This window comes from Amycolatopsis coloradensis, assembly GCF_037997115.1.
Lineage (GTDB): Bacteria > Actinomycetota > Actinomycetes > Mycobacteriales > Pseudonocardiaceae > Amycolatopsis > Amycolatopsis coloradensis_A.
In genome coordinates, this window is sequence record NZ_CP150484.1 from 1,457,238 (window position 1) to 1,569,817 (window position 112,580).

At 68.1% G+C, this 112,580-nt stretch carries 115 protein-coding genes, 2 tRNA genes and 1 pseudogene (1 of these 118 only partly in view); 62 read left to right on the forward strand and 56 right to left on the reverse strand.

Going from position 1 to position 112,580, the window contains the following annotated elements:
* The first annotated feature begins 219 nt into the window (after window positions 1-219).
* The gene (locus LCL61_RS06540) at window positions 220-2,229 is read left to right on the forward strand and encodes a tetratricopeptide repeat protein (RefSeq protein ID WP_340686016.1); all 2,010 of its coding nucleotides are present in this window, start codon (window positions 220-222) and stop codon (window positions 2,227-2,229) included.
* A gap of 212 nt (window positions 2,230-2,441) precedes the next feature.
* Here LCL61_RS06540 and LCL61_RS06545 read toward each other — a convergent pair whose 3' ends face one another.
* Both LCL61_RS06545 and LCL61_RS06550 read right to left on the reverse strand, forming a co-directional pair.
* The gene (locus LCL61_RS06545; protein ID WP_425341983.1) at window positions 2,442-3,380 is read right to left on the reverse strand and encodes a phosphotransferase family protein; all 939 of its coding nucleotides are present in this window, start codon (window positions 3,378-3,380) and stop codon (window positions 2,442-2,444) included.
* Window positions 3,340-4,647: a helix-turn-helix transcriptional regulator gene (locus tag LCL61_RS06550; RefSeq protein WP_340688509.1), complete on the reverse strand. Its 1,308-nt coding sequence runs from the start codon at window positions 4,645-4,647 to the stop codon at window positions 3,340-3,342. The genes LCL61_RS06545 and LCL61_RS06550 overlap by 41 nt, the downstream gene beginning before the upstream one ends.
* 424 nt (window positions 4,648-5,071) lie before the next feature.
* On the opposite strand from LCL61_RS06550, the gene LCL61_RS06555 reads away from it, so the two are divergent.
* Together LCL61_RS06555 and LCL61_RS06560 are read left to right on the forward strand one after the other, a co-directional pair.
* Entirely contained in the window at window positions 5,072-5,431 is a 360-nt protein-coding gene (locus LCL61_RS06555) for a hypothetical protein (RefSeq protein ID WP_425342034.1), read from the forward strand.
* A 13-nt stretch (window positions 5,432-5,444) separates the two neighbouring features.
* Window positions 5,445-5,867 carry a hypothetical protein gene (locus LCL61_RS06560; RefSeq protein ID WP_340686017.1) on the forward strand — a complete coding sequence of 141 codons (423 nt, stop codon included), beginning with the start codon at window positions 5,445-5,447 and terminating at the stop codon, window positions 5,865-5,867.
* A 337-nt stretch (window positions 5,868-6,204) separates the two neighbouring features.
* Here LCL61_RS06560 and LCL61_RS06565 read toward each other — a convergent pair whose 3' ends face one another.
* Both LCL61_RS06565 and LCL61_RS06570 read right to left on the reverse strand, forming a co-directional pair.
* The gene (locus tag LCL61_RS06565; protein ID WP_340686018.1) at window positions 6,205-7,461 is read right to left on the reverse strand and encodes an MFS transporter; all 1,257 of its coding nucleotides are present in this window, start codon (window positions 7,459-7,461) and stop codon (window positions 6,205-6,207) included.
* Window positions 7,454-8,776 carry a GH1 family beta-glucosidase gene (locus tag LCL61_RS06570; RefSeq protein ID WP_340686019.1) on the reverse strand — a complete coding sequence of 441 codons (1,323 nt, stop codon included), beginning with the start codon at window positions 8,774-8,776 and terminating at the stop codon, window positions 7,454-7,456. The genes LCL61_RS06565 and LCL61_RS06570 overlap by 8 nt, the downstream gene beginning before the upstream one ends.
* A gap of 126 nt (window positions 8,777-8,902) precedes the next feature.
* Here LCL61_RS06570 and LCL61_RS06575 point away from each other — a divergent pair, with 126 nt between their 5' ends.
* A complete protein-coding gene (locus LCL61_RS06575; protein WP_340686020.1) occupies window positions 8,903-9,547 on the forward strand; it encodes a TetR/AcrR family transcriptional regulator in 645 nt (214 codons plus the stop codon).
* Between the two features lie 528 nt (window positions 9,548-10,075).
* On the opposite strand, the gene LCL61_RS06580 is transcribed toward LCL61_RS06575, so the two are convergent.
* The gene (locus LCL61_RS06580) at window positions 10,076-11,260 is read right to left on the reverse strand and encodes an amino acid deaminase/aldolase (RefSeq protein ID WP_340686021.1); all 1,185 of its coding nucleotides are present in this window, start codon (window positions 11,258-11,260) and stop codon (window positions 10,076-10,078) included.
* A 103-nt stretch (window positions 11,261-11,363) separates the two neighbouring features.
* Here LCL61_RS06580 and LCL61_RS06585 point away from each other — a divergent pair, with 103 nt between their 5' ends.
* The gene (locus LCL61_RS06585) at window positions 11,364-12,668 is read left to right on the forward strand and encodes a D-arabinono-1,4-lactone oxidase (RefSeq protein WP_340686022.1); all 1,305 of its coding nucleotides are present in this window, start codon (window positions 11,364-11,366) and stop codon (window positions 12,666-12,668) included.
* On the opposite strand, the gene LCL61_RS06590 is transcribed toward LCL61_RS06585, so the two are convergent.
* The 5 genes from LCL61_RS06590 to LCL61_RS06610 all read right to left on the reverse strand — a co-directional run bounded on the left by LCL61_RS06590 (window position 12,665) and on the right by LCL61_RS06610 (window position 19,814).
* Entirely contained in the window at window positions 12,665-13,612 is a 948-nt protein-coding gene (locus LCL61_RS06590; protein WP_034309354.1) for a ribose-phosphate diphosphokinase, read from the reverse strand. The two genes, LCL61_RS06585 and LCL61_RS06590, sit on opposite strands and share 4 nt — an antisense overlap.
* 50 nt (window positions 13,613-13,662) lie before the next feature.
* Complete coding sequence (locus LCL61_RS06595) at window positions 13,663-14,313, reverse strand: NAD(P)H-binding protein (protein ID WP_340686023.1); 651 nt, start codon at window positions 14,311-14,313, stop codon at window positions 13,663-13,665.
* Between the two features lie 19 nt (window positions 14,314-14,332).
* Entirely contained in the window at window positions 14,333-14,983 is a 651-nt protein-coding gene (locus tag LCL61_RS06600) for a hypothetical protein (RefSeq protein WP_340686024.1), read from the reverse strand.
* A gap of 350 nt (window positions 14,984-15,333) precedes the next feature.
* Window positions 15,334-17,601, reverse strand: coding sequence for a serine/threonine-protein kinase (locus tag LCL61_RS06605; protein WP_340686025.1), 2,268 nt, complete (start codon window positions 17,599-17,601; stop codon window positions 15,334-15,336).
* Window positions 17,592-19,814 (reverse strand): serine/threonine-protein kinase, encoded by a 2,223-nt coding sequence (locus tag LCL61_RS06610; protein ID WP_340686026.1) that lies wholly within the window; start codon window positions 19,812-19,814, stop codon window positions 17,592-17,594. Before LCL61_RS06610 ends, LCL61_RS06605 begins: the two co-directional genes overlap by 10 nt.
* A 118-nt stretch (window positions 19,815-19,932) precedes the next feature.
* Between LCL61_RS06610 and LCL61_RS06615 the strand changes: the two genes are divergently transcribed.
* Together LCL61_RS06615 and LCL61_RS06620 are read left to right on the forward strand one after the other, a co-directional pair.
* Window positions 19,933-20,994 (forward strand): CoA ester lyase, encoded by a 1,062-nt coding sequence (locus tag LCL61_RS06615; RefSeq protein WP_340686027.1) that lies wholly within the window; start codon window positions 19,933-19,935, stop codon window positions 20,992-20,994.
* Window positions 20,995-21,132: 138 nt separating this feature from the next.
* Complete coding sequence (locus tag LCL61_RS06620) at window positions 21,133-21,987, forward strand: CoA ester lyase (RefSeq protein ID WP_340686028.1); 855 nt, start codon at window positions 21,133-21,135, stop codon at window positions 21,985-21,987.
* Here the strand turns inward: LCL61_RS06620 and LCL61_RS06625 are convergent.
* From LCL61_RS06625 to LCL61_RS06665, 9 genes are all read right to left on the reverse strand, one after another.
* Complete coding sequence (locus tag LCL61_RS06625) at window positions 21,984-22,691, reverse strand: Abi family protein (protein ID WP_340686029.1); 708 nt, start codon at window positions 22,689-22,691, stop codon at window positions 21,984-21,986. The two genes, LCL61_RS06620 and LCL61_RS06625, sit on opposite strands and share 4 nt — an antisense overlap.
* A 175-nt stretch (window positions 22,692-22,866) precedes the next feature.
* Window positions 22,867-24,246, reverse strand: a complete 1,380-nt coding sequence (locus LCL61_RS06630; RefSeq protein WP_340686030.1) for an amidase — start codon at window positions 24,244-24,246, stop codon at window positions 22,867-22,869.
* A 12-nt stretch (window positions 24,247-24,258) separates the two neighbouring features.
* Window positions 24,259-25,017 (reverse strand): SDR family NAD(P)-dependent oxidoreductase, encoded by a 759-nt coding sequence (locus LCL61_RS06635; RefSeq protein ID WP_340686031.1) that lies wholly within the window; start codon window positions 25,015-25,017, stop codon window positions 24,259-24,261.
* Window positions 25,014-26,435: an aldehyde dehydrogenase family protein gene (locus LCL61_RS06640; RefSeq protein WP_340686032.1), complete on the reverse strand. Its 1,422-nt coding sequence runs from the start codon at window positions 26,433-26,435 to the stop codon at window positions 25,014-25,016. Before LCL61_RS06640 ends, LCL61_RS06635 begins: the two co-directional genes overlap by 4 nt.
* Entirely contained in the window at window positions 26,428-27,198 is a 771-nt protein-coding gene (locus tag LCL61_RS06645) for an ABC transporter ATP-binding protein (RefSeq protein ID WP_340686033.1), read from the reverse strand. Before LCL61_RS06645 ends, LCL61_RS06640 begins: the two co-directional genes overlap by 8 nt.
* Window positions 27,195-27,941, reverse strand: coding sequence for an ABC transporter ATP-binding protein (locus tag LCL61_RS06650; RefSeq protein ID WP_340686034.1), 747 nt, complete (start codon window positions 27,939-27,941; stop codon window positions 27,195-27,197). Before LCL61_RS06650 ends, LCL61_RS06645 begins: the two co-directional genes overlap by 4 nt.
* A 5-nt stretch (window positions 27,942-27,946) precedes the next feature.
* Complete coding sequence (locus LCL61_RS06655; protein ID WP_340686035.1) at window positions 27,947-28,759, reverse strand: ABC transporter permease; 813 nt, start codon at window positions 28,757-28,759, stop codon at window positions 27,947-27,949.
* Window positions 28,759-29,703 (reverse strand): ABC transporter permease, encoded by a 945-nt coding sequence (locus LCL61_RS06660; protein ID WP_340686036.1) that lies wholly within the window; start codon window positions 29,701-29,703, stop codon window positions 28,759-28,761. The genes LCL61_RS06655 and LCL61_RS06660 overlap by 1 nt, the downstream gene beginning before the upstream one ends.
* Window positions 29,700-31,190, reverse strand: coding sequence for an ABC transporter substrate-binding protein (locus LCL61_RS06665; protein WP_340686037.1), 1,491 nt, complete (start codon window positions 31,188-31,190; stop codon window positions 29,700-29,702). Before LCL61_RS06665 ends, LCL61_RS06660 begins: the two co-directional genes overlap by 4 nt.
* A 60-nt stretch (window positions 31,191-31,250) precedes the next feature.
* Here LCL61_RS06665 and LCL61_RS06670 point away from each other — a divergent pair, with 60 nt between their 5' ends.
* On the forward strand, window positions 31,251-31,994 hold the full coding sequence (locus LCL61_RS06670) for a FadR/GntR family transcriptional regulator (RefSeq protein ID WP_340686038.1): 744 nt from the start codon (window positions 31,251-31,253) through the stop codon (window positions 31,992-31,994).
* A 95-nt stretch (window positions 31,995-32,089) separates the two neighbouring features.
* A complete protein-coding gene (locus LCL61_RS06675) occupies window positions 32,090-33,076 on the forward strand; it encodes a patatin-like phospholipase family protein (protein WP_340688511.1) in 987 nt (328 codons plus the stop codon).
* A 79-nt stretch (window positions 33,077-33,155) separates the two neighbouring features.
* On the opposite strand, the gene LCL61_RS06680 is transcribed toward LCL61_RS06675, so the two are convergent.
* The 5 genes from LCL61_RS06680 to LCL61_RS06700 form a co-directional block, all read right to left on the reverse strand.
* Window positions 33,156-33,752: a class F sortase gene (locus tag LCL61_RS06680; RefSeq protein WP_340686039.1), complete on the reverse strand. Its 597-nt coding sequence runs from the start codon at window positions 33,750-33,752 to the stop codon at window positions 33,156-33,158.
* Window positions 33,753-33,756: 4 nt separating this feature from the next.
* The gene (locus LCL61_RS06685; protein WP_340686040.1) at window positions 33,757-34,419 is read right to left on the reverse strand and encodes a hypothetical protein; all 663 of its coding nucleotides are present in this window, start codon (window positions 34,417-34,419) and stop codon (window positions 33,757-33,759) included.
* 449 nt (window positions 34,420-34,868) lie between these two features.
* Entirely contained in the window at window positions 34,869-35,201 is a 333-nt protein-coding gene (locus LCL61_RS06690) for a hypothetical protein (RefSeq protein ID WP_340686041.1), read from the reverse strand.
* 9 nt (window positions 35,202-35,210) lie between these two features.
* Window positions 35,211-36,251, reverse strand: coding sequence for a trans-sulfuration enzyme family protein (locus LCL61_RS06695; protein ID WP_340686042.1), 1,041 nt, complete (start codon window positions 36,249-36,251; stop codon window positions 35,211-35,213).
* A 23-nt stretch (window positions 36,252-36,274) separates the two neighbouring features.
* Window positions 36,275-39,508 (reverse strand): penicillin acylase family protein, encoded by a 3,234-nt coding sequence (locus LCL61_RS06700; protein ID WP_340686043.1) that lies wholly within the window; start codon window positions 39,506-39,508, stop codon window positions 36,275-36,277.
* A 141-nt stretch (window positions 39,509-39,649) separates the two neighbouring features.
* Between LCL61_RS06700 and LCL61_RS06705 the strand changes: the two genes are divergently transcribed.
* The 8 genes and pseudogenes from LCL61_RS06705 (at window position 39,650) to pknB (ending at window position 48,994) form a co-directional block, all read left to right on the forward strand.
* Window positions 39,650-40,024 carry an FKBP-type peptidyl-prolyl cis-trans isomerase gene (locus LCL61_RS06705; protein WP_340686044.1) on the forward strand — a complete coding sequence of 125 codons (375 nt, stop codon included), beginning with the start codon at window positions 39,650-39,652 and terminating at the stop codon, window positions 40,022-40,024.
* Window positions 40,025-40,195: 171 nt separating this feature from the next.
* A pseudogene (locus tag LCL61_RS06710) lies at window positions 40,196-40,777 on the forward strand (FHA domain-containing protein); the annotation flags it as partial.
* 160 nt (window positions 40,778-40,937) lie between these two features.
* Window positions 40,938-41,405, forward strand: a complete 468-nt coding sequence (locus LCL61_RS06715; RefSeq protein WP_219146788.1) for an FHA domain-containing protein FhaB/FipA — start codon at window positions 40,938-40,940, stop codon at window positions 41,403-41,405.
* Window positions 41,402-42,796 carry a protein phosphatase 2C domain-containing protein gene (locus LCL61_RS06720; RefSeq protein ID WP_340686045.1) on the forward strand — a complete coding sequence of 465 codons (1,395 nt, stop codon included), beginning with the start codon at window positions 41,402-41,404 and terminating at the stop codon, window positions 42,794-42,796. The genes LCL61_RS06715 and LCL61_RS06720 overlap by 4 nt, the downstream gene beginning before the upstream one ends.
* Window positions 42,796-44,274, forward strand: coding sequence for an FtsW/RodA/SpoVE family cell cycle protein (locus LCL61_RS06725; RefSeq protein WP_340686046.1), 1,479 nt, complete (start codon window positions 42,796-42,798; stop codon window positions 44,272-44,274). Before LCL61_RS06720 ends, LCL61_RS06725 begins: the two co-directional genes overlap by 1 nt.
* Complete coding sequence (locus LCL61_RS06730; RefSeq protein ID WP_340686047.1) at window positions 44,271-45,734, forward strand: peptidoglycan D,D-transpeptidase FtsI family protein; 1,464 nt, start codon at window positions 44,271-44,273, stop codon at window positions 45,732-45,734. Before LCL61_RS06725 ends, LCL61_RS06730 begins: the two co-directional genes overlap by 4 nt.
* 3 nt (window positions 45,735-45,737) lie before the next feature.
* Window positions 45,738-47,033: a protein kinase domain-containing protein gene (locus LCL61_RS06735; RefSeq protein WP_340686048.1), complete on the forward strand. Its 1,296-nt coding sequence runs from the start codon at window positions 45,738-45,740 to the stop codon at window positions 47,031-47,033.
* Window positions 47,030-48,994: a Stk1 family PASTA domain-containing Ser/Thr kinase gene (gene pknB, locus LCL61_RS06740; RefSeq protein ID WP_340688512.1), complete on the forward strand. Its 1,965-nt coding sequence runs from the start codon at window positions 47,030-47,032 to the stop codon at window positions 48,992-48,994. Before LCL61_RS06735 ends, pknB begins: the two co-directional genes overlap by 4 nt.
* 352 nt (window positions 48,995-49,346) lie before the next feature.
* On the opposite strand, the gene LCL61_RS06745 is transcribed toward pknB, so the two are convergent.
* From LCL61_RS06745 to LCL61_RS06760, 4 genes are read right to left on the reverse strand one after another with little or no spacing between them, the layout of a single operon-like run.
* Window positions 49,347-49,889: an AAA family ATPase gene (locus LCL61_RS06745; RefSeq protein ID WP_340686049.1), complete on the reverse strand. Its 543-nt coding sequence runs from the start codon at window positions 49,887-49,889 to the stop codon at window positions 49,347-49,349.
* Entirely contained in the window at window positions 49,889-50,533 is a 645-nt protein-coding gene (locus LCL61_RS06750) for a hypothetical protein (protein ID WP_340686050.1), read from the reverse strand. The genes LCL61_RS06745 and LCL61_RS06750 overlap by 1 nt, the downstream gene beginning before the upstream one ends.
* Window positions 50,521-51,318 (reverse strand): ATP-binding cassette domain-containing protein, encoded by a 798-nt coding sequence (locus tag LCL61_RS06755; protein ID WP_340686051.1) that lies wholly within the window; start codon window positions 51,316-51,318, stop codon window positions 50,521-50,523. The genes LCL61_RS06750 and LCL61_RS06755 overlap by 13 nt, the downstream gene beginning before the upstream one ends.
* A complete protein-coding gene (locus LCL61_RS06760; protein WP_340686052.1) occupies window positions 51,315-51,959 on the reverse strand; it encodes an aminodeoxychorismate/anthranilate synthase component II in 645 nt (214 codons plus the stop codon). Before LCL61_RS06760 ends, LCL61_RS06755 begins: the two co-directional genes overlap by 4 nt.
* Window positions 51,960-52,070: 111 nt before the next feature.
* Here LCL61_RS06760 and LCL61_RS06765 point away from each other — a divergent pair, with 111 nt between their 5' ends.
* On the forward strand, window positions 52,071-53,390 hold the full coding sequence (locus LCL61_RS06765) for an FAD-dependent oxidoreductase (protein ID WP_340688513.1): 1,320 nt from the start codon (window positions 52,071-52,073) through the stop codon (window positions 53,388-53,390).
* Window positions 53,391-53,442: 52 nt separating this feature from the next.
* Here the strand turns inward: LCL61_RS06765 and LCL61_RS06770 are convergent, their stop codons facing one another.
* Both LCL61_RS06770 and LCL61_RS06775 read right to left on the reverse strand, forming a co-directional pair.
* Complete coding sequence (locus LCL61_RS06770) at window positions 53,443-54,099, reverse strand: response regulator transcription factor (RefSeq protein WP_340686053.1); 657 nt, start codon at window positions 54,097-54,099, stop codon at window positions 53,443-53,445.
* Entirely contained in the window at window positions 54,039-55,814 is a 1,776-nt protein-coding gene (locus LCL61_RS06775) for a sensor histidine kinase (protein ID WP_340686054.1), read from the reverse strand. Before LCL61_RS06775 ends, LCL61_RS06770 begins: the two co-directional genes overlap by 61 nt.
* Window positions 55,815-55,947: 133 nt before the next feature.
* Between LCL61_RS06775 and LCL61_RS06780 the strand changes: the two genes are divergently transcribed.
* From LCL61_RS06780 to LCL61_RS06790, 3 genes are all read left to right on the forward strand, one after another.
* Complete coding sequence (locus LCL61_RS06780) at window positions 55,948-56,658, forward strand: ABC transporter ATP-binding protein (RefSeq protein WP_340686055.1); 711 nt, start codon at window positions 55,948-55,950, stop codon at window positions 56,656-56,658.
* Window positions 56,659-56,673: 15 nt separating this feature from the next.
* A complete protein-coding gene (locus LCL61_RS06785; protein ID WP_340686056.1) occupies window positions 56,674-57,408 on the forward strand; it encodes an ABC transporter permease in 735 nt (244 codons plus the stop codon).
* Window positions 57,409-57,518: 110 nt separating this feature from the next.
* Window positions 57,519-57,911 carry an SCO5389 family protein gene (locus LCL61_RS06790; RefSeq protein WP_005161845.1) on the forward strand — a complete coding sequence of 131 codons (393 nt, stop codon included), beginning with the start codon at window positions 57,519-57,521 and terminating at the stop codon, window positions 57,909-57,911.
* A 41-nt stretch (window positions 57,912-57,952) separates the two neighbouring features.
* Here the strand turns inward: LCL61_RS06790 and LCL61_RS06795 are convergent, their stop codons facing one another.
* From LCL61_RS06795 to LCL61_RS06805, 3 genes are read right to left on the reverse strand one after another with little or no spacing between them, the layout of a single operon-like run.
* Window positions 57,953-58,954: an LLM class flavin-dependent oxidoreductase gene (locus LCL61_RS06795; protein ID WP_340688514.1), complete on the reverse strand. Its 1,002-nt coding sequence runs from the start codon at window positions 58,952-58,954 to the stop codon at window positions 57,953-57,955.
* Window positions 58,927-59,082, reverse strand: a complete 156-nt coding sequence (locus LCL61_RS06800; protein ID WP_340686057.1) for a hypothetical protein — start codon at window positions 59,080-59,082, stop codon at window positions 58,927-58,929. The genes LCL61_RS06795 and LCL61_RS06800 overlap by 28 nt, the downstream gene beginning before the upstream one ends.
* Window positions 59,082-60,200 carry a class E sortase gene (locus tag LCL61_RS06805; protein WP_340686058.1) on the reverse strand — a complete coding sequence of 373 codons (1,119 nt, stop codon included), beginning with the start codon at window positions 60,198-60,200 and terminating at the stop codon, window positions 59,082-59,084. Before LCL61_RS06805 ends, LCL61_RS06800 begins: the two co-directional genes overlap by 1 nt.
* Window positions 60,201-60,393: 193 nt before the next feature.
* Here LCL61_RS06805 and crgA point away from each other — a divergent pair, with 193 nt between their 5' ends.
* Both crgA and LCL61_RS06815 read left to right on the forward strand, forming a co-directional pair.
* Window positions 60,394-60,660: a cell division protein CrgA gene (gene crgA, locus LCL61_RS06810; protein ID WP_034322048.1), complete on the forward strand. Its 267-nt coding sequence runs from the start codon at window positions 60,394-60,396 to the stop codon at window positions 60,658-60,660.
* A gap of 118 nt (window positions 60,661-60,778) precedes the next feature.
* A complete protein-coding gene (locus LCL61_RS06815) occupies window positions 60,779-61,156 on the forward strand; it encodes a PH domain-containing protein (RefSeq protein WP_340688515.1) in 378 nt (125 codons plus the stop codon).
* Here the strand turns inward: LCL61_RS06815 and LCL61_RS06820 are convergent.
* The 3 genes from LCL61_RS06820 to LCL61_RS06830 form a co-directional block, all read right to left on the reverse strand.
* Window positions 61,141-61,629, reverse strand: coding sequence for a hypothetical protein (locus LCL61_RS06820; protein ID WP_340686059.1), 489 nt, complete (start codon window positions 61,627-61,629; stop codon window positions 61,141-61,143). The genes LCL61_RS06815 and LCL61_RS06820 overlap by 16 nt on opposite strands.
* 100 nt (window positions 61,630-61,729) lie before the next feature.
* Window positions 61,730-62,692, reverse strand: a complete 963-nt coding sequence (locus LCL61_RS06825; RefSeq protein ID WP_340686060.1) for a rhomboid family intramembrane serine protease — start codon at window positions 62,690-62,692, stop codon at window positions 61,730-61,732.
* Between the two features lie 43 nt (window positions 62,693-62,735).
* Complete coding sequence (locus LCL61_RS06830) at window positions 62,736-63,296, reverse strand: peptidylprolyl isomerase (RefSeq protein WP_034321953.1); 561 nt, start codon at window positions 63,294-63,296, stop codon at window positions 62,736-62,738.
* A gap of 89 nt (window positions 63,297-63,385) precedes the next feature.
* Between LCL61_RS06830 and LCL61_RS06835 the strand changes: the two genes are divergently transcribed.
* Window positions 63,386-64,087 carry a hypothetical protein gene (locus tag LCL61_RS06835; protein WP_340686061.1) on the forward strand — a complete coding sequence of 234 codons (702 nt, stop codon included), beginning with the start codon at window positions 63,386-63,388 and terminating at the stop codon, window positions 64,085-64,087.
* Window positions 64,088-64,154: 67 nt separating this feature from the next.
* Here the strand turns inward: LCL61_RS06835 and LCL61_RS06840 are convergent, their stop codons facing one another.
* The 4 genes from LCL61_RS06840 to LCL61_RS06855 form a co-directional block, all read right to left on the reverse strand.
* Window positions 64,155-64,367, reverse strand: a complete 213-nt coding sequence (locus LCL61_RS06840; protein ID WP_340686062.1) for a heavy-metal-associated domain-containing protein — start codon at window positions 64,365-64,367, stop codon at window positions 64,155-64,157.
* Window positions 64,364-64,753, reverse strand: a complete 390-nt coding sequence (locus LCL61_RS06845) for a nuclear transport factor 2 family protein (RefSeq protein WP_340686063.1) — start codon at window positions 64,751-64,753, stop codon at window positions 64,364-64,366. The genes LCL61_RS06840 and LCL61_RS06845 overlap by 4 nt, the downstream gene beginning before the upstream one ends.
* A 227-nt stretch (window positions 64,754-64,980) precedes the next feature.
* On the reverse strand, window positions 64,981-65,433 hold the full coding sequence (locus tag LCL61_RS06850; protein ID WP_340686064.1) for a DUF6918 family protein: 453 nt from the start codon (window positions 65,431-65,433) through the stop codon (window positions 64,981-64,983).
* A 168-nt stretch (window positions 65,434-65,601) separates the two neighbouring features.
* Window positions 65,602-66,126 carry a DUF2020 domain-containing protein gene (locus LCL61_RS06855; RefSeq protein WP_340686065.1) on the reverse strand — a complete coding sequence of 175 codons (525 nt, stop codon included), beginning with the start codon at window positions 66,124-66,126 and terminating at the stop codon, window positions 65,602-65,604.
* A 71-nt stretch (window positions 66,127-66,197) separates the two neighbouring features.
* Here LCL61_RS06855 and LCL61_RS06860 point away from each other — a divergent pair, with 71 nt between their 5' ends.
* From LCL61_RS06860 to LCL61_RS06870, 3 genes are all read left to right on the forward strand, one after another.
* Window positions 66,198-66,917 (forward strand): hypothetical protein, encoded by a 720-nt coding sequence (locus LCL61_RS06860; RefSeq protein ID WP_016330478.1) that lies wholly within the window; start codon window positions 66,198-66,200, stop codon window positions 66,915-66,917.
* Window positions 66,917-67,558: a pyridoxal 5'-phosphate synthase gene (locus LCL61_RS06865; RefSeq protein ID WP_340686066.1), complete on the forward strand. Its 642-nt coding sequence runs from the start codon at window positions 66,917-66,919 to the stop codon at window positions 67,556-67,558. Before LCL61_RS06860 ends, LCL61_RS06865 begins: the two co-directional genes overlap by 1 nt.
* A gap of 94 nt (window positions 67,559-67,652) precedes the next feature.
* Window positions 67,653-68,930: a M14 family metallopeptidase gene (locus tag LCL61_RS06870; RefSeq protein WP_340686067.1), complete on the forward strand. Its 1,278-nt coding sequence runs from the start codon at window positions 67,653-67,655 to the stop codon at window positions 68,928-68,930.
* On the opposite strand, the gene LCL61_RS06875 is transcribed toward LCL61_RS06870, so the two are convergent.
* Window positions 68,911-70,104, reverse strand: coding sequence for a DNA glycosylase AlkZ-like family protein (locus tag LCL61_RS06875; protein ID WP_340686068.1), 1,194 nt, complete (start codon window positions 70,102-70,104; stop codon window positions 68,911-68,913). The genes LCL61_RS06870 and LCL61_RS06875 overlap by 20 nt on opposite strands.
* 53 nt (window positions 70,105-70,157) lie before the next feature.
* Here LCL61_RS06875 and LCL61_RS06880 point away from each other — a divergent pair, with 53 nt between their 5' ends.
* The 5 genes from LCL61_RS06880 (at window position 70,158) to LCL61_RS06900 (ending at window position 74,211) form a co-directional block, all read left to right on the forward strand.
* Window positions 70,158-71,009, forward strand: a complete 852-nt coding sequence (locus LCL61_RS06880) for an ADP-ribosylglycohydrolase family protein (RefSeq protein ID WP_340686069.1) — start codon at window positions 70,158-70,160, stop codon at window positions 71,007-71,009.
* 60 nt (window positions 71,010-71,069) lie between these two features.
* The gene (locus tag LCL61_RS06885) at window positions 71,070-72,143 is read left to right on the forward strand and encodes a sensor histidine kinase (protein ID WP_340686070.1); all 1,074 of its coding nucleotides are present in this window, start codon (window positions 71,070-71,072) and stop codon (window positions 72,141-72,143) included.
* Window positions 72,134-72,793 carry a response regulator transcription factor gene (locus tag LCL61_RS06890; RefSeq protein ID WP_340686071.1) on the forward strand — a complete coding sequence of 220 codons (660 nt, stop codon included), beginning with the start codon at window positions 72,134-72,136 and terminating at the stop codon, window positions 72,791-72,793. The genes LCL61_RS06885 and LCL61_RS06890 overlap by 10 nt, the downstream gene beginning before the upstream one ends.
* Window positions 72,794-72,857: 64 nt before the next feature.
* Window positions 72,858-73,793, forward strand: coding sequence for an alpha/beta hydrolase (locus tag LCL61_RS06895; protein WP_340686072.1), 936 nt, complete (start codon window positions 72,858-72,860; stop codon window positions 73,791-73,793).
* Between the two features lie 19 nt (window positions 73,794-73,812).
* Entirely contained in the window at window positions 73,813-74,211 is a 399-nt protein-coding gene (locus LCL61_RS06900) for a MerR family transcriptional regulator (protein ID WP_340686073.1), read from the forward strand.
* 226 nt (window positions 74,212-74,437) lie between these two features.
* Here LCL61_RS06900 and LCL61_RS06905 read toward each other — a convergent pair whose 3' ends face one another.
* The 3 genes from LCL61_RS06905 to LCL61_RS06915 all read right to left on the reverse strand — a co-directional run bounded on the left by LCL61_RS06905 (window position 74,438) and on the right by LCL61_RS06915 (window position 75,254).
* Entirely contained in the window at window positions 74,438-74,878 is a 441-nt protein-coding gene (locus LCL61_RS06905; protein WP_340686074.1) for a hypothetical protein, read from the reverse strand.
* A gap of 77 nt (window positions 74,879-74,955) precedes the next feature.
* A tRNA-Ala gene (locus tag LCL61_RS06910) sits at window positions 74,956-75,028 on the reverse strand.
* Window positions 75,029-75,065: 37 nt separating this feature from the next.
* Window positions 75,066-75,254, reverse strand: coding sequence for a DLW-39 family protein (locus LCL61_RS06915; RefSeq protein WP_034321928.1), 189 nt, complete (start codon window positions 75,252-75,254; stop codon window positions 75,066-75,068).
* A gap of 1,104 nt (window positions 75,255-76,358) precedes the next feature.
* Between LCL61_RS06915 and LCL61_RS06920 the strand changes: the two genes are divergently transcribed.
* The gene (locus tag LCL61_RS06920) at window positions 76,359-76,814 is read left to right on the forward strand and encodes a hypothetical protein (protein ID WP_340686075.1); all 456 of its coding nucleotides are present in this window, start codon (window positions 76,359-76,361) and stop codon (window positions 76,812-76,814) included.
* Window positions 76,815-77,294: 480 nt separating this feature from the next.
* On the opposite strand, the gene LCL61_RS06925 is transcribed toward LCL61_RS06920, so the two are convergent.
* On the reverse strand, window positions 77,295-78,152 hold the full coding sequence (locus tag LCL61_RS06925) for a glycosyltransferase (RefSeq protein ID WP_340686076.1): 858 nt from the start codon (window positions 78,150-78,152) through the stop codon (window positions 77,295-77,297).
* 2 nt (window positions 78,153-78,154) lie between these two features.
* Window positions 78,155-78,946, reverse strand: a complete 792-nt coding sequence (locus tag LCL61_RS06930) for a GntR family transcriptional regulator (RefSeq protein WP_340686077.1) — start codon at window positions 78,944-78,946, stop codon at window positions 78,155-78,157.
* Window positions 78,947-79,087: 141 nt separating this feature from the next.
* Here LCL61_RS06930 and LCL61_RS06935 point away from each other — a divergent pair, with 141 nt between their 5' ends.
* The 20 genes from LCL61_RS06935 (at window position 79,088) to LCL61_RS07030 (ending at window position 92,164) form a co-directional block, all read left to right on the forward strand.
* Window positions 79,088-79,279 carry a hypothetical protein gene (locus LCL61_RS06935; protein ID WP_340686078.1) on the forward strand — a complete coding sequence of 64 codons (192 nt, stop codon included), beginning with the start codon at window positions 79,088-79,090 and terminating at the stop codon, window positions 79,277-79,279.
* A gap of 42 nt (window positions 79,280-79,321) precedes the next feature.
* The gene (locus LCL61_RS06940; RefSeq protein WP_340686079.1) at window positions 79,322-79,624 is read left to right on the forward strand and encodes a hypothetical protein; all 303 of its coding nucleotides are present in this window, start codon (window positions 79,322-79,324) and stop codon (window positions 79,622-79,624) included.
* On the forward strand, window positions 79,624-79,827 hold the full coding sequence (locus tag LCL61_RS06945; RefSeq protein ID WP_340686080.1) for a hypothetical protein: 204 nt from the start codon (window positions 79,624-79,626) through the stop codon (window positions 79,825-79,827). The genes LCL61_RS06940 and LCL61_RS06945 overlap by 1 nt, the downstream gene beginning before the upstream one ends.
* A 107-nt stretch (window positions 79,828-79,934) precedes the next feature.
* Window positions 79,935-80,198, forward strand: a complete 264-nt coding sequence (locus tag LCL61_RS06950) for a hypothetical protein (RefSeq protein ID WP_340686081.1) — start codon at window positions 79,935-79,937, stop codon at window positions 80,196-80,198.
* Window positions 80,195-80,635, forward strand: a complete 441-nt coding sequence (locus LCL61_RS06955) for an RRQRL motif-containing zinc-binding protein (protein WP_340686082.1) — start codon at window positions 80,195-80,197, stop codon at window positions 80,633-80,635. Before LCL61_RS06950 ends, LCL61_RS06955 begins: the two co-directional genes overlap by 4 nt.
* Entirely contained in the window at window positions 80,632-80,826 is a 195-nt protein-coding gene (locus LCL61_RS06960) for a hypothetical protein (RefSeq protein WP_340686083.1), read from the forward strand. Before LCL61_RS06955 ends, LCL61_RS06960 begins: the two co-directional genes overlap by 4 nt.
* Before the next feature lie 3 nt (window positions 80,827-80,829).
* Window positions 80,830-81,069, forward strand: coding sequence for a hypothetical protein (locus tag LCL61_RS06965; protein WP_340686084.1), 240 nt, complete (start codon window positions 80,830-80,832; stop codon window positions 81,067-81,069).
* Window positions 81,066-81,347 carry a hypothetical protein gene (locus tag LCL61_RS06970; protein WP_340686085.1) on the forward strand — a complete coding sequence of 94 codons (282 nt, stop codon included), beginning with the start codon at window positions 81,066-81,068 and terminating at the stop codon, window positions 81,345-81,347. Before LCL61_RS06965 ends, LCL61_RS06970 begins: the two co-directional genes overlap by 4 nt.
* Window positions 81,344-82,420 carry a hypothetical protein gene (locus tag LCL61_RS06975; RefSeq protein WP_340686086.1) on the forward strand — a complete coding sequence of 359 codons (1,077 nt, stop codon included), beginning with the start codon at window positions 81,344-81,346 and terminating at the stop codon, window positions 82,418-82,420. Before LCL61_RS06970 ends, LCL61_RS06975 begins: the two co-directional genes overlap by 4 nt.
* Window positions 82,417-84,582 (forward strand): cell division protein FtsK, encoded by a 2,166-nt coding sequence (locus LCL61_RS06980; RefSeq protein ID WP_340686087.1) that lies wholly within the window; start codon window positions 82,417-82,419, stop codon window positions 84,580-84,582. Before LCL61_RS06975 ends, LCL61_RS06980 begins: the two co-directional genes overlap by 4 nt.
* A 281-nt stretch (window positions 84,583-84,863) precedes the next feature.
* The gene (locus tag LCL61_RS06985; RefSeq protein WP_340686088.1) at window positions 84,864-85,376 is read left to right on the forward strand and encodes a M50 family metallopeptidase; all 513 of its coding nucleotides are present in this window, start codon (window positions 84,864-84,866) and stop codon (window positions 85,374-85,376) included.
* Window positions 85,377-85,429: 53 nt separating this feature from the next.
* Window positions 85,430-86,125, forward strand: coding sequence for a hypothetical protein (locus LCL61_RS06990; RefSeq protein ID WP_340686089.1), 696 nt, complete (start codon window positions 85,430-85,432; stop codon window positions 86,123-86,125).
* A gap of 42 nt (window positions 86,126-86,167) precedes the next feature.
* Window positions 86,168-86,614, forward strand: coding sequence for an NUDIX hydrolase (locus LCL61_RS06995; RefSeq protein WP_340686090.1), 447 nt, complete (start codon window positions 86,168-86,170; stop codon window positions 86,612-86,614).
* Complete coding sequence (locus LCL61_RS07000; RefSeq protein WP_340686091.1) at window positions 86,611-86,982, forward strand: hypothetical protein; 372 nt, start codon at window positions 86,611-86,613, stop codon at window positions 86,980-86,982. The genes LCL61_RS06995 and LCL61_RS07000 overlap by 4 nt, the downstream gene beginning before the upstream one ends.
* Entirely contained in the window at window positions 86,979-87,923 is a 945-nt protein-coding gene (locus LCL61_RS07005; protein ID WP_340686092.1) for a bifunctional DNA primase/polymerase, read from the forward strand. The genes LCL61_RS07000 and LCL61_RS07005 overlap by 4 nt, the downstream gene beginning before the upstream one ends.
* Window positions 87,923-88,705: a DNA cytosine methyltransferase gene (locus tag LCL61_RS07010; protein WP_340686093.1), complete on the forward strand. Its 783-nt coding sequence runs from the start codon at window positions 87,923-87,925 to the stop codon at window positions 88,703-88,705. Before LCL61_RS07005 ends, LCL61_RS07010 begins: the two co-directional genes overlap by 1 nt.
* A gap of 100 nt (window positions 88,706-88,805) precedes the next feature.
* On the forward strand, window positions 88,806-89,765 hold the full coding sequence (locus tag LCL61_RS07015; protein ID WP_425342035.1) for an AAA family ATPase: 960 nt from the start codon (window positions 88,806-88,808) through the stop codon (window positions 89,763-89,765).
* Between the two features lie 130 nt (window positions 89,766-89,895).
* Window positions 89,896-90,618, forward strand: a complete 723-nt coding sequence (locus LCL61_RS07020) for a DNA cytosine methyltransferase (protein WP_340686095.1) — start codon at window positions 89,896-89,898, stop codon at window positions 90,616-90,618.
* A gap of 165 nt (window positions 90,619-90,783) precedes the next feature.
* Window positions 90,784-91,017 (forward strand): helix-turn-helix domain-containing protein, encoded by a 234-nt coding sequence (locus LCL61_RS07025; RefSeq protein ID WP_340686096.1) that lies wholly within the window; start codon window positions 90,784-90,786, stop codon window positions 91,015-91,017.
* The gene (locus LCL61_RS07030; RefSeq protein WP_340686097.1) at window positions 91,001-92,164 is read left to right on the forward strand and encodes a site-specific integrase; all 1,164 of its coding nucleotides are present in this window, start codon (window positions 91,001-91,003) and stop codon (window positions 92,162-92,164) included. Before LCL61_RS07025 ends, LCL61_RS07030 begins: the two co-directional genes overlap by 17 nt.
* A 69-nt stretch (window positions 92,165-92,233) precedes the next feature.
* Here the strand turns inward: LCL61_RS07030 and LCL61_RS07035 are convergent.
* From LCL61_RS07035 to dnaA, 9 genes are all read right to left on the reverse strand, one after another.
* Window positions 92,234-92,307 (reverse strand) — tRNA-Ile (locus LCL61_RS07035).
* Between the two features lie 47 nt (window positions 92,308-92,354).
* Window positions 92,355-93,041 (reverse strand): DUF3566 domain-containing protein, encoded by a 687-nt coding sequence (locus LCL61_RS07040; RefSeq protein ID WP_125679336.1) that lies wholly within the window; start codon window positions 93,039-93,041, stop codon window positions 92,355-92,357.
* A 36-nt stretch (window positions 93,042-93,077) separates the two neighbouring features.
* The gene (gene gyrA / locus LCL61_RS07045; RefSeq protein WP_340686098.1) at window positions 93,078-95,603 is read right to left on the reverse strand and encodes a DNA gyrase subunit A; all 2,526 of its coding nucleotides are present in this window, start codon (window positions 95,601-95,603) and stop codon (window positions 93,078-93,080) included.
* A gap of 51 nt (window positions 95,604-95,654) precedes the next feature.
* A complete protein-coding gene (gene gyrB, locus LCL61_RS07050; RefSeq protein WP_340686099.1) occupies window positions 95,655-97,622 on the reverse strand; it encodes a DNA topoisomerase (ATP-hydrolyzing) subunit B in 1,968 nt (655 codons plus the stop codon).
* A gap of 205 nt (window positions 97,623-97,827) precedes the next feature.
* Entirely contained in the window at window positions 97,828-98,319 is a 492-nt protein-coding gene (locus tag LCL61_RS07055; RefSeq protein WP_340688516.1) for a DciA family protein, read from the reverse strand.
* A gap of 274 nt (window positions 98,320-98,593) precedes the next feature.
* Complete coding sequence (gene recF / locus LCL61_RS07060; protein ID WP_016330462.1) at window positions 98,594-99,748, reverse strand: DNA replication/repair protein RecF; 1,155 nt, start codon at window positions 99,746-99,748, stop codon at window positions 98,594-98,596.
* Between the two features lie 9 nt (window positions 99,749-99,757).
* Window positions 99,758-100,648: a phosphogluconate dehydrogenase (NAD(+)-dependent, decarboxylating) gene (gene gnd / locus LCL61_RS07065; protein ID WP_016330461.1), complete on the reverse strand. Its 891-nt coding sequence runs from the start codon at window positions 100,646-100,648 to the stop codon at window positions 99,758-99,760.
* 37 nt (window positions 100,649-100,685) lie between these two features.
* Entirely contained in the window at window positions 100,686-101,819 is a 1,134-nt protein-coding gene (gene dnaN / locus LCL61_RS07070) for a DNA polymerase III subunit beta (RefSeq protein ID WP_020632653.1), read from the reverse strand.
* A 1,078-nt stretch (window positions 101,820-102,897) separates the two neighbouring features.
* Window positions 102,898-104,532, reverse strand: coding sequence for a chromosomal replication initiator protein DnaA (gene dnaA / locus LCL61_RS07075; RefSeq protein ID WP_125679342.1), 1,635 nt, complete (start codon window positions 104,530-104,532; stop codon window positions 102,898-102,900).
* Window positions 104,533-105,135: 603 nt separating this feature from the next.
* Between dnaA and rpmH the strand changes: the two genes are divergently transcribed.
* The 9 genes from rpmH to LCL61_RS07120 all read left to right on the forward strand — a co-directional run bounded on the left by rpmH (window position 105,136) and on the right by LCL61_RS07120 (window position 111,437).
* Window positions 105,136-105,279, forward strand: a complete 144-nt coding sequence (gene rpmH / locus LCL61_RS07080; RefSeq protein ID WP_005154511.1) for a 50S ribosomal protein L34 — start codon at window positions 105,136-105,138, stop codon at window positions 105,277-105,279.
* Window positions 105,280-105,302: 23 nt separating this feature from the next.
* Entirely contained in the window at window positions 105,303-105,695 is a 393-nt protein-coding gene (gene rnpA / locus LCL61_RS07085) for a ribonuclease P protein component (RefSeq protein WP_340686100.1), read from the forward strand.
* Window positions 105,696-105,699: 4 nt separating this feature from the next.
* On the forward strand, window positions 105,700-106,005 hold the full coding sequence (gene yidD / locus LCL61_RS07090) for a membrane protein insertion efficiency factor YidD (protein ID WP_340686101.1): 306 nt from the start codon (window positions 105,700-105,702) through the stop codon (window positions 106,003-106,005).
* Between the two features lie 4 nt (window positions 106,006-106,009).
* The gene (gene yidC, locus LCL61_RS07095; RefSeq protein ID WP_340686102.1) at window positions 106,010-107,113 is read left to right on the forward strand and encodes a membrane protein insertase YidC; all 1,104 of its coding nucleotides are present in this window, start codon (window positions 106,010-106,012) and stop codon (window positions 107,111-107,113) included.
* 30 nt (window positions 107,114-107,143) lie between these two features.
* The gene (locus LCL61_RS07100; RefSeq protein WP_340686103.1) at window positions 107,144-107,701 is read left to right on the forward strand and encodes a protein jag; all 558 of its coding nucleotides are present in this window, start codon (window positions 107,144-107,146) and stop codon (window positions 107,699-107,701) included.
* A gap of 291 nt (window positions 107,702-107,992) precedes the next feature.
* On the forward strand, window positions 107,993-108,673 hold the full coding sequence (rsmG, locus tag LCL61_RS07105; RefSeq protein ID WP_340686104.1) for a 16S rRNA (guanine(527)-N(7))-methyltransferase RsmG: 681 nt from the start codon (window positions 107,993-107,995) through the stop codon (window positions 108,671-108,673).
* Window positions 108,674-108,737: 64 nt separating this feature from the next.
* The gene (locus tag LCL61_RS07110; RefSeq protein ID WP_016338354.1) at window positions 108,738-109,667 is read left to right on the forward strand and encodes a ParA family protein; all 930 of its coding nucleotides are present in this window, start codon (window positions 108,738-108,740) and stop codon (window positions 109,665-109,667) included.
* Window positions 109,664-110,680: a ParB/RepB/Spo0J family partition protein gene (locus LCL61_RS07115; protein WP_340686105.1), complete on the forward strand. Its 1,017-nt coding sequence runs from the start codon at window positions 109,664-109,666 to the stop codon at window positions 110,678-110,680. Before LCL61_RS07110 ends, LCL61_RS07115 begins: the two co-directional genes overlap by 4 nt.
* A 148-nt stretch (window positions 110,681-110,828) precedes the next feature.
* Window positions 110,829-111,437: an HAD family phosphatase gene (locus tag LCL61_RS07120; protein ID WP_340686106.1), complete on the forward strand. Its 609-nt coding sequence runs from the start codon at window positions 110,829-110,831 to the stop codon at window positions 111,435-111,437.
* A 385-nt stretch (window positions 111,438-111,822) separates the two neighbouring features.
* Here the strand turns inward: LCL61_RS07120 and LCL61_RS07125 are convergent, their stop codons facing one another.
* A protein-coding gene (locus tag LCL61_RS07125) for a D-alanine--D-alanine ligase (protein ID WP_340686107.1) crosses the window boundary here: on the reverse strand, window positions 111,823-112,580 show its 3' portion. Its footprint extends 193 nt past the window's final position; the window shows 758 of its 951 coding nt (coding positions 194-951); its start codon lies beyond the right edge, outside the window — the gene reads right to left on this strand; it ends in the stop codon at window positions 111,823-111,825.

A 112,580-nucleotide genomic window follows, 5' to 3' on the forward strand; every position in this document is an offset into this window, starting at 1 on the left:
CGAGCCGGTCTCGACATCACCCGCGCGACTTTTCGCGAGCTGTTACACGCCTTGCTCCATCCGGCCGCATTTGACCGATTTCGCTGTCCTCGCCGGACCTACGCCGGGATGCTCTACGCGTTCGCTGGGGTTAACCCGAAGAGGGGATGGTAGATGGGCGGCCCGTTGCCGGGTGAAAGTGAAGTCAGCACGCCACAGGTACCGCGTCAGCGATCGGCGGTGAAACTCACCAGGCAGGTGAGTTCGGGCCCGCGTCAGCTCCCGCCCGCGCCCGCGCATTTCACCAACCGCACGGCCGAGCTCGCGCTGCTCGAAGAACTCCTGTCCCAGGACGGCACCGACGGGCCGGCGGTGCACCTGATCAGCGGCCAGGGCGGGATCGGGAAGACGGCGCTGGCCACCGCGTGGGCCCGGCACCTCGGCGACCGGTTCCCGGACGGGCACCTCTGGGCGGATCTCGGCGGCTTCAGCGCCAACGGTCCGCTCTCCGCGAGCGAAGCCCTCGGCCGGTTCCTCCGCGCTTTGGGTGTTCCGCCGGAAGGGCTGCCCGCGGACGTCGAGGAGCTCACCGCCCTCTACCGCACGACGACCGCCGAACGACCGTTGCTCGTGCTGCTCGACAACGCGGGTTCGACCGAACAGGTGCTGCCGCTGCTGCCCGCCGGCGGCGAAAGCCTCGTGATCGTGACGTCGAGGCGCCGTCTGGGCAGGCTCCAGACCGAACATCGCGCGCGGCTGGTCGAGCTGGCCCCCTTCGGTTCCGCGCACAGCGCCGAACTGCTGGGCCGCGCGGTCGGCGCGGAGCGGGTCGGCGCCGAAGCCGCGCAGGCGCGGGCCATCGCCGACCTGTGCGGCGGCCTGCCGATCGCCCTCACCACGGTCAGCGCCAAGCTCGCGGGGCGGCCGAAGATGTCGCTGGAGAAGATCGCCACCGAGCTGGGGAAGGAATATCGTCGACTGGCCACGCTCTCGACGAAAGAGGCGCAATCGGTGGAAGCCAGCTTCAACCTCTCCTACGACGAACTCCCCTCGGACGCGGCCGCACTGTACGCGGCGCTCGGCCTGCATCCCGGACCCGACTTCGGCGTCGGCGTGGCCGCGGCGTCGATCGCCGTCCGCGAGGAGGTCGCCGAAGACCTGCTGGACCAGCTCGTCGACGTCGGCCTGCTGATCGACCGCGGCGACGACCGGTACACCTTCCACGACCTCGCGCGGCTGCACGCCAAGGAGAAGACGGCGGGCAACGAGTACGACCGCGACATCGCGGTGCGCCGCATGCTCGAGTGGTACCTGCACACTGCGTCCAAGACCACCGCGATGACGGTCCCCGACCAGGACCCGATCCCGTACCGGTACGAATACCGGCCGCCGACGCCGGTCTCGTTCGAGTCCGCCGACGAGGAACTCGCCTGGCTCGAACGGGAACGCGAGAACCTCATCGCCGCCGTCGAGACCGCCGAAACGTGGCAGCTGCCGGAACTCGGCTGGCAGCTCGCCGCCGCGATGTGGCCGCTCTTCCTGCTGCGCAAGCACTATCCGGACTTCCTCAAGGTGAGCCAGGCAGGCGTGCGGTGCGCGCGGGCGTGGGGCAACGCCTCCGCCGAGGCCCTGATGCACAACCGCAGTGGAGCCGCCTGCCGCGGCACCGGCCGGTACGACGAAGCCGTCGCGCATTACGAGGCGGGCCGCGAAGCCGCACGGAAGGCCGGGAACGAGGTCGTCGAGATCCGGTCGGTGGAAGGGCTCGGCCTGGTCGCGCTGGCGCAGGGCAGGCTCGAAGACGCGGTGACGTGGTTCACCGAAGACCACCGGCTGAGCGAACGCCAGAACCGGACGCACGACGTCGGGCTCGCGCTGATCAACCTCGGTTCGACCCAGCTCAAGGCCGGGCGGCCGGATCCCGCGATCGAGCACCTCACCCGCGCTCGCGAGGCACTGGCCGCCGATCCCTACAACGTGGCCCGCGCCCGGACCGAACTCGGCCGTGCCCTCACCGCGGCCGGGGATCTCGCGGCCGCACGGACCGAACTCGAAGCGTCGCTCGCCACCATGGAGGCCAGCGGGTCGCGGTTCGAGGTCGCCAGGGCGCTGTCCGCCTTCGGCGAGGTCGCCGAGGCGGAAGGGAACCCCGAGGAGGCTAGGCGGTTCTACGACCGGGCGTTGCCCATCCTCGTCGGCCTCGGCCGCCCGGAGGCTGACGCTCTGCGCACGCGACTGGAGCAGCTCTGACCCGGTGGCCCCAATCGGTACCCGGCGACCGGGTGAGCTCGCCGCGCCGAATGACGCAGCGTAGTTGCAAGTTGCACATTCGGGGGAGCATTGGGTCAGGAGAAGTGATTAGCCCGGGCGAATTCGTCACCGATTGATCGGCGAATTCGGACAAGCGACGAACGGTCATTCGCCGTCGGCGAATGCACGTGCAGACGCCTTTCCCGGGTGAGTCACCGATACCGGTTCCAGCGTGCCCCGGTGCGCCCGTCCCGGAGATCGTTCAACCGTTTCCGCAGTTCATCCCGCACGCTGGGATGACTGCGAAGAATCGGGAGAACACTCGTCGTGAGCTTGAGTTCGCGGATGGCGCGCAGTACCGAGAAGCCGGACCAAGTGGTCACGTCGAATCCGTATCGCTGCGCGAACACGCGATAGCGGGCGGGTGGATCACCGAACCGTTCACGGCCGACGGCGAGCGGCGTCAGATCCCATTCCGGCGGCCCGACACAGGACGAATCGAAATCGCACAGCACCGGCCCGTCCGGCCCCGGGATCACGTTCCCGGTGTGCGCGTCCCCGTGGACCAGGCCGCGGGGCAGGGGGAAGTCGAGGTTCGCGAGCGCGGCTTCGAGCTCGGCACAGCGTTCGAGCAGGAACCGCCGGTCGCCGTCGTCCAGTTCCTCCGCGTCCGAAACCCGGGCACGGACCGCGGCGACCGGCGCCCATTCGGCGAGCCCCTCCGGCGGTTCGAGCGCGTGGACCCGGCGCAGGAGCGCGGCGAGGTCGGCCGCCTTCGCCTTCCGGCCCGTCCCCGGCACCTTCCACCAGACCGTCACGAGATGTCCGCCGACCGGCAGTGGCTGGTCAAGGCCGGGAACGAGGCGGATGGCGGGCACGTCGTGCCGTTCGAAGTGCCGCGCGACCCGCACGACCGTATCGACGCGATGCCGCAGCCGGGTGGAGCCGACGATCCGGACGACGAACGGCGCGCTCGCCAGCTCGTAGACGGCGTTGTTGGTGAACCTCAGCAGGCGGGCACCTTCGGGGTCCACACCCAGCAGATCGCACGTCCGCCCGAGGGCGTCGCTCAGGATGGCGGGCGTGAACCGGCCGCCCGGGCCGATCGGCTCAGGCGGCGTAGAACGAGTTGAGGCGGTCGGCGAGGTCACGGGCGTCGGCGTTGTTCCGGCGGCGTTCCGCCTCGACCTGCAGAGGTCGCATCCGGTCCTTCACCCGCTCCGATTTGATGCCCTCGGCGCAGTCGATGGCCTTCGAACCCACCTTCGCACCGTGGTCGAGGTCGCCTTCGAGCAGGTGGTTCGTCGCCAAGGCGCTGAGCATGAACGTCTTGCTGCGGGCCATGTCGTCGGTGTAGGCCTCGACGGCCTTGGTCAGCGCCGGGATCGCGTACTTGGTGTGCTCGACGTTCTTCTCGGCGAGCACGGTGTGCACGGTGCCGATCATGGCGTAGACGTCGGTCTCGGTGAAGAACTTGACCCAGGACTCGGCCTCGGCCAGATCGGCGCGGGCGAACTCGTCCTTGCTCCGGCCGAGCAGCTTCGTGGCCTGCTCCTCGTTGCCCATCATCGCGTAGGCCCACGCCTCGTTGGCGCAGAGCACGGCGACCGCCAGCTCGGAGCCCGATTCCTGGGCGGCGATCTGGCCGAGCTGGAACAGTTTCAGCGCGTCGTTGGGAGCGTCGTTGTGCAGGTAGACCCGGCCCATCCGGTACAGCACGTTGGCCACCAGCGGGTGGCTGTCGCCTTGTTTGGCCAGGTCCAGCGCGTTCGCGAAATGGCCGCGCGCGGAATCCATGAGCCCGGTGTCGAAGGAGGTCCACCCGGCCAGGCTGTGCAGGTCGGCGAGGGCGACGTACAGCCTGCTCTTGACCATCTCGGTGCCGGTGGACTCGAGCATCTGCTGTCCCCAGGACAGCTGGGCGACCACGGCGTCACGGCAGAAACCGCCGCCGTACTGGTAGTCGAGGGACCGGAGCGCTCTGGTGGCGGCTTCCACTTGACGGACGTCGGTCATGCCGATCCGCCCGGGGGCGGGCGTCTTGGCGGGCCCCGCCGACCACGTACCCGATTCCGGACCGAACACCGCCGCACCCATCGTGACCTGGGCGGCGTGCGCGAGGAACCTCCGTCGCTTCACGGACTCGTCCTCCTCCGCCTGCTTGCCGTCGGCAGCACCGACGACCTTTATCGCTGTCGCCTCGTCATAGGCGAGACCCATGTATCCCCTGGGGACACCAAGGCCGTCAGCGATGCGGGTGAGCACGTCGTACGCCATCACCTGGCGACCTTTGAGGATCTCGGACACCTCGGACTGCGACTGGCCGGTCATCGCGGCGATCTGACGCTGCGAAACACCGTGCTTGCGCAACAGCCGGTACACGGAGGAGATCTCCCGTGTGGCCAGTGCGGCTCGCATCTCCGGCTGCTCCCAGGCATCCGGCGGCACGGGGTGACTCTGGCGACTCGAACCGCTTACAGCGTCCGAGCCGGCGACAGCGCCGCTACCGATACTGGCGTCCATTGCGCCCCCTCACAGTTCCGTTGGGGTCGAGAAACAGCGTAGGCACACCTATTCAACCGTGCGAAACATCGGATCGCCCGTCGTGATCGGCCCGGCAGAAGTCGTTTGACCGCTTACCGTGAAACCTCGTCCGGTCACCGCTATGACGGCGGTTCGACCTTCTATCGCACTCGGTTTCACATCACTGTAGTTGTCAGATCTCCGTGACCGACCGGCCACCGGCAGCGATCACAGAGAGCTACCAAGTCTCCGAACCCCCGCAAGGGTGCGGACACGCGGATACGAAGACGACGTGGAACGAGAGAGCGGAGAAGAGCCAGTGGAGTTCGTGGACTCGATCGCAACAGGCTCCATCACCGCGGGACGGCCCGGTATGGCTATGCGCCACCTGCGTGCGGCCGGCCCCGTCGGTCAGCAGACGGTCGCCAACCGTCCGGTCTCCCCGTCCGCCCCGGTCGACCCCCGTACCGCGAGTGTGCGCCGTTACGAAGGCGGACAGCTGGTCTGGCGGGTGCAGTGCGGCGATCTCATCAGCCGTGAACGCGCCGTCACCGTGTTCGTCGAAGACAACCAGGTGGTTCTCGTCTCGCCGCCAGGAGAGACCGCGCGCCTGACGTCCGGCCAGCTCGGCCAGCTCAGGGCAGCGCTCAACGAAGCCGCCAAGATGGCGGAAAGGTAACGGTGAATTCTCCGTGGATCAGGTCCTAGGGCAAGTTCTCCGCAACGCTGTTTGGGAACGCCTCGACATGCTCTCCGATCTCGCGACCAGGGCCGACGCGCAGTCGCTCGTCTCGGTAGCCCGCTCGGAGCTCCCCCGCCTGACCGAAGGCTGGCGCGCGATGCTCCAGGCGCACGAGCCCGACGAGCGCGGGGACTGCCCCACCTGCTCGACCCGCTGGCACAAGTGCAAGGCCCCCTGCTCGGTATGGCAGGTCGCGCACGAGCACCTGGTCGCCGGTGGCCTCGCCCCCCAGCAGACCGCGGCCACCCAGGACCACCGGCGCGAAAGCCGCCGCCGTGTCCCGGGGCAGAGCAGGGTCAGCGCGGCTGAAACGACCGGCAGGCACGCGCTGGTCACCCCGCGCCGTCCCGCCATCGGCGGCGTGCACGCTTAGAAGAATCTTGAGAAAACACAGCTTGAAAGCCGGGCGAGTGAACGGCGGTCCGAGCGCCCCCTCGGCAACCACGCCACGATCTCGCCTCCGCCGGCAGTGGTTCGCGCGTACCCCCGAACGCGACGAGCCGCTCTCGGTAATCACTCCGGTCCCCACCGCGATTAATCGAAAATTATCGGCAGAACACCTAGCGAAGGCAGTAATCGGTCGCTAGGTTGATGATCACAAACGCAGCGCGATACCTGCCCCGGAGCGCGCTGCCATCCCCCGAACCCCGCGGGCCGGTGCCGTTGCACTCCCCTCCCCCGACCGGCACCGGTCCGCGGTCTCCAACGTTCTAGCGGACGCCCTTCACCCGCGTGACCAGCACCGCGGCGATGACCGTGGACAGCGCCGAAGCCGCGAAGAGGCTTGAGTATCCGCCCAGGTAGGCCAGGATCGGCGCGGTCAGCATCGGCGCCACCACCTGCGGCAGCGAGTTCGCGATGTTGATGACCCCGAGATCCTTCGCCCGGTCCTGCGCGGCGGGCAGCACCTGGGTGAGCATCGCCAGCGCGACGGCCATGTACGCGCCGAAACCGACACCCAGCAACGGTGACGCCGCGAGCGCGGCCGTCCAGTTCTGCCAGACGACGAGCAGCGACGCCGCGACCGCCATCACCGCCGAGGCCGCGAGGACGTACGGCTTGCGCCGTCCCGACTTGTCGGAGAAATGCCCGGCGACGAGCGCGCCGACGACGAGCGCGGCACCGTAGAGACCCATCATGATCAACAGGCCGGTGTCCGGATCCTCGTAGTGCACCGCGTCCTTGAGGAAGAACAGCAGGTACAGCGTCCCGAACGCGTTGCCGAGGTTGATCATGAAGTGGCAGGCCCACGCCCAGGCGAAGTCCGGATGCCCGCGCGGGGAGACCCACAGGTTCGCGAGCACGTCCCGGGTCCGGGTGGACGGGCGGAACGCGACCGGCAGCCGCGCGTCCGGCGTGCGCAGGACGAACGCCGCCGCGCCCGCCAGCACGATGGCCGCGCACACCGCGTATCCCAGCGGGAGACCGGCGAGGTCGAGCATCACCACGACCACCACCGCGCCGAGCACGGTCCCGAGCATCTGCGCGATGCCGACGAGCCCGCCGACCTGCGCACGCTGGGGCACGGGCACGCGGTCCGCGATGGCCGAGACCAGCATCGCGAGCATCCCGTTCAGCCCAGCCTGGACCAGGCACCAGCCGAGCACCATGACCGCGACGTTCGGCGCGAACGCGAGGACGAGCAGACCGGCCGCGGCGACCGCCGCACCGGCCGCCGTCCACGGATGACGGCGGCCGCGAGCGGAGCAGGTGCGGTCCGACAGCAGGCCGATGGCCGGGTTGGCGATCAGCGCGACGACCGCGCCGATTCCGGTGACCAGGCTGAACACCGCTTCTTTATTGGCGGCGTCCAAAAGCTCGGCCTGCTTCGGCAGGAGGACCTGGATGGGCGCGTAAACGCCGAGCCAGAGCGCGATGTTCGCGAAGAACAGCAGGCTCATCCAGCCCGCGCGGACCCTGGTGACCGGTTCCGCGAGCGCCTCGGGCAGCTCTCGGACCTCACTCATGGCGGATCAGATCCCGGTACCAGCCGAAGGAGTCCTTTGGCGTGCGCTTCTGCGTCTCGTAGTCGATGTGCACCAGCCCGAAGCGCGGCTGGTAGCCCTTCGACCACTCGAAGTTGTCCATCAGCGACCAGACGAAGTACCCGCGGATGTCGACACCGGCGTCCATCGCCTCGCGCACCGCGACGAGGTGGCTGTCGAGGAAGTCGATGCGCTCCTGGTCGTGGACGTGCCCGTCTTCGGCGACGACGTCGTCGAAACTGCACCCGTTTTCGGTGATGTAGACGGGCGGGAGGTGCTCGCGGTAACGGTCGTGGAAGCCGACGAGAAGATCACGCAGCCCGTGCGGGACGATCGGGGAATCGTTGGTGGTCATGGGATATCCCTCGATCGCGCGAAGCTCGAAGGGCAGCGGATTTCCTTCGCCGGGCGCGGCGACGCCCTGCGGCTCGTAGTAGTTCACCCCGTAGAAGTCGAGCGGCTGCGCGATGGTGGGCAGATCATCGGCGAAGCCCGCCGGGAGATGTTCGACGACTTGTTCGGGATATCGGCCGAGGAGCACCGGATCCGCGTAAGTGCGATTGATGAGGGCGTCGATCCATTCGCCCGCGGCCTTGTCCTCCGGCGAATCGGAGGCGGGCCAGATCGGCGAATGATTGTTGGCCGTGCCGACGCCGCGGGCACCGGCGGCGCGGAGCGCCTGGACGGCGAGACCGTGCGCGAGATTCTGGTAGTGCGCGGTGGGCAAGGCGTCGAGCAGGAGCGTCTTGCCCGGGGCGTACTCGCCGATCGCGTAGCCGAAGATCGACATGACCATGGGCTCGTTGAGCGGGATCCACATTTTCACCCGATCGGAGAACCGTTCGCCCACGATGGCGGCGTACTCCCCGAAGCGTTCGGCGGTATCACGGGAAAGCCAGCCACCCTTGTCTTCGAGCGCCTGCGGGAGGTCCCAGTGGAACAGCGTCCCGGTCGGCGCGATGCCGGCGGCACAGACTTCGTCGAGTAATTTGTCATAGAAGGCAAGGCCTTCGGCGTTGGGCTTGCCTTCGCCGCCGGGCTGGATCCTGGGCCAGGCGAAGGACATCCGGTAGGCGCCGACGCCGAGTTCGGCCATCAGCGCGATGTCCTCGGAGTAGCGGTGGAAGTGATCGGCGGCTATTTTGGCGTGCTCAGCCCGCGCGATCTTTCCCTCTGTTTCGGTGAAAGTGTCCCAAATGGACTGTCCTCGGCCGCCTTCCCCGGTCGCCCCCTCGATCTGGAAGGCGGAGGTCGAAACACCCCACAGGAATTCGGACGGGAAGGTCGGATTCTCCACCGGCGGCACACCTTTCCTCTTCAGACTCGGCCGAACATGAAAAGTTCTCAGATACTATGCCTTCACTCGACCGGGGGGAACCCTGTCGGCACGATAAAGTCGCAGATCAGCGAAGGAGGAGCCCGAGTGTCCGACATCCAGGCCGCGAAACCCCAAGCGGAGACCACTCCGCTCCGGCGGCAGCCCGTCCAGCAGCGCAGCGCCAAGCGGGTGGAGCAGATGCTCGACGCCAGCGCCCAGCTGATCGACGAACTCGGTTACGACGCATTGACGACCACGCTGATCGCGAAGCGCGCCGGCGTGGCCGTCGGTTCGCTGTACCAGTTCTTCCCCGACAAGCGGGCCGTGGTGCAGGCGCTGACGCAGCGGAACCTCGAACGGTTCGTCGCCTCGGTGTCGGAAACCCTGAACGATCTCGCGCCCGAACACTGGTGGGACGTCGTGGACTCGATCCTCGACATCTACCTAGCGATGCACCGGGAGGTTCCCGGCTTCTCGAAGGTCCACTTCGGTGACGTCGTGGACCGGCAGCTCCTCGACGAGACCCGCGACAACAACGCCGTCATCGTCGACGCGCTCACCGACGTGCTTTCGGCGCGGATCCAGTCGCCGCCGGACGACATCCGGTTCGCGCTGACGATCGCGAACGAGACGGCCGACGCTTTGCTGAAGCTGGCCTTCCGGCGGGACCCGCGAGGGGATGAGCGGATCGTGGCGGAGGCGAAGTCGGTGGTGAAGGGATATTTGGCGAGCAAGTTCGGGGAGGCCTGAGGTCTCTTCGCTCGCCGGCTCCCGCTGGGCGCTAGCTCGCGTCCGCCGAGGTTCCCAATGTCGCATTTGAGTCGCTGAGCGTCCCTGATGCGACATTGGGGACGCTCAACTCGGCCCACCTGGTGCCGAAGGACGCTTTCCCCGCGTCCGATGCGGCGAAGGACGCCTTCAGCCCACTTCTGTCCACTATGGACGCCCGGCGGTGCTGCCGGACGCCACGACGGCCCCCTCTGAGACGCTCAACGTCCACAAGGAGGCCTTCGCGTTACCGGTGGATCCCCCATTGCTCCATTCGTGTCCACCGATGCCCGATCCCCGACCCCACCAGTCACACAACCCCCAGGAACCACGCCCACACAGCCCCTGACCTGGGCTTACCCGGTTATCCACATAACCTGTCCACACCCACCCACAGTTGTGGACAACCTCGTCCCTCACCCCTCGGATCCGCCGTCCCCGACACCCCCTCCCGATACGCTGGTGCGGGGCGCGCCCCCCAGGGATGGGTGGGGGGTGGGGTCGCGCGGGTCAGCCGAAGTTTTGGGATTCGCCTCGGTAGGTGGGGACGGTCCGGTCGACGCGGTCGCCGACGACGACGTGGTAGTGCGTAAAGCGTTCGGCGAGTTCGCCCGCCTTCGCGTGGCGCAGCCAGACGCGGTCGCCGAGCCGCAGGTGGCGGGCGGCCTCACCGGAGACGGGGGTCTGGACTTCGCCGGCGCCTTCGAATCCGAGTAGCGAGAGACCTTCGGGCAGGTAAGGCGTCGGGAGCCGCGAAGACTCGGCGGGGCCCGAAGCGATGTAGCCGCCGGAGAAGAGCGTCGCGACCTTCGGCGCCGGGCGGCGGACAACGGGAAGCGCGAACATCGCGGCCGGGCGCGGCGAGAAATGCGCGTAGCCGTCGAAGAGGGTCGGCCCGATCAGGCCCGAACCCGCCGCGATCTCGGTGACGGCCGCTTCGGCGCCGGTCGATTCGACGCTGCCGCTGCCACCGCCGTTGACGAATTCCAGGTCGGCCAAGGCCCGCACCGCGCGGACCGCGGCCGCGCGGCGTTTCGCGATTTCCACAATCGACTTCCGCTGCATCCAGCCGACGAGCGAGTTCTTGACGCCGCCACCCGCCGCGTCGCCGAGCCCGGCGATCTGACCTTCGTACGCCATCATCCCGACGAGCCGGAAACCCTTGCGGGACAAGATGGTCCGCGCGAGATCCGCGGCCTGCCTCGGACTGAAGACCGGCGAGCGCCGGGTGCCGACGTGCACCCCTGGCAGCGGCCGCCACGATGCGTCGAGCTCCAGGCAGACGCGGATTTCGGGATGCCCCTGCCCCAGCGCGGCATCGACCAGGTCGAGATGTTCGGGCGAGTCGACCATGATCGAGATCGCCGCCCTGGCCCGGTCGTTCGCCGCCAGCCGGCGGAGCGCGCCGTGGTCGGCGGTCGGGTACGCCACCACGATGTCCTCGGACGTCCCCTGCTCGACATGCCAGACGGCTTCGGCGAGCGAGTAGCACATGAGGCCTTCGAAACCGGGCCGCGCGAGGACCCGTTCGAGCAGATACCGGCAGCGCACGGACTTGCTGACCACGCGGATCGGTTTGCCGCCTGCCCGCCGCAGCAGGTCGGCGCCGTTCGCGTCGAACGCATCCAAGTCGACAACCGCGAACGGAGGATCCAGGTCCTTCGTCGCCAAGTCGTACACCGTCGCACTGGTCACCCGAACTAAGGTACGACAGAAGGGCTTGAAACGCGAATACTATTCACTTACTGTTTCGGCACTCGGACATCTCAAGGGCAGCAGCTCACGAAACGGGTGGCTCATGACACGGTGGAACAACTGGGCCGGCACCGCGTCGGCGTCGCCGCTGCGCGTGCATCGGCCGCGGGACACGGCCGCGATCGCCGAGGCGATCGGCCGGTCCGCCGCGGACGGACGGCGCCTGCGCCCGCTGGGCAGCGGTCACTCCTTCACCGCGATCGCCGCGGCGGATTCCGACGCCATGGACCTGACCGGCTGGACGGGCATCGCGTCGGCCGACGTCGCGAAAGGCCTGGTCACGGTCCGTTCCGGCACCACGCTCAAGCAGCTCAACGCCGAACTCGACGCGCTGGGCCTGGCGATGACCAACCTCGGCGACATCGACGCGCAGACCGTCGCCGGCGCGATCTCCACCGGCACCCACGGCACCGGCGCCCGGCTCGGCGGCATCGCCACCCAGATCGCCGCGCTCGAACTCGTCCTCGCCGACGGCAGCGTGGTCACCTGTTCGACGGACGAGCGCCCCGATCTTTTCGCGGCGTCGAGGGTCGGGCTCGGCGCGCTCGGCGTCATCAGCACGGTCACCCTGCAGTGTGAATCTTCGTTCCTGCTCTCCGCCCAGGAGCGGCCGGAACCGCTCGAAGAGGTCCTCGAAGGCTTCGACCGGTTCGCCGACGAGAACGACCACTTCGAGTTCTACTGGTTCCCCTACGGCAAGAACGCCCTGGTCAAGCGCAACAACCGGCTTCCGGCGGACAGCGAACGCCGTCCGCTTACCAAGCTGAAGGAATTCGTCGACTACGAGGTCACGGAGAACATCGCGTTCGGCGGCCTGTGCCGTCTCGGCCGCGCGGTGCCGAAACTCGTGCAGCCGCTCGGCCGGTTCGCCTCGAACATCCTCTCCGCCCGCGAGTACAGCGACACGTCGCATCGCGTCTTCGTGACCCACCGCGGCGTGCGGTTCGTCGAGTCGGAGTTCGCGATCCCCCGCGAAGCGCTGCATGACGTCTTCTCCGAGCTCCGCGCGTTCGTCCCGAAGCTGGAGAACCCGGTCGCGTTCCCGGTCGAGGTGCGCGTCGCCGCCGCGGACGACATCTGGCTTTCGACCGCGAACGGCCGCGACTCCGCCTACATCGCGATCCACCAGTTCGTCGGCATGCCCTACCGCGAGTACTTCGCCGGATTCGCGTCGATCGTCGGCGAGGTCGGCGGCCGCCCGCACTGGGGCAAGATGCACGACCTCGACGCCGCCACACTGCGCTCGCGGTACCCGCGCTTCGACGACTTCCTGCGGGTCCGCAAGGAGGTGGACCCGGCCGGGGTCTTCACGAACACGTACCTCGACCGGGTCCTCGGCACCGCTTAAGCCGTTTCGAACAAGGCGCTGACCGACTCGCCGTTGTGGATCCTCCGCATCGCCTCCGCCAGCGCGGGCGCGATCGACAGGACTCGCAGCTTCGGGCTCTGCTCCTCCGGCGGGATCGGCACCGTGTTCGTGCAGACGACCTCCAGCACGTCGGGCTGGCTGCCGATCCGTTCGAGCGCGCCGCTGGAGAAAAGGCCGTGCGTGCAGGCGACTCGGATCGAGCGCGGCTTCAGCTCGCGCAGTTTGGTGAGCAGCTCGATCACCGTGCTGCCCTTGGCGATCTCGTCGTCGAGGACGATCACGTCGCGGCCAGTGATCTCGCCGATCACCGAGCTGATCTCGACCCTGTCGTCGGCGAAGCGCTGCTTCGCGCCGGCGGCGACCTGAACGCCGAGCAGCCGGGCGAAATGCGCGGCCTCCTTGGCGTTGCCGAGATCCGGCGAAACGACGGTGGTCGCGGAGAGGTCGTACTGGCGGAAGTGCTTCGCCAGCTCCTGCAACGCGTGCAGGTGATCGACCGGAACGCTGAAGAAGCCGTGCACCTGCGGCGAATGCAGCGTCATCGCGAGAACCCGGTCGGCGCCGGCGGTCGCCATCAGGTCGGCGACGAGACGGCCGCCGATCGAGATCCGCGGCGCGTCCTTCTTGTCCGAGCGGGCGTACGAGTAGTGCGGCATGACGACGGTGATCCGCTTGGCCGACGCGCCCCGCGCGGCGTCCAGCATCAGCAGCAGTTCGACGAGATGTTCCTGCACCGGCCGCACCAGCGGCTGGATCAGGAAGACGTCGCGCTCGCGGCAATTCGCTTCGAGCTGGACTTCGAGACAGTCGTTGGCGAATCGCTGCACCTTCACAGGATGCAGGGGAACGCCGAGATGGGCGCAGATCTCTTCGGCGAGCTCGGGATGTGCGCTGCCGCTGAAGACCGCGATGTCCTCGCGCAAGGACCTACTCCGTTCAGTCAAAAGACGGATTACGTCCACACACTAAGGTTTCACAGAGCGGAAAAGGCCTGAGAGATAGCAGTATCACCCGAGATCGCTTCGAGAACGCGGCCCGCCGTCGACGGGGCGTCGAGCAGCGCGACGAGAATCGCGGCGACGTCCTGCCGGGGAATGGGCCCGCGTCCGGTGGATTCGGCGATCAGGACCTTGCCGGTGCCCTCGTCGTCGGTGAGCTGGCCCGGTCGAAGGATCGTCCAGTCGAGATCGCGGGCGCGCAGATCGTCTTCGGCCGCTTTCTTCGCCTTGAGGTAGATCCGGAAATCGTCCGGGACGTCCGCGGTCTCCCATTTGTCCGCACCCATGGAGCCGACCTGGACATGCCGCCGGACGCCCGCCCGCTCGGAGGCTGCCGCGAAGAGTTCCGCGGCCGCTCTGTCCACAGTGTCCTTGCGGGCGGTGCCGCTGCCCGGCCCGGCGCCCGCCGCGAAGACGGCGGCGTCGGCACCGTCGAGCATCTTGGCGACGGCGTCCACATCGGACTTTTCCAGATCGAGGACGACCGCCTCGGCGCCTGCCGCCTCGAGATCGGCGATGTGGCCGGGGTTGCGCACGATCCCCACCGCCTGATCACCGCGTGCGGAGAGCAGTTTCTCCAGTTTCAGCGCGATCTGTCCGTGTCCACCCGCAATGACTACTCGCATGGACCCGACCGTAGCGCGTTCAGTCCACTTCGGCAGGGAGCTCGGTCTCGCGCAGCAGCTGGTCGTAGACGATCTCGTTGACCAGGCGCGAGACCGGGTCCTCGTCGAGGATCATGCGCTCGCCGTGGCCCTCGAGGTCGAGGTCGGCGACCGCGTTGGGGTCGGCGGTGACGATGCCGAGCCCGTAGGCGCGGGCACGCGGCAGGCAGTTGCCGACGTAGTCTTCCGTCAGTACGGCAGGCGATGGGAGAACCATCGCGGCCTCGCCGTAACGTGCGAACGGAACCGCGGAGGCCATCGCGGTGCGCCAGTGCCGGGCGACCGCGAGGACGCCGATGATCTCGGCGGCCGGCGCGGGTGCGGTCGCGGCCAGCTCTGGCCATGTCCAGGTGTCGACGGTGGCGCGATCGATGACGGGACCCATGCCCATCGCGATGCGCTCGGCGTGCACGTCGGTACGGAGCCGGGCGACCACGCAGATCTTGCGGCCGAGCACGGTGGTCTCCGGCAAGACGATGCCGTTCCAGCCGAGCAGGGCCGCCGCCTTGCGCGAAAGCTCCCCGACGCTCGCGGGCAGTTCGATCGGCGGCACCACCCGGCTCGGCAGTGACCGGCTGCGCTTCGCGCCACCGGCGACCGTCGAGCTCTCCATGTTCGGTGTAGCCGCCACGTTCCGCCTCCTTCGAACCTGGTTTCCCTAGGGCTCTTCATCCCGTGCCACCTCGGTGGAAGCGGCACATGATCTGTCTAACAGGGCGGGGAGGCGACGGCGCCGGACAACGGGAGTGGCTGCGATCGGCGGCGCCTTGTCATCGGTGACCGGTCGGTAGGCGGTCATCGGACTTCAGTCCGACGTGCCGCCAACCGAGTGAGGGAGAGGTAAGTGGTGTCACCCGGCGTCTCCGAACGGTCACGAGTACGGACTGATCGCCACCGAACATCGGCGCGGCAAGGGAAGTAAAACGTTAGGCCATTCAGCCCAGTGAATACTCATTCCACTTTGGACCTTCGCAGGTCAGGTCACGAGATCGTCGCGGTGCGGAGGAGTTCTTCGACGCCCGGTGTCCGCCACTCGTCCATCACCACGATTTGCCTGTCCGCAACGAACCAGATCCGCTGAGTCACTTGCGTCTCGCCGCTTCCACCCGTCTGTCCACGAGGAACACACTGGATCGTCCACTCCTCGTAGGTCGCCGATGTCCCGCCCACCGGTGCGGTGGTGGAAACCGTCCGCACGGCGTCACCCTCTTGGCGGAGGTCCTTTCGCCCGGCGGCGTTGCAGGCCCGGCCGCCCGCGCTGCGCCGATAGAACTCACCGGGCCGGTACGGCGGCTGTTCCGCCGACTGCTGAGTGTTGTCCGTGAGCAGGACGTACTTGCAGTTGAAGTACTTCTTGGGGTCCGGGCAGCCCGGATCGACGAGCACCTTCTCCAGCCCCTGCGAGACCACGGACCAGCCCTGCGGCAGATGCAGCGTCAGCGCGCCCGCCGAGACGTCGGTGACTCCCGGCGCGGGCGGAGCGGACGAAGTTCCCTTCAGCGGTTTTCCGCCGGTCACGCCCTCGACGAGCTCCGGGTTCAGGAGACCGCTCAGCTTGTCGTACGGCAGCGTGTAGTCCTGGACTCCGCAGGCGGTGGCGAAGCCGAGCAAGTTGAGGTCGACGGTCACCTCGACGACCGCCGGGGTGAACGCGAGCCACACCTTCGGCTCTTCGGCGAGATCGGCCGTCTTGAGGGGCTGGTACGGGAAGGTGCTGCTGACCGCACCGCACTGCTGTTTGTCGGGCCAGAGCAGTTCGGCGAGGGTCCGCAGCCCGTCGTCGCTGAACTTCCCGGGGGCGAACAGCTCGGCGGGAGTGAGCGCCTTGCCCTCCTTCAGGTCGATGGTCACCGCGGCACGACCATTTCCCCAGGTCGAATGCGGTTTGTTCGCGAGATCGTGCGTGTAGCGCACCGAAAGGTACCGCTCGTTCTGCGAGCGCACGTCGGCCTTCGTGAGGAGCTTGTACGGGCCGCGTTCCGGCTCCAGCTTGGCGGCGCCCGGGCCGGTCTTGCGGTTCCAGTCGTCGATCGGCGCCGTCAGTGCGTCGTTGACGCGCTTCAGCCAGGCCTTATCGGTGGACCCGGTCACCTCGGGGTGATCCCCGCTGTACGCGATGTTCGTCCCGGGCACGGTTCCGGTCCGGGTCTTCATGGCGACCTTGAGCGCGACGGCCTGTTGCGTGGTCGGCGGAGACGGCGGCGGCGTGCTCGCGTCGGAGAAGACGACCACCGAGCCGACCACGGCGGCCGTCGCCGCGACGACACCGATGGCGATCTTCAGCCCTGCCGCGATCCCGCCGGTGGACGCGGCCGCCGCGCCCGTCCCGGCGGCGGCGACCCCGGGCGCGGCCGCCGTACCGGCACTGAGCAGGACCAACGGGGTCGCCGCGGCGAGCACACCCGCCGCCTTCGCCAGCCGTGACCAGCCCTTGCGCTCCCATTCGTCGCCGTAGCCCGCGCGGGCGACGCGTTCCAGTTCACTGACGAACATGAGCGCGTCGACCGGTCGTTTCGACGGGTCCTTCGCCATTCCCAGCGCGACGATCTCGTGCACCGGCTGGGGGACTTCGCCGAACGGGATGGGCGCGTGTTCGTGCAGCGTGCGGAGCACTTCGGTGTCGTCGGCCTGGTAGGGCCGGTGCCCGGCGACGCACTGGAAGAACACGCAGGTCGCGGCGTAGACGTCGGTCGCGGGCGTGGCCTGTCCGCCCGACCACTGCTCGGGAGCCATGTACGCGGGCGTGCCGACGGACGGGCCGCGTTCCCCCGCCAGGACGGCCGTGCCGAAGTCGACCAGCTTGCTCTCGCCGGTGTCGGCGACGAGGACGTTGGCCGGTTTGTAGTCCCGGTGGACGACGTGGGCGGAATGCGCCGCGGCCAGGCCGAGCAGCGAACCCTTCAGAACCGCGAGGGCGGCCTCGGGTTCGAGTGTGCCTTCGGCCTGGAGCACCGAACGCAGGGAGACGCCGTTGATCGCCTCCATGACGATCGCCGCGCCCTGCGGCGTCTCGAAGAACTCGTGCAGTTTCACGACGTGCGGGCTCGACACCCGGTGCAGCGCCAGGGCTTCCTGCCGGAACGCGGCGAGATGCGCGGGGTCCGCGGCGAAGCGGGAGAAGAGGTACTTGATCGCGACGAGGTGGCCGGTGGTGTCCTGGCGTGCGAGCACCACGCGGCCGAAGGTGCCCGTGCCCAGCTGCTCCAGCTCGGTGAAGCCGGACAGTCTCCACTCGTCGTTCAGTTCCACTGCGCCTCTTCCAGAATCTTGTCGAGGCCTGGAGTGTTCCACTCGTCGACGATCACGAGCCGTGTTTTCGGCAGGAACCAGACCCGCTGGGTGACCGTGCCGCCGCCAGAACACGTGAGCCGCCACTCTTCGTAGGCTGCCCGCTTCGTCCCGACCGGGCGAAGTTCCTTCATCTGGAGGGTAGGTGCTCCCTGGGTCTCACCGGGTGCGCCGATGGAATGGCACGGACGCGGGCCGGTCGAACGGTTGTACGGCTTGCCTGGTTCATACGGCGGCGTGGCCGGGTCGGCCCGCGAGTTGTCGCTGAAGACGACGCCCGCGCAGTGGAACGGCTGCGTCCCGCCTCCCGCGCACTGGTCGGCGGTCACCAGGTAGCGCTCGATGGGGGCGCCGGAGAGCAGCGACCACTTTTCCGGAGTGGTGATGGTGAAGGCGCCGACGTTGTCCACTTTGGTGCGTTGCCCCTGCGTGCCGCCGAGCAGGTTCACGACCCCCGGGCTCAGCAGGTGGAGGAGGTGGCGGAATTCGACGGTGACCTGGGTCGGGTCGCAGACACGGGGGTAGCCGAGCACGGATCCGTAGACGTAGAACGTCATCCCGTTCGCGGTCGGTGCCGCTTGCAGCACGGTGTCGCCGGTGACGGACCACGGATCCGACATCGCGCGGGCCGGCAGGTGCTCGGGCGAGCTCGGCGCGTCGGCGAGGCAGTCACCCGGCCTGGCGGCGTCGAAGAGCATGTCTTCGAGCATGAGCATCCGGTCGGCGGTGCCGTCGACGTTGTCGAAGAGCCGCGCGGTGGGGATCGGCTCGCCCTTCGTCAGGTCGATGACGACAGGACGGATGCTGAACCCGCCGTGGTTGCCGAACTGGACGGAGTCGATCGAGCGTTTGTAGACGACCGAGAGCAGCTTGTCGTCCTGGCGCAGGATCTCGGCTTCGGTCTTCATATGCGGGATGTCGCCGTCGGGTTCCCGCTGGGGCGGGTAGCTGTCGGGCCAGAAGCCCGCGAGCCACCCGTCGATCGGCGCCATCAGCGCCTTGTTGACCCGTTCTTCGGCGGCCTTGTCCTTCAGCCCGCTGATCCGGACGTACTTGCCGTTGTAGTCGAAGCCGTCGAGCTTTTCGGTGCGGGTGAGGAGGTCGACCTTCATCGCGGCGACGGTCGTCGTCTGAGGCGGCGCTTCGTCACCGTCGGCGTTGACCACGACGACCGTGCCGACGGCGGCCGCGGTGACGGCGGCGACCGCGGCCGTCACCTTGAGACCGAGCGCGATCCCGCCACCGGTGGTGGCCGCGACCCCGCCGCCCGCGATGACCGGTGCCGCGGCCGTCCCGGCACCGAGCAGGGCCAACGGGGACAGGGCGACCAGGACACCGGCGCCTTTGGCGAGCCAGTGCCAGCCGTTGCGCTCCCAGTCCTCGCCGTACGCCTTCCTGGCGGACGCCTCCAGTTCGGTGACGAATTCGGCCGCGCCCGACGGCCGCTGGGCGGCGTCCTTCGCCATGCCGCGCGCGATGAGGTCGCGGACCGGTTCGGGGACCTCGCCGAACGGGATCGGGGCGTATTCGTGCAGCGTGCGCAGCACTTCGGTCTGTTCGGCCTCGTACGGCCGGTGCCCGGCGACGCACTGGAAGAACACGCAGGTCGCGGCGTAGACGTCGGTCGCGGGCGTGGCGATGCCGCCCGCCCACTGCTCGGGCGCCATGTACGCGGGTGTGCCCGCGGCGACCCCGGTCTGCCCGGCGAGCACGGCGATGCCGAAGTCGACGAGCTTGCTCTGCCCCTCCCGGGTGACCAGGACGTTGGCCGGTTTGTAGTCGCGGTGGACGGTGCCCGCGGCGTGCGCGCCGGCGAGACCGAGCAGCGAGCCCTTGAGGATGGCCAGCGCGGCTTCGGGTTCGAGCTTCTCCTGGCGGCCGAGGATCTCTTTCAGGGAGATTCCGTGAACGGCTTCCATGATGATCGCGGCCCCTTGCGGGGTCTCCACGAACTGGTGCAGACGGGCGATGTGGGGTCCCGAAACGCGGCTCAGGATCTGCGCCTCGTGGCGGAATTCGGCCAGCCGCCGCGGGTCTGCCGCGAACCGCGCGTACAGGTACTTGATGGCCACGACCTGCGCGGATTCGTCGTGGCGAGCCAGCACGACCCGGCCGAATCCCCCTTCGCCCAGCGACCCCATCTCGGTGAAACCCGGCAAGGCCCAGTCGTCCACAGATTCCTCCGCGATTCCCGATCGTGTCCCCTTGGAGGTGAGCTGCGCCGCAGCGGTTCCCCGCCTTCCGGGTTTAGGGTTACTCGTCGGTCACTTAGCCCGTTGCGATGGAGGAACGATGCGTTCGCCGAAGGATTTCTTCGCCCCGCTCGCGGTGGGAGCGCCGGAACCGCTCCGCCAGATCCCCGTGCCTCCTTCGCGGATGATCCACTTCTTCGATCCCAGCAACGAGAAGATGGCCGCCAAGGTCCCGGATATCGCCAAGAAGGTCGACGTCCTGCTCGGGAACCTCGAAGACGCCGTGCGCGCCGACCGCAAGGAGGCCGCGCGGAACGGGCTCGTCTCCATCGCGAAGTCGACCGACTTCGGCAAGACGCAGCTGTGGACCCGCGTCAACAGCCTCGACTCGCCGTGGGTGCTCGACGACCTGATCACGCTGGTCACCGAGATCGGCGACAAACTCGACGTGATCATGGTGCCGAAGGTCGAAGGCGCGCAGGACATCCACTACGTCGACCGGCTGCTCGCGCAGCTCGAGGCACGGGCAGGCCTGACGAAACCGCTGCTGGTGCACGCGATCCTGGAGACCGCCAGCGGCGTCGCGAACGTCGAGGAGATCGCGGGCGCGAGCCCCCGGATGCAGGGCATCTCGCTCGGCCCGGCCGACCTCGCCGCGAGCCGCCGGATGAAGACCACCCGGGTGGGTGGCGGGCACCCCGGTTACCTGGTGCGCACGGACCCCACCGGTGAAGACCTGAACGAGGGACGCACGACGTATCAGCAGGATCTGTGGCACTACACCGTCGCGCGGATGGGCGACGCCTGCGCGGCGAACGGGATCCTGCCGTACTACGGGCCGTTCGGCGACATCCGCGACGTCGTGGCCTGCGAAGACCAGTTCCGCAACGCGTTCCTGCTCGGCTGCGTGGGCGCCTGGAGCCTGCACCCGGTGCAGATCGACATCGCCAAGAAGGTGTTCTCGCCCTCGCCCGAGGACGTCGCCTGGGCACGGCGCGTGATCGCCGCGATGGGTGACGGCACCGGTGCGGTGATGATCGACGGGAAGATGCAGGACGACGCCTCGGTGAAGCAGTGCCGGGTGGTCGCCGAACTCGCGGACGCCCTCGCCGCCGACGATCCCGAACTCGCCGCCGCCTACGACGCGGCCAGCAGTGTTTGACATCGCGCGTTCGCGGACACGTCTACGGGCCGCGACTGATCGGGTACCCGTCAGTCGCCACCGCACGGCGACCCGCAGCCGCGTCAGCGAGGCCTGCCGGCCGAAACGCGCGACCCGAAAAGATCAGGAGGCTTCCGAATGAACCCCCGGCGTTCCGTCCTCTACATGCCCGGCGCGAACGAAAGAGCGCTCGAAAAGGCCAAGACGCTGGACGCGGACGGGCTGATCCTCGACCTCGAAGACGCCGTCGCGCCCGACGCGAAGGAAGCCGCACGTGAACGCGTTTGCGCGGCCGCGTCGTCGAAGGAGTACGGCTCGCGCGAGGTGACCATCCGCGTCAACGGCCTCGACACCGAATGGCACGACGCCGACCTCCGCGCCGCCGCGCAGGCCGGCCCGGACGCCATCGTGGTGCCGAAAGTCAACTCCGCCGCCGAGGTGCACAACATCGAGCGCGCGCTGGAGCTCGGCGGCGCGCCGGATCACACGAAGATCTGGGCGATGGTGGAGACGCCGGTCGCGATGCTGCACGCCGAGGAGATCGCGTCGGCGTCCGAACGGCTCACCGTGCTGGTCATGGGCACGAACGACCTGGCGAAGGAGCTGCACGCCGAGTTCGTCCCCGGCCGCGCGCCCCTGCTGGGCGGGCTTTCGCTCGCGCTGCTGGCCGCGCGGGCGACCGGCAAGGCGATCCTCGACGGCGTCTACAACGACGTGAAGGACCTCGAAGGCTTCGAGGCGGAATGTGTGCAGGGACGTCAGTTCGGCTTCGACGGCAAGACGCTGATCCACCCGGCGCAGCTGGAGCCGTGCAACCGGATCTTCGCGCCGTCCGAGGAGGAGATCACGCGCTCGCGCAGGATCATCGCGGCGTTCGAGGAAGCACAGGCGGCCGGGCAGGGCGTCGTGACCGTGGACGGGCGGATGATCGAGAACCTGCACGTGGACAACGCGCGGCGGATCCTGGCGCTGGCCGAGGCGATCGGCGGCTAGCCGGGACGGGCGGCCGACAGACTCGTACACGAACTGTTGGCCGTGATGTAGGCGGCGACCTGCGGGGAAATGAGCGCAGCGAGGTCTTGTACGTCGTTGCGGTGCCCCTGCAGGTCGACGGCCAGTAGCGGCTCATGATGAGCGACTCGGTTACGAAGCCTGTGCAAGCGCTCGACGTGCTTGTCGACGTCACGGCGATCGGCACCGGCGCGAAAGGCCAGGTGCAGGTAAGGAATCCACAGCGGGTCGTGGTGACGTCTCGCGGACAGATATCGCCAGAAGCCGAAACTCAGCTCGGCGATCACCTTTCCTGGCGACGGTGACGCACTCGCGGCACAGGGACGTTTGACCTTCGGGGTCGCGTTCTTGATGGCTTCGGCCAGCAACCTCCGGCTCGTCTCGTTGACGTCGTACCGCGTGCCGTTCGCCGCCTTCTGCCACCGCGACGGGAAGATCGTCGTCGCCTGGAAGACCCAGTGTGGCGTCCCGGCCGAGACGGCGTGACCCAATGCCCGGTCGTAGGCGTTGCGCAGGGCCACTTCCAGGTGGCACAGGTCGTGGTGGAACGCCGCGGATACCGCCGTGTTCCACTCGTACAACCGCACGGCCTGCTCTCGGTCCTGGTTCGCCGCTTGCAAGTAGACCGCGAACCTCGGCTTCGACAGCCAGGTCTCGATCCAATCCCCCGCGCGAGCGCTGGGCACTCTCGTAGCTCCTCTGCTAAGCTGACCGACGAATAGCCCCGGATGGCCCCTGACCTATTGGTCATGTCACCGGGGCTTTGATCTTTTTGTTGCCGGTCGGCAAAGCAATGCCCTCGCGGATCCTGCCGCTGCCGAGGCGATCGGCGGCTGACGCGTCTAGTCCTCTGAATGCGGGTCAGGGCCAGGGGCGCGGAGTGGGGCGAAGGGATTCGTAGGCGGCAGCGGCGCGAAGGACGTCGAGGTCGGCGAAGCGGCGGCCGCTGAGCTGGAGACCGATGGGTTGGTCGTCGCTCGCGTAGCCGCAGTTGATCGAGACAGCGGGCTGGCCGGACATGTTGTACGGCACGGTGAACGCGATGTGCTCGAACGGGCGGCGCGGGTCGTTGGTCGGCGAGGGCCATTCGGCGGGCGGGGCCGAGACCGGGCAGGTCGGTGACAGGACGACGTCGAAAGGTTCGGTCGCGCGCAGGGTCGCGACGGCGATGGCGTCGATCTGCGCGAAACCGCGGTAGGCGTCGACACCGCTGACGTCGGCGCCGCCGGCGGCCCAGTCGGCGATGTACGGCAGGACCTTCGCGCGGCGCTCTTCGGGCAGGGCCGACATGTCCGACCAGGCACGGACGCGCCAGAAAGTGTCGAGGCCGTCGAGCATTTCCCGGCGCAGGAACGGCGAAACCGGCTCGACGACGGCACCCGCGGCCTCGAAGACGCGTGCGGCTTCGGTGACGGCGGCGATCGTCTCCGGCAGCACCGGAAGACCGACACCCGGGTCGAGGTGGAGCCCGATCCGCAGTCCCTTGACCTCGCCCGGCAACGAAGTCCAAGCGAGCGACGAGGGCGGCAGCGAAAGGTGGTCGCGACCGTCCACACCGGACAGAACGCTCATCAGCAGCGCGGTGTCGGCAACGGTCCGCGTCATCGGCCCGGCGACGCGGCCGAGGAACGGCGGATCCACCGGCACCCGGCCGAAACTCGGCTTCAGCCCGACCAGGCCGCACCAGCCGGCGGGCAGCCGGATCGAGCCGCCGATGTCGGTGCCGACGTGCAGCGGGCCGTAACCCGCGGCGGCCGCCGAACCGGCACCGGCGCTGGAACCGCCGGGCGTGCGCGTGGTGTCCCACGGATTCCGCGACGCGGTGTGGAAACTCGACAGCCCGGACGTCAGCATCCCGTAGTCCGGCATGGTCGTCTTGCCCAGCAGGACACCGCCGGATTCGCGCACGCGAGCGCCCGCCGGGGCGTCTTCGGGCGCGGGTTCCAGCGCGGTGGCGGCCGTGCCGAGCGGGACCGGGGTGCCGCGGGTCGCGATGTTCTCCTTGAGCGTCAAGGGAACGCCGTCGATCGGGCCGAGCGGTTCCCCGGCGTGCCAACGGCCTTCGGACGCTTTCGCGTCTTCGCGGGCGCCACTCGGGTCATACGCGTAGAGCGCGTGCAGTTCGGGTTCGCGTGCCTCGATGCGGGCGAGGACGGCTTCGGTGACTTCGACCGGCGACAGTGTCCCGGCACGGTACCGCGCGACAAGTTCGACAGCGGTCAGATCAGGCAACTCCGGCACGGCAGCACTCCTTTACGTCGCGGGCGGTTCGAAGCGGCCGTCGACCGCGGTCCAGCCGCCGTCCACCGCCAGCACGGAGCCGGTGACGAACGACGACGCGTCCGAGGCCAGATAGACGACGGCGCCCGCGAGTTCGTCCGGACGCGCCCATCGGCCGAGCGCGCCTTTGGTCGCGTACGCGTCGTACCAGCCCGGATTCGCCTTGATCTGCGCTGTCAGCGGAGTCTCGACGACGCCGGGCGCGATCGCGTTGACCCGTACCCCGGCCGGGCCGAACTCCGCCGCGGCCGTGCGGAACAGCTGCACCAGCCCGGCTTTCGTCGCCGCGTACGGTCCTTGCCCCGGCTCGACGGTGGTGCCACGGATCGACGAGAACCCGATGATGCTCCCCCGCCCCCGCTCGACCATCCCGGCGCCGAACGCGCGGACGACCTCGAAGGTCGCGCCTAGGTTCAGCGCGATCACCCGGTCGAATTCCTCGCGCGAATATTCCAGCAGCCGTTTGCGCACGTTGGTCGCGGCGGTCAGCACCACGATGTCGATCTCGCCGAGTTCCGCCGCCGCCCGCGCGACCGCACCGTCCGAGAGCAGGTCGATCTCGTACGACTCGCCCACGCCGGTTTCCTTGGCGGCGGCGACATCGCGGTCCGCGACGATCACTTCGGCGCCGTGCGCGGCCAGCGCCTTCGCGGCTTCGCGGCCGATCCCGCTGCCACCGCCGAGGACGACGGCTCGCTTTCCGTCGAGCCGGAACAGGTTCTCATAGCTCACGGGCGCAGCACCGCCATTCTCGTCACGGTCAGTTCTTCGACCGCGAACCGCGGCCCTTCCCGCCCGATACCGGAATCCTTCACGCCGCCGTACGGCATGGTGTCGGACCGGAATCCGGGTACCTCGTTGACGACCACGCCGCCGACTTCGAGCTCGTCGAGCGCGCGGAACGCCGTCTTCAACGACGTGCTGAACACCGAAGCGTGCAGCCCGTAGCGCGACGCGTTGACCGCCTCGAACGCATCGTCCACAGAGGACACGGTTCGGATACAGACCACGGGGCCGAAGATCTCCTCGTCCCAGCATTCGAGGCCGTCGGGCACGTCGAGCAGCACGGTCGGCCGGATCACCGTGCCCTCGACACCGCCTCCAACCAGCCGCGCACCGGCCGAAGTAGCTTTGTCGACCCACTCCTGGACGCGCAGTGTGGACCCCGGATCGATCAGCGCCGAAACCCGCGTCTTCTCGTCGCGGGGATCACCGGTGACGACCTCGCCGAGCCGCGCCAGCACCCGTTGGGTGAACTCCTCGGCGACGGCTTCGACGACCAGCACCCGCTGCACCGAGATGCACGCCTGCCCCGACGCGTAGAACCCACCGCGCAGCACGGCGTCCGCGGCCGCGTCGAGATCCGCGTCCTCGGCGACCACCAGAGCGGCGTTGGACCCCAGCTCCAGCAACGTCTTCGTGGGTGCGGCGTCGCGGGCGATCCGGTGCCCGACCAGCGCGGATCCGGTGAACGACACCGCGCCGACCCGCCGGTCGGTGACCAGCGCCGAGCCGACGGCCGCGTCGCCGGTGACGAGCTGGACCATGGCGGGCAAGTCGGTCAGCGAGCGCACGAGATGCACCAGCCACAACGTCGCCAGCGGCGTCTGCGGCGCCGGTTTCACCACCACTGGGCAGCCCGCGGCGATAGCGGGCGCGATCTTGTGCGACGCCAGCAGCAGCGGATAGTTGAATCCGGCGATGCCGACCACCACACCGATCGGCTTGCGTTTCCAGAACCCGACCAGCCCGTCGCCGGACGGCAGCAGGTCGAGCGGGACGGTCTCGCCGTGCAGCCGCGAGACCTCCTCGGCGGCGGCCTGCCAGGTGACGATCGTGCGGGCGACCTCGACGCGGCAATCGACCAACGGCTTGCCGGTCTCCAGCACCAGAAGCTGCTCGAAGTCGGAACGCCGGGCTTCCAAAGCGGCGGCGACGTCGTTCAGAAGCGACCGCCGGGTCCGCGACGGCAGGGCCGCGACCTGCTTGAACACCGCGACCGCCTCGTCGATCGCGCGCGTGGCCAGCTCCGGCGTCCCGACCGGCGCCCGGCCGATCTCGCTCCCGTCGTACGGGAAGACGACCGGCTGTATGTCTACAGTGGACACCCACCCGTCACCGATCGGCAGCCCTTCCGGATATTCAGGCATCGTCCCCTCCTCTCAGCCGCGCCAGCTCGGCCCGCAGATTCGGCGCGGCCGCCAGCAGTTCCCTGGTGTACTCGTGTTCCGGCGCGTCGTAGACCTGGTCGACGTCGCCGATTTCGACGATCTCCCCGCGCCGCATCACCGCGACCCGGTCGCACACGTGCCGCACCACGCCGAGGTCGTGCGAGACGAAGATCAGCGTCAGCGAATACAGCTCGACCAGCGACGCGAGCAGGTCGAGAATCTGCTTCCGCACCGAGACGTCGAGCGCGCTCACCGGTTCGTCCGCGATGAGGACGCTCGGATTCGGCGCGAGCGCCCGCGCGATCGAGATCCGCTGCCGCTGCCCACCGGAGAACTGATGCGGATAGCGGCCGGCGGCGTCCTCGGGCAGGCCAACGGCCTTCAGCAGTTCCGCGACCCGCACGGGATCCCGGCGGCCCAGAGGTTCGGAAATGATGTCGCGCACCCGCATCCGCGGATCGAGCGAACCCATCGGATCCTGGAAGACGATCTGCAGTTCCGACCGCAGGAAGCCGAGTTTGCGTTCGGGCAGCGTGTCGATCCGTTGGCCTTGGAACGAGACACTGCCCGCCGTCGGTTTGTCGAGCGCGGCCAGCAGTCTGACCAACGTGGACTTTCCCGAACCCGACTCGCCGACGATCCCGAACCGCTGACCTTCCGCGACGTCGAACGAAACTCCGCGCAGGGCATGGATGTCGCGCCGCGTGTAGCGACGTTCGAGGTCGCGTACTTCGAGCATCATCGGCTCGCCTCCAGATCCGAAGCGGCCAGAAGTTTCTTCGTGTACTCGTGCTTCGGTGCGGTGAGCACCTCGCGGGTGGTGCCTGCTTCGACGATCTCGCCGTCCAGCATCACCAGCACCCGCTCGCATACTGACGCCACGACGGCGAGGTCGTGCGTGATGAACAGCAGCGCGCAGTCCCGCTCCCGCACGCCGTCGAGGATCAGTTCCAGGATCTGCGCCTGGACGGTGACGTCGAGCGCCGTCGTCGGCTCGTCGCAGATCAGCAGCTTCGGGTCGTTGGCCAGCGCGATCGCAAGGACGACGCGCTGCCGCTGCCCGCCGGACAGCTGATGCGGATACGCACGAGCGACGCCTGGCAGCCCCACGGAATCCAGCAACGCCTCGGCCGCCGCCCGATGCTTCCCGCCGTCGCGGTGGATCCGCATCGGCTCGGCCACCTGCGCGCCCACCCGCATCGCCGGGTTCAGCGCGGTCATCGGTTCCTGGAACACCATCGACATCTCGTTGCCGCGCAGCCGCGACAGTTCCTTCTCCGGCGCGCCCAGCAGTTCACGGCCGTCGAGTTTCACCGAGCCGGAGGCGGCGAGTTCTTCGGGCAGCAGGCCCATGATCGACAGCGCCGTCAACGACTTCCCGGAACCCGACTCGCCGATCAGCCCGACCCGCTCACCGCGTGCGATACCGAACGAGACGTCGCGAACCAGGTGGCCGATGCCGAGACCGTGTACCTGCAGTGTCATAGCGGTCATACCCGCGCCGCCAATCGGGGGTCGAGACGATCGCGGAGGCCGTCACCGAGCAGGTTGAAGCCGAGGACGGCGATGGCGATCGCGACACCCGGCACGAGTGCGAGCCTCGGGTGCAGGGTCAGGAACATCTGGGATTCCTGGAGCATCCGGCCCCACGACGGCGTCGGCGGCCGCGTGCCGAACCCGAGGAACGACAACGCCGCTTCCGCGAGCACGGCGATCGCGAACGACACCGACGCCTGCACGATCAGCAGCCCGGAGATGTTCGGCAGCACATGCCGCGCCGCGATGTTCAGCCGCGAGCGCCCGGCCGACCGCGCGGCCAGCACGAACTCGCTGCTCATCACCTGCAGCGTTCCCGAACGCGCGATCCGCGCGAACGACGGGATGGTCGCGATGCCGATCGCCACCATCGCGGTCAGCGTGTCCGCCCCGAACACCGCGCCGAACATGATCGCCAGCAGCAACGCGGGGAACGCGAGCACGAGATCGTTGACCCGCATGACGAACTCGCCGAGCCAGCGCGACGACATCCCGGCGAGGATGCCCAGCGGTGTCCCGATCAGCGCGGCGATGCCGACCGCGACCACACCGACGTACAGCGTCGTCCGCGCGCCGACCATGAGCTGGCTCAGCACGTCGCGCCCGAAGCTGTCCGTGCCCAGCGGATTGGCGCCGCTGAAGTCGTGCAGCCGGTTGGCCGCGTCGACCTTCACCGGATCGAACGGTGTCCACACGAACGAAAGGAGCGCGGCGAGCACGATCAGCGCGACGAGCACGCCGCCGATCACGAGACTGCGGCTACGCATCAGGAACCCCGCAATCTCGGGTCGAGCACCGTGTAGAGGACGTCGACCACGAAGTTCACCAGCAGCACGCCGACCACCAGGACCAGCACGATCCCCTGCACGGACAACAGATCCCGCGACGCCACCGAGTCGAGCAGCATGCTGCCCAGCCCCGGCAGGACGAACACCCGCTCGACGACGACCGCGCCGATCAGCAGCGTCGAAAGTTGCAGGCCGAGCACCGTCACCACCGGCACGGCGGCGTTGCGCAGACCATGGCGGAACAGCGCTTGGAACGGCCGAAGTCCCTTGGACCGCGCCGTGCGCAGATAGTCCTGGCCGAGCGTGTCGAGCACCGCGGACCGGACATACCGCGTGAGGACCGCGCCCTGCACGAGCCCCAGCGACAGCGCGGGCAGGACCAAACCGCGGAGAAATTCGCCTGGGTCCTGCACGGGCGGTGTCCAGCCACCGGAGGGCAGCCAGCGCAACTGCACCGCGAAGATCTGCACGAGGATGATGCCGGCGAGGAACGCGGGGATCGCGACACCGATCTGCGACAGCCCGGAAAGCGCGGTGCCGTCGGCCTTCCGATGCCGCACCGCGGCGAACGTCCCGGCCGGGACGGCGATCAGCAGCGCCACCAGCATCCCGGCCCCGACCAGCCACAACGTCACGCCGAGGCGGTCGGTCAGCGCGGGCCCGATCTCCTCGCGCGTGACGTACGAGCGGCCGAAGTCGCCTTGCAGGACACCGCCGATCCAGTCGAGGTACTGCGTCACCAGCGGCCTGTCGATGCCGAACTCGGCGCGGGTCTTCGCGACCAGTTCCGGCGTCGCGTTGACGCCGAGCGCGACCTGCGCCGGGTCACCCGGCAGCACGGCCATGAACAGGAACACCACGATGGACGCGACCAGCACGCCGGCCACGAGGATCCCCAGGCGGCGGAGCACCTTGACCGTCATCGCGGCGCCAATCCCGTGAGATCGAAGGACTCGCTGACCTGGTTGCGGATGAACCCGGTCACCTTGTTCTTCGCCACGATCACGTTGGGGAACAGGAAGAGCCAGTCCGCGGCGGCGTCTTCGGACAGCCGCCGCGCGACCTGGCGCATCGCGTCGACCTGCTCCTGGGGCGTTCCGGCGTCGGCCTTCACCAGGTTCTGCTGGACGGGCTTGCTGTCGTAACCCCAGTAGTACTTCGGCCTGCCGAAGGTCACGATGTCGCGCGCCTCGACGTGCTGGATGATCGACAGGTCGTAGTCGCGGTCGGTGAAGACCTGTTTGAGCCACACCGCCGGGAAGTCCAGCGGCTCGATCGTCACCGTGACCCCGACGTCCGCCAGCTGCGACGCCACCACCTGCGCGGACGAGACGGCGTACGGCAGGTTGGGAATCCTCAACCGGAGCGAAAGATTCGGCCGGCCCGCTTCAGCGAGCAGGGCTTTCGCCTTCGCGGGATCGAACGGGTACGCGTTCGAAAGGTCTTCGTACCAGGGGTCCGTCGGCGGGACCATACTGCCGATGAGCGTGCCGCGGCCGCCCCAAGCCGTGTCCAGCAAGGCCTTCCGGTCGATGGCGTACGACAGCGCTTTTCGTACCCGGACGTCGTTCAGCGGAGGACGCGCGTTGTTGAACGCGAGCGTGACCTCGCTGTTGGTCGTGCCTTCGACGACGGTGAACCGGTCGTCGCTCTGGAACTGCGGGATCGAATCCGGCACGGTGATCGCGGAGATGACGTCGATCCCGTTGCTGAGCAAGGCGTTGTTGAGCGCCGTCGGATCCTTGATGTACTTGAGGACCACCGTCGAGTACGCCGGTTTCGTGCCCCAGTACGCGGGATTCTGCTTGAGCACGATGGAATCGCCGCGCCTGCGCGAAGACACCGTGTACGGCCCGGTGCCGACCGGTTTGTTCGCCAGATCCGCGACACCGGTCCGGCTGAACATCGCCCCCAGGCGGCTGGTGAGACTGAACAACCAGCCGTTGCTGGGCTTCGTGAGCACGACTCGCGCGTGGTCCGGCGCCACGACGTCGACCCGCTCGACGACGTCCATTGTGGACTTGATCGACACGGTCCAGTCGGTCTTCACGCGCATCAGCGAGAACTTGACGTCCTCGGCGGTGAACGGCGCCCCGTCGCTGAACTTCGCGTTCTTCCGGAGCTTGAAGTCGTAGGTCCTGCGGTCTTCCGAGACCGTCCACGATTCGGCCAGCAGCGGCACGATCTTCGCGTCCGCGTCGAGTTTCACCAGGCCCTCGTAGACGTTGTAGAGCAAGGCCTGCGGGATGGCGGCGCCGTCCGTGCGAGTGAAGTCGAAGTTCGCGGGTTCGGCGGTGTAGCCGATGGCGAGCGTGCCGGGATCCTTGGCCACCGTGGCACTCGATCCGGCGGAGCAGCCGGACGCCACCAGCAGCAACGCTGCCACTGCCGCGTGAATCCGGGGTTTCATCCTGCCCCCTGACCGGTAGACTGGTCTGACCAGTAAACCAGACGAGACGGCAGGGTCAAGATGGAATTCGAGCCGGTCGCCCCTGTCCGCGCGTACCAGCGTGTCGTCGAACAGATCGAGGAAGCCGTGTTCAGCGGCCGGATGAAACCGGGCGACCGGCTGCCGAGCGAACGCGAGCTGATGGTGCAGTTCGACGTCGGCCGCTCGACCGTGCGCGAGGCGTTGCGCGTGCTGCAAGCGGCGGAGATGATCCGCTCGCGCCCTGGCGACCCGCGCGGCCCCGAGGTGCTGGCCGCCTCCCCCGCCGCGTTGCACCGGTCGATGCACCGGCTCGCGCGCGCCGACCACATCGGCCTGTCCGAGCTGTTGCAGTTCCGCATGGTCCTCGACGGTTCCGCACATCTGCTCGCCGCGCAGCTCAGGACCGAGGACCATCTCGCCGAGCTGGACGCGGCGCTGGAGGCGATGCGCGAGGGGGTCTCGAAGGGGTTCGCGGAGTTCTCCCACGCGGACGTCGCGTTCCACGAGGCCATCGCCCGCGCGACCGGGAATCCGCTGCTGGTGATCAGCGGCGAGGTCGTCCGCGGTGTCGTACTGGAACTCATCGAGGACAAGCTGGAACACGCCGACGACCGGACGGCACTGATGCGCAACTGGCTGGCACACCACGAAGAGGTGCTGGGAGCGATCCGTGACTCCGACGGCGAGCGTGCGTCGAGGCTGGCGAAGCAGGCCCTGTACGACAACTACGCCGAGTACGTCCCCGAGGAGCAACGTCGCCTCTTGCGGCCCCTGCTTGCTTGACCGCCTCTACACTCGCTCAGGTGGGGGATATCGAGAAACCTTCAACAGCTCGCGAGGGTGTCGGTCTCGCGCTGTCCGGCGGCGGCTACCGCGCGATGTTGTTCCACACCGGGGCACTGTGGCGGCTCAACGAACTCGGCTGGCTGTCTAAGATCTCGACGTTCTCGAGCGTCTCGGGCGGCTCGATCGCCGCGGGCGTGCTCGCGCACGCGTGGTCGGACCTGAAGTTCGAAAACGGTGTAGCGGACAACTTCTACGACGAGGTCGTCGCGCCAGTGCGGAAACTGGCACGTACCCGGCTCGACATCCCGGTCACCTTGCTGGCCATGGCGATGCCCTGGCGAAGCGCCGGTGAGGAACTCGCGCGGGTGTACGCGAAACACCTGTTCGGCGACTGCTGTCTCAAGGACATCGACCCCGGCGGCCCGCAGTTCGTCTTCACCGCGACGAACCTCCAGGACGGCGCGCTGTGGTGGTTCTTCCGGCAGAACGGGCCGCACGGGAACATCCCGCTCGCGACCGCGGTGGCCGCGTCTTCGGCCTTCCCGCCGATGCTTTCACCCGTCGTGATCCACGACCCGCTTTCCGACGAGCGGAAACGCAAGATCGTGCTCAGCGACGCCGGCGTCTACGACAACCTCGGCCTGGACCCGGTCGAAGGGCACGCGACGGTGCTGGTCAGCGACGCGGGCAAGCGGATGAAGGTCGCGCGGAAGGTCAAACGTGACTGGGGGCGGCAGTTGCTGCGCGTCCTCGACGTGATCGACAACCAGGTGCGCGAGCTGCGGCGGGGCGCGCTGCTGAAGTCCTATGTGGAGAAGGATTTCAGTGGCGCCTACTGGGGTTCCTACGTCGATCTCGAGAACTTCGAGCTCAACGATTCGCTGAAGGCGCCCGTGGATCTCACGCACAAGCTGGCGGAGACCCCGACGCGCCTGACGAAACTGCCGGAAGTGGTGCAGGAGCGGTTGATCAACTGGGGTTACGCGGCCTGTGACGCGGGGATGCGGAAGTGGGTCGACACCGAGGCGGTGGCTCCCGACGGGTTCCCGTTCCCGGCCGCGGGCCTGGGCGTGGGCTGAAAGCGTCCTTCACCTCGTCAGATGCGACGAAAGCGTCCTTCACCGCGTTAGATGCGGTGAAGGACGCTTTCAGCCCACGTCAGGCGACGAGGTTCGCGTAGACGATCACGTTGTCCTTGTAGCTGTGCTCTTCCTTGTCGAAGACACCGCCACAGGTGATCAGCCGCAGCTGCGGCTTGTCCGTGTTGCCGTAGACCGCTTCCTCGGGGAACTGGTCCTTGGGGACCTGGTCCTTCTTCTCGACCACGAACTTCAGGCTCTTGCCGTCGCTGCGGTCGACGAGCACCTCGTCGCCCGGGTTGACGTCCTTGAGCTTGTAGAAGATGCCCGGCTGCTTGTTGCCGTCGACATGGCCGAGCAGGATCGACGGGCCGACGTCACCGGGCACCGGGGAAAGCCGGTACCAAGCGGCCTGCATCGGGTTCTTCGCCGACGGGACGGACATCTTGCCGTCCTTGCCGATCGCGACCGTGACCAGGCTCGATTCCGCGCCGATCTTGGGAATCCGCACGTTCGTCGGGCGAGTCCCGTTGAACGGTTTGACGACCGGCGGCGTCGATTCCGCCGCCGCCTGCGCGGCGGGCGGGGCGGGTTCGTCGGTGCCGCATCCCGTCAGCGCGAGGGAGAGCACAAGGGCGGCCGCGACCAAGCGGCCGCCCTGCGTCAGGAGCTTCATCGGATCAGGCCGCGGTGGCGCCGAAACCGGTCTCGATGCCGCCCTTGGGCTTCAGCTTGACCTGCTTCTTCGGCTTGTCGTTGCCCGGCGCGGTCGCGCCGCCGCCGACCGTCCCCTCGAACTCGATGTCACCCTTGCCCGGCTTGCCGTCGCAGGTCCAGGTGAAGGTGCTCGCGGTGCCCTTGAAGCCGGGCTTGGCCTCGATGATGTAGATCCACAGGTAGGCCTCGCCACCGTCCTGGAACGAGTCGACGATGGTGAAGTCCGGCGCGGTGACGTCGGCGGGCTCCGAACCGCAGAGGATGGCCAGCGCACCCTCGTTGCCCTCGACGTATCCGGCGCCGACGTTCAGCTCCGGCATCGGCGGGGTGGTGCTGGTCGGCGCCTCAGAGGTGGAGGTCGGCGACGGCTTGCCGGAAGTCGGCTTCTCCGAGGTGGAGGTCGGCGTCGGCTCCTGCGAGGACGACGAGGCCGGGGCGCTCGTCTCCGTTGTCACCTTGCCACCCGAGTAGGACGGCGCGGCCGGAGTCGAGGACGAAGCCTCGCTCGACGGAGCCGGAGGCGTGGTCGTCGTTTCGGTCTGCGCCATCGCGACCGGCGTCACGGCCAGCGAGATGACGGCGCCGGCCAGCACCGCGCCCGCGAGGCGGCCCAACGTCTTCTTCAAAATGATCTCCCAGTGGAAACATCGCAACACAGGGTGACCCCCACCCTGAGACCACCCGAAAGGAATCCCACGTTCGGGTGACAGCGTGATCCTGCCGGAAAAGTACAGCGGAGCCGTAGCGGAAAAGTCGTGACAAGAACCACTGGGAAAACCGGTAACGCCGGAATACCCCTGCCCGATAGAAGGGCCCGAAAGTCGCTCAACAGCGGGAAAACTCGCGGCGACGAAGGAATGTTAACACCCGGAGGGCCGGATCGGTTGCGATGCGGAAGTATTTTTTCCCCGCCCGCCGAACCGCCCGGAATCGCCGGTTTTCCTGGCCGGATCTCCCTTTTTCGAAGACTCTCCGCACACTTGCCGCCGACCGGTTCACACGTCCGGACCACGTTTCGGTGAAGGCCTGACCATTTACGGCCGGATACCGGTGCCGGGCAACCCGCAGGTCACGATCAGAACACCAGGAACAAGGCCACGGCTAGGGAGAGCACGCCGAGGAGGCCCGCGCCGAACAGCCAGGGCTTCGGCGACGTCCGGTTCCGCACCGCCCGGCCGCCGCCCACCACCGCGATCAGGAGGCCGAGGCCGAACCCGATCGCGGGCAGGAAGGTGGCGAAGGTCCGGTTTTCCGCGGCACAGGCCCAAATCGCGTCGCTCGGGCAGGGCGACGCCGCGAGCTCGGCCAGCAGACCCGCGGTGACGATCGCGAGGAAGCCGAGCACCAGGAGCCAGAACAGGCCCCACAGCAACTGACCGAGCCGCCGAGGCGGTTTCGTCTCGTCCACATGCTCAAGCTAGCCGAGCGCCGAGGCCAGATCCGTCCAGAGATCTTCCGGATCTTCGAGCCCGACGCTGAACCGGACGAGCCCGGCGGGCACGTGGGCGTCGCCCGCCAGCCAGGCCCGGCGCTCGACCAGGCTCTCCACGCCGCCGAGACTGGTGGCGGCGCGGATCAGCCGCAGCGAACCGATGACCTTGTCCGCGCTCTCCGCGTCCGGGAGTTCGAACGCGATCATCGTGCCGGAGCCGGGATAACGCACCCGGGTGATGGCGGGATGGTCGACCAGGCGCGCCGCCAGCAGGGCGGCCGTGCGCGTCTGCTCGGCGAGGCGGACCGGGAGCGTCCGCAGCCCGCGCAGGGCGAGCCACGCTTCGAGCGCTCCCGGCGTCGCGCCCAACCTGGTGCGCGCGTCGCGCAGGTCCTTCGCGACGCCTTCGTCGGCCGCGATGGTCAGTCCGAGCAGCAGATCACTGTGGCCGCCGATGAGTTTCGTCGCGCTGTGCACGACGATGTCGGCGCCGAGGTCCAGCGGCCGCTGCCCGAGCGGGGTGGCGAACGTGTTGTCCACGGCGACCAGGCCGTTCGCGGCGGCGGCGATCGTCTCGATGTCGATGACGTCGAGCGTCGGGTTGGTCGGCGATTCGAGCCAGAGCAGGTCGGCGTCCGCGGCCGCGACCCAGGCGGCCGTGTCGTCCGGCGCGATCTCGGTCACCACCAGGCGTCCGGTGCGCTGCGCGTGCGCGAGCAGGCCACGCGATCCCGCGTAGGAGAACGTCGGGACGCAGACCTTCGCGCCCACCGGCAGGGTGTCGACCACAGCGCTGAGCGTCGCGATCCCCGAGGCGAACGCGGTGGCGTGCCCGCCTTCGAGCGCGCCGATCGCGGCTTCGAGGGCCTCCCAGGTCGGGGTGCCGTCCTCCCGCGAATACGCGCGGTCGGCGCCGGCGTCGAAGGTGCTCGCCGCGACGATCGGCACGTTCAGCGGTTCGCCGGGGCCCTCCGGTCGTCCGGCGGCGACGGCGAGGGTGCGGGGTGACCAGTCGTTCGTGTCCACCCCGCCACCGTAACCTTCCCCCGCTAGTGGGCGTACACCTCGAACTCGTAGAGGGAATAGCCGTACTTCGTGCCGCGCTGGACACCGGCCATCCGGACGTGACGGGCGTCCACGGCGTCGAAGGCGACGTTGTCCTGCCCGCCGTCTCCGTCCACTATGGACGCCACGTCCCGCCAGCTCGTCCCGTCGGACGAGACCTGCACCTTGTACGCCTTGCCGTACGCCGATTCCCACCGCAGGACCACGCGGGAGACGCGCTGCACCGAACCGAGATCCACGGTGATCGACTGGTTGTCGCTCCAGTCGCTCGCCCAGCGCGTCGACAGGTTTACGTCGATGGCGTTGGACGGCGGCGAGTTGTACCAGCCCGTTTCGTGGCTGGTCGCGCTCACCGAGCGGCCGGTGGCGAGGTTGGCGATGTTGTCGCCGCGTTTCGCCGGGAACTCCACGACCTGCTGGAAGGTCGGCCGGTTCTGGGTGCTCATCTTGTCCTGCGTGATGCCGCCGAGCGCGCGGTGGATGATCGTGTCGGCGCACCACTGATCGCCCGCGGCGCAGTCGCCGTCACCGGGATAGACGGTGTTGGCGGGCTGCGCGGCCGCCTGCGTCAGCGAGTCGAGCAGCACCTGGCGGCAGGCGTTGAGGTCGCCCCCGCCGCAGTACTTCACGGTGAGCGGACCGGCGACGTTCTGCCCGAGTACCGAACGGATGTCCTTGTGCACGTAGCCCCACCAGCCCGCCTGGTACGACGAACCCGCGTGCGACTGGCCGACGTGCTTGCCGGGAACCTCGTTCTGCCAGCCCGACGGTGACTCGTTGATCTTCAGTACCCCGACCATGGCGCCGTAGGCGTCGCCCATACCCGGTTTGAACTGCGCGTTCACCAGCAGCGGCCACCAGGCGTCCATGATGCGGATCGCGTCGGCGTTGGCGTAGGCCTTGCTGCCCGGCGAAGTCTCCGAACGCAGACCGCCCGCGGCGAGCCAGGTCTTCAGCTTCGCCACCGCGTCCGCGGCCGGACCGGTCACCGGCGCCTTGTCGATCACCTTGAACAGCTCCGGCAGCACCTTCTCCGCGCGGAGGTCGGCGAGCGCGGCCTCCTCCATGGCCTGCGTGAGGTTCACCCGCGTCACCTTGGTGCCGCTCGAGATCAGCTTCTTGACCCGCGCGTCGATCAGATCGCCGCGGTGCACGGAACTCTTGTCCGCGCCGCTGGCCGCGTAGCCGTTGGCCTGCGCGTTGTTCCAGCTGATGTAGTAGTCCTGGTTGATCGACTGCGGATGCTGCGACGACGGCGTGTAGTTCGCGAGGTTGCCGTCGGGGTTCCAGCCCTGCCAGTCGAATCCGGCGTCGCCCTTCACCGGCATGGCCGGGTCGACGTTCGGGTTGCGGACCGGGTTCGAGCCCGAGTTGAAGTACGCGACGTCACGCGAGTCGGCGTAGAACCAGTTGTAGGTCTGGTTGACGTCGGCCGCCGCGGCCTGGAAGTCCTGCGCGGACTTGATCGCGTCCGGGTCGTTGAACTTCTGGAAGCCGATGATCGTGTCGATCTCGTGCTGGAACGTCGACCGCAGCGACGCGTACGCGACCGGTTTGCCGCCGACCAGCGCCCGGCTCGTCACCGGCCCGTACTTGGTGCGGAAGCTGCGCAGGGTGTACGAACCTTCGGCCGTGCCGTCGGCGACGGTGGGTTTCCAGGAGTTCTTGCGTTCGACGATCTCGAACGGCAGGCACTGCCCGCGGAACCGGTAGAAGTTGGAGTTCTTCGTCGGCGCGGAACCGTTCTGCTCGCACAGTTCGACGGCGTAGGTGTCGACGATGTCCTGCGACGCCGACGTCGCGCTCCACGAGTAGTCCTTGCCGCGGCCGAGCAGCACGTACATGCTGATCCCCGCGAACGAGGCGCCGCGGGCGCTGATGCCAGGGCCCTGGATTTCTTGCAGCATCAGCAATTGCGGCGCGAAGTAGCCGGCCTGCGGGCCGAAGACGGCGACCGGGTGCCCGCTCGCGGTCTTGGCGCCGGAGACCACCAGCGCGTTGGACATGCCGTGCTTCTCCGACAGCATGTTGCCCGGCAGGACGCCGTCGTCGAAGATGCCGCGGACGGCCTTCTGGTCTTCAGGCGCGGGAACCTCCACCTTGGCGGGTGCCGCCGTCCCGGCGGAACCGGTCGGATCGAAGACCAGCTGCTGCCCGGTGACCGAACCCTTGTCCGGCATCGCGGCGCCCTGCGGGTTCGACGGCGCCTTGCCGTAGTCGAAGGTCTGTCCATTGTGGAGGGTCTTGACGGTCTCGGGATCGTCTTCGGACCGGAGGCTCCGCCAGACCTTGTCGCCCTGTTCGAGACCGTACTTCTCCTGCATCGCCAGCTTCGCGATGGCGTTCTGCACCTCCCCGCCACCGCCGGCGCCGAACTGCGCTCCGACGACGGCGGCGAGGACGACGAGGTCGGTGAGCTTGAACGGCTCGATGGTCCCGGCGTTCGTGATCGCGTCGACGTGCCCGGTGAGCACGTACTCGCCGGGGAAGTAGCGGCCGCTGTGCGCGTCGGAGATGTACTTGTTGACACCTTGGACGTAGGCCTCGGCATCGGCTTTGCCCTGTGCGCCGCGCGGGCCACTGGCCGCCGCGTTGTCGATCTGCTTCTGCAGTTCCTGTTCGGTGTACGGCGCCGACGAGAAGAAGCTCTGCTCGAGTTCGCGGTTGCCCTGGGCGCCACCGGCGAACGAGGTCAGCTGGCCGCGGCCGACCCGGCGCATGATGTCCATCAGCCACAGGCGGTCCTGCGCGGCGGCGTATCCGGCGCCGTACATCGTGCCCGGCCGCGTCGTGCCGACGATCCGGGGCACGCCGGTCGCCTTGTCGCGGGTGATCGTCACGTCCGGACGCGGTTTGATCGTGCTCTCGACCTGCCCGGACGGAACCCCGAACGAGGCGTCGTTGAAGAACTGGTTGATCTTGTCCGTGGTCAGCGTCTTGTAGCCGTCGGCGAGCGAGGCGTACTTGCCGAGCTGATCGGCCGAATGCGCGGGCCGGGTGCCGAACGCCTTGTGCGCCAGGATCTCGGCGAGGGTGGCGTTCCCCTTCGTGCCTGGCGGGAGGATGTCACCGCACTGGCCGCCGCAGTAGTCGTCGAGCGCGGCCGCCACCACCGAGTCCGGTGGGGCTTCCGCGGCGTTCGCCTGAAGTGCCGGGACGGTTCCCGCCACCAGCGTCAGCCCCGCCAGCGTCGTCAAGACCCGTATGCCTCGTCGCATGAAAGACCTCCGTCGTCGGAGAGTGACGAGGCGCACACTACCCACGGGTATCCAAATTTGTGAAGACTATTCGCGTTCTTGCCACCGTTCGGCGGAACACTCGCCCTGCGGACCCGGGACCAGCGCAGGTATGTTCCAGGCATGTCTTCGCAGAAGCCCCAGATCGACCGCCCCGAGGGGCCCGCGCCCTCCGAGCTGGAGACGACCGACATCTCCGTCGGCGACGGCCAGGAGGCCAAGTCCGGCGACACCGTCACGGTGCACTACGTCGGCGTCTCGCACTCGACCGGCGACCAATTCGACGCGTCGTGGGACCGCGGTGAGCCGCTCCGCTTCGGCCTCGGCGCCGGCCAGGTCATCCCCGGCTGGGACCAGGGCGTCGCCGGGATGAAGGTCGGCGGCCGTCGCAAGTTGGTCATCCCGCCGCACCTCGCGTACGGCGAACGCGGAGCCGGCGGCGTCATCAAGCCGAACGAGACCTTGATCTTCGTCGTCGACCTCGTCGGCGTGAACTGACCCACACCCGCACCACGAAGGGAGCCTTCACCTCATCTAATGGGGCGAAGGCTCCCTTCGTCGCATCACACGAGGTGAAGGGCCCTTCAGCCCAGGCCGAACCCACTCACCAACCGCCGCCGACCGCACCGTGGGGGTCCGGGTGGTCGCGGTCACCGACGACGGGCCGGGCATTCCCGNGGCTACGACCAATACGGCGGCCAGCAGCAGGGCGGCTACGACCAGGGCTACGGCGGCGCACAGCAACCGGGCTACGACCAGTACGGCGGTGCCCAGCAGCAGCCCGGCTACGACCAGGGTTACGGCGGCGCCGCGCAGCAGCCCGGCTACGACCAATACGGCGGCCAGCCGCAGCAGGGCGGGTACGACCAGTACGGCGGCGGCCAGCAGCAGTACGGCCAGCCCGCCGCGGACCCGTACGCGCAGGGTGGCGGCTACGGCGGCCAGCCGGCGGCCGGGCGTCAGCTCGCCGCGAGCCTCCAGCTCGACGACGGCTCGAACCGTTCGTACTCGCTGAAGCAGGGCGGGAACGTCGTGGGCCGCGGCCAGGACGCCGACTTCCGGCTCCCGGACACCGGCGTCTCGCGTCGTCACCTGGAGATCACCTGGGACGGACAGAGCGCGACGCTCGCGGACATCGGTTCGACCAACGGCACGACGGTCAACGGCACCCCGGTGCAGACCTGGCAGCTGGCCGACGGCGACGTGATCCGCGTGGGCCACTCGTCTCTCGTGTTCCGTACGCAGGGCTGACCGGCGGCGTCCGGAGGGGGTATCGCAGAATTGCGGTGCGGGACCTGTGGTGGATCGGCACCGCGGGTCGTACGCGGAGAGCAGCGCTGTCCGGAGCCGACCATCCCGGACGGCACGGGCTCTCCGCGGCGTACAGGAGAAACGGGAGCGGACACAACAAGTGCCAGAGCTGGTCGTTCAACTCACCAGGGTGGGCTTTCTCGTGCTGCTCTGGCTCTTCGTGTTCGCCGCGTTGCGTGTCGTCCGTTCGGATCTGTACGCGGCCTCCGGGCTGCGAGTCGCCGTCCCGACGTTCGGTCGCAAGAAGAAGGAAACCAAGAAGCCGCGCGGCGGGAAATCGCCGCAGCAGCTGCTCGTGACCCATGGTGCGCTGGCAGGAACCAGGATCGCCTTGGACGGCAGGCCGATCCTGATCGGCCGCGCCGACGACTCGACCCTGGTGCTGGACGACGACTACGCGTCGACCCGCCACGCCCGGATCGCCCTGCGCGGGGAGGATTGGTACGTGGAAGATCTGGGCTCGACGAACGGGACGTACCTCGACCGGGCTAAGGTCACGGCACCCCTCCGGGTCCCGCTCGGAGTCCCCATCCGGATCGGCAAAACGGTGATCGAGCTTCGCCCATGACTCTCGTCCTCCGCTACGCGGCTCGCAGCGACCGGGGCCTGGTGCGTTCCAGCAACCAGGACTCCGTGTACGCCGGTCCCCGCCTGCTCGCCCTCGCCGACGGCATGGGCGGTCACGCCGCGGGTGAGGTGGCCAGCAAGGTCGTCATCGCCTCCCTCGCCCCACTCGACGACGACGATCCGAGCGACGATCTTCTCGCTCAGCTGCGTGAGGCCGTCCAGAACGGCAACGCGGCCATCGCCGAACTGGTCCAGCAGGACCCGGACCTCGACGGCATGGGCACCACCCTGACCGCCGTGCTGTTCGCCGGTTCGCGGATGGGTGTCGTGCACGTCGGCGACTCGCGGGCGTATCTGATGCGCGGCGGTCAGTTCTCGCAGATCACGCGGGACGACAGCTTCGTCAACGAACTTCTCGAACAGGGCCGGATCACGCCGGAAGAGGCCGCGGTGCACCCGCAGCGGTCGCTGCTGCTGAAGGCGCTCACCGGCCATGAGGTCGAGCCGAGCCTGACCGTGCGTGAGGCCCGCGCCGGTGACCGGTACCTGATCTGTTCGGACGGCCTGTCCGGCATGGTCAGTGACGAGACGCTGTCCGAGGCGATCCAGATCCCGGATCCGCAGGCCTGCGCCGACCGGATGATCGAGCTGGCGCTCAAGGGCGGCGGCACGGACAACGTCACGGTGATCATCGCCGACGTCGTCGACGTCGACTTCGGTGAGGACGCGCCCATCGTGGGCGGCGCCGCCGGGGACGGCAGTGACGAGTTCCACCAGGGCGACTCCCCCGCCGCCCGCGCCCGCGCGCTGACCCAGCCCGCGCCGCAGCCGCGGCCCGAGGTCCAGCCACAACAGGAGGACCCGAAGGTCAAGCGCCGGAGGCGATTTCGCTGGCTGGCGGGAGCTGTGGTCGTCCTGATCGTGCTGGCCGCGGCGGCGATCGCCACGCGGTATTTCGTGCTGAGCCAGTACTACGTCGGCGAGGGTCCCGGCGAGGAGGTCGTGATCTATCGCGGCGTCCCCGGCAGTGTCCTCGGCATCGACCTGCATGCCTTCGAGCAGGGCTCGTGCCCGCCGGGCGGGCTGTGCACCGACAAGCTCTTGGTGCCGGCACTGCAGGAGGACGCGCGGATCGCGGTGAAGAACGGCGTCAAGAAGGACAACCTCGACGACGCCCGTAAGTACATCGACGACTTCCTGCGGCCGCACAAGCAGCTGGCCGACTGCAAACCGAACTCCAGCTCGACTTCCACGCCGCCTACCGAACCGGCACCGCCGGTGTCGTCGTCGGCTGCCGCCCCTTCTACCCCCGCCTCGCCGAGTTCGGCGAATCAGCCAGCGGGGAGGGACTGCTCGACGCCGACCACGGCAGCACCAGGGGGCGGTAACTGATGAGCACGCCGCTCGCCGATCCGGCTTCGGCCCAGTTCGCCACGAACCCTCCGCGCGAGCTGCCCAAGCGGCGCGGCACCGAACTCGTCCTCCTGGCGTTCGCGACCTTCATCGTCACCGTCGCGCTCGTGCTGGTGGAGGCGAACCAGGAGCAGGAACTCACCAGCTCGATCATCTGGCTGGGGCTCTCGTACCTCGCGGTGCTGACGGCGGCGCATCTGGCGGTCCGCCGCTGGGCGCCGTACGCGGACCCGGTGATCCTGCCGTGCGTCGCGCTGCTGAACGGGCTCGGCCTGGTGATGATCCACCGGATCGACCTGGCGCTCGCGGAACGCGCGATCCAGCAGGGCAGGGAGTACACGCCGGACGTCACCAAGCAGGTGCTGTTCACGGCGATCTCGCTGGTGCTGTTCGTGGTGGTGCTGGTCGTGATCAGCGATCACCGCACGCTGACCCGCTACGGCTACACCTGCGGTCTGGTCGGGATCGTGGCGCTCGCGCTGCCCGCGGTGCTGCCGTCGAGCCTGTCCGAGGTCAACGGCGCGAAGGTCTGGATCAAGCTGCCGTTCTTCTCGATCCAGCCGGGCGAGTTCGCGAAGATCCTGCTGATGATCTTCTTCGCCTCGTTCCTGGTGACGAAACGCGACCTGTTCATGGTCGCGGGCAAGCGGATCGTCGGCGTCGAGCTGCCGCGTGCGCGTGACCTCGGCCCGATCCTCATCGCGGCGGCCGCCTGCCTCGGCGTGCTGGTGTTCGAGAAGGACCTCGGCACGTCGCTGCTGTTCTTCGGTGTCACGCTGGTGATGCTGTACGTCGCCACCGAGCGGGTCATCTGGGTCGTGCTGGGTGTCGGCTTCTTCGCCGCCGGCGCGATCATCGCCTACAACCTGTTCACGCACGTCCAGCAGCGCGTCCGGAACTGGATCGACCCGCTGGCCACCTACGACGACCCCGGCGGCGGCTACCAGGTCGCGCAGGGGCTGTTCGGGCTCGGCACCGGCGGGGTCGGCGGGACCGGCCTCGGCGCCGGCCGGCCGGATATGGTCCCCGAGGCCAAGACGGACTTCATCACCACCGCGATCGGCGAGGAACTCGGCCTGATCGGGCTCACGGCGATGCTGATGCTGTACCTGATCCTGGCGATGCGCGGGATGCGCAGCGCCCTCGCCGTGCGCGACACCTTCGGCAAACTCCTCGGCGGCGGTCTGTCGTTCGCCCTGGTCATGCAGATCTTCGTCGTCGTCGGCGGCGTCACGAACCTGATCCCGAACACCGGGATCACCGCCCCGTTCCTCTCCCGCGGTGGTTCTTCACTGCTCGCGAACTACATCTTGGTGGCCCTCCTGCTCCGAATCTCCGACGCCGCCCGCAAACCCGCGGTGCGGCCGAAGCCGCAGCAGCCGCAGGCGCCGCTCGCCGAAGCGCACACGGTGATGGTCCAGCGGCCGCCCGCGACCGGTGAGGGGAGCCCCTCGTGAACACCCCGCTCCGCAAGGTGGGTGTCGCCATGCTCGTCATGGTGGTGCTCCTGATGGCCAACGCCACCTACATCCAGGTGGTCAAGGCCGACGACTACCGCACCGACTCGCGCAACGTGCGCGTGCTCTACGACGAGTACTCCCGCCAGCGAGGGCTGATCGTGACGCCCGACGGCGCCGCGCTCGCGAAGGTCGACCCGTCGAACGACAAGTACAAGTTCATCCGGACCTACGCCGACGGCCCGATGTACGCGCCGGTCACCGGCTACTACTCGATCAACTACGGCTCAGGCGGTTTGGAGCGGTCCGAGGACGACGTCCTCAACGGTTCCGACCCGCGGCTGTTCGTGCGGCGTCTTTCGGACATGGTCACCGGCCGCGACCCGCGCGGCGGGAACGTGCGGCTGACGATCAACCCGGCCGTGCAGAAGGCCGCGTACGACCTGATGACGCGGAAGGGCTACACCGGCGCGGTGGTCGCGATGGAGCCCAAGACCGGGCGCATCCTCGCGATGGTGTCGACGCCGTCGTTCGACCCGAACAAGCTGGCCTCGCACACCACGAAGGAGCAGGTCGCGGCCTGGTCGCAGTGGCGCGACGATCCGAAGAAGCCGATGCTGAACCGCGCGATCTCGGAGACGTACCCGCCGGGTTCGACGGCCAAGCTGCTGGTGACCGCGGCCGCGCTCGAGGACGGCAAGACCGCGGACATGCCGGTCAACACCGCGCCCAACGTGAAGCTCCCCGGCACGCAGACGACGCTGGAGAACTACGGCGGCGCGGCCTGCAAGGGCAGCACGCTGAAGGAAGCGCTGCGGTACTCGTGCAACGTGCCCTTCGCTGAAATCGCCGGCGAGCTCGGCAAGGACAAGCTGAACGCGACGGCCAAGAACTTCGGCGTCGGCGAGGACCTGACCGTGCCGATGCGGGTCGCCGGGTCCTCTCTCGGCCCGCTCGAATCGAAGGCGGCCCTGTACCAGAGCGCCATCGGCCAGCGCGACGTGCGGCTGACGCCCCTGCAGGACTGCCTGCTCTCGGCGACCATCGCGAACAACGGGATGGCGATGAAACCGCAGCTCGTGCAGTCGCTGCTGGCGCCGAACCTGTCGACCATCGAGGACTACACCCCGATCGAACTGACCGGTGACGCCGCGATGTCCAGCGCGAACGCCGCGATCCTGCGCGACATGATGCTGGCGTCGGAAGAGAACACGAAGGGCGCCGGCAAACGCGGCGACATCCAGATCGCCTCCAAGACCGGCACCGCCGAGCACGGCAACGACCCGAAGAACACCCCGCCGCACGCCTGGTACACCGGGTTCGCGCCGGCGATGGACCCGAAGATCGCCGTCTCGGTGATCGTCGAATCCGGGGGTAACCGCGGGCTCGAAGCGACCGGTGGCACCGTGGCCGCGGAGATCGGCCGCGCCGCCGTCAACGCCATGCTCGGGGGTGGATAGCGGATGCTGTCCTCGGGTCAGCTGCTGGCCGACCGGTACAAGCTGACGAACCGGATCGCCGTCGGCGGGATGGGCGAGGTCTGGCAGGCCAGCGACACGCGGCTGGACCGGACGGTCGCGGTCAAGATCCTGAAGGCGGAGCTGTCCGGCGACGCGGAGTTCCTGCACCGGTTCCGGACCGAGGCGCGGATGACCGCGTCGCTGAACCATCCCGGCATCGCCGCGGTGCACGACTACGGCGAGACGGTCGCGGACGAGCTGTCGATCGCGTATCTGGTGATGGAGCTGGTCGAAGGCGATCCGCTGGCCGCGATCATCACCCGCGAAGGACGGCTGAACGCCGAGCGCACCTTGGACATCTTGGAGCAGGCCGGTAACGCGCTGCAGGCCGCGCACGAAACCGGTCTTGTGCACCGCGACGTCAAACCGGGCAACATCATGGTGACCCCGGCAGGGCAGGTGAAGATCACGGACTTCGGTGTCGCCAAGGCCGCCGACGCCGCCCCCGTGACCAGGTCCGGCATGGTGATGGGCACCGCCCACTACATCGCACCCGAGCAGGCGCTCGGGCACAACGCCGAACCGGCGAGCGACGTCTACTCGCTGGCCGTATGCGGCTACGAATGCCTCACCGGGCACCGGCCGTTCCTTTCGGAGAACGCGGTGACCGTCGCGATGATGCATATCCGCGACCTCCCGCCGCCGCTGCCGCCTGACGTGCCACCGGGCGCCCGCGCGGTGATCGAAGCGACCCTGATCAAGGATCCGAGACAGCGGTACAACAGCGGTGGCGAGTTCGCCGCCGCGGTGGCCGCGGTCCGCGCCGGGCTTCCGCTGCCGACGCCGTCGGGGCTGGTGAACGTGGCGTACTCCGCGGGTCAGCCCGTGATGCAGCCCGGCCCGCATTCGCCGCCGAACCCGATGGTGGCCGTCGGGCCGGCGTCGCATCCGGCGATGCACCCGGTCAGCGGCCCACCGCCGATGGCGGTCCGCCGCCTGCCGGGCAGACGGCCACAATGGGGCTGGTGGGTACTGCTCGCGGTGATCCTGATCGCAGTACTGGTGGCAGGAGCCTTCCTCATCGTGAGACTGGTCGGTTCGGGCAACGGACCGCAGTCGGGTGGCGTGGAAACCAGTGAACACGCGCCGGCTCCGGGTAAGGAGTCTGAAGGTCCTTCGCCGACATCCGCATACCCAGCGGTGCCGACGGAGGGCGGCACCGAGGAGCCGGCCGGACAGGCGAATCCGGGAATGATGAGCAGCAAACCTTGGACGGAATGGAACGGCACGCAGAGATGAGCACACCAAGACTGCTCAGCAACCGCTACGAGCTGGGCGAAACGCTCGGCTACGGAGGCATGTCGGAGGTCCACCACGGCCACGACGTGCGCCTGGGCCGGGAGGTGGCGATCAAGATCCTGCGTGCCGACCTGGCGCGGGATCCCCAGTTCCAAGAACGTTTCCGTCGCGAGGCACAGAACGCGGCGGCACTGAACCACCCGGCGATCGTCGCCGTCTACGACACCGGCGAGACGAACACCGAGTTCGGCCCGCTGCCCTACATCGTCATGGAGTACGTCGAAGGACGGACTCTGCGGGACATCGTGAAGACCGAAGGGCCGATGTCGCAGAAGCGGGCGATGGAGGTCATGGCCGACGTCTGCGCGGCACTGGACTTCTCGCACCGGCACGGCATCGTGCACCGCGACGTCAAACCGGCGAACGTGATGATCACGAAGAACGGCGCCGTCAAGGTGATGGACTTCGGCATCGCGCGCGCCATGCACGACGGGCAGTCCGCGATGACGCAGACCGCCGCGGTGATCGGCACGGCGCAGTACCTCTCGCCGGAGCAGGCGCGCGGTGAGTCCGTCGACGCGCGTTCCGACGTCTACGCCGCCGGCTGTGTGCTGTACGAACTCATCACCGGCGAGCCGCCCTTCACCGGCGACTCGCCCGTGGCGGTGGCGTACCAGCACGTCCGGGAAGACCCGAACCCGCCGTCGTCGGTGAACCCCGCGGTGGCGCCCGAGCTCGACGCCGTCGTGCTCAAGGCGCTCGCGAAGGGCCCGGCGAACCGGTACCAGTCGTCGGCGGAGATGCGTTCGGACCTGGTCCGCACGCTGTCCGGCCAGCGTCCGGCCGCGCCGATGGTGATGTCGGAGGACGAGCGCACCCAGGTCATGGACTCCGACCGCCGGGTGCCGCCGCGCTACGACCAGTACGAGGACGAAGAAGAGGACCCGGCCGCGAAGAAGAAGCGGCGTGCCTGGCTCATCGCCGGTCTCGTGGTCTCGCTGGCCGCCGTGGTGCTGCTGATCATGTGGCTGTCCAACGCGTTCAACAGCACCGGCGCGGAGAGCAAGGCGATCCCGAAGGTCACGGGCCAGTTCGAGTCCGCGGCGAAGGACACGCTCCGGGCCGCGGGGTTCAACTCGTTCGAACCCACCAAGAAGGTGCCCTGCACCGGTGAGGCCGTCAACGGCCTGCCCGCTTGCGACGAGAACCTGATCGACAAGGTCATCGCGATCAGCCCGGCCGAGGGGCAGATGACGCCGACCTCGGAAAAGATCACGCTGACCGTCGGCGCGAAACCGGGCAAGGTCAAGACTCCCGACCTCAAGGGCAAGAGCGTGGCCGAAGCCACGGCCGCGCTGACCGAGGCCGGTCTGAAGCTCGGCGCGACCACCGAGGAAGAGACCGAAGACCCGAACGAAGCGGGCAAGGTCATCTCGCAGAACCCGGCTTCGCAGGCCGAGGTCGACCAGGGTTCGAAGGTCGACCTCACGGTCGGCAAGTCCAAGGAACTGAAGACGGTCCCGAATTACAAGGGCAAGACGCAGGCCGAGGCCGAAGCCGGGTTGAAGGCGGCCGGGTTCACCCCGTCGGTCACCAACGTGGACTCCGACCAGCCCAAGGGCACGGTGATCGACCAGACCCCGAACGGCGGCAAGGTCCCCGTCGGCAGTGTGGTCAAGCTGTCCGTGTCGAACGGCAGCCAGGAGACCTTCGACATGCCGAACCTGAAGGGCATGCCCGAAGATCAGGCGATCCGACAGTTGCAGCAGCTGGGCTGGAGCGGTCAGCTGAACACCCAGGCGGACAAGAACGGCGACAAGGACGACGCGGGCAAGGTCAGCAAGACCAACCCGCAGGCCGGTTCGAAGGTCGCGAAGAACGCGCCGATCACGCTGTTCATCGTCGAAGGCGACGAGACGCCGACAACGACGTCGAGCTCGCGGCTCTTCCCGCCTCCGTGATCGATCGCTGACGCGAAAGGGCCCCGCACGGTTTCGTGCGGGGCCTTTTCATGCCGGCTGATCCCGCCAAAGAGACCTGGCACCTTCTCAACTATCCATAAAGGACTCGTTTCGGGAGGCGGTGCCCGATTTGCACGGTTTTACGAGGGGTCGTGAGCGAAAAAGAGCGTTAGAACCGCCCTTGCCACTCACGACCCTCTGTGGACATTCGGAGTACGGCCAGCACCTGTCGGCCGGCTCGAACCACTCCACCGCGAGCTGTGCGACGACATGCCGAACATCATGCGTGCCGTCGAAGAAGGGACAGCTTTGTCCTCACCTGTAACGGCACGCCTGTCGCCGGAAGCAGGGATCAAGGCGCCAAGCTGCGAAGAAACCCCTGGTAGGCCTGCTGAATCCGCCCGGCGCTGGTATGCACCACGACCGCCTTCGGTCGCGTCGCGACGAGTGCCACGAGCCTGTCGTACATGGCCGCGAGCCGTTCGGGGCCGCCCAGCATCTCGTGCGCCTCGACGTGTTCGGGTTCGGCCGCGGCGCGGGTGCGCTCGGCGAACCGCCGGAGCACGTTGTCCTTGGTGTCGAGGAGGACGATCTCGTGGAACTCCGCGCCCGTCTCCCCGGCGAGCGTTTCCAGTCGTTCGAGGAATGGGGCGCGGCCGAGGAACTGCGGGACGATCACGTCGCGGCCCGCGAGCAGATGGGTCCGCGCGGCGTTCACGGCGAGGTCGCGGGCGAGCATCCCGGCTTTCGCGGGGTCGTCGCGCCAAGCGCCGAGGAGGCCGCGGATCCGGTCGATGTCGAGATTCAAGGTCAACGGGTGATCTTCGGCGTACCGCCGGGCGAGCGTCGACTTCCCGCAGGCGGGTGGGCCGTTGAGCACGATGAGACGCGGCATCAGGCGTTGCGCCGCAGCAGGTGGCCGACGGCCGTCGCGCTCAGCAACAGGGCGGCGACCGCCGCCACCGCGGCCACCGTGAACGGGACGGCAAGCGGTTGTTGCGAGGTCAGGGCCCGCAGCAGCGGGTTGGCCAGCGGCAACCACTTCACCAGGAGCACGGCCGCGAGCGCGAAGATCGCGGCCAGCACGGACCAGCCGACGCGCGGGACCAGCAGGCGCGAACAGGGCAGTCCGATCGCGATCCCGAACAGCGCGCACAGCGCGTGCGCCGCGGCCCCGAGAGCGAGGGCGCCGATCGGGAAGCCGCCGGAGCGGAGGCCCGACCAGACCAGCGTCACGACGATCAGCACCGCGGCGCAGCCGAAGACGGCCAGGGTGGCGCCGCCGAGGACCGATCGCCAGCGTCGTGCGTGACTGAAGGTCACCAGCCGCTGGACCGGGTCCTCGACGTCGAGCATCGCGATCGTCAGCCAGCACGAGACCACCAGAAGCGAACCGGCGCTGATCCCGTACTGCGGCAGCAGCGGCGACTTCGGATCCGTGTAGAGCACGGTGTTCACCGCGAGGTAGGCGAGGATCGCGGGAAGGTAGCGCTGGGAATGGCCGAGCAGCGCGAGGTAGTAGCGGGTCATGGCGAGCACGGCGCCACCTCCCGGACCGAGAAGCCGCGGTTGAGCGCACGCAGCAGGACCGCGTCCGTGTGCCCGGCTTCCACCGTCAGGACGACTTTCCCGTCTTCGGCCACGGCTTGGCTGACGCCGGGTTCCGAGGACCAGTCGCCATCGGGTCCGTGAAGGACGATCCTCGTCGCGCCTTCTTCGACGTGGGTCAACAGGCCGTCGTCCATCCGGTAGACGACATCGGCATGGGCGTGCACGACGGCCGCGCGGTGGTCGGTGAAGACCACGCTCGCGCCCCGTTCCTTGGTCTCGGCGACGAGTTCACCGAGCACCGTGTGGGCCTCGACGTCGAGCCCGGACCAGGGCTCGTCGAGGATCAGCAGCTCCGGCTCGGCGAGGACCGCCTGCGCGAGGCCGACCTTCTGGGCGTTGCCCTTCGACAGGGTCCGCAAGGGCGCGTCCGGCCCGCCGACCAGCGCCAGCCGGTCCAGCAGTGGATCGATTGCCGACAAGTCGACATGACCGTCGATGCGGGCCATATGCCGCAGGTACGCCCGCGCGCTCATCCGCTGTCCCGCCGGGAAGCGGTCCGGCAGGTAGCCGACCCGCGGACTGCCCACGACGTTTCCCGAAGTCACCCGGGAAAGTGCGGCGAGGATCCTGAGCAGCGTCGACTTCCCCGAACCGTTCGAGCCGAGAACGCCGACCACGCGACCCGCCGGGATGTCGAGGTCGACGTCGGCGAGCACGGGTTCACCGCGGCCGTAGCGCTTACCGACTCCTTCGAGCCGGATCAGCGAGGTCACGCAGCAGCGGCCTTCTGCAACGCGCGGGTCTCCTGTTCGAGCTCGTTGACCCTGGCGTCGGGGACCGGGTGCCCGGCCGAAGCCATCCAGTTCGCCAGCATCCGGTGCCCACCCTGGGTGAGCACGGATTCGGGGTGGAACTGGACGCCTTCGAGCGGCAGCTCGCGGTGGCGCATGCCCATCACCACACCGGACTCGGTGCGGCCTGTGATCTCGAACACGGCGTCGTCGATGGTTTCGGGCAAAACGGTCAGCGAGTGGTACCGCGTGGCGGTGAATTCCGAGGGGAGCCCGGCGAGCACTCCGTCGCCCGAATGGTGGACTTGACTGGTCTTGCCGTGCAGCAGTTCCGGGGCGCGGTCGACGGTGGCGCCGAAGACGACGCCGAGGGCCTGGTGGCCGAGGCAGACGCCGAGCATCGGGATGCGCTTCTCGGCGCATTCGCGGATGACGTCCATGCTCTGACCAGCGCGTTCCGGGGTGCCGGGGCCGGGAGAGACGAGCACCGCGTCGAACTCGCCGAGCTTGTCGATCTCCACGACGTCGTTGCGCCAGACGGTGCAGTCGGCGCCGAGCTGGGCCAGGTACTGGACCAGGTTGTAGACAAAACTGTCGTAGTTGTCGACGACGAGCACGCGCATGGAGCCAGCTTAGCGGCTCCCACCAGGTGGACCGTACGCCAGATCACAATGATTGTTAGGGCTGCCTAACTTACCGTGGTAGGAGTGAGCCGTTCTCTTCGTGTAGCCATCGTGGGTGCCGGTCCGGCCGGCATCTACGCCGCCGACATCCTCGACAAGTCCGACGCCGACGTGACGATCGACCTGTTCGAGCGCATGCCGGCGCCGTTCGGGCTGATCCGGTACGGCGTCGCGCCCGACCACCCCCGGATCAAGGGCATCGTCACCGCCCTGCACAAGGTCCTCGACAAGCCGAACATCCGGCTGCTGGGCAACGTCGACTACGGAACCGACCTGAAGCTCGACGACCTGCGCCAGTTCTACGACGCGGTGATCTTCTCGACCGGCGCCATGGCCGACCGCGCGCTCGACATCCCCGGGATCGACCTCGACGGCAGCTACGGCGCCGCCGACTTCGTCTCCTGGTACGACGGGCACCCGGACGTGCCGCGCACCTGGCCGCTGAACGCCACCTCGGTCGCGGTCCTCGGGGTCGGGAACGTGGCGCTCGACGTGGCACGGATCCTCGCGAAGACCGCCGACGAGCTGCTCAGCACCGACATCCCGGACAACGTCTACCAGGGGCTGAAGGCCAGCCCGGTCACCGACGTGCACGTGTTCGGCCGCCGCGGCCCGGCACAGGCGAAGTTCACGCCGCTGGAGCTGCGGGAGCTGGACCACTCGCCGAACGTCGAGGTCATCGTCTACCCCGAGGACATCGAGTTCGACGAGGGCAGCATCGCCGCGCTGCGGGCGTCGAAGCAGATCGACATGGTCGTGAAGACGCTGCAGGAGTGGGCGATCCGCGACCAGGGCGACCGGCCGAAGCGGCTGCACCTGCACTTCCTGCACTCGCCCTGCGAGATCGTCGGCGAAGACGGCAAGGTGACCGGCCTGCGGACCGAGCGCACCGAACTGACCGGTGACGGCAACGTGCGCGGCACCGGCGAATTCCACGACTGGGACGTCCAGGCCGTCTACCGCGCGGTGGGCTACCTGTCGTCGCATCTGCCGGAGATCCCGTTCGACCACACCACCGGGACCGTGCCGAACCAGGCGGGCCGGGTGCTGGACATCGACGAGGAGCAGGTGCCGGGCGTCTACGTGACCGGCTGGATCAAGCGCGGCCCGGTCGGCCTCATCGGCCACACCAAGGGCGACGCGGCCGAAACGATCGCGAGCCTGCTGGCCGACGCCGACGCCCTGACGGCCCCGGCCGTGGACGACCCCGACGCGATCCTCGGGTTCCTGACCGAACGCGGCGTGCCCTTCACCACCTGGGAGGGCTGGGGCAAACTCGACGCCCACGAGAAGTCCCTCGGCGCTCCGCACGGCCGGGAACGCGTCAAGGTCGTCGAGCGCGAAGAGATGACCCGCATCTCGCGCTCCTGAACCCGTTCCCTGAAGGCCTCCTTCCCTACGCTCAAGGTAGGGAAGGAGGCCTTCACGGCGTGCCCAAGTAAGCGAGGACGGCGAGAACGCGGCGATTCGTGTCGTCCGAGGCGACGATGCCGAGCTTCGCGAAGATGTTCGCGGTGTGCTTCCCCACCGCCCCTTCGCTGAAGTGCAGCCGTCCGGCGATGGCCGCGTTGGAACAACCCTCCGCCATCAAGCCGAGCACCTCGCGCTCGCGTGGGGTCAACGCCGCGAGTGGGTCGGATGCGTTGCCCGCCACCAGTTTCGCGATCACTTCGGGATCCATCGCGGTCCCGCCGCCCGCTACCCGCCGCACCGCGTCGATGAACTGGTCGGCGTTGAAGACGCGGTCCTTCAGCAGGTAGCCGATCGCGCCCGCGCCGTCGGCGAGCAGCTCACGCGCGTAGAGCTGCTCGACGTGTTGTGACAGAACGAGAATCGGCAGTCCGGGGAGGTCACGCCGCACCGCCAGGGCGACCTGAAGCCCCTCGTCGGTGAGCGTCGGCGGCATCCGGACGTCGACGACCGAGACGTCGGGCCGGTGTGTGCGCAGCGCCCGTTCCAGTTCCGGCCCGGTGCCCACCGCCTCGACGACGTCGAAACCGTGCGCGGTCAGCAAATGCGTCAGGCCGTCTCGGAGGAGATATTGGTCCTCGGCGACGACGCATCGGGGTCGAGCTGGCACGGGATCTCCATGATCGCCTTCGTCGGCCCGCCGAGCGGGCTGGTCAGAGCGAAACTACCGTCGAACGCGCCCAGCCTGCGCTCGATCCCGCGAATCCCGCTCCCCCGGGCCGCGTTCGCCCCTCCCTTGCCGTCGTCGGTCACCTCGATCCGCAACAGACCGTCGTCGTAGTCGAAGTCGATCGACACTCGCCGCGCCTCGCCGTGCTTCGCGGCGTTACCCAGCAGCTCGCTGACCGCGAAGTACGCGCACGCCTCCGCGGGCTGCTCCAGCCGAGGCAGGACGCCGTTCACCGAAGCCCGCAACGGACTGTCGAGCGCCATCGCCCGCACCGCGTCACCGAGCCCGCGCTCGGACAACACCGGCGGATGAATCCCGCGCACCAGCAGCCGCAACTCGGTCAGCGTCTCGGACGACGTCTGCCGGAGCTCGGCGGCCAGCCGTTTCGCCGCTGCCGGATCGCTGTCGATCAACGCTTCGACCGCGCCCAGCTTCATCCCCATCGCGACCAGCCGCGACTGGACCCCGTCGTGCAGGTCCCGCTCGATGCGCCGCAGCTCGGCGGCCTGCGCGACCGACGCGTCCGTCCGCGTCTGCTTCAGCCGTTCGACGCGCTGCGCCAGCCGCGAAGCCTCTGTCGGCCCCAGGAGCAGCTTCGCGAAACGCGCTCCTTGGCGGGCGAGCCACGGCGCCGCGGCCAGTCCGGCGACGAACGCCGCCACGGCGACCGGAGTCAGCGCGAGCGCTTGCCCGAACGGCCGCAAGACCCAGAGCGCGACCACGCCCCAGAGACCGAAGAACACCAGCGCCGCCGTCGGCACCACCATCAGCAGCAGCACCACGGAGTTGACCACCGCGGCCGCCATGTCGCGCCAGGTCGCGCGGTCGGACATCGCCCAGCGCCAGCGCGCCAGCCGCGCCGGCCACCACGGTGTGTCGTACAGCTGCCGTCCGTGCTGGTACATCCCGTCCGCGCGCGGGACGGGGAACGGCGGCTCCGGCAGGTACGGGCGGTCGATCCGCACGCCGGTCCAGTTCTTGGCCTCGCGGCGCAAGGTGTCGGTCACCGTGCGGCCGGCGACGACCATCGTCGCGAACAGCGGCGACGGCCAGATCAGGGCGAGCAGCGCCGGGATCACCATCCCGAGCTGGGCGGCCGAAAGGGCGAACAGCCCCATCTGGAAACCCAGCGCCTTCAGTCTCTTCTTGATCCAGCCGTCTCCGTCGCGGGCCGGGCGGGGTCCGAGCCACCAGCGCGTCCACTTCCCGTACAGCCGGAGCGCGCGCGGTCCGGTCAGCAGGACCGCCGGCGCGAGCACCAGACCGGCCAACGGATTCCACAGCTGCCAGCCGAGATCCCGGCCGGTCGCCGGATCGTCGGAGATCCACTCGAACCGTTTGGTCCACCGGATGAACCAGGACCGCTTGAACAGGCTGTTCCCGTCGCGGTACCAGCCGTCGCGCTCGCGTTCCGGCTCCGGCGGCGCCGGCCGGTAGGGCGGTTCGACGTCGACACCGCACCAGCGTCCGGCCAGCCGGCGGGTGAGCGCGGCGCGCGGACGCGTCCCTTCGAGCGCCAGCGTGTAGGCGAAGACCAGGCCGACACAGAGCAGGCAGAAACCCACCAGTTCGAGCAGCAGGTCCAGCCAGCTCACCAGCGCCAACCCCGCGAGCACGAAGCCCCGGCGCACTGAGGTGAGGTAGGTGCGGATCATGCGACGAAGTCTTCCCCACCGCCCCGGCCCGGCACAGTGACCACAGGCCCCCGATCAGGGTGGGCCCAGCCCCACCCCAGGTGTGGGTTCAGCGCCATTCTGGCGAAGTTCCTTGCGCCATAACGTTTTTCGCATGCCACTCATCGAAGTCAGCAACCTCCGCAAGACGTACGGGGAGCACGTCGCGGTCGACGACGTTTCGTTCCACGTGGAACAGGGCGAGATCTTCGGGATCCTCGGGACCAACGGCGCGGGCAAGACCACCACCGTCGAATGCCTCCAGGGCCTGCGGACGCCGGACGCCGGCACCATGTCGGTCCTCGGCCTCGACCCCGGCAAGGAACACGGCGCCCTCCGGCAGCGCCTCGGCTCGCAGCTCCAGGAGAGCCGCCTGCCGGACAAGATCAAGGTCCACGAAGCGCTCGACCTCTACGCGTCCTTCTACGCGAACCCCGCCGACACCGGTGACCTGCTCGCGAAACTGGGCCTCACCCAGCAGCGGGACAAGTACTTCGGCAAGCTTTCCGGCGGACAGAAACAGCGCGTCTCGATCGCGCTCGCGCTGGTCGGCCGTCCGGAGATCGCCGTCCTCGACGAGCTGACCACCGGACTGGACCCGCACGCCCGGCGCGACACCTGGAAGCTCGTCGAGACCGTGCGCGACACCGGCGTCACCGTCGTCCTCGTCACGCACTTCATGGACGAGGCCGAACGCCTCTGCGACCGGCTCGCGATCTTCGACGCCGGCCGCGTGGTCGCCACCGGCACCCCCGGCGAGCTCCGTGACCGCGCCGGTAAATCCACTTTGGACGAAGCCTTCGTGACCCTGACCGGCCGCGACTGATCGGAGGAGACGAAAATGAACACACTCGCCAACATCACCCGCACCGAAACGAAACTCGCCCTCCGCACGCCCGGCTTCGTCATCGGCGGGCTCGTGCTGCCGACCGCCATCACGGCCGTGCTCGGGGCGATCCCCGGCATTCGCGCGGAGAGCGGGACAACGACGGGTATGCGCTTCCTCGACGCCTGGGTGCCGTCGATGATCGTGCTCACCATCGCGATGATGGGCCTGCAAGCGATCCCCGGGATCATCGCGTCCTACCGCGAACAGGGCATCCTCCGCCGCTTCGCCACCACCCCGGTGCACCCGGCCCAGCTGCTGGTGGCGCAGCTGATCATCAACGTCACCGTGACGATCGGCGGGGTCGGCATCCTCCTCGTGACGGCGGGCGTCGTCTTCGACGTCCCCAGCCCGCGTCACCCACTCGGCTTCCTGCTGACGTTCGTCCTCGGCACGACGGCGATCTTCGGTCTCGGCCTGATCGCCGCGGCGGTCGCCAAGACCAGCCGCGCCGCGGGCGGGATCGCGATGATCGCCTACGTCCCGATCATGTTCCTCGGCGGCGTCTGGCTGCCGCGCCCCTTGCTGCCGGAGGCCATCCGGGACATCGGCGCGTACGTCCCGCCGGGCGTCAAAGCCCTCGAAGACGCCTGGACCGGCACCGGCGCCCAGCCGCTGCAACTCACCGTACTGGCGGCTTTCGCGGTGGGCAGTTGTGTCGTGGCGGCGAAGCTCTTTCGCTGGGAGTGACGACCGCTTCCGCCAAAGTGGTGATGATGATCGTTTTCTCTTGTGGCCGGGGCCGAGGGTGAGTAGTCAGGGAGATGGCCCACGTTCACTGTGTCTCTCTCGGAGGTTCGATGTCTCTGGATGTATCGCCCGCGCTGCTGGAGAAGGCCGAGCGCGGGGAGGTCTCCGACGCCGAATTCGTCGCCTGTGTCCGGGAGTCCCTGCCCTACGCCTGGACCGTGATCACCGGTGTCATCGCGGAGGCCGAGGGCGCGGCCGACGGGTTCGCCGACAACGAGACGCCGCCGCCGAGCGAGGCCGAACGCGGCCAGCTGCTGCGGGCGCTGGCCTCGGACGCCATCCGCGGCGGGCTGGAACGGCACTTCGGCGTGAAGCTGGCGTTCCAGAACTGCCACCGCGTCGCCGTGTTCAAGAAGTCCCAAGTGGACAGTGACCGCTACCGTGCGTTCGTCTCCGTCCGCGGCCAGCTGCTGAACCAGAGCCCGGAACTCCGCGACTGCTAACCCCTGCGCAGCCCGAAGCACGCTTTCCCGCTGAGGGCTCATCAGCGCAGCGCGGGAAGGACCTCTTCCCCGATCCGCGCGATGTTCTCGAGCGTTCCCTCCGGCGTACCGGACGCTTCCACCATCATGATCACGTGGGAGACCCCGGTACGCCGGATGCTCGTTCCCAGCCGGTCGACGCAGTACTCCACGCCGCCGATCGGGTGCATCTCGCACAGCCGGTCGGTGTAGGAGACCGGATCCTTGTCCAGCCCCCGCTTGCCGTCGAGGTACACATGCCCGGCGAATCCCTCCTTGAGGGAGCCCGGCAAGGCAGACCGCACGACGTCCAGCGCGTCGTTCCCGACCTGGCACATCACCGTCGAGACGTGTTCAGCGGCGGAATCCCCGTACGCGGCAAGGGTTTCGATCTTGCCGTCGTCGTCGGTGTGCAGCCCGAGCAGCATCGGCAGCCCGCGATCGGCGGCGAGCCGGACCGCGCGAGAGCCGGCGTCCCCACAGGCCACGACCATGCGCGGAGCCCGCTCCGGCCGCGGCACCATCGGCACCTCCCGGAACCGGAAGTGCTCCCCGTCCGCCGAGACCGTCTTCGACATCATCGCGGCGAGCAACAGGTCGAGGCTCTCCTCGAACCCGGTTTCGTAGCGGGCCGCGCCGGTGCCGAAGACCTCCAGGTCCTGCCACGGCCCGCCCCGGCCGACGCCGATCCGCAGCCGACCGCCCGAAACCGCGTCGAGCAGCGACCACTGTTCGGCGAGCGCCACCGGATGCGCGACCGACAGCACGCTCACCGCGGTGCCGACGGCGATCCGCTCGGTGCGGCCCAGCACGTGCGCGGCGAGGGTGATCGCGGACGGGCAGACGCCGTACGGCATGAAGTGGTGCTCGGCGAACCACACGTCGTCGAACCCGGCCCGTTCCGCGGCGATGGCGGCGTCGACCGACCGGCGCAGGACATCGGCGTCCTCCTGCCCGGGAAACCGCCCGGAGACAAGGAAGACGCCGAACCGCGCGTCTACTGGACGCTCACTTCGTTGAACCAGAGCCGCGGTTCCAGCCACGGGAAGACGACGAACATCAGCAGCGCCACGATCCCGAGCACCAGCACGACGGCCGTCGCGAGCTTCACCGCGAAGGGGCCCGGCAGCTTGCGCCAGATCCAGCCGTACATCAGCGCGCCTCCGAGATCTTGGGCAGGAGTTCGGCGTAGGAGCCGACCTGGTTCTTCGGCACCTGCTGAGCCAGCACCGCGTGGATGATGAGCCGTTCCTTCGCCGAGAACTTCGGGTGACACGTCGTCAGCGTGAGCAGCGAGACCTGCTCGGCCTTCGGCAGGATATCCGGGTCCTTGTACGGCACCGGGTTCACCGTGTCGCCCTTGGTCGGGAACACGATGCGGCGGCCGTTGGTCTCGCCGTAGGCGCCGCCGTCGACGGCGTTCGGGTCGCGCAGTGTCCCGACGTTCTTGCACTTCGGCTGTGCGCCCTTGCCCGCGGCCCAGCCTTCGACCTCGTCTTTGTAGGGCAGCACCTTGTAGATGTAGAAGTCGGTCTGCGTCTCGATGATGATCTGGTCGCACGAGCTGAGGTTGTCCAGATCGTTGAACGGCGCGCCCTTGCCGACACGGTGGCCCGCGATGGCGAAGTTACCCGGCTCGCCGGGCAGTGCCGTGCCCTTGTAGTGGCCGGGGCCGACTTCGAGCGCCGCCTCGGTGGTGCCTTCCTGGATGGTGAAGTTGAAGTCGGCGCCGAACACCGGGATGTGGATCCTGGCGAACGCCTTCCCGTCGACCAGGTCGGGGTGCAGCTGCCGGTCCTTGCCCCACTCGCCGTCCAGTTCCGAACTCGCCTCGGACTGCTTGCCCGCGGAGAAGAGGTCGGTCACGTAGACCTCGTAGACCATGAACAGCAGCACCACGAGGCCCGCGGTGATGAGGAGCTCGCCGACGGTCCGGATCGCGGCGCCGCCCTTGCCCAGTTCGCGCGGCGGCGGACGTTCCTCGGTCGCGGTGCCACCGCCGACCGGTTCGAAGACGACGGTCTCCTCAGTCGACCCCGGCGGCGGCGCGGGACGACGGCGAGGCGGTGGCGCGTCGCTCCGGCGGCGCGGCGGCGGCCCTTCGTAGGACCTGCCGTCCTGCGGCCTCCGGCGGGGTGTCGGCGCCTCTCCCTGGCCGCGGCGCGGCGGGATTGCGTCCTCCGGTCTACGCCGGGGGGCCGGACGGCCTCCGCCGGGTGGTCGTTCGGAGTACCGTCGACGGTCCCCGCCCGGCTCTTCCCGCTCAGCCACGCAAAGCTCCTCAGTCTCGAACCAAACCGCTGCCGAACCGTCTGTGACACCATTGTCACAGTGCGGGAAATCGACCGGTCCCGGACGGTGCCCAGCGGCGCTCGTTTACGTTAACGTGTGCACGTGGCGCTGGTTGCGCACCCGAAAGCGGGTCATCGCCACCAGGGAAGCCGAACAGTACGCGAGGAACACGATGCCGAAGTCCAAGGTCCGCAAGAAGACGGCGTACACCCCGCCGACCGACCGCCGCACGCCGGTGAAGGTCAAGGCGGCGGGCCCGTCGAACCTGTTCTACAAGATCGTGATGTTCGGCCTCATGCTGATCGGCCTGATGTGGCTGGTCGTCAACTACATCGCGGGCGACAAGATCCCCTTCATGGCGGATCTGGGCAACACGAACTTCGCCATCGGTTTCGTGCTGATGATCGCCGGGTTGCTCATGACGATGCGGTGGCGGTGAGCATTACCCCGGATGGCGGCTTGACGCCTAATTACACCGGTGTGACTCATCCCCAGTGTGGATAACCCCTGTGGATAACTACCCCACCTCCTGGGCGCCGCGGCAGAACGTTGTGGTAGTGGCCTGGGTGATCACCCTGTTGTTGCTGGCAGGAGTGCTCTGGCTGGCCTTCGGCGGCGACGTCGGCGGCACAGTCCTGACCGGGGTCGCGATGCTGTCCATGGGCGCTCTCGCGCTGCACGGCACCCTGCTCCGTCCCCGGCTGGCCGCCGGACCCGACGGAATCCTGGCCAGGACCGCCGGCGGCGCGCACCGCTACTCCTGGTCCGAAGCCCGGCTGCGGTTGCGCACGACGCGACGGCTCGGCCGGGACAACCTGACCCTCGAGGTCGAATCCGGCGACCACCTGCTGGTGTTCGGCCGGATCGACCTCGGTGAGGACCCCAGGGACGTCCTGGACGTCCTCACCGCCCTCAAGGGTCAGGCGTTGTCGTAGTAGTGGACGTCGCCGTTCGGGCCGTGTGACCAGCCAGGGACGGCCGGGCCCACCGCCGGCGGCGCGTATTCCCCGAAGATCTCGTACGGCGAGGCCGGCGAGCAGATCGGGTTGATCTTGACGACGCAGGTCCGCAGCGAACCGCTGAACTTCGCTTTCACGTGCCGGGGCCGCTGGTCTTCCACCACGGCCGGACCGGCGGTGATCTCCCAGCCGGTGGCCGCACCCGGCCCGGTGGTGCCGACGGTCTGCGTCGCCACCGCCGAAGTGACGCCGGGATCGCCGAAGCAGATCTTCAACGCCGCATCGACGTAGGCGACACGCAGCGTGATCGCGCTGCCGGAGCCGAGGAAATAGCGTTTGGTGTAGGTCTGGCAGGTCTCGGCGGCTTGACCGGCCTGCGCGACCGACGGCGCCAAGGCCGACGCCAGCACGGCGACGGCGGCGAGAGCTGCTGCTTTCCGGATCTTCATCTCAACCCCCAAGTTGATGATGTCAATGATCAACTCGAAGATACCCGGGCTTGTTGCTTCTCCACCGGGTATTCGGGTGACCCACTCGGGGGAACCGGGACTACTCCGGGTAGCAGACGTATGTGGGGGCGCCCCGGCTGGTGGTGAGCTCGCAGGACGCGGAGATCGTCTGCGAGTCCTTCCAGGCGATGAGGCCGATCATGGCCACCACGACGATCGCGATACCGCCGAGCTGCCACTTCAGCCGGTTCTTTTCCGGGGCGTACAGCAGCGCGAAGGTGGCCACCAGGCCGCCGACGAAGCCACCGGCGTGGCCGAGAATCGAGATACTGGGCACCTGGAAGGTGATGAAGACGTTCAGGCCGAGGATGACCAGCAACCAGGTCGGATTGAGCCTCAGCTTGATGACGATGACCGTGTACGCGCCGATGAGCCCGAAGATGGCGCCGGACGCCCCGACCACCGGACCGGCGTCGAGACCGTTGAACACCAGGTTCGCGGCCGAGCCGCCGATCATCGAAACGAAATAGAGCACCGTGAACGGGACGCGGCCGAGCGCGGTCTCCAGGGGGCGGCCGACGAACCACAGCGAGAACGCGTTGCTCGCGATGTGCAGCAGGCCGTACTGGAGGAAGCCCGAGGTGAAGATCCGCCACCATTCGTCGCCGGCCAGCGTCGCCGGATTCCACAGCTGGCCGAGCTGGAAGAGCTCGGAGAAGTTGTTGTTCACGATGCTGCCGGACTGGGCGACCGTGACGAAGAAGATGACGACGTTGAGCGCCAGGAGGACAGGCGTCACGACAGCCGTTTGAACGGGCTGTGCGCCCGCGAGAGTGCGCGCGCCGTAGCCCGCGTCGCGGTACTGCTTCTGCTGGGCGCGATCCTGCTGGCGCCCCGCCTGGACGCAGTCCGTGCACTGGAAGCCCACGGCGGCTTCGCGCAGGCAATCCGGGCAGGCCGGACGCTCGCAGCGTGAACAGCTCAGCCCGGTCGGCCGGTTCGGGTGCCACCAGCAGCCGGGCATGGCGGCCTGCTGGTACTGGGGATTCGGTGGTTGGCTCACGATGCCACCAACCTACCGAAATCCCCCGTAACCGGCTCTACGATCAGCCCTCGCGGCTGATGCTGACCTTCTCGATGACGATGTCCTGCAGCGGACGGTCCGCCGGACCGGTCGCCGTGCGGCCGATCGCGTCGACGACGTCGCGGGACGCCTGGTCCGCGACCTCACCGAAGATGGTGTGCTTGAAGTTCAGGTGCGTCGTCGGCGCGACGGTGATGAAGAACTGCGAGCCGTTGGTGCCGGGCCCGGCGTTGGCCATGGCCAGCAGGTACGGCTTGGAGAACTGGAGCTCCGGGTGGAACTCGTCGCCGAACTTGTAGCCGGGGCCGCCGCGGCCGGTGCCGGTCGGGTCGCCGCCCTGCAGCATGAAGCCGTCGATGACGCGGTGGAAGATCGACCCGTCGTAGAACGGGCCCGAGTTCGTGCCCTGCGCGTTGGGCTGGGTGTACTCCTTGCTGCCCTCGGCGAGCCCGACGAAGTTCGCGACCGTCTTCGGCGCGTGGTCGGGGAACAGGTTCAGGTTGATGTCACCCTGGTTGGTGTGCAGAGTGGCCTTCAGCGCGCCACCAATGAGGGATCCCTTGCTTTCAGTCACGAGCTTCATCGTGCCATCTGCGGCAAGATCTGGGGAAAAGGGGCACGATAGGTTACAAGCAACGAAGCAGAATCAAAACGATTGATGAGGTGAAGGCCATGACCCGGGCCGCAGATTCGGTGAGCGAGTCGGCGAAGGCCGGCGCGCTCGGCCTGCGCAAACGTGCCGTCGAGGCGGGTAAGGAAGCCACCGCCCACGCCGTCGAGGTAGCCGAGCAGAAGCTCTCCGAGAGCGCCGGTGAGATCGCTAAGACCAGCCGTCGCGCGCGCAAGAAGCTCGCGAAGAAGACGGAACTGACCCGCAAGGAGCTCAAGCGCAGCTCCAAGGCGGCTCGCAAGGAGGCTCTGGCCAGGATTTCCGAGATGCGGAAGCCGGGCCGCAAGGCGCGCAAGGCCGCCATCCAGGCCGCGAAGTCCGCCGGTGAGTCCAAGCGCCGGGGCAAGAAGAACTTCAAGGCGGCGAAGAAGGACTTCAAGGCCGCGCTCGTCGAGGCGAAGTCGGCGGCCAAGGGAACGCGCAAGCGTCGTCGCTGGCCGTGGGTGATCGGTATCGCGGTCGTCGGCGCCGGTGCCGCCTACGCGCTGCGTTCCAAGCAGGAGCCGCCGGTCGCGCCCGCGCCGCCGAAGGCTCCGCCCGCTCCTCCGGCCAAGCCCGCGGCTCCGGCCGCGGCCGCTCCGAAACCCGCACCGGCGAAGCCTGCCGCTTCCGGTCCGGCTGGGGGTTCGGGTGCGGCTAAGCCCGCGGCTCCGAAGAACGGGCACCAGGCTTCGAACGCCGGCTCCGCCGACAAGAAGAACTGACGCCTCACGCTTTTCTGCTTGTCGCGAAGGGTCGCCCAGGACCACTGTCCGGTCCTGGGCGGCCCTTTCACGTTCCGGGGACGAGTTCGTAGCCCGCTTCTTCGACGGCGGCGCGGACGACTGCGACGTCGAGGTCCTGGTCGCTGGTCACGGTCACCATGCCGTTGTCGACGTCCACCGCCACGGCGGTGACTCCCGCGATGGTCTTGATCTGCTCGGTGACGAAATCCGCGCAGTGCCCACAGGCCATGCCGCGCACGGCATAGGTGCTCGTGCTCATGCCGCCGGCACGGTCCGGGTGAGCGTATGTCCCCGCCGCATCCGGCCGTCGGGGGTGAACTCCCCGAAGAAGTACACCTCCAGCTTGAGGTCCCTCTCGCGATTCGTCACGTGGAGAGTGCTCCGCGCGGCGATCCGGTTCCCGTCCGCCACCGCGTCGTGCACCTCCATTCGCGCGGTGGGCCGGTTCTTGCGGACCGGGCGGGTGTGCGCGATGAGCTTGTCCCGGTCCATCCGGTGCCCGTCGGCGATCTGCACGATGTCAGGCGTGTGATAGCGGTCGACGATCACGCCCGCGTCTTCGTCGCCGTTCACCAGTTCGTCGTGGAAGGACTCGTGGAAGTCCGCGATGAACTTCTTCGGATCGGTGCCGTGAAAGGGCGTCATCGTGCTCCCCAAGCCGCCTGAGTTAACTCTTACAATCTGTAAGATATCTGCGGAGCGGGAGCTTTGACAAGGTGTCAGAATTATTCAGGGAGCCTTCACCCCTGCTGGTCCGGAAGATGCCTGACCAGGGCCCATGAACACGACGAAGGGGCGCCGTCACTTCCGACGTGATGTCGAGAGCGGACGACGCCCCTTCGGGTGTTCGGCTCAGCGCGTGGCTGAACGGGTCACGCGTTCGCGGCGTGCTTGTCGATCAGCTGGCCGAGGCGGGGAAGGGCCTCCTCGACGTTCTTCTTGCCGTTCGGGCGCAGCTTCGAGTAGACCTTCTTGATGCTGTCGCGGCTGCTCTTCTCGGCGCGCGAGTCGGTGACCGACAGGAGCGCGTCCGAAGCCTCGTCGCTGCGGCCGACCAGGTAGGCGCCGAAGTCGTTGCCACCCTTGGCCTTGTAGTCGCCGTAGAACGGCTCGAGGGCCACAGTGAAGTCGTCGAGCAGGGTGTCGACGGCGGCGGGGATGATGCCCGGCTTGATCTTCTTGACGGCGGCGAAGCCGGTCTTCACGACGGCACCCGAAACGCCGCCCTTGTCCGAGACCTCGGCGTCGACGAGACCTTCGAAGTCGCTCACGACCGCCGGGCGACGGCTGGAGTCGAGCAAGATTTCCTTGAGGGTGTCAGCCACGAAACCTGTCCTTTTGTCTTATGGGGAGAAATGATCTTTTGTGCCGCCGAGCCACACCGCAAGGCGGCCTCCGCCGGATCTGGCGCCCGCGCTGGTCCCGCGAAACCTCGCGCGTGCGGCACAGGGTAGTACAAGATCAACTTCACTCTGACGTGTGGATACCACTACCTAGAGCTTCAGCTCACCGATAGCCTCCTTCGCCACCGTACGTGCTTTGATGCTCTGCTTCTGGTTGGTGGTCACGACAACCGCGTTCCCGCCCTTCGCGACCGCGTAAACGGCGCCTTCCCCGGAAGGTTGGTAGCCGCCCTTCCAGCCCGCCGGTTCGTCGGCCGGGTTCGAGGTGTCGATGGGCGCGGCCTGGTCCACCAGTGCCTTGGCCACGGCGGGTTCCCCGACGTACACGCGCACGGTGAGCTGCAGTTTCCCGCTCAGCGCATAGAAGAAACACGTCGGATGCGGCTGATCGGCCGAGGTCTTGACCTTGGAGACCTTCTGCCCGTTGGCGTCCGAGACGAAGTCGGTGCCGAGGTACGGGCACGGTCCCTTGCCGGTGGGTTCCGGGGCGGGCGGGATGCTGGGCGCCGCGGTGCTCGACGGCGCGGGCGAACTCGCCGCGGGCGGCGGCTGTTCCGTCGGCCCGCAGGCCGCCAGCAGCGGCACGACGAGCGGCAAGATCAGAAGACGTCGCATAGTGGCGTCCAGTGAAGCAGATCGCCGTTCGTGCGACGATGGCCGTGCGCGAGGAGTCTTCGGGAGGGTCAGTGCTCAGCAAGGAGCAGTACCTGGGTGCGGTGGCAGAGCGTATCCAGCGCAGCGGGGGCAGGCTGAACACCGTCCAGATCGGGCCGAGCGCGGCCGTCGTGGGCCTGTTCACCGAGTCCGTGATGATGTCGACGATGAACTACTGCGTGGTCGCCGCGGCGATCCCGGAGGTGACCGCGCCCGCGTTGTACGACTTCACCGGGCTGGCGACGCAGCACGCGCGCGCGAACGTGATGGGCACGGTCGGCTGGACGGCCGCTTCGGTGGTCATCGCCGGGCTGATCGGCGACCGCGTGTACCCGGACGCCGCGCAGGCCGCGTCGGCGAAGTCCGGCAACCAGTTCGGCGGCGAGACGCGCATGGTGGCCGTCGACGTTTCAGCGGCCCAGATGTACGCGTTCGTCGGCGGGAAGCTGTGGGGCGCGGCGGTACAGGGTTCGGTCAACGCGAAGCTGACGTTCTGCTTCCCGCAGCCCGCCGAGGTCTATCAGCAAGTGCAATGGGCGCAGTCGCAGGGCCAGCAGCCGCCCATGCCGCCAGGGCCGCCGGGGCCGCCTCCCGGTCAGCAGCCGCCTCCCGGCTGGCAGCCGCAGCAGCCACCGCCGCCGCAGTACCCGGTCGGGCCGCCGCCCGCGCAGGGTCCGCCGCCGGGCCAGCATCCGCCGCACTATCCGCCGCCCGCGCCCGGTTATCCGCCGCAGCGCCCGCCGGGGTACTGATGAACCGCACGTTGCGCGGCTGGCCGTCGTTCCCCGAGGAACTTCCGGAGTTCGGCATCGAGGCCGCACCAGCGACCCCGCGGGAGCTTTTCCTGGAATGGCTCGAAGAAGCGGGTGAACACGTCCTGGCGCCGCATGCCGTCACTCTGTCCACAGTGGACGCCGACGGGGTGCCGGACGCGCGGGTCGTGATCCTCAAGGACGTCGACGGGGACACCTGGGCGGTGGCGACGAGTTCCGAAAGCCCGAAAGGGGTTCAGCTGGCGAATAATCCGTTCGCCGCGCTGACCTTCTTCTGGCCGGGACGAGGCCGTCAGGTGCGCCTGCGCGGTCCGGTCTCGGCAGCCGATCCCGAAGTGTCCGCCGCCGATTTCACCGCCCGGCCGCCGGCGTCCCGGGTGGAGGCGTTCATCGGCAGACAGTCCCAGGTACTGGAGGATCCGGCCGATCTCGACCACGCGGCCGCGGAAGCGGAGCGGTGGGTCGGGGAGAATCCCGGCGTGGCACCGGAAACCTGGACCCGGTACCTGGTGACGCCGTCCGAAGTGGAGTTCTGGCAGGCGAGCCACGACCGGCGGCACAAGCGGCTCCGCTACCGGCGCGAGAACGGAAGCTGGCGCAAAGAACGCCTCTGGCCGTAAACGGTAACTGGGAACGACGATCGTCGGGTTGTCGTGGATGATTCACTTCGGCGACGGTGAACGGACACCTTGTCCCAGATCGTTCGGAGGCGAAATGTCCACACGCCGTCGCATCGGGGGCGCCTTGGCCGCCACAGGGCTCGCCCTGCTGGCCGTCACGACGCCCGTCGCGAGCGCCCAGACCGGCGACCCGGCGAGAGGGCTGTACTCGGTGGAGGGCGCGTCCACCCCGGACAAACGCACCGAGGTCGCTCGTACCGGCGTCGACGTCGCGGGCTCGCGCGGCGGCGCGCTGACCGTCGTCGCCACGCCGGGGCAGGCCGCGGCCCTGCGCGCGAACGGCTTCGGCCTGAAACCGCTCGGCGACTTCGACAGCATGCTCAAGCAGCGGAGCGGTCGCGCGGGCACCGCGGCGGTCGCGGGCGACTTCCCTCCGGGCGACGAGGCGTACCACACCTACGCCGAAACGACCGCAGAGCTGCAGAAGGCCGCGAAGGACCACAGCGACATCGCGACGCTGTCCAGCGTCGGCAAGTCCCACGAGGGCCGCGAGCTGAACCTGCTGAAGATCAGCGACAACGCGGGCACGGACGAGAACGAGCCCGAGGTCCTGTTCACCTGCAACCAGCACGCGCGCGAACACCTCACCACTGAGATGTGCCTGCGGATCGTGCAGCGGTTCACCAGCGGCTACGCGACCGACGCGGCCATCAAGAAGATGGTCGACGAACACGAGATCTACGTGATCCCGAACGTCAACCCGGACGGCTCGGAGTACGACATCTCCGGCGGCGAGTACCAGGGCTGGCGCAAGACGCGGAAGCCCGTGCCGGGCAGCAGCGCGATCGGCACCGACCCGAACCGCAACTGGGACTACAAGTGGAACTGCTGCGGCGGGTCGAGCAACAGCCCGTCGGCCGAGGACTACCACGGTCCGTCGGCGTTCTCCGAGCCGGAGACCAAGGCGGTCGCGGATTTCGTGGACTCCCGCGTGGTCGGTGGCGCGCAGCAGATCAAGACGCACATCGACTTCCACACCTTCTCGGAACTGGTGCTCTGGCCGTACGGCTACACGAAGGCCGACACCGACACGGGCCTGAACGAAGAGGAAGCGAAGCGCTTCGCCGACGTCGGCAAGCAGATGGCCGCCACCAACGGCTACACGCCGGAGCAGTCCAGCGATCTGTACGTCACCGACGGCGACGTCAACGACTGGTTGTGGGGCAAGCACAAGATCCTCAGCTACACCTTCGAGATGTACCCGAAGGACGGCGGGATCGACGGCTTCTACCCGCCCGCTTCGGTGATCCCGGAGCAGACCGCCCGCAACGACAAGGCGGTCGACATCCTGATCAACGAGGCGAAAGCCTGAGATCGGCCACTCGCGACGCCCGGCTCTTCGGTGAATCCAAGCTGAAGCTCCGGGCGTCGCCCAGTTGGTCACGGACGAATTCCTCGGTCCGCGCGATCGTCTCGCGCAGCGCGGTGTCCTCTTCGCCGAAGAACTTGTGGACGATCTTGCGCGTCTCCGTGTCGAATTCCCACAAGCCGGCGATGCGCCCCCGGTCGACGATGACGTGACTCGGCGGATCCGCCTGCCCGCCCAGCGTCTCCCCCGCGCGGCCTCCGGGCACCGGGCGTTCGACGTCGGCGTCGGCGAGCAGCCGCGGCAGGTCGCGGTGCAGCAGATGGACGCCGTCGATCCCGGCGAGCAGCGCGTACGACGGCTCGGCCGGCACGGTGAACGCGGCGAACTCGTCGGCGATCTCCTCGGGCAGCAAGAGATCGGTGCCGTCGAGCGGCACGAGTTCCAGCTGTTCCGCGATCTTCTTCGCACTGGTCGCGGTGAAACCGGAGAACCAGCGGAAATGCTTCAGCGACGCCGGGGCCGCCCAAGAGAAGTACCGCCGGGCGAGTTCTTTTCGCGCGGTGTCCATATCGGACAGTCCACCGCGCGGGGACGGCGCCCAGCGGACGTAGCCGTAACGCTGCTGGTCCAGCCGCCCGTCGACCGGGACCCGGCGGATGTCGCCGCGGGCCTGGAGCAGGCCGAGCGCGAGCGGCAACGTCGTGGTGGTGCTGCGTTTGCGGCCCGCTTCCCCGAGATTGCGCACCACCGGTCCGGCGGCGTCCTTGATCGCGGCCGGGGCGAGCGGTTCGCCGGCGCCGTCGAGCAGATCGGCGATGGTGACGCACAACTGCTCGATCTCGGCCTGCGTGACGCCGAGGTATTTCTCCGCGGCCGCGAGTTCACCGGCGGGCGCCGCGGCGCCGACGGTCAGGCCGAGTTCGAAATCCACCGACGGCAGGACGTAGGCGCAGCCACGCGCCGAAGGCAGTTCGTGGATGGCGAGCCGCGCGACGTCCGCGTCGACCGTTTCGCGATCGAGGCCCGCCCTGGCGAACAACCCGAGATAGGGCGCCGATCCGCCGACCGAGCGCATCCAGCCGGTCCGCTCCAGCACGGCGGCCGCCGAGGATCCGCGCCGCGTTCCGTCGAGCCCCTGCCGATGTGCCCACCACGCGCGCAGCTTGTCGGTCGCCATGACTCCACGGTATGGGTATCGGGCGATACCCCGCAGCCTGGCACGATTACCGGATGCTGGTCGAACTGGCCATCGGCGACGCGTACGGAGGCTCCTTCGAGCACGCGTACCCGAGCTTCGTCGCCGAACACAACAAGCTGACCGGTTACGTGCCGCATCACGGTCAGCCCGGCGCCCCGGCCGGTCGCTACACCGACGACACGCAGATGACGATCGCGATCGCCGAGGTGCTCGTGTCGGGACGGCGATGGACGCCGCTGCTGCTCGCCGAGCAGTTCGTGCGGGCGTATCACCGCGATCCGCACGACGGCTACGCGCCGCGTTTCCATCAGCTGCTCAGCGAGGTCCGGGACGGCGAAGAGCTGCTACGGCGCCTCCAGCCGCAAAGCGACAAGAGCGGTGCGGCCATGCGCGCGGGGCCGATCGGGCTCCTGCCGACCGTCGACGACGTCCTCTACCACGCGAAACTGCAGGCCAGGATCACGCACGACACCCCGGCCGGGATCGCCGCGGCGCAGGCCGCCGCGCTGGCCGTGCACTACTGCCACCATCGGGTGGGTCCGCTTTCCGAGCTCGCGAGGTGGATCGACGGGATCCTTCCGGAGGACGTCGGGCACGGCGGCTGGGCGCTGCCGTGGTCGGGCAAGGTCGGGCCGCAGGGCTGGATGAGCGTGCGCGCCGCGCTGACCACCCTCGCGTCCTGCCGGAGCCTGAGCGGAATGCTCCATGCCACCGTCGCGCTCACCGGTGACGTCGACACCGTCGCGACGATCGCGCTGGCCGCCGCGTCGCGCTCGCCCGAGGTGGCTCAGGATCTGCCGCCGGTGCTGTGGCGCGACCTGGAGAACGGCGAGTTCGGCCGCGACTATCTGGCGGCGCTCGACGAGCGGCTGCTGCACATCTGACGTAGGCGGGCTCCACGGAACGCGGACGCGCGCGCCGTCCGGTTTCGGCAGACTGGGCGGGTGAAGTGGCTGATCAGGGGCGGAGCAGTCGCCGCTTGGCTCGCGGTGAGCGCGCTGCTCGTCGTCGGCACGGCGAATCTCGAACCCGGGCCTGGGGAACGCCCGGTCGACGCGTTCGGCTTCGCCGTCGTCGCGCTCGCTTGTCTCACACTCGCGGCAGCGTGGCGGCTTCCGGTTGTCGCGGCCGGAACGGAAGCGTTTGCGCTGCTGCTCTACCTGGGTTTCGGCTATCCCGACGGTCCGGTGTTGTTCGCCGGTCTCGTGCCGCTGTTCGCGCTCGGAACGCTGCGTCCGCGGCGGCTCGCGTACGCCGTCGCGGGCGGTATGGCGGTGATAGTCGTCGGCGTGAACCTGGCCACCGGCGGGGCGGGCGTCCTCGATCTGGTCTTCGTCGGCTGGGCAGGCTTCGCGGTCTTCGCGGCCGACGCGCTTCGAGGACGGCGTGAGCGGGCCGCGGCCGCAGAACAGGCGGAACGCGATCGCGTCCTCGGCGAGCGGCTGCGCATCGCCCAGGATCTGCACGACAGCGTCGGCCACGCGATGGCGGTCATCAACGTCCAGTCGGGGATGGCCGAGCACGTGATCGACGATCACCCGGAAGTGGCGAAGGAAGCGCTCGGTGTCGTCCGCACGGTCAGTGGGACGATCCTGGACGAGCTGAACGCGATGGTGCGGCTGCTGCGTGACGAATCCGCCCCGCTCCGGCCGGCGCCCGAGGTGGCGGACATTCCCGCGCTGGTCGCGTCGGCGAACCAGGCGGGCCTGGCCGTCACGCTGGACCTCGACGCTCCCGGGATCGGGCAGCCGGTCGGCGGCGCGGTGTACCGGATCGTCCAGGAATCCCTCACGAACGCCGCGAAACACGGCAGGTCGGCCGCCGAAGTGACGGTGCGAGCCGACGAGAGGGGCCTGCGGCTCGACGTAATCAACGAGGTCAACGAGGTCCGCGCGCCTGGTCCGGACGTCCCCGGTGCCGGGATCAGCGGAATGGGTGAACGGGCCAGGGCGACCGGCGGCACACTGACCGCGGGCCGTGAGGACGGGAGGTTCCGGGTGAGCGCGCGATGGCCGTGATCAGGGTGGTGCTCGCCGACGATCAGCTCCTGGTGCGGTCCGGGTTCGCGGCGCTGCTCCGGGCGGAAGCCGGGATCACCGTGGTGGGGGAAGCGGACGACGGCGAGGCGGCGGTCGCCGTCGTCGCGGAAACCGTGCCCGACGTGGTGCTGATGGATATCCGGATGCCAGGGACGGACGGGTTGGAAGCCACCCGCCGGATCATGGCGGACGAACGGCTTTCCGGTGTCCGCGTCCTCATGCTGACGACATTCGACCTCGACGAATACGTCTTCGACGCGCTACGCGGCGGAGCGAGCGGCTTCCTGCTCAAGCACACGAGGCCCGCCGATCTGATCCAGGCGGTCCGCGTCGTGGCGGCGGGAGACGCGCTCCTCTCCCCGAGCGTGACCAGGCGGCTGATCGCGGAATTCACCGCTCGGCCGTCACCTTCGCTGCCCCGTGCCGACGGCTCGGCGTTCACCGAACGAGAGCACGAAGTCGTCCTTCGCGTCGCGCAGGGAATGTCGAACGAGGAGATCGCGCGGGAGTTCGTGATCAGCGCGGCGACCGTCCGGACCCACGTCAGCCGGGCGATGACCAAGGTCCACGCCCGCGACCGCGCGCAGCTCGTGGTCTTCGCCTATCAGAGCGGGATGGTGCGCGTCTGACGTAGCCACCGATCCCCACGCCGGCACGACGACGCGACCTCGGCACGCGAGCGACGCTTCCGCCATGAAATTCCTCGCGAAAGCCGCTCTGCTCACCGCATTCCTCTCCCTGTCCGGAACCACGACCGCGCTCGCCGCGGAACGACCGGCCCGCTGCGCCGAACAACGTTTCGCGGTCCAGGTGAACGGCGAACGCCAGACGATCGCGGGCGAACTCTGCGTCCGCGGGAAGCTCACCCCGCGCAAGCCGATCCAGATCCTGTTGCACGGCGGGACCTACGACCGTGACTACTGGGACTGGCCGTACCAGCCGCGTCGGTATTCCTATGTGGACAGTGCGACCCGCGCGGGCTACGCGACGCTCAACCTCGACAGGCTCGGGTACGGCCGCAGCAGCCGTCCGGATCCGGAAACCCTCGACTTCGAGGCCGGCGGCGAGGCCGTCCACCAGGTCGTCCGGCAGCTGCGCCCACGGTTCCGCACAATCGTCCTCAATGGACACTCCATGGGCGGGCTCGTCGCGGAACGGGCCGCCGGACGGGGCGGCGTCGACGCCGTGATCGTCAGCGGCATCCCCCGCGACCGGCCCGGCGCACGGTCCGCGGCGACGGAATCACCGTTCTTCCCTGCCGAACTGGACCCGAAGTTCGCCGGAAAGCCTTGGGCCCGCGGCTATTTCACGACACGTCCCGGCACCCGCGCGCAGACCTTCCACCACCCCGGCACCTACGACCCCGCGATCATTCCCGTCGAAGAAGCCCTCAAGGACACGCTGGCGTCGGCGGAACTCCGCTCGGTGGGACCCGGCGCGGCGACACGATCGGCACCGAAGGTCCCGACGGCGTACGTGCTCGGCGAGCACGACACCCTGGTCTGCGGGAACGGCGACTGCGGCGCCGACAAGATCGTGCGGGGCAGCGGTCACTCGATCAACACCAGCCTCGCCGCGCCTGCCTTCTACCGGTGGACCTTCACCTGGCTGGCTCGAAAGTTAGGGTGACCTAACTTAGACTGGTCGCATGGATTCCTTGACGCCGGTTCGCGAGGCCGCCGACCATTTCGGGCTGGCGATCTCGACCCTGCACTACTGGGAACGCCGCGGGCTCATCACGGCCTTCCGCCGTTCGGGCAAGCGGTACTACGACGACGACCAGCTGTACCGCATCGCGCTGATCAAGCACTGGCGGCGGATCGGCGGGCTCGGCCTGACCAGGATCACCGAACTGCTCGCCGAACAGCAGCGCTGGCGGGAGGTGGTGACGAGCAGGGTCGCCGAGATCGAACGGGAGCGTGCGCGGCTCGACACCGCGCACGACTACCTGGTCGAGCTCCTCACTTGCCGCCGCGAGGGGAACCTTGAGGACTGCCCCTGGTTCCGCGACCGGGTCGACCTGCCCGCCCACGCGGCGGCGAGCTGAGCGCCGGCATCGTCACCGCCGCGACCACCGCGGCGGAGGCGAGGAACGCGGCTGACTATGTCCGCGGCATTTCTGCAGTTCCTTGCTCGACAACCTGAGATCGTCGAGGTCGGTCTCGAAACTTGACCATGTTCACCTCGCTGTCCGGATTCACCCCCATGTAAGCAGCGTTGACTTGGCTGGGCGCACGACTTTGTCATCCGCGTACGGTGACGAACATCGCTCCTCAGACGCAGACCCAGCAGTAGAGGCGGTCGCCCCTGGTCGTGGCGGTGCGGGCGACTTCCGCGAGGCCGGTCAGCACGGCGGCCAAGTCGGCGGGGTCGGCCTGGCCATCGAACTCCTCGGTCCGGGACCAGGGCTCGGCCACCTCGCGTAAGCGCGCTTCGTCGGCGTCGGACAGCGCGGCGGACAGCTCTTCGGTCAGCGGGACGACCAGACGTACGCCGTCACCGGCCATGGCGACGGGGGCGATTTCGCGGTCGATGACGGTCTCGTAGTCGGCACCGGTGAGCAGGGACTCCAGCGTGCCCAGCTGAACGAACGGATCCACACCCTTGAGTTGGACGGTCGGCAAGGACGCCTCGGCGGGGCCGCCGACGAGGTCGATGGTGGCGGCCGCGGCGTCGTTGTCCGGTGCGGCGAAGTAGTCGAAGAGCACACCCATGCGCGCATTCTGGGGGAAACGAAAAGGCCACCCGCGGTGCGGGTGGCCTTCGTGGATCCCCTTCGTGAATCCCAGAGTGGAGCTGAGGGGAATCGAACCCCTGACCCCCGCCTTGCAAAGGCGGTGCTCTACCAATTGAGCTACAGCCCCGGATCGCAGCCGATCATGATAACCGCCCGCGCCGAAATCAGTTGTTGCGGGACGCGTCCGCGGCCTTGGCCGGAGCGCTTCCGTTGGTGGAGGCGGATCCCAGGGGACGCTCGGTGGGAGCGGTGGCCTCACGCCAGAGGTCGGCCTCGGCCTTGGCGGCCTTGTTGCGCTTGATCACGAACAGCACGCCGCCCGCGATGACCGCGAGTGCCAACAGCTTCTTCATCAGAAGCCCCCTCTTTCCGCCGAGTTGCTCCGCCTACCCACCGATGCTACTGCACCACGTTCCACGTGGAACCGCGGACCACCGGAACCCACAACGGCCACGCGCCCCAACGCTTGGGGGGGTCCAGGGGGGCGAAGCCCTCCCTGGCGGGGGTTTGGGGGTTCGACCCCCAAAACGAAAAACACCCGGTTGCATCTGCGCATTTTGCAGATACAACCGGGCCAACCGGGTGGGCCCACCAGGACTTGAACCTGGGACCTCTTCGTTATCAGGCCAAAAGCCACGGTTACTGACCTTGTCAATCGGGACCCGACCTGGGGCAGGTGTGTCCGCGTACGTCCGCGGACGTACGCGCATTTCCATCGCGATCGTCACTCACTTTGCCACCCACACGGGTCTAGAAAGAGGCTGAACCAGGTGGGGGCACCTCCTACCTAGGCAGGGCCCCCCACCTGTTTCAGCCGTAGTTACTGCTGTGACATAGAAGAAGAGTGGGAAGAGTGACAACGCTACCCCTGTCACTCCCCTGTCACTCCTATTTGCGCAGGTCACAGGGGGTGGAGTGACAGAGTGACAGGGGTGACAGCCAAGACACGTCCCAACTGTCACTCGGTGACTGGCTCAACCGACGAGAATGGTCGCACCCCACCTGCGAACTGTTTCGACTGTCATCGAGTTCGCCCTATCAACACATGGAGCCCACCTGCGCAGGTCAGTCCGGCTAACGCGGCGGCGGCCAAGCCGGTGATGATGCCGACTGCGAGCCCCCAGCCTGGACCAGCTCCTGCGAGTGCCCCCAAGCCGGCCTGAGTACCGGCCGCTAAGCCCGCGAGCAAAGCAACGACACCCGACAATGTGATGATCAACAGGGCTCGCATCGACAGAAGGCCGCTGTCACCAGCACTTAAGCGAGCCTCGCTGTGATCAGCTCTGGCGTCTCTGTCAGGTTCCACTACAGTCATGTACGTCCTCTTCCGCAGCAGTCGGACTTGGGCTAGGCGGCTCCCGGTGACGCGGGGGCCGTCTGCTTTTGTGGCTCCGGCCTGCCGCCTGACGTTAGGTTCGCACACAGCCATCGGGAAATCGTCAACTAAGATTGACCAGGTGGAACCCATATGGATCGTGCACAGCCCAGCACACCTCACCTGGCCGGAAGTGGCTCCGACAGCAGCAGGCGATGAACTTCGGAAGTCCGTCCTTCGCCTCGGGAGCGAGTATTACGGCTACGCACCCGAGGACGCGGATGACGAGGACGAGGATCCCCTCGGTCCGTTGAACTGTCTCGCGATCCTTCGATGGCTTGAGCGCTCAATTGACGTCGAATATGCCTTTCTGATCGCGCAGGCTCGAACTGAAGGAGCTTCATGGTCCGAGATCGGGAAGTGCATCAACCTGACCAAGCAGGCAGCGCAGCAGCGTTTCGGGGAGATCGTCGACAAGATCACCCCCTTCTGCACCGATGATGGCGGCCCGAGTCCAGAGGGGGAGCTAGAAGACGTTCTCGATCGCCACTACCAGGGGAAACGAAACTTCTACCCGCCCGGTGCTATAGCCGACTGAGTTCGGCAAGCGAGGGGTGTCGTGCGCTGTCCGATGCCGGCATCGCCGTTTCTGCAGGTCGCGCCGCCCTGGATCACGTAGTGACACTCGTTGCATAATCGAACACATGTCCGATCCGGCTGCGGCGAGGTCCTCCCCTGCCCTCTACCTCCACGAGGTCAATCCTGCCCGCCCCGTGTGGGTTGACCTGCGCCAAGTCTTCCCCGTCGGAACACCGATCGCCTCGATGCCGGACGGTCTCGACCTGACGGGCATGGTGCCCGGACTGCTCAGCGCGTGGTCCGCGACAACCTCCGGCCATTGGGCGGGGTGGGTGTCGTTCATGCTGGGAACCCCGGGAAGCGGCGGCACTCCCCAACGGCAGTGGATCTTGTCGGACGCGTTGGCGCCACGCTTGGAAGCGACCCGAGAGCGTCTTCGCCATCCGGACGCGTCAAGCCGCGGCTGATGTCCCACGGGAGGAGATCAGCTCGCTCCCTTCTAGGCCCAACCCTCCTTACGTCGAACTAGACGTGACATGGCTTGCGCCTGCCGCCCCTCCGGCGGCAGGGAAGTGCCCATTTCCCCATCGCCATTGTCAATGTCGCCTAGGTCGTAATAATAATCGCCAGCGCGCAACGACTTAGCTCGCATTAGGCCAAACCTCTTACGCGCCGCTTCTTCCTGCGGGTTCCAATAGCTATCGTCCGCAGTTGTCTGCGCTGAATGTTTCCGATAGAGCACGCTGGGTTCGGCGATAAACTCACCTGGCGTTACCGCTTCAGCGGCAAGCAAGGTGCTAACTGTCTCAGCCCCCGTAATGGCAGTCCACCCCCCGAGTGCCCATATCAAATCGGTGTGCACTGCAAAAGTGGTTGCCTGAACAGAAAGTTTGTCGTCTTCCTGTTCGCGATAGAACCGCTCCCTATCGACTGGACCATTAGGCGGATCATAGGGACCGGGCACCGTCTCCCCGCCAGGCAGGAGATCCAGCGCAGCCGACACGCACCATGCTACTCGACGCAACGTTTCGATATCACGTTTCAAAGCACCCGGCAGAAGCAGATCATCGGCATCGAGGTTTCGAATGACAATCCCGCTTGCTTGAGCTAGTGCCATGTTTCGCGCCACAGCGGCGCGCCCCGCCAGGCCGGTGCCGAATTGAATCCGGGGGTCGTCGGCTGGCAGTTCGCGCATGGGTACTCCAGTGCTGCCATCCTCTTGTACGCACCACTCCCAAGCCCAGCCATCTGGCATGTCTTGAGCACATAGTGATTCGTAGGCTTCGCGCAAGTAGTGGTGGCCGCCATCAAATACTGGGGTTACTACTGAAATAAGTCGAGGGGTTGCCACAGTCATCCTCACCAACGTCGCAGTTCGGTAACATATTCCAATAATGCACGATCGCCCGGTATTAGCAATTGACCGACGTCTACTACGCGCCCCGCTGTATCGTAAGTTTTTTTCCTAATGACAAGCACTGGCACGTTAAATGGAATATCGTACAGGTCGGATTCTTCACTTGTCGGCATACGTGCCGTAACTTGATCAATAATCTTTCCGCACTCGATCCCCGCAGTGAAGAGCTGGTGCTGCGTACCGCCTGGCCACGGTTCATTGCTGGCGTCCAATAGTGGCGGGTAATCTTTTACGAGGCGATACGGGATATAGGAGACCATTCGACTATATCCCTCGCCTTCCTGATATTGGCGAAGATACGTCCGCCGCAGGACGTATTGCCCCGGCGACAAACCGAGGATCTCGGCTATGTCCGAAGGCGGTTCCACGACGTCATAGGTCGCCTGATCATCATTGACGGCTTCAATGTCAATATTGGCGTCGCGTTCTGCGGAACCCCGACGGCGACGAACCTCTTCGGGCTCCCTGACGAGATCCTTCTCCTCCTGGTAAGCGGTGTTCGAACGCGTCAGGTGCTTCGGCGTGACCCGGACGCGCACAGGTCCGCCCCGCCCGCCGGTGAGCAAGCCCTCTCCCTTGAGAGTCTGGATCGCCGCTGAGACCACGTTCTTGCCCGCCCCGAACCGCTCACGAAGCACCTCGTTAGTCGGCAGGGTTGCCCCTTCCGGCAGCTCACCTTCGCGGATGGCTGCCCGAAGTTGCCTGGCCACAGCCTTCGCATCCACTCGTTCCATGTCTCCCATCCTCCCACAGCTTCCCTGCCTATGAAAACTATCCCGGGATAGTTCTTGACATCCCGGAAGGCTGACGGCAGAGTCATGGCCATCATCCCGGTACAGGAGAAGCGTCCCGGGATAGTTCGAAGGGAGAACGAGATGGTGAAGCACAAGGTTCCTGGCCTGAAGCTCGGTGGCGGCAAGGGGAAGTGGGTGTTCGGGGCTCTGGTGGTGCTGGCGCTGGTCTTGATCGTGAAGGCGCCGATCGAGGCCGCGGCGTTCGGTAAGTCCGTGTTCGGGGCGATCGACACCGCTGCGACGAGCGTCGTGACGTTCTTCAACAGCTTCTGACCTGCACGTTCACACAACGACAACGCACTTTTGGGAGAACAGATGAACGCGAAGCGCAACACCTGGTACCCGGCGTCCCCGGCCACCTTCCCGGAGGTCTGCGACGGTATCGAGGGTGAGGGTTTCTACCCGGATGGTCTGACCGAATCCGCGATTGACGCGCTGCTGGAAGAGGTCGATCGGGAGCTGGCGGCCGATGAGCACGCCGCCTCTGCGGCGTTCCTTTACGACTTCACCGACCAGCGCCGTGCGGGACGTGCCCGCCGTCGCGCCGGCCGCGAGGCGCTGCGGTCGCTGCCCACCCGTCTCCCGGTGTCGGCGCCTGCCGGGACGGAGGCCGCGTGATGGCGGCCCGGAACGTGCTCGCCGAACTGGGTGCGCTGCACCTGACCCGCCCGGCCGTCGACGCGCCGGTGGCCTCGGTCGCCGCCTGGTACGAGCGCAAGGCCGTGGTGCTGGAGCACCTGGCCGCCACGGGCGCGGCCGGCGCCGCGGAACAGGCCGAGCAGGCACACCAGCACGCGGCCCAGCTGATGGCGGTGGCGTGATGCCCCGCTTCCTGATCACTTGCCCCGACGCGGCGGCCCACTCCGCCAAGAACGCGCCGACCGCGCCGGGTCCCGACCAGCCAGCTAAGGACTCGAAGGGGTTCCCGATGGTAGAGGACGAGACTCGCCAGTTCGCCGCCCGAACGCGTGAGCGCGCTGTGCGGCAGCTCAACGCCGGGCTCGACGCCATGGGCGAGTGGGTGAACCTGATCCGCCAGTGCACGGAGATGCGCGCGGACAGCTTCAGGACCGAGGACCTGGTCACCGACGCCTCCTACCGGGAAGCGCTTGGCCGGTTCGCGCAGCTGTCGGCCGCGGTGGCGTGGTTCAACGAGCGCGGCCCGGTGATCGAAGCGGGTGAAGTCCTGTGAGCGCCGCGCGGATCATCGTGCAGATCCCTTACGGGGACAGGCTTTTGGTCGCGGAAGCCCGCGGCATCCGGGAGGGCCTGCCCTACTTCGGGTGGGACGAGGCCCCGGTCGGGCTCTACACCACCACGCAGCTGCGCGAGGCCGGTTGGTCGGTGGCCGGGCTGGACCCGGTGGCGCTGCTGGTGTTCCGGCACCGCAAGCCCTACGCCCGGGAGTCCGTGGCGGAGCTGTTCGCTCTGGCGGACGCCGCCCTGCGTCCGGAGCCGTCGGAGGCTCAGCGGGTCTCGCGGCTGCGCAACCTGCAGTACGCGATGCGTGCCCGTCGCACCTGCGTGGACTGCGCCGCAGAGAAGGACTACTGCGTGCCGACCAGTACCCGGCAGTGCTGGTCCTGCCTGGAGATCGAGATGGCCAACGACGTGGAAGAGGCGGCGTGAGCATGGACGAGGACGAGTACGGCTACTGCTGCGACACCTGCGGCTACTGGCACGAGTCCGATGACGACTGCCCGGAAACCTTCTCCGACTGCCCGGCCTGCAAGGCCGAAGCGACAGTGCAGACCTTGCGCGGCCCGGCTCCCGACGACCCCGACAAAGCCTTCTGCGATCTGTGTGACTGGGAGGGCTGACCCATGACGGTCTTCAACGTGCTGGAGACGCGCGGCACTGGGGCGTTGCTGCGGTTCGTGGCGGCGGTGGTGCTGTTCGCGGTGCTGCAGTTGATGCGGATTCCGCTGGGGCTGCTGCTGCAGGTCATCACCGGAGTGATGAGCCGGGTCGATGGCTATGCGGTGACGCAAGTGTCACGGTCACCGCGCGGTCCGATCAACCACTTCGCTTGCACGCCAACAGGACGGGAGGTCCGGCCATGACACAGCAGAACGAGCGGACCCGCACCGACGCCGCGGTGGCCTGGACGGTCGGGCACGCCGGGGAACTGGCCGGGATCACCCTTCCCGCCGTCGCCGGGGTGCTGGTGTGGCCGTGGCTGGCCACGGTCTCCGGAGTCGTCGCCGTGTGGTGGGCGCTGAACGAGATCCGCGACCACAAGACGCGGGCGGAGCTGCAGAACAAGGTGCTGCCCCGGCAGATCGAGACGGGGCCGCACGGGAACGCCGGCATGGCGAGTGAGCGGGAGGTTCGGGCATGAGCACGTGGAGGGAACAGCAGCGCGCGGACCGGATCGCCGACCGGGAACAGGCCCGGCTCGACGCCGCGGCCCGCTCGGAGCGGCGCGTGGCCGAACGGGTGGCGCTGGCGGAGCAGCAGCGCAAGGACGCCGCCGCGCAGGCCGAGCTTGACGCCGCGGCCAAGGCCGCGCGGCAGGCGAAGCGGGCGGCCCGGTGGGCGGCGCTGGCGGGATGGCTGGCGGCGCATCGGGTGGACGGCCCGATTTACCTGCTGGGTGTGGCCGCGGCGGTGCTGGCGGTGCCCGCGATGGCGCGCCACGGTGTCGAGACCTACGGCAGCGCCCTCGGAGTCGTCCTCCCGGTGATCAGCGAACTGGGGATGTGGGCGTTCGCGGTCGCGGTGCAGGTGGCGCGGCGGACGCCGGGCCGTCCGGTGTGGTCGCTGCAGGTCGGGATCTGGGTGTTCGCCGGATACGGGTTCGCCCTGAACCTGCTGGACGGTCTCCGCCACGGCTGGTCCTCGGGTCTGCTGATGGGCCTGGTGTCGATCGCCGGTGTCATCGCCCACCAACTCGCGGTCGCGTCCCCGCGCCGGACAGCGGTGGAGAAGGCCGCGGCGAAGCTGGAGCGGCAGGCACTCGCGAAGACGATGAAGATCCGCGCGGCGGCGATCCGGCACGCGGTCGGCGAGATCGACCACACCGGAACCGCGACGCTGGTGTTCGCCCCGGGCCGGTACGAGATCAGCCGCCGCGGCCGCCTCACGGAGGTTCCGGTCAGTCTCGCCGACGAGGTAGCGGCGTGGCTCGCGCAGCAGGATCGACCCTCGATCACCCCGACCGCCGACACGGCCGGTTCCGGCGCGGTCGCGGTGCTCGATCCGGAGGTTGACCAGCAGGAATCGACCCCGCGGCGCCGCACGATCCGGGCACCGAAAACCCGCACCCCCGCGGAGCTGGAAGACCAGTTCTGGTCGCTGGTCAAGGCCGGGGACGTCAACCCGACGTCGGCCGAATCGATCCGTAAGGCGCTCAAGTGCAAGCCGGAATCGGCCCGCAAGCTGCGCGACAAGTTCAAGGGAGACGCCAAGTGAACCCGAACGAGACCACGGAGTCTGCGGAGCTGGCGACCGTGCACCACCTCCCGACCGTCGACGGCGGCGCGATCGAGGGCGAGTTCATCACCGAGGAGGAGTACCAGCGCCTCACCTCGGAGAAGGCGAAGATGATGGCGCGGTACCAGGGGTACCGCAACGACGTGGTCACCGTCGCCCGCGTCACCAAGGCCGTCGCGACCCACGAGCGCACCAAGACCGTCGGGAAGGCGCTGGTCCGCAACGCCGTCTACGTCGGCGGCGGCGCGAAGGTGCTGGCCGTGCGTGCGTGGGAATCGTCGACGAACGCCCGGTATGAGCGGCTGATGCGCGGTGCGGAGCTGCGCGGGGACATGGAAGCCCTCAAGGAGTGGGACGAGCGCGCCGAAGCGGCGAAGGAACGCCGGCATTCCCGCCGGATGGACATGCTGCAGGCCCCGGGCAAGGTCGCGAAAGCGCTGGTGATCAGCGTGGCCGCGGGGATCGGGTTCCTGCTGGCGCTGGGGATCGTGCTGGCGGTGGCGAACGAGCGGATCTCCGATGTGATCGCCCCGCTCAGCGCGGTGATCGACGCGATCAACTGGGTGGTCATGGTCCTCACGATCGCCTGGGGCCCGATCGTGCTCGCCGCCCCCTGGGTTGCCGTCATCGGGCTGTGGCACCTGGGCCGCAAGGCCGGTGCGGCCCCGGGCTGGCTGGCGACGTCGGCGGAGTCCGATGTGGACGTGTCGATCGATGAGACCACGATCGCGGCCGCGCTGTCTGCCCTGCGTATCCCCCAGATCACCGCCTACCTCAAGACCGGTTCGCCGCTGCAGTTCCTCACCCCGGCCCGGGTGGACGGTCGCGGAACCCACGCCGTCGTCCGGCTCCCGGCCGGTGTGACCGCGGAAAAGGTCGCCCGCCGCCGCGGGGACCTCGCGACCGGTCTGCACCGGCTGGCGAAGGAAGTGTGGCCCACCACCGGGTCCGAGGCCGGAATCCTCGACCTGTGGGTTGCCGACAAGGGCGCGCTTGCCGAAGGCGCGGGCGAGTATCCGCTGCTCACCGATGGTGTGGTGGACGTGTTCAAGGGTGTTCCGTTCGGGAAAACGTTGCGGGGCAACCCGATCAACGCCCCGCTCATGGAACGGAACACGATCTGCGGCGGCATGCCCGGCCAGGGCAAGTCGTCCGCGGCCCGGATCATCATGGCCGGTGCGGCACTCGATCCCACTGCCGAGCTGCGGATTTGGGTGCCGGACGCGAACTTCGACTTCGAGGTGTTCAAGCCGCGGTGCACCCGCTACGTGATGGGCGCCGAAGACGAGAAGATCGGCGAAATCCTCGCCGACCTGCAGGACCTGCACGCCGAAGTGCAGCGCCGCGGCGAACTGCTGGTCAAGTACGAGATCCCCGCCGTCACGCGGGAGTACGCGAACAAGAACGTCGGCCTGCACCCCATCTTCGCGCTGCTGGAAGAGGCGCACGTCGCGATCCAACATCCCTTGTACGGCAAGGAAATCTCGCGGCTGCTGGTCGACATTGTCCGGCTGGGACGCAAGCGCGCGATTCACCTGATCGTCTCCACGCAGGCCCCTACCAAGGACTCGATGCCCCGCGACGTCACGCGCAACTGCTCCAACGGTGTCGCGTTCGCCGTCGGTGACCACGTGGCCAACGACGCGCTGCTCGGGCAGGGTGCCTACGCCGCCGGTCACCGCGCGACGGAGCTGATTCCGGGCACCGACAAGGGAACCGCGGTGGTCAAGGGTTTCACCGGGGAGCGCTCGGAGATCGTGCAGGTGTATTTCCTGGACGTGTCCCGCGACAACGACCAGGTCACCCCGATCATCGAACGGTCGCTGGCCGCAATGAAATCCCTGCCGGGCACCCCGGCGCCGGCCCGGGAAATCCCGGTGGCGCGGGATCTGCTGGAAGACCTCGACTCCGTCCTCGGGGACACGACAGTGCCCGCAGCGGATGTGCCCGCGCTGCTGGCAGCGCACGCCCCGGGCTGGGAGCCGTACAAGCGGCTCACGGGCAAGGGCCTGCGGGAGATCCTGGCCTCCCAGTACGGGGTCAAGGTGCCCTCCACGGGCAACCGCTGGCCGGTCGATCCGGTCACGGTGCGTGAAGCTCTCGCGAAGCAAGCGACTGCGGACCTGGACGGCGACGAGTGACCGGAGTTAGCCCGGCCCGGACGGCGGCGACACCGCCGGAAACCATGATCACGAGCCCCTGACGGACCGGGCTAACTCGCCTCACCCGGCTAACTTTCCGCAGATCAGCAGGCCAGAGCCCGGATTTCACTCCGGGAGTTAGGAACCTAACCGGACTCGCGGGACCTCACTCCCGATCTCACTCGAAGTCCACACCCCTCAGGCGACGCGCCACCGGCCGCCGCCACGGCACCCCCATGCCAAAAATGCTCACTCACCGTAACTGACGAGAGGACTTCGCGATGGGACGCACCGACGACACCGCCGACCTCGACCGGCTCGCGATCGCCTTCCACGAGGCCGGACACGCCGTGATCCACGTCGTCAACGGCGGCCGGGTCAGCCACCTGGAGATCCTGGGCAACGGCGCCGGGAACACCTGCACCGTCGAAGACGGCCCGGACGAGGCCAACCCGATGGCGTGGCTGGCCATGGTCATGGCCGGTCAAGCTGCGGAAACCCGGTTCCTGACCCGCAACGGCTACGGCCAGTGGAAAGCCGAAAGCCTCGCCAAGCACACCGCCGGCGGCGATCACCGCAACTTCCGCCGCGACTCCCGCGGCACGGGAATCAGCAAGGGCCAGGCGCTACGCGAAGCCCACAGGCAGGTCCGGAAGCACTNCCGCGGCACGGGAATCAGCAAGGGCCAGGCGCTACGCGAAGCCCACAGGCAGGTCCGGAAGCACTGGGGCCGCATCGAACGGGTCGCCGCCCTGCTCAACGCCAAGGGCCGTATCTCCGGCTCCAAAGTCTGACCTTCCGCGAACCCCCAGCTCAGCACAGGGACACGACACCCCAAGGAGACCGTATGTGCCGCTCATCCTCCGACGGCGGGCGCCGCTGCTCCGGCAGCTCCGCGCACCGCGCCCGCGCCCTGAACACCGTGAACAAGCAGGTCGAACGCGCACAGAACGCGGTGAAAGCCGCCCGTGCTGCAGGTGACGACACCGCGGAAGCCGCCGCGCAGGCCCGGCTCGACGCCGCGAAGCAGCGCCTTGCCGACACTCACGCCGCGTATCCGCTCACTCCCGATGCCGGCATTCCCTCCCCTGCTGCTCAGGACGGGGACACGACACCAGGAGAAGACACAGTGGACAGCAACGAATTCCGCGAGGACACCGGCGCGGCAGGACGTGACCGCGGCGCCACGAACTCCGGGCAGAGCGGGACCACGTTCACCAACGTCAACTACGCCGCACCCGGTGCCACGGTCGGGATTCAGGCCGACGTCGTCATCGGCGGCACCGTCGTCATGAACGGCACCCAGGTCACGAGCATGGACGACCTGCCCGACCACGTGAAGCGCGCCGTCGACGCCGCCCGCAAGGGCGCGGCACGGGCACGAGCCGCCGCGCGCAGTGGCGCCGCGACCGTCCACCACAGCGACGACTACCAGCCCGATTCCCCCGCCGACGGCCAGCAGTCCACCCACAACGTCGCCAGCGGGGACGACGTCGTGCCGTTCCAGATCGGGATCAACCTCCGCAACCTCCGCCGCCGCTAGTTCGCAGGTCAGTGCAGGGACACGACAACCGGAAGGACCACAATGGACACCCACGAAAACGTCCGTCTCACCGCTGATGCGCTGGTGTTCACCCGCCGCCGCGACACCTGGCACGTGCTGATGATCCAGCGCCGATGGGAGCCGTTCACCGGCCAGTGGGCATTCCCCGGTGGGCACGTCGACCCGGGCGAGACCTTCTACCAGGCCGCCATGCGGGAGCTGGAGGAAGAGACCGGGCTCAAGGCCGTCGCGATGCGGCAGCTCGACGTCTACGACCGGCCCGACCGCGACCCCCGCGGCCGCTACATCACCGTGGCGTTCTTCACCACCACGACCGTGCCGGTCAAGCCGACCGCCGGAGACGACGCCGCCCACGCCGCGTGGCTCCCGGTCACGTGGCTGCTGCGCAACCCCGGCTCGATCGCGTTCGACCACGCCGAAATCCTCACCGACGCACTCGCCGTCCTGACTTCCCAGGAGACCCGATGACCCGGCCGGGATTCAGGCGTGAGACGTGCGTGGTCGCGGTGTGCGGGGACTGCGGGCACGCGTTCAGCAACTCCGAAGACCTCGGCTGCGAGCTGCACTTCAGGACCGTGCAGGAGGCCACCACGGTCCTGACCGACTCCGGCTGGAAGGTCACGGCCGATGGCGTGCAGTGCGACGAGTGCGCCATCGCGCAGCAGTGCCGCGAGAACGGGCACACGTGGCCGAACTCCTGGCGCGCGTGCGGCTGTGGCTGTGGCAAAGGCGACCCGATGTTGCCTGTCCACGACACGCCGCGCGAGTCCCGTCTCTGCCTGGTCTGCCATACCCGCGAGGAACGTCCCCGCCGGCTCGTGAAGGAGGCCCGATGAACACCCCGAACGACACCCTGATGGCGGCGGCGCTGGACGCGGCCGGGCGCGGCTGGCACGTGTTCCCGCTCCGGCCGGGCCGCAAGCGTCCCGCGGGGCACAACATCGACGCCTGCCCCGGCACCGGCCGCTGCGCTGATGGTCACCGGACGTGGGAGCAGCGCGCCACCACCGACCCGGCCAAGATCCGGGCGGCGTGGTCGCAGGCCGCGTACAACGTCGGGTTGGCCACCGGCCCGTCCGGGCTGTGCGTGATCGACCTCGACGTGGCCAAGCCCGGGGAAGAGATCCCCGCAGAGTGGGCGGAGCAGGGCGCGACGTCCGGTGAGGATGTGCTCGCGATCCTGGCGGAGCAGGCCGGGGAGCCCCTGCCCGGGGACACCCTCACCGTCCGGACGCCGTCCGGTGGGCTGCACTTGTACTTCCGGGCGCCGGACGGTGTGCAACTGCGCAACACCGGCGGGGAGCGCGGGAACGGGCTCGGCTGGAAAGTCGACGTCCGCGCATGGGGTGGCTACGTCGTCGCCCCCGGCAGCGTCGCCGCCTCCGGCCGGTACGGCTACCTGTTCGACGGGCCGGTGGCGGGAATGCCGGCATGGCTCGCGGACCGGCTCACCCCGGCCGCGTTGCCGCCCGCGCCGGTGGTGCCCATCCGGCCGTCGACCGGCCGCCGCGAACGCTACCTCACCGCGGCGATCCGGGCGGAGGCCGGGAAAGTCGCCGACGCCACGACCAACCGCAACGCCACGCTCTACGCCGCCGCCGTCGCGCTCGGGCAACTGGTCGCCGGTGGCGCGGTCAGTGAGGACGAGGTACGTGCGGCGCTGAGGACCGCCGCCGGGCGCCACATCGGCATCCGGGCCTTCACCGAACGCGAGGCCGAAACCACGATCACCTCCGGCCTCAAGGCCGGGGCCAACCGCCCCAGGAAGGTCGCGTGATGAACGTCCTGTCCCTGTTCGCCGGTATCGGCGGGATGGATCTCGGTCTGGAGCGCGCCGGGATGACCGTGGTCGGTCAGGTCGAGATCGACCCGTTCTGCCGCTCCGTTCTCGCCCACCACTACCCGGAGGTGCCCCGGCATGACGACGTCCGAACCGCTGTCGCCTGGTGGGAATCCCAGTCCCGCCCACACGTCGACCTGGTCGCGGGTGGCTTCCCGTGCCAGCCGGTCTCCCTCGCCGGGCTCGGCCTCGCGCAAGAGGATGAGCGGTGGCTCTGGCCCGCGATGCTCGACGTCATCCGCGCGGTCGGACCTGAGTGGGTGCTCTGGGAGAACGTGCCCGGCCTGCGGACCCGAGGACTCGACATCGTCCACGCCGACCTTGTTCGACTGGGATACCGCCACCGCATCGGCCGTATCCGAGCTTGTGAGGTGGGCGCCCCACAAGCACGTGCCCGCCTGCTCGGAGTGGCCCACGCCCCGCGCCTCGGACGGGGAACGCGGCGGCCGGGGGGACCTGCTGGCGAAGCTGCGCACCGGCACGACCAGCCGCCGCAAGGAATGGCGCGACGGACAACCCCGACGTGGGCAAGCGCGGGGCACTGGGCAAGCGAACCCGGAGTGGATCGGCTGGTTGATGGGCTTCCCCGCGAACTGGTTGAACACCACCTGCGCGCCTACGGAAACGCCATCGTCCCCGGAGTCGCCGAACACGTCGGCCGCCTGATCGCCGACGCTCACGCCCTGTCCGGCGCGTCCACGCCGTTGCTGGCCGCCTGACTACCCGCACCACGGAGGCCCGATCATGACTTCCCCACGCGCTTTGGCGCCCGTGCCGACCCCGCCCGAACGCCGTACCCGGTGGACGGATGCGGAGCTGATGCGAGAGGAGTTCCCGCCGCCGAAGTGGGCCGTCCCCGGACTGCTCGCGGAAGGGCTGAACCTGCTGGCCGGTGCGCCGAAGCTCGGAAAGTCGTGGCTGTCTCTGGGGTTCGGCGCCGATATCGCCAACGGCGACCCCGTGTTGGGCTCGATCAGCGTGGAGCGCGGCCCGGTCCTGTACTGCGCACTGGAAGACACCGGCCGACGGCTGCAGCGCCGGCGACGTCAGATGCTCGCCACCGGTGGCCGGGCCGCACCCCTGCTCACCCTGGAAACCGCCTGTCCCACCATGACCGCCGGCGGCGAACAAGTCCTTGTCGACTGGTTGGAGGAAAACCCGCACGCCCGACTGGTCATCATCGACACCTACGAAAAAATGCGCGGCACCGACTCGCCCGGCCAGTCCGCCTACGCCGGGGACTACGCCGCCGCCGGCCGGTTCAAGCGTCTCGCCGACCACTACAGCGTCCCGTTCCTGTTGATCCACCACGTCCGCAAACAGGGCGCGGAAGACTGGCAGAACCTGGTGTCCGGCACCGCGGGACTCACCGGCGCCGTCGACGCCACATTGGTGCTCGAACGCGGCCGCGGGCAGGCCGACGGGGTTCTTCACGTCACCGGCCGCGACGTCGAAGAAGCCGACTACGCCATGTCCTTCGACGCCCAGGCCGGCGCCTGGACCAAATTGGACGGCCCCGCCTCGGATCACACCGTGTCCAACACCCGCGCGGACATTCTCCGACTGCTGCGTGACCACGGGCCGCTCAAACCCGCCCGGATCGCCGAAGCCCTGCAGCTCGTCCCGAACACNCTGCGTGACCACGGGCCGCTCAAACCCGCCCGGATCGCCGAAGCCCTGCAGCTCGTCCCGAACACCGTCCGGCAGACCTGCAAACGGATGCAGGAAGCCGGACAGCTGCAGGTCGACCGCGAAGGCACCTACAGCGCCCCGGAGTGACACCCGGGACACACCCCCGCTGTCACCCCTGTCACCACTGTCACCCCGGGCTGCTGACCAGCCCAAACCCCGGTGACAGCCCGAGTGACACCCCGACCGCCCTGTCACCCCCTCCACGGAAGGACTCTGCATGAACCCGCTCAGCACGCTGTTCGGTCGACGTCCCCGCCTGCTGGACCTGTTCTGCTGCGCCGGCGGCGCGAGCCTCGGCTACCACCGCGCGGGGTTCGACGTCGTCGGAGTCGACAAAGACCCGCAACCGAACTACCCCTTCACCTTCCACCAGGGCGACGCGATCAAATACGCCTACGCACACGGCCACGAATTCGACGTCGTGGCCGGGTCCCCGCCGTGTCAGGACGCGTGCGCACTCACCGCAGGGAACCGCAAACGCCCCGGCTGGACCGACACCCACACCAACCTCATCCCCGCCACCCGCGAAGTGTTCGCCGCGATCCGGGCCCGGAACCCGCACATCGTGACCGTCATCGAGAACGTCCAAGGCTCCCAACTCCGCCGGGACCTCACCCTCTGCGGACTCACGTTCGGACTCAAGGTCTTCCGCCACCGGTACTTCGAGATCGACGGCACCACCATCACCCCGCCGGCGCACACGTCGCACCGCGGGCACCGCGTCTCGGGATGGCGCCACGGCAAGCGGTACGACGGGGACATGGTCGCCGTCTACGGCGACGGCGGAGGCAAAGGCACCGTCACCGACTGGCAGAACGCCATGGACATCCACCACACCGACGTCCGACGCGAACTCGCCGAAGCCATCCCACCCGCCTACACCGCATTCATCGGCACCGCCATCACCGCCCAACTCACCACCGCGCCGGCCGCCGCCTGACCACGTGACAGCAGGGACCCGTCTCCGCTGTCACCCCTGTCACCTTGTCACCCCAACGCCTTGACCAGCACAAACATCAGTGACACCCGAGTGACACCCACCGAAAGGAACCGCCGTGTTCGTCACCGTCACCGCCCGGCCGCACGACACCGAAGGACTCCCGCGATGGACGCCACGATCACACCTCTGCCCGTTCCTGCCCGGCACCTCTACCCGATCCCGGAAGCGATGCGGCTGCTCTCCCTCAGCCGTTCCGTGATCTACGAACTCATCCGCGCGGGCCGCCTCCGATCCGTCAAGGAAGGCCGGGCACGCCGCATCCCAGCAACCGCAATCACGGCATATCTCGAACTGCTCACCAGGGAATCGGAAGGGGGCCACTATGGCCAAACGGCGTAGCCGCGGCGACGGCGGACTGTATTGGGACGAGTCGCGGCAGCGGTGGACAGCGGAGGCGACCGTCGGCTACACCGCGGCCGGAAAGCGGATTGTGCGCAGGGGACGCGGGAAGACCAAGACCGAAGCGAAGGACAAGCTCAAGGAGATTCTCCGCTCCATCGAAGACGGCGTTCCGATGGACGACAGGAACTACACCGTAGAGCAGGCCGTGCGCGACTGGCTCACGTACGGACTCCCCGGGCGCAGCAAGAACACGATCGACAAGCTGACCACTCTGGCGGAAACGCACGTGATCCCCTCGATCGGTGCTCGCAAACTGCGGGAGATGACCGCCGACGACGGGGACAAGTGGCTGGCGGAAAAGGCGCAAACTCTCGCGACCCGCACCCTCCGGGAAGTCCGCTCGATCCCGATTCGCGCTATCACCCGCGCTCAGGCTCGCGAGAAGGTCAAGCGGAACGTGATGCTGCTTTGCGAACTGCCGCAAGGACAGGCGGGTCGCCCGTCGAAGTCCTTGACCTTTGAGCAGGCGGAGGCGTTGCTCAAAGCCGCCGAACGTACACAGATGCGTGCCTACATCATCTTGTCTCTGCTGCTTGGTGGAAGGACGGAAGAACTTCGCCCACTCAAATGGACCCACACTGATCTTGTCGGGAAGATGGACGCCACTCCGGCGATTCCGCCGCACATCATGGTGTGGAGGTCGGTACGCGTCGGCGGGGACACCAAAACCCGCAAGTCCCGACGCTCGCTCGCGCTCCCTCAACGGTGCGTGGACGCGCTCAAGACTCAGCAGGCGAAGCAGGACTTCGCCCGACGGGTCGCCGGTGACCGTTGGCAGGAGAACGGTTTGGTGTTCGCGTCGGACGTCGGCACGGAGCTGGACGCGGCGAACGTTCGGCGAGCGTTTCGGAAGGTGGCGGCTAAGGCCGGTCTCGACCCGAAGGAGTGGACACCACGTGAGCTGCGCCACAGCTTCGCGTCGCTGCTGTCGGACAGTGGGATGCCGGTTGAGCAGATCTCGCGGCTCATGGGGCACAACGGCACCGCGGTTACGGAGCTGGTCTACCGTCACCAGATTCGGCCAGTGATCCAGGAGGGCGCGAAAGCCATGGACGAGATCTTTAAGGACGACTCGGCGGCATAGTCACTCACTTAGTCATCCAGGCAGCAAAAAGGCCGGTTTGCATACTTGCAAACCGGCCTTTGACCTGCGTGGGCCCACCAGGACTTGAACCTGGGACCTCTTCGTTATCAGCGAAGCGCTCTAACCGCCTGAGCTATGGGCCCGAACGAGGAGAAGATTACAGGACGCCTTTCGGCGCCCTGCAACCGGGTCACTCTCGTTCGGAAAGGGTCACTTCCAGGCCTCCGGCGAGGTCGGCGGAGACGTTGTAGATGAAGGCGCTGACGGTGGCCAGCGCCGAGATCAGCACGATGTTGATGGCGCCGAGGATGGCCGCGATCCCGAAGACACGGCCGGCACTGATCAACGGGTCGGCCGGCGCGTCGGCCCCTTCGCCGCCGACGAGCGACGAGTAGGTCCCGTTGAGTTTGTCCCAGACGCCCATGCCGTCGAGGACGGTGTACAGGACGCCGACGGCGACGAGCCACACGAAGAACAGCGCGACGCCGAGGACTAGGGACAGTTTCAGCACCGACCAGGGGTCGAAGCGTTTGATCTGCAGGCTGGCGCGACGCGGTCCGCGGCCGGGGCGGCGGAGAGCGGTGGGCGCGGCACGGGTGCGGGAGGCCGACGGGATGGCGGAGGGGGCGGGGTCGCCCTCTCCGCTGTCGCCGAAAAGCCTCTTCGCGGCAGTGCCGCTGACACCGTGATAGTCGGTCACGGTCGTCGCGTCCCGCTTCGGGTCCGAGTGGGCCACGTCTTCGGTGGCGACCGAAGACACCGAGACCGTCTGCTCGCTGGAGCCTTCGGGCTCCCCGGCGCCGCTGTCGCGCTGCCAGGGCGGGCTCGACGAACCCGCCTGCGCGCCGCCTGCTTCGGGCTTCTCGGATGGTGTCACGAGGTGTCAGTCCTTACCCAGTACGTGGGGCGTCGTCTACTCCTGCTCCGACGCCGGGGTTTCTTCTCCTTCAGTACTACCTGCAGTGGCGACGTCTGAGGGCTCGTCCGCGTTGCGTGCGACCGCGAGAAGAGTTGTTCCTTCGTCGAGATTCATCAGCCGCACTCCCTTCGTCTGCCTGCCTGCCTTGCGCACCTGTCCGGCCGAAGTCCGGATCACCCCGCCGCTGGAGGTGATCGCGTACAGCTCGTCTTCGGCGTCGACGATGACCGCGCCCACCAGCCTGCCACGTTTCTGGTCGTACTGAATGGTGAGCACGCCCTTGCCGCCGCGACCCTGCACCGGGTAGTCGTCGGTCGGCGTGCGCTTGGCGTAGCCGCCGGCGGTGGCGACGAGGAGGAACCGGTCCGGCTGGACGACGTTGATGCCGAGCAGTTCGTCGCCGTCGTTGAACCGCATGCCCAGCACACCGGACGTCGCGCGGCCCATGGGGCGCAGGGCTTCGTCGGTGGCGTGGAAGCGGATCGACTGGCCTTCCGCGGACACGAGGAGCAGGTCGTCCTCGGCGGCCGCGAGGACCGCGCCGACCAGTTCGTCGCCTTCGCGCAGGTTGACGGCGATGAGGCCGCCGGCGCGGTTGGAGTCGAAGTCGGTGAGCTTGGTCTTCTTCACCAGGCCGCGGCGGGTCGCGAGCACGAGGTATGGGGCGACCTCGTAGTTCGGGATCTCGATGACCTGGGCGATCTGCTCGTCGGGCTGGAACGCGAGCAGGTTCGCGACGTGCTGGCCGCGCGCGTTGCGGTTGGCTTCGGGCAGGTCGTAGGCCTTGGCCCGGTACACGCGGCCCTTGTTCGTGAAGAACAGGATCCAGTCGTGCGTCGAGCAGACAAAGAAGTGCTGGACGATGTCGTCCTGTTTGAGGGTCGCGCCCTGGACGCCCTTGCCACCGCGTTTCTGCGAGCGGTACAGATCGGTTTTCGTCCGCTTGGCGTAACCCGTGCGGGTGATCGTGACGACGACGTCCTCGACCGCGATGAGGTCTTCGACCGAGACCTCGCCGTCGAACGGGATGATCTTGGTGCGCCGGTCGTCGCCGTACTTGTCGACGATCTCCTGCAGTTCCTCGGCGATGATCGCGCGCTGCCGCTCGGGCTTCTCGAGGATGTCCTTGAGGTCGGCGATCTCGAGTTCGATCTCGGCGAGGGTGTCGATGATCCGCTGCCGCTCCAGTGCCGCGAGACGGCGGAGCTGCATGTCGAGGATCGCGGTCGCCTGGATCTCGTCGACGTCCAGCAGGCTCATCAGGGCGGGCCGGGCCTCTTCGGCCGAGGGCGAGCGCCGGATGAGGGCGATGACCTCGTCGAGCATGTCCAGCGCCTTGACCAGACCGCGCAGGATGTGGGCGCGTTCCTCGGCCTTGCGCAACCGGAAACGGGTCCGGCGGACGATGACGTCGATCTGGTGCTTCACGTAGTGCCGGATCATCTGGTCGAGACGCAGCGTGCGGGGCACGCCGTCGACCAGGGCCAGCATGTTGACACCGAAGTTCTGCTGCAGCTGGGTGTGCTTGTACAGGTTGTTCAGCACGACCTTCGCGACCGCGTCACGTTTGATCGTGACGACGATCCGCATCCCGCTGCGGCTGTTGGACTCGTCGGCGATGTCGGAGATGCCGGTGAGCTTGCCGTCGCGGACCAGGTTCGCGATGTTCTCGACCAGGTTGTCCGGGTTCACCTGGTACGGCAGCTCGGACACGACCAGGATCGTGCGGCCCTTGGCGTCCTCTTCGACCTCGACGACCGCGCGCATGCGCACGGAGCCGCGGCCGGTGCGGTACGCGTCCTCGATCCCGGAGTTGCCGAGGATCATCGCCTTGGTCGGGAAGTCCGGGCCCTTGATCCGGACCAGCAGCGCGGCGAGCAGCTCGTCGTCGCTGGCCTCGAAGTTCTCCAACGCCCATTTGACGCCGTCGGCGACCTCGCGCAGGTTGTGCGGCGGGATGTTCGTCGCCATCCCGACCGCGATCCCGGAACCACCGTTGACCAGCAGGTTCGGGAACCGCGACGGGAGGACGTCGGGCTCCTGGGTGCGGCCGTCGTAGTTGTCGGAGAAGTCGACGGTTTCTTCTTCGATGTCCTGCAGCATGTGCATCGCGAGATGCGCCAGCCGGGACTCGGTGTACCGCATGGCGGCGGCGGGGTCGTTGCCCGACGAACCGAAGTTGCCCTGACCGTCGATCAGCGGGTACCGCAGCGACCACGGCTGTGCGAGCCGCACCAGCGCGTCGTAGATCGCGGAGTCACCGTGCGGGTGGTAGTTGCCCATCACGTCGCCGACGACGCGGGAGCACTTGTTGTACCCGCGGTCGGGGCGGAAGCCGGAGTCGAACATCGAGTACAGCACGCGGCGGTGCACCGGCTTGAGGCCGTCCCGCACGTCCGGCAGCGCCCGCGACACGATGACGCTCATCGCGTAGTCGATGTAGGAGCGCTGCATCTCCTGCTGGATGTCGACCGGTTCGATCCGGTCGTGGTCCGGAGCCGGCGGCAAGGTTTCCGTCATGAGGTCCTTCTCGTGGGAGCAGTCCTAAGGGGACAAAAGAGCGGGACGTCGCTAGACGTCGAGGAACCGCACGTCCTTGGCGTTACGCGTGATGAAGGAACGGCGCGCTTCGACGTCCTCGCCCATCAGGACGGAGAACAGGTCGTCGGCCTGCGCGGCGTCGTCCAGGGTGACCTGGCCGAGCAGCCGGTTCGCCGGGTCCATCGTGGTCTCCCACAGCTCTTCGGCGTTCATCTCGCCGAGACCCTTGTAGCGCTGGATCGCGTCGTCCTTCGGCAGCTTCCGGCCTGCCTCGACACCCGCCTGGATGACGGCGTCGCGTTCCCGGTCGGAGTAGGCGTACTCCGGCTCCTGCCGCGGCCACTTGATCTTGTACAGCGGCGGGCGCGAGAGGAACACGTGCCCGTGCTCGATCAGCGGGGGCATGAACCGGAACAGGAAGGTGAGCAGCAGCGTGGTGATGTGCTGGCCGTCCACGTCGGCGTCGGCCATCAGCACGATCTTGTGGTAGCGCAGCTTCTCGATGTCGAACTCTTCGTGGATACCGGTGCCGAGCGCGGTGATCAGCGACTGGACCTCGGTGTTCTTGAGGACGCGGTCGATCCGGGCCTTCTCGACGTTGATGATCTTGCCTCGGATCGGCAGGATCGCCTGGTACATCGAGTCGCGGCCTTCCTTGGCCGAACCGCCCGCCGAGTCACCCTCGACGATGTAGAGCTCGCATTCCGACGGGTTGGTCGAGCGGCAGTCCTTGAGCTTGCCGGGCAGCCCGCCGATCTCCAGCGCGCCCTTGCGGCGGACCAGGTCACGCGCCTTGCGGGCGGCCATCCGCGCCTGCGCCGAGGAGATCGACTTGTTGATGATCGTCTTCGCCTCGGTGGGGTTGCGCTCGAACCAGTCGGCCAGCCATTCGTTCGAGGTCTGCTGCACGAACGTCTTGGCCTCGCTGTTGCCCAGCTTGGTCTTGGTCTGGCCTTCGAACTGCGGCTCGGAGAGCTTGATCGAGACGATCGCGGCGAGCCCCTCGCGCACGTCGTCACCGGAGAGGTTGGCGTCCTTCTCCTTGAGCAGCTTCTTCTCGCGCGCGTACGCGTTGACGACGCGGGTGAGCGCGGCGCGGAAGCCCTCTTCGTGCGTGCCGCCCTCGTGCGTGTTGATCGTGTTGGCGAAGGTGTACACCGACGGCGTGAAGCCGTTGTTCCACTGCATGGCGACCTCGACCTCGAGGCCGGTGCCCTTGGCCTCGAAGGAGATCACGGACGCGTGGATCGGGTCCTTGCTGCCGTTGATGTGCTTGACGAAGTCTTCGAGACCGCCCGGGTAGCAGTAGGTCTTCTCCTTGACCCGCGCCGCCTGGCCGGAAGCGTCCGCCTCGGTCTCTTCGTCGGCGACGCGCTCGTCGCGCAGCGAAAGGGTCAGGCCCTTGTTGAGGAAGGCCATCTCCTGAAGACGCCGGGAGATCGTCTCGAAGTTGTACGTCGTGGTTTCGAAGATGTCGCCGTCGGCCCAGAAGGTGATCGTGGTGCCGGTGTCCTCGGCGGGGCCGAGATCCTCCAGCTCACCGGGGATCTGGTCGGTGTACACCTGCCGCCAGCTGTGCCCGCCGCGTTTGACTTCGGCGATCAGCTTGGTCGAGAGCGCGTTCACCACGGAGACGCCGACGCCGTGCAGACCACCGGAGACCGCGTAGGAGTCGCTGTCGAACTTGCCGCCCGCGTGGAGCACGGTGAGCACGACCTCCAGGGTCGGCTTCTGCTCCTTGGGGTGCATGTCGACCGGGATGCCGCGGCCGTCGTCCACGACGCGCACCCCGCCGTCGGCCAGCAGGGTAACCTCGACCTTGGTCGCGTAACCGGCCATCGCCTCGTCGACGGAGTTGTCGACCACCTCCTGGACGAGGTGGTGGAGGCCGCGTTCACCGGTGGAACCGATGTACATACCGGGACGCTTGCGGACGGCTTCGAGGCCTTCGAGCACCGTGATCGACGACGCGTTGTACTCGCTCTTGTTCTCGGTCACAGGCGTTGATTCTCCTCGTCTCGCCCGAGCGGACGCTCGCTCGTCTCCAGTGTACTTGGCCGCGTTCGCAGACATGCGGCAAGGACACCCCTGATTTGCTCACAGGCGCGCTAATTCGTTCAAAGAAGAGTCTTGACGTTCACGAAGCGCTCTGGGCGCGTTCTCGGGGCGCTGGTGGCACAGTCCCGGCGAAGCGCAACTCGGATCAGCCGTACGTGTCACGCGGGCCGCGTCCCGGCACGTGCCGGGGCCCTTTCCGCCAGCTCGGCGCCGTCGGCCCCTGGATCCGCATCTTCTTCACCACGCCGTGCCCGACGCCCTTCGCGATCTTCGCCAGCAGCTGCCCCTGAAGCAGGCGAAGCTGCGTCGCCCACGCTGTCGAGCTCGCGCGGACGGTCAGCTCGCCGTCCTTCAGCGCCACCGGCTGGGCGTGTTCGGCGACCTCTTCGCCCACAAGCCGTGCCCAGCTGCCGAAGACCTGACCGTTGGCCAGCCGCGTGTTCCAGCCGCGGTCGACCGCGATCCGGGAGGCGAGCCTGCCGAGCGGTTGCGGGTCGCGGGCGTCGGCACCCGGCCCTGACCAGCGACGACGTCGCGGGCTTTGGCCCGCCGAACCCGCTCCCCCTCCGGTGATACGGCCGCGGCGCACGCCCGGTTCAACGCCGCGGGCCTTCGCTTTGGCCTTCGCGGCGTCCAGAGCGGCGCGCGCGAGGTCGCGACCGGTAGCCGGTTCCTTGCTTTCAGTATCGGTTGCGCCGTTCGATACCGCGGTCGGTTCACGCTGCGTGTCGAACAAAGCTCCCTCACCCGGGGTACCGCCCGGGCGGGGGGCGTCAAGCCGCTTATCAGGCCCCTTGGTCACGCGGGGCGATAACGCGTTCACGGTGTTATCCACACTGTCCACAGGTTTGTCCCCAGATCGGTGGGCAACTGCTGTGGCGCCGATCACCCGGGGTGTCCGCTTCACGGGATCACCCCCGGTTGATCTCACCATCCGCCACGAGGAATCGATGTCCGGCCAGTTCGGCGGGCACGTCCTCGTCCACGGCGGCGGTCACCAGCACCTGCTCGGCGCCTGCCGCCACCTCCGCCAGCCGGGCCCGGCGACGCCGGTCCAGCTCGGCGAACACATCATCCAGCAGAAGCACCGGTTCCCCGGCCTCGCCACGCAGGAGCTCGTAGCTTCCCAGACGCAACGCGAGGGCGAACGACCAGGACTCCCCATGGCTCGCGTAGCCCTTCGCCGGCGCTTCGCCGAGGATGAGATCGAGCTCGTCCCGGTGCGGGCCGACCATGCTCACCCCGCGCTCCAGCTCCAGGTTCCGCGACCGTTTCAGCGCCTCGACCAGTACTTCCTTCAATACCGCCTGGTCGGCGCGAGGGCCGTCGGGAGTGCCGTAGCCCTCTGGCATCGCTTCGCCCAGGCTCGATTTGTACGCGATCTTCGCCGGTCTCGAGTCGGGCGCGACCCCCATGTACGCGGAGGCAGCGTACGGCGCGAGGTCGGCGATCAGGTTGAGCCGGGCCGCCAGCAACGCGGCCCCAGCCACCGACAAGTGGTCGTCCCAGACGTCGAGCGTCGACAACGCGTACGGGTCTTCGCGTCCCGTACGCCGTTTGCCCGCCGTCTTGAGCAGGGCGTTCCGCTGCTTCAGCACCTTCTCGTAGTCGGCGCGGACCCCGGCGTACCGGGGCGCGCGCAGCACGAGGAGCTCGTCCATGAAGCGGCGGCGCTCCCCGGGATCCCCACGCACGAGCGCCAGGTCCTCCGGGGAGAACAGCACCGTGCGCAGGATCCCGAGTACGTCGCGGGGCTTGCCGACCGCGCCGCGGTTGACCCGCGCGCGGTTCGCCTTGCCGGGCGTGATCTCCAGCTCGACCGTCAGCTCGCGGTCCTCGTTGACCACCGCGACCCTGATCAGCGCGCGTTCGCACCCGTGCCGCACCAGCGGCGCGTCGGTCGCGACGCGGTGCGAGCCCAGGGTCGCGATGTAGCCGATCGCCTCGAGGAGGTTCGTCTTGCCGCGGCCGTTCTGTCCGACGAGGACGGTCGGGCCGGGTTCGAGCGCGAGATCGGCTTGTGGCCAGGACCGGAAGTCGGTGACCTGCAGATGTCTTAAGTACAACCCTCTTGCCTAGTCGCCGGCCTTCTTGACCGAGTGCCCGCCGAACTGGTTGCGCAGCGCGGCGACGGCCCGCATGGCGGCGGAGTCCTCCTGGCGCGAAGCGAACCGCGCGAACAGCGCGGCCGAGATGACCGGCGCCGGGACCGCGTTGTTGATCGCCTCTTCGAGGGTCCACCGGCCTTCGCCGGAATCCTCGACGTAGCCCTCGAGGTCGTCCAGCTCCGGGTCCTCGTCGAGCGCGCGGACGAGCAGGTCGAGCAGCCACGAGCGGACGACGGTCCCCCGCTGCCAGCCCTTGATCACCGCGGGCACGTTCTCGACGACCTTCGCGGCTTCGAGCAGCTCGAAGCCTTCGGCGAAGGCCTGCATCATGCCGTACTCGATGCCGTTGTGGATCATCTTCGCGTAGTGACCGGAGCCGACGGCGCCGGCGTGCGAGAAGCCCTCGTCACGCGGGCCTTCGGGGCGAAGCGCATCGAAGATCGGCATGGCCTTCTCGACGTCCGAAGCCGCGCCACCGACCATCAGGCCGTAGCCGTTGTCCTTGCCCCACACGCCACCGGAAACCCCGCAGTCGAGGTAGCCGATCTTCTTCGCGGCGAGCAGGTCCGCGTTGATCCTGTCGTCGGTGTACTTCGAGTTGCCGCCGTCGATCACGAGGTCGCCCTCGGACAGCAGGTTGCCGAGCTCCGCGACGGTCTGCCGGGTGGGTTCACCGGCGGGCACCATGATCCAGACGATCCGGGGACCGTCCAGTTTGGACACCATGTCCTCGAGTGAGGTGGAGTCGGTGACGTCGGGGTTGCGGTCGTAGCCGACCACCTCGTGACCGGCCGCGCGCAGCCGCTCACGCATGTTGAACCCCATTTTGCCGAGGCCGATGAGTCCCAGCTGAGCCATGAAGATCCCCTTTGGTGCGAACAGAAATGGCTGCCGGTCAGCCCGGGAGGCGAACCGGCATCAGGAGGTACAGGTAGCCGGGGACGACGTTGCCCTCCTCGTCGGCGGGCTTGATCAGCGCCGGCCGGTTCGGGGTGGTGAACGTCAGTTCCGCCCGGTTCGCGTTCAGCGCGCCGAGCCCGTCGACGAGGTAACCCGGGTTGAACGCGATGGTCACCGGCTCGCCCTCGTAGTCGACCTGAAGCTCTTCTTCGGCCGAACCCTCGTCGTCGCCGCCGGCGGACAGGCGCAGCGAACCGTCGTTGAACTCCAGCCGCACCTGGGTGCCACGCTCGGCGACGAGCGAAACACGCTTGATGGACTCGGCGAGCGCGGAGACCTCGATGACCGCGCGCGACGTGTGCTGTGCCGGCAGCAGCTGCCGGTACGGCGGGAACTCCGCGTCGAGGAGCCGGGTCGTGGTGTAGCGGCCGGAACCGGAGAGACCGAGGAGGCCTTCGCCGCTGGCGAGCGCGAGCCGGATCTTGGCTCCGCTGGCACCGAGCGTCTTCGCGGCCTCGGCGAGCGTGCGGGCCGGGACGAGCACCGCGGCGTCGGACAGGCCCTCGGCCGGTTCCCAGGTGAACTCGCGCATCGCGAGGCGGAAGCGGTCGGTGGCGACCAGGGTCAGCGAGGAGCCGGAGATCTCCAGCCGCATGCCGGTCAGCATCGGGAGGGTGTCGTCCTTGCCCGCCGCGACGACGACCTGGGTGACGGCCTGGCCGAACGCGTCACCGGTGAGTTCACCGGCGAAGGCGGGCTGAGACGGAAGCTGCGGGTAGTCCTCGACCGGCATGGTCGGCAGGGAGAAGCGCGCGGAGCCGCAGGTGATGGTCGCGCGGGCGCCGTCGACGGAGATCTCGACCGGCTGCGCGGGCAGCGACTTCGTGATGTCGGCCAGCAGGCGGCCGGAGACCAGCAGACGGCCGCCGTCGGCGATGGTGGCCGGGACGCCGACCGTGGCGGAGACCTCGTAGTCGAATCCGGAGACGGTGAGGGCGTCACTCGTCCCGTCGGATCCCGCATCGAGCAGGACGCCGCCCAGCACCGGGACCGGAGGCCGCGACGGGAGGCTTCTCGCCACCCACGCGACGGCGTCGGCCAGCCCGTCACGCTCGACGCGGATCTTCATGCGCGCTTCCTTTCGACAGCCGAGCCCCTGACGGCTCGAAAGCTCAACGGGTCACCTCGGCCGGAGAGCGCGATGGCCAGGTGCCTCGCAGGTGTTGTTCGGTCCGAGCGAGGACGCGAACGCACGTCGACACGCAGACCAGGTGCAGGGACCCACGTTAGGCCGTCCCCGGGGTCCGCGTCACCTCGGCCTCCCCTTGCTTTTGTCGACAAGGCGACACAGCTCACCGGCTGTCCCCAGATTCGTCCTTCGCCTGTTTTTGTTTTGTTCTCTTCTAGAGAAGAAGAAAAGACAGCAGTAGTAATAGGCGTTGTGGATTGTGTGGACAAGCCTCGTTCGCGCAGGTCCGGGCACCTCCCAGGCTGTGGACTCCGGGTGTGTACGGACGGTGGACAGCTCGGGCCGTCGGTGGATGGATTCGGGCGGCGCTCGATCTGTCCACAGTCATCCACAGTTGTCCCCATGGTTATCCCCAGTTGTGGGGCGGTTTGTACCCAGGGTTGTGGGCGGCGTTCGTGACCGGAATCGCTCGGGAGAGTGATCTGTGCAGCCTGCGTCACCCTTGTGCACAAGATGTGGGCAACCTGGGGACAGGGTGTGGATCTTGGTGTGGAAATGCTGTGGATGGCCTGTGAGTGCGATGTGGACGGAAACCCGATCACCGCAGCTCTCGGACCCACCGAAGTTGTGCACAAGCTACCCACAGCATGTGGATTTCCTTTGTACACAAGGAAAACGCGAAGCCCCCTCACACGACCTTCGTCTCCTTCGCCCCTTCTCTCACGTACCCCGCCCTACGCGCCTCTACACACGCTTCGGGCCTATGTAGACACAAAGAAGGGGCTCCCACCCACCGGTGAGAGCCCCTGAAACCCTTGTCGGCCAAGGGATCGATACTCGAATGCCCCAACGGTCTCCCCAAGGGCGCCCCCGCGCCCGACGGAGACTTCACCGTCGAGCGCCCTCTTTCGGGCCGAAGGCCCACGAAAACGCGATGAAGGGGCGCCTTCCCGCCCACCTCGAGGTGGAAGCGGAACGACGCCCCTTCGGCACGTTTACGTCAGCGCGAGATTAAAAACTACTGCCTAGCGCGCTGCTTGATCCGTGAGGTCAGTTCCTGCACCTGGTCGTAGATGCGCCGTCGTTCGGCCATCTCCTTGCGGATCTTCTTGTCCGCGTGCATGACGGTCGTGTGGTCGCGGCCGCCGAAGGTCTGCCCGATCTTCGGCAGCGACATGTCGGTCAGTTCGCGGCAGAGGTACATCGCGATCTGCCGTGCGGTCGCGAGCGCCTTCGTCTTGCCGGGGCCGCAGAGGTCGTCGAGCGTCACGTCGAAGAACTCGGACGTGACGCCCATGATGGTCGGCGCGGTGATCTCCGGTGCGTGCGAATCCGGGATGAGGTCCCGGAGCACGATTTCGGCGAGCGCCACGTCGACGGGCTGCTGGTTCAGCGACGCGAAGGCGGTGACGCGGATGAGCGCGCCTTCGAGTTCCCGGATGTTCGCCTCGACGCGCGAAGCGATGAACTCCAGGACCTCGCCGGGAACCGCGAGCCTGTCCTGGGCTGCCTTCTTGCGAAGGATCGCGATCCGCGTTTCGAGTTCCGGCGGCTGAATATCGGTGATGAGGCCCCACTCGAACCGTGTGCGCAGCCGGTCTTCCAGCGTTTCGAGGCGCTTCGGCGGGCGGTCGGAGGAGACGACGATCTGCTTGTTCGCGTTGTGGAGGGTGTTGAAGGTGTGGAAGAACTCTTCCTGCGTACCTTCTTTGCCTTCCAGGAACTGGATGTCGTCGACGAGCAGGATGTCGATGTCGCGGTAACGGCGCTGGAAGGCGACCTTGCGGTCGTCGCGCAGCGAGTTGATGAAGTCGTTGGTGAACTCTTCGGTCGACACGTACCGCACGCGCATGCCGGGGAACAGCCGCTGGGCGTAGTGCCCGACCGCGTGCAGCAGGTGGGTCTTCCCGAGGCCGGACTCTCCCCAGATGAACAACGGGTTGTACGCGCGCGCCGGTGCTTCGGCGACGGCGACCGCGGCCGCGTGCGCGAAGCGGTTCGACGCGCCGATGACGAACGTGTCGAACGTGTACTTCTCGTTGAGCTTCGTCTTCGACGTCTGCGGCTGCGCCGGCGCGGTGTAGGGCTGACCCGCGATCGGCTGACCGGAGAACGTCGGCCAGATCTCGGTCACGGCGGCGAGGGCCTCGCCCTCTTCGTCGACTTCTTCATCGCTGTCATCGCCATCGTTGAGGCTGTTGTCCACCGGCTGCTGCCTCGGCGGCCTCGGCTTCGGAGGCTCGGGCCGGGGCCTGGTCGGGGACAGCATGCCGTCGCCTTCGGGCAGCGGAGGAGTACCCGGCACCGGTCCGGAACCGTTTTCCACCCGGCTGGGTGACGTCGGTTCGTAGCGGGGGCCGGGCGAGGGCGGAGGCGGAGGCATCGAGGGCTCGGTGCTGTCGACCTTCACCGCGAGCGAGACCGCGCGGCCGAGCCGGCGCGAAAGGGCTTCGGTGATGGCGCCGCGGAGAGCGCGCTCGATCGCTTCCTTGGCGAAGTCGCTGGGGGCGGCGAGAAGCGCGGTGCCGTCGAGCAGGCCGATCGGCCGGGTCACCCGCATCCAGGCGCGCTGCTGCGGGGAGAGGGTGCCATCCGACAGCTCTCGCACGACCTGTTCCCAGATGACGCCAAGATTGTGCTGGTGATCGGACACCTGCCTGACTCCCCTCCCCTCATCGGTGCGCTGCGGCGAGATCACTCAGCGGCCCGAAACGCCGGGTCGAGCGTCATCCTGGCCCGATCGACTCATGCGCACAGCAAATATCCACATAGTTGTCCACAGCTGTGCACTAATGTACGGCGGCCCGCGGTGACGTCACCTGCGGGCTCGACGTATGCCGACGGGACGCCTCCACATCCCCAAGGACACCCGGGCGCCTGCACCGTTCCACCTCGGCGAAAACCCGGGAGGGGCACGCTAACAAGCCCCGCTCGTTGCCACAAGGCATCCTCGCGCGCAAGCATTTCACGGTGTACGGCGTGTTGCCATTCGATGCCCGCGCGTCGTCGGTGATCACTCTCCACGTACCGTCGCGGTGCGTGGTCGAGGGGGTGCCTGCCGGGCTCGGGTGGTGGGTGCGTACCCTCGTAAGGTCTCCCGTATACAGCGGGGGCGTTTCGCGTGCCCACGTTGCCGTCGCTCGACGTGACGAGGCCACACGTTGGTAGGAGACACCAGAGACTGCCGTGCGTCAGCACGACACGCCAGGAACGGGTCGAACCGTTCCCGGCGGCCGAGAAACAGGAGAAGTTAGTCGTGAGCAAGGGTAAGCGCACCTTCCAGCCGAACAACCGCCGACGCGCCCGGGTCCACGGGTTCCGGCTGCGGATGCGGACCCGCGCCGGCCGGGCCATCCTGGCGGCTCGCCGTCGCAAGGGCCGCGGCGCGCTGTCCGCCTGATCCGGCCGCCGTCGAGGGACGTCGTGCTGCCGGCCGCCGCGAGGTTGCGGCGCAGTGAGGATTTCCGTGCCGTGATGCGGCGTGGGGCCAAGGCAGGCAGGCGCCGCCTCGTCGTCCATGCGTTGACCACGGACCCGCCCGATGCCGCCGAAGCGGCACGGGCGGGTTTTGTGGTGAGCAAGGCCGTCGGCAATTCGGTGGTCCGTCACCGGGTCACCCGCAGGTTGAGGCATCTCATTTCCGCCAGGCTCGGAACACTGCCGCCGGGGAGCTCGTTGGTGATACGGGCACTACCACCGGCCGCGGACGCGTCCAGCGCGGAACTCGGTTCGGACCTCGACGCGTCGTTGCGGCGTCTCGGGCTGTCCGGGAAGTCCCGCCAGACGCGACCACCCGACAACGGATCAGCGGTGTAACGGCATGCGAGCCACCGAGAACGAGACCACCGAAGACGCCCGGCCCGGCCCGGTGGCATGGGTGCTGCTCCTGCCCATCAAGCTGTACCGCAAGGCGATCTCCCCCTTCTTTCCTCCGGCGTGCCGGTTCTACCCGAGCTGTAGCGCGTACGCCGTCGAGGCACTGACCCGGCACGGCGCCGGCCGCGGTAGTTATCTCGCGGCCCGGCGTCTGCTGCGCTGTGGCCCGTGGACCATGCCCGGCCGCGACCCGGTACCCGAGACGTTCTCGTGGCGCCACCGCCGACCTGAAACACCGATCGAGGAGTAGCTCAGTGCTCGACTTCATCTACTACCCCGTGTCCTTCATCTTGTGGTGTTGGCACAAGGTCTTCGGGCTCGTGTTCGGTGAGGCGAACGCGATCTCCTGGGTCCTCGCGATCGTCTTCCTGACGGTCACCGTTCGCGGCATCATGTTCAAGCCGTTCGTGAACCAGGTCCGGTCGATGAAGAAGATGCAGGACTTCGCGCCGGAAATGAAGAAGATCCAGAAGAAGTACTCCAACGACCGGCAGCGCCAGGCGATGGAGATGCAGAAGCTTCAGAAGGAGCACGGCGTCAACCCGCTGGGCAGCTGCCTGCCGATGCTGCTTCAGATCCCGGTCTTCATCGGTCTCAACCACGTCCTGCGGATGTTCACCATCAACCCGTATGGCGGCCCGAAGACCGAGAACTACTTCTTCGACCAGGCTGGTGTCGAATCCTACGTTCACGCGAAGCTGTTCGGCGTCAACCTCGGCGACGCCATCTACACCGGCGTCGACATGGTCAGCGGAGGGAACGCGGCTCCCGGGTTCCACTGGGGCGTCGCCCCGGTCGCGATCCCGCTGATGATCGTCGCGAGTATCGCGACGCACCTCACCGCGCGGCACTCGGTCCAGCGCCAGAACCCCGAGTCGGCCACCCCGCAGACCGCGATGATGAACAAGCTGACGATGTACGTCTTCCCGATCGGTGTCCTCGTCTTCGGTGCGCTGTTCCCGATCGGTCTGCTCATCTACTGGCTCGCCAACAACGGCTGGACCCTGATGCAGCAGCGCCTCGTCTACACGAAGATCGACAAGGAAGAAGAGGCCCGCAAGGCGGCCGAGAAGGAGAAGCGCGCGAACCTCGGCCCGAAGCCGGGCCAGAAGCCGACCGCGCCTCGCCCCGGTCAGAAGCCGGTCCAGCAGAAGAGGAACAAGCAGTCCTCCGGCGGTCAGGTCAAGAAGGCGGGCTCGCCGCACGGCTTCGCCCAGACCGAATCCTCCACCGCGGAGAAGAAGGACGCCCAAGACGGAACGGCCGAGTCGTCGACGAACGGCTCGAAGGAGAACGGTGCGGACGTGCCCGGTCTCATCTCGGACTCGACTAAGAAATCGGGCCGGAAGCGTCGCTGACGCCGATCCGGGCCGGAGAGGAGACCAGTAATGGCGGAGACGATCGACACGATCGACGCCGAGGAGAACAGCGCGGGCGACGTTGAGGCCGCCGCTGAAGAGACCGCTCGCAAGGGAGGTGTCGACGACGACGTCCTCGTGAAGGAGGGCGACATCGCCGGCGACTACCTCGAGCGGCTGCTCGACCTTTTGGACTATGACGGCGACATCGACCTCGATGTCGAAGCGGGCCGCGCGATCGTCAGCATCGACGGCGGCGAAGACCTGGAGAAGCTCGTCGGCCCCCGCGGCACCGTCCTTGAGGCGCTGCAGGAGCTGACTCGACTGGCGGTGCAGCAGGAGACCGGTTCGCGGAGCCGCCTGATGCTGGACATCGCGGGCTGGCGTGCCGACCGTCGCGAGGAGCTCCGCGAGCTCGGCCGCTCGACCGCCGAGACGGTGGTCTCCTCCGGCGAGCGTGTCCGGCTGCAGCCGATGAGCCCGTTCGAGCGGAAGGTCGTGCACGACGCGGTCGCCGCCGTCGACGGGGTCAAGAGCGAGAGTGAAGGCGAGGACCCGAAGCGCCGGGTCGTCATCTTCCCCGCCTGACGGTTTCTCGAACGAAGCGGCCCGCCTGCGAGCGGACGTTGGTGGCGGTCATGCCGTAAACCGTGCCCTCGGCGNTCCGGTGGACCAAACGGTTCGAGTGGATCTCCGACGATCCGGCGGGCCGCTTCTTTGTTGTGGGGGTGAATTACACGCATGGCGTTTCACGTGAAACGGACGAGGCGAGTGGAGTTGTCCACAACTTCGGACTGCCTCCCCGCTTTACGGTCGGCGTCATGGACAATCAGTGGAGCGCGTTTCACGTGAAACGGCGTCGAGGGTTGAGGAGCGAGAGTGGGCTTGGACGGGGTCGCCGCATCGGTACGGAGTGCGGCATCGGAAGTATTCGGAGACCGCGTCGAGCAAGCCGTCGGCTACGTCGAACTCCTGGAGCGGCACGGCGTCGAGCGTGGGCTCATCGGGCCCCGGGAGGTCGACCGGCTATGGGAGCGTCACGTCCTCAACTCCGCCGTGATCGGTGAGCGGATTCCGGACGGCGCCCGCGTGGTCGACGTCGGCTCGGGGGCGGGGCTTCCGGGTGTACCGCTCGCGATCAGCCGGCCGGACCTCGATATCGTTCTGCTCGAACCGATGGCCCGCCGGGTCGACTGGCTGGCCGAGGTTGCCGAGAAGCTGGAACTCCCCATCACCGTTGTCCGCGGGCGCGCGGAGGAGCGGCAGGTACGTGAGGAGCTCGGTGGCGCGGATGTCGTCACCGCCCGGGCGGTCGCTCCGTTGGCCCGGCTCGCGAACTGGTGCCTCCCGCTCGTGCGTCCCCAAGGTGCTCTGGTCGCCCTCAAAGGAGCGAGCGCTGGAGAGGAAATCGAACGCGATCGCGCCGCCGTCCGGAAGGCCGGCGGCGGCGAACCGGAAGTCTTCGAGTGTGGCACCAAGGCGCTCGAGGTTCCGAGCACGGTCGTCGTGATCCACCGTCTGCCCCCGAAACCGTCGCGACAGCGCGGCAGGCGCAGCTAGACCGGTTCCACGTGAAACAACGCAGAACGACTCTCACGTCCACTACAGAGGAGGCTCGAGACCGGTGACTCCCCCGCCGTCCGACCCTGCGAGCGCCGGCCAGGAACTCGGCTGGACGCCCATCGCCGAAGAAGCCGTCCGCGCCGCCAGCGTGCTGCACCCCAAGGAGGGTGCGCTCCCCCGGCCGAACCGCCGGCGGGTGCTGACGGTCGCCAACCAGAAGGGCGGCGTCGGCAAGACGACGAGCACGGTGAACCTCGCCGCCGCCCTGGCCGTGCACGGACTCAAGACGCTCGTGATCGACCTCGACCCTCAGGGCAACGCGAGCACCGCGCTCGATATCGACCACCGCTCCGGCACGCCGTCGATCTACGAGGTACTGATCGGCGAGGTGTCGCTCGCCGAGGCGGCGGCCCAGAGCGAGCAGTCGCCCAACCTCTATTGCGTGCCCGCGACCATCGACCTTGCCGGCGCCGAGATCGAACTCGTCTCCATGGCCTCACGCGAGATGCGGCTCAAGGAGGCGCTGTCGTCCGAGATCCTCGACGAGATCGGCGTCGACTACGTCTTCATCGACTGCCCGCCGTCGCTCGGCCTGCTGACCGTCAACGCGATGGTCGCCGCGCAGGAGGTGCTGATCCCGATCCAGTGCGAGTACTACGCGCTCGAAGGTCTGGGTCAGCTGCTGAGCAACATCGAGCTCGTCCAGGCGCACCTGAACCGTGAACTCAGCGTTTCCACGATCCTGCTCACCATGTACGACGGCCGGACGAAGCTGGCCGATCAGGTGACGAACGAGGTCCGGAACCACTTCGGGGACACTGTTCTCAAGACGGTGATCCCGCGCAGCGTGAAGGTCTCCGAAGCCCCCGGATACGGGCAGACGGTCCTCGCGTACGACCCGGGTTCCCGGGGTGCGATGAGCTACGTGGACGCGGCCAAGGAGATCGCGCAACGTGGGGTGGAGATGAAGGAAAGGAGCGGTACGGCATGAGCGAGCGCAGAGGGGGGCTCGGGCGCGGGCTCGCCGCCCTGATCCCCACCGGCCCGCCTCCGGGTTCGGCGACCCCTGCAGAGAACGGCTCCCCTGTCCCGTCCGCGCCCGCGAGCAAGCCCGCCGGGCCGGACGACAAGGGCTGGTTCGCGGCCAACGGCGCGGCCGGTTCGCACGGCGGAACGGTCGCCGGCGCGGTCTACCGCGAGGTGCCGGTCAGCCAGATCAAGCCGAACCCGAAGCAGCCGCGGCAGGTCTTCGACGAGGACGCGCTCAACGAGCTGGAGCACTCGATCCGCGAGTTCGGGCTCATGCAGCCCATCGTGGTCCGGGAGCTCGGCTCCGACGAGTACGAACTCGTCATGGGCGAGCGGCGCCTGCGTGCCTCCCAGCTGGCGGAGCTGGAGGCGATCCCGGCGATCGTCCGCCAGACCGCCGACGAGGCGATGCTGCGCGACGCGCTGCTCGAGAACATCCACCGCGTTCAGCTCAACCCGCTTGAAGAGGCGGCAGCTTATCAGCAGCTGCTCGACGAGTTCGCGGTCACGCACGAGGAGCTGGCGAGCCGGATCGGGCGCAGCCGTCCGGTCATCACCAACACGATCCGCTTGCTCAAACTCCCCCTCGCGGTCCAGCGGCGGGTCGCGGCCGGGGTGCTTTCGGCGGGTCATGCGCGGGCACTCCTCTCCCTCGAAGACGCCGACAGTCAGGAAGAGCTGGCCGCCCGGATCGTCGCGGAAGGCATGTCGGTCCGCGCGACCGAGGAAGCCGTCACGCTCAAGAAGAGCGAAAAACCGGCCAAGCCGAAGCCCGCTCCCCGCAAGCCGATCCAGGCTCCCGGTCTCCAGGAGTTGGCGAACCGGCTTTCGGACCGGTTCGACACGCGCGTGAAGGTCGACTTGGGCCGCCGCAAGGGGCGGATCACGCTCGAATTCGGCTCCGTCGACGATCTTGAACGCATCGTGGCGCTGATGGACCAAAATCAGGCAAATCAGACACGTGAAACCGATTAGGGATCACCCCGGGCCGTTTTGTCACGGTGACGATAGCTGGGTGTCGACAAGGGAATAACGCTGAGTACTTGAACTGGGGGCAAGTATGAAGGGGTTGTTCGGCGGTCGAAATCCGCGCGCGGTGATCTTCGACTGCGACGGATTGCTCATGGACACCGAGCCGTGTTGGTCCGTCGCCGAGACCGAGCTGTTCGCGCGGCGAGGTTTGCCCTTCGGGCCGGACGAGAAGGCATCGATGATCGGCAAGTCGCTCACGGCCGCCGCCGACGCGATGGCGGCGGCGTTCGGCGAACCCGAGGGCAGCGCCGAGATCGCGGCCGAGTTGCTGAGGTTGGTGACCGAAGTCGTCACCGCGAAAGCGGAGGCGATGCCCGGCGCGCGAGAGTTGGTCGAACTGACCGCCGCCGCCGTCCCGGTCGCCGTCGCGAGCAACTCGCCCCGGGCGCTTCTCGAAGCCGCACTCAGGCGCGGTGGACTTTCGGCGATGTTTCCCGTGAAACTGGCCGCCGACGAGGTGGCCGCGCCGAAGCCGGATCCGGAGATGTACTTGACCGCTTGCGCGCTGCTTGACGTCGAGCCCGTCGACGCGTTGGCGTTCGAGGATTCGATGACCGGTCTCCGGTCGGTGCGAGCGGCCGGGGTGACCGTCATCGGGGTCCCCACACTGAAGCGGGAGGACTTCCCCGCCGATGTCGTGATCGGCTCCCTGCGCGACGACGAGCTGCTGGCCTGGATCCGCGGCTGGCCTCGGCGGTGACCGGTCTCCCCTTCGTCCGCTTCCAGAGCCCGGCCCGCGATGAGCGGGGAAACTTCACCGGCGTCTTCGGTCTCGTCAACGGGCTGGCCCGAGCCGGACGCCTGACTGCCGAGCAGGAAGCCTTCCGTCGGGCGAACAACGACTGATACGACGCGAATATCATCAACCCGGCACATACCGATCCGAGCGTCTACGACTCGGAGGTCAATCCCGGGGCCGCAGCGTGGTTCAAGACCACCGCTCGTGTCTTCATCGAGCGGGTCGACGGCTACCTGGCGATTCTGGAGGCGCACGAGATCCCGTGCGAGACCGTCCGGTCGGCGAATCCGGGACGGATCGTCTACGAAGACGAGTACCAGGTAGTCGTCGTCCAGAACTGAAAGACTCAGCTCTTGCGGGAAATCGCCCGTCCCACGAGGTCGGCGAAGACCGAGCCGAGGGTGGCACCGGAGGCCTCGATCGCCACCGGGACGATCGACGTCTCGGTCAGGCCCGGGGACAGGTTCACCGCGAGGAAGTAGACCGTGCCGTCTTCGGCGACCACGGCGTCGGTGCGGGAGATGTCGCGAAGCCCGAGTTGCCGGTGCACGGCGACGGCCAGCTCGCTGACCGCCTTGGCGGCGTCGTCGGGGATCCGCGCGGGGGTGAAGAAATCGGTCAGCCCGGCGGTGTAGCGGGCGGTGTAGTCGTACACGCCGCTCTCCGGCACGATCTCGACCGCGGGCAGGGCCTCGGGGCCCTCCGCGCCTTCGATGACCGTCACGGCCACCTCAACGCCGGATACGAACTTCTCGGCGAGAACGGTGTCTCCGTAAGCGAAGCAGCCGACCATCGCGCCGGGCATTTCAGCGGCGTCCTTGACGACCTGGGCGCCCAGCGCCGAACCGCCCTGGTCCGGCTTGAGGATCATGGGCAGGCCCAGCGTCTCGACCATCGAGTCGAGCACGGCCTGCGCGCCGAGTTCGCGGAAGGTGCTGTGCGGCAGCACGACCCAGTCCGGCGTGGTGAAACCCGCGTCGGCGACGAGTGCCTTGGCCGTCGGCTTGTCCCACGCGCGGCGGCAGCCCCGCGAACTGGTGCCGACGTAAGGCACATCGAGCATCTCCAGCACCGTCTGCACCGCGCCGTTCTCCCCCTCACCAC

Excerpts from the sequence above, each read along its gene's own strand:
- LCL61_RS06550 (WP_340688509.1), bottom strand. The coding sequence starts at position 4,647 with ATGCGAGCCGCACTGGCCACACGGGAGATCTCCTCCGTGTACCGGCTG.
- LCL61_RS06565 (WP_340686018.1), bottom strand. The coding sequence starts at position 7,461 with ATGAGTGAGGTCCGAGAGCTGCCCGAGGCGCTCGCGGAACCGGTCACC.
- LCL61_RS06585 (WP_340686022.1), top strand. The coding sequence starts at position 11,364 with ATGACACGGTGGAACAACTGGGCCGGCACCGCGTCGGCGTCGCCGCTG.
- LCL61_RS06595 (WP_340686023.1), bottom strand. The coding sequence starts at position 14,313 with ATGCGAGTAGTCATTGCGGGTGGACACGGACAGATCGCGCTGAAACTG.
- LCL61_RS06615 (WP_340686027.1), top strand. The coding sequence starts at position 19,933 with ATGCGTTCGCCGAAGGATTTCTTCGCCCCGCTCGCGGTGGGAGCGCCG.
- LCL61_RS06620 (WP_340686028.1), top strand. The coding sequence starts at position 21,133 with ATGAACCCCCGGCGTTCCGTCCTCTACATGCCCGGCGCGAACGAAAGA.
- LCL61_RS06640 (WP_340686032.1), bottom strand. The coding sequence starts at position 26,435 with ATGCCTGAATATCCGGAAGGGCTGCCGATCGGTGACGGGTGGGTGTCC.
- LCL61_RS06645 (WP_340686033.1), bottom strand. The coding sequence starts at position 27,198 with ATGATGCTCGAAGTACGCGACCTCGAACGTCGCTACACGCGGCGCGAC.
- LCL61_RS06650 (WP_340686034.1), bottom strand. The coding sequence starts at position 27,941 with ATGACACTGCAGGTACACGGTCTCGGCATCGGCCACCTGGTTCGCGAC.
- LCL61_RS06655 (WP_340686035.1), bottom strand. The coding sequence starts at position 28,759 with ATGCGTAGCCGCAGTCTCGTGATCGGCGGCGTGCTCGTCGCGCTGATC.
- LCL61_RS06660 (WP_340686036.1), bottom strand. The coding sequence starts at position 29,703 with ATGACGGTCAAGGTGCTCCGCCGCCTGGGGATCCTCGTGGCCGGCGTG.
- LCL61_RS06665 (WP_340686037.1), bottom strand. The coding sequence starts at position 31,190 with ATGAAACCCCGGATTCACGCGGCAGTGGCAGCGTTGCTGCTGGTGGCG.
- LCL61_RS06670 (WP_340686038.1), top strand. The coding sequence starts at position 31,251 with ATGGAATTCGAGCCGGTCGCCCCTGTCCGCGCGTACCAGCGTGTCGTC.
- LCL61_RS06675 (WP_340688511.1), top strand. The coding sequence starts at position 32,090 with ATGTTGTTCCACACCGGGGCACTGTGGCGGCTCAACGAACTCGGCTGG.
- LCL61_RS06680 (WP_340686039.1), bottom strand. The coding sequence starts at position 33,752 with ATGAAGCTCCTGACGCAGGGCGGCCGCTTGGTCGCGGCCGCCCTTGTG.
- LCL61_RS06700 (WP_340686043.1), bottom strand. The coding sequence starts at position 39,508 with ATGCGACGAGGCATACGGGTCTTGACGACGCTGGCGGGGCTGACGCTG.
- LCL61_RS06705 (WP_340686044.1), top strand. The coding sequence starts at position 39,650 with ATGTCTTCGCAGAAGCCCCAGATCGACCGCCCCGAGGGGCCCGCGCCC.
- LCL61_RS06720 (WP_340686045.1), top strand. The coding sequence starts at position 41,402 with ATGACTCTCGTCCTCCGCTACGCGGCTCGCAGCGACCGGGGCCTGGTG.
- LCL61_RS06725 (WP_340686046.1), top strand. The coding sequence starts at position 42,796 with ATGAGCACGCCGCTCGCCGATCCGGCTTCGGCCCAGTTCGCCACGAAC.
- LCL61_RS06735 (WP_340686048.1), top strand. The coding sequence starts at position 45,738 with ATGCTGTCCTCGGGTCAGCTGCTGGCCGACCGGTACAAGCTGACGAAC.
- pknB (WP_340688512.1), top strand. The coding sequence starts at position 47,030 with ATGAGCACACCAAGACTGCTCAGCAACCGCTACGAGCTGGGCGAAACG.
- LCL61_RS06745 (WP_340686049.1), bottom strand. The coding sequence starts at position 49,889 with ATGCCGCGTCTCATCGTGCTCAACGGCCCACCCGCCTGCGGGAAGTCG.
- LCL61_RS06760 (WP_340686052.1), bottom strand. The coding sequence starts at position 51,959 with ATGCGCGTGCTCGTCGTCGACAACTACGACAGTTTTGTCTACAACCTG.
- LCL61_RS06775 (WP_340686054.1), bottom strand. The coding sequence starts at position 55,814 with ATGATCCGCACCTACCTCACCTCAGTGCGCCGGGGCTTCGTGCTCGCG.
- LCL61_RS06780 (WP_340686055.1), top strand. The coding sequence starts at position 55,948 with ATGCCACTCATCGAAGTCAGCAACCTCCGCAAGACGTACGGGGAGCAC.
- LCL61_RS06785 (WP_340686056.1), top strand. The coding sequence starts at position 56,674 with ATGAACACACTCGCCAACATCACCCGCACCGAAACGAAACTCGCCCTC.
- LCL61_RS06790 (WP_005161845.1), top strand. The coding sequence starts at position 57,519 with ATGTCTCTGGATGTATCGCCCGCGCTGCTGGAGAAGGCCGAGCGCGGG.
- LCL61_RS06800 (WP_340686057.1), bottom strand. The coding sequence starts at position 59,082 with ATGTACGGCTGGATCTGGCGCAAGCTGCCGGGCCCCTTCGCGGTGAAG.
- crgA (WP_034322048.1), top strand. The coding sequence starts at position 60,394 with ATGCCGAAGTCCAAGGTCCGCAAGAAGACGGCGTACACCCCGCCGACC.
- LCL61_RS06820 (WP_340686059.1), bottom strand. The coding sequence starts at position 61,629 with ATGAAGATCCGGAAAGCAGCAGCTCTCGCCGCCGTCGCCGTGCTGGCG.
- LCL61_RS06830 (WP_034321953.1), bottom strand. The coding sequence starts at position 63,296 with ATGAAGCTCGTGACTGAAAGCAAGGGATCCCTCATTGGTGGCGCGCTG.
- LCL61_RS06835 (WP_340686061.1), top strand. The coding sequence starts at position 63,386 with ATGACCCGGGCCGCAGATTCGGTGAGCGAGTCGGCGAAGGCCGGCGCG.
- LCL61_RS06840 (WP_340686062.1), bottom strand. The coding sequence starts at position 64,367 with ATGAGCACGAGCACCTATGCCGTGCGCGGCATGGCCTGTGGGCACTGC.
- LCL61_RS06845 (WP_340686063.1), bottom strand. The coding sequence starts at position 64,753 with ATGACGCCCTTTCACGGCACCGATCCGAAGAAGTTCATCGCGGACTTC.
- LCL61_RS06855 (WP_340686065.1), bottom strand. The coding sequence starts at position 66,126 with ATGCGACGTCTTCTGATCTTGCCGCTCGTCGTGCCGCTGCTGGCGGCC.
- LCL61_RS06865 (WP_340686066.1), top strand. The coding sequence starts at position 66,917 with ATGAACCGCACGTTGCGCGGCTGGCCGTCGTTCCCCGAGGAACTTCCG.
- LCL61_RS06870 (WP_340686067.1), top strand. The coding sequence starts at position 67,653 with ATGTCCACACGCCGTCGCATCGGGGGCGCCTTGGCCGCCACAGGGCTC.
- LCL61_RS06875 (WP_340686068.1), bottom strand. The coding sequence starts at position 70,104 with ATGGCGACCGACAAGCTGCGCGCGTGGTGGGCACATCGGCAGGGGCTC.
- LCL61_RS06880 (WP_340686069.1), top strand. The coding sequence starts at position 70,158 with ATGCTGGTCGAACTGGCCATCGGCGACGCGTACGGAGGCTCCTTCGAG.
- LCL61_RS06890 (WP_340686071.1), top strand. The coding sequence starts at position 72,134 with ATGGCCGTGATCAGGGTGGTGCTCGCCGACGATCAGCTCCTGGTGCGG.
- LCL61_RS06895 (WP_340686072.1), top strand. The coding sequence starts at position 72,858 with ATGAAATTCCTCGCGAAAGCCGCTCTGCTCACCGCATTCCTCTCCCTG.
- LCL61_RS06900 (WP_340686073.1), top strand. The coding sequence starts at position 73,813 with ATGGATTCCTTGACGCCGGTTCGCGAGGCCGCCGACCATTTCGGGCTG.
- LCL61_RS06905 (WP_340686074.1), bottom strand. The coding sequence starts at position 74,878 with ATGGGTGTGCTCTTCGACTACTTCGCCGCACCGGACAACGACGCCGCG.
- LCL61_RS06915 (WP_034321928.1), bottom strand. The coding sequence starts at position 75,254 with ATGAAGAAGCTGTTGGCACTCGCGGTCATCGCGGGCGGCGTGCTGTTC.
- LCL61_RS06925 (WP_340686076.1), bottom strand. The coding sequence starts at position 78,152 with ATGACTGTGGCAACCCCTCGACTTATTTCAGTAGTAACCCCAGTATTT.
- LCL61_RS06930 (WP_340686077.1), bottom strand. The coding sequence starts at position 78,946 with ATGGAACGAGTGGATGCGAAGGCTGTGGCCAGGCAACTTCGGGCAGCC.
- LCL61_RS06935 (WP_340686078.1), top strand. The coding sequence starts at position 79,088 with ATGGTGAAGCACAAGGTTCCTGGCCTGAAGCTCGGTGGCGGCAAGGGG.
- LCL61_RS06940 (WP_340686079.1), top strand. The coding sequence starts at position 79,322 with ATGAACGCGAAGCGCAACACCTGGTACCCGGCGTCCCCGGCCACCTTC.
- LCL61_RS06945 (WP_340686080.1), top strand. The coding sequence starts at position 79,624 with ATGGCGGCCCGGAACGTGCTCGCCGAACTGGGTGCGCTGCACCTGACC.
- LCL61_RS06950 (WP_340686081.1), top strand. The coding sequence starts at position 79,935 with ATGGTAGAGGACGAGACTCGCCAGTTCGCCGCCCGAACGCGTGAGCGC.
- LCL61_RS06965 (WP_340686084.1), top strand. The coding sequence starts at position 80,830 with ATGACGGTCTTCAACGTGCTGGAGACGCGCGGCACTGGGGCGTTGCTG.
- LCL61_RS06970 (WP_340686085.1), top strand. The coding sequence starts at position 81,066 with ATGACACAGCAGAACGAGCGGACCCGCACCGACGCCGCGGTGGCCTGG.
- LCL61_RS06975 (WP_340686086.1), top strand. The coding sequence starts at position 81,344 with ATGAGCACGTGGAGGGAACAGCAGCGCGCGGACCGGATCGCCGACCGG.
- LCL61_RS06990 (WP_340686089.1), top strand. The coding sequence starts at position 85,430 with ATGTGCCGCTCATCCTCCGACGGCGGGCGCCGCTGCTCCGGCAGCTCC.
- LCL61_RS06995 (WP_340686090.1), top strand. The coding sequence starts at position 86,168 with ATGGACACCCACGAAAACGTCCGTCTCACCGCTGATGCGCTGGTGTTC.
- LCL61_RS07000 (WP_340686091.1), top strand. The coding sequence starts at position 86,611 with ATGACCCGGCCGGGATTCAGGCGTGAGACGTGCGTGGTCGCGGTGTGC.
- LCL61_RS07005 (WP_340686092.1), top strand. The coding sequence starts at position 86,979 with ATGAACACCCCGAACGACACCCTGATGGCGGCGGCGCTGGACGCGGCC.
- LCL61_RS07010 (WP_340686093.1), top strand. The coding sequence starts at position 87,923 with ATGAACGTCCTGTCCCTGTTCGCCGGTATCGGCGGGATGGATCTCGGT.
- LCL61_RS07020 (WP_340686095.1), top strand. The coding sequence starts at position 89,896 with ATGAACCCGCTCAGCACGCTGTTCGGTCGACGTCCCCGCCTGCTGGAC.
- LCL61_RS07025 (WP_340686096.1), top strand. The coding sequence starts at position 90,784 with ATGGACGCCACGATCACACCTCTGCCCGTTCCTGCCCGGCACCTCTAC.
- LCL61_RS07030 (WP_340686097.1), top strand. The coding sequence starts at position 91,001 with ATGGCCAAACGGCGTAGCCGCGGCGACGGCGGACTGTATTGGGACGAG.
- gyrA (WP_340686098.1), bottom strand. The coding sequence starts at position 95,603 with ATGACGGAAACCTTGCCGCCGGCTCCGGACCACGACCGGATCGAACCG.
- gnd (WP_016330461.1), bottom strand. The coding sequence starts at position 100,648 with ATGGCTCAGCTGGGACTCATCGGCCTCGGCAAAATGGGGTTCAACATG.
- dnaN (WP_020632653.1), bottom strand. The coding sequence starts at position 101,819 with ATGAAGATCCGCGTCGAGCGTGACGGGCTGGCCGACGCCGTCGCGTGG.
- yidD (WP_340686101.1), top strand. The coding sequence starts at position 105,700 with ATGCGAGCCACCGAGAACGAGACCACCGAAGACGCCCGGCCCGGCCCG.
- LCL61_RS07100 (WP_340686103.1), top strand. The coding sequence starts at position 107,144 with ATGGCGGAGACGATCGACACGATCGACGCCGAGGAGAACAGCGCGGGC.
- LCL61_RS07115 (WP_340686105.1), top strand. The coding sequence starts at position 109,664 with ATGAGCGAGCGCAGAGGGGGGCTCGGGCGCGGGCTCGCCGCCCTGATC.
- LCL61_RS07120 (WP_340686106.1), top strand. The coding sequence starts at position 110,829 with ATGGACACCGAGCCGTGTTGGTCCGTCGCCGAGACCGAGCTGTTCGCG.